Consider the following 84,134-nt stretch of genomic DNA (forward strand, 5'->3'; position numbering starts at 1 on the left):
GGCCCACTAGCGTGTCTCCGGCTCGGCCTCGCTGCGCAGGCGCTCCAGGGCCTCGGGCAATCCGCGGACGGGGACATGGAAGCCGGTGGTGCCGCGGCGCATGCGCCCATCCTCGGAATAGAAGACCCGGGTCAGTTCAACACGGAAGGATCCGCGTCGCGCAATCCTGGAGACCTGTGCATCGGTGAACTCGATCCAGCAAATCGGGCCCGCGCAATAGCCGTCTTCCGCGCGCACCGATCGGCGCAGGGTGGGGGTGTCCAGAGTGGTCTGGATCAACTGGAAATCCTCACCGGTCCAGGCCGCCGCAAACAGCCAGTCATCGCCTTCCGGGACGAACGCAAGCGGCGTTCCTTCGCGCTCCAGCCTGGCATGGCAGTGCTCCGTTTCCAGCACCAGCAGCGACGGCGCGCAACTGTACTCCCACTCTCCGGGAAGGAATCGGCCGCAGCCCGAGACCAGTGCAATGCCCGTCAACACGATGACCAGCCGGAGGCCGCGAAGCGGCCCGCGGGACCTGGTCAGGGGCATGACCCCGCGCAGAGATGGGCCTCTGCACAGGCGGACGGCTGACGGTGTTGCAGGCCTCGGGGTGGGGGTCAAGTGATGTCTGCCGACACCGGATGCCTTCGGCGGCGGTTGCCGGCGGTCGCCTCATCCGGGCCGCGCAGGCGCCGGATCTGGTGCGGGCGCGCATCGACGACGATGCCGTCACGGGTCAGCACCTTTACGCGATAGCTCGGGTTGGTACGGTACTGCATGCTGACGAGGTCCATCGAGGTCCGCGGCGCCAGCGGACTCACGATCACGCCCAGAGCACCGTTCCACTCCGTGTAGTAGCTGGCATTCTGCATGATGACCAGTTCACCGACCTTGAACGTCATAGCGGCTGTCCTCGCTCGAGGAAAATCGTTACCGGCGGGCCGCGATCCCGGCCCGGGGCGGTGCGCCGTCCAACCCCGTGCGGTCCTCGCACGAGTATAGCGAATATGGCCGATTCAGCGCCTCCCCCGGAGCCGGGAAAAGGACGGGTCGCAGCGTCAGGGCGGGCCGATACCGCGGACGTCTTCGACCTCCTCGGGCCACGAAACCGTGTAGCCGAAGCGTACCGCTACCGTTGCACCAGCGGCTGGTTCGAGTTCCCAGGCCAGCACACCGAGGCGATCGTCGACATCGCGCTGATCCGGTTCGGTGGTCCCGGGCATCAGTTCCACCTGGACCCGCTCGTCCCGGGACACGGGCATGCGGTCGAGCACCGTGACCGGCAGGGCTCGGTCGTGTCGGTTTTCCACGGTGATGCGGTAGCTCCGTTCCAGGCGCTGCTGGCGCCGCAGCAAGCCCTGCCGGCCCTTGCTGTCGCGGTCGAGCATCCGGTTGACCTCGATCCGATTGTCGACCCCGAAGGCGAGATTCAGCGGTGCCCCGGGGGCAATGGTCCCGACCCGGGTGCGGCCCACCAGCTGCCCGTCCTGGAACAGGTTCACGGACCCGGGCAGGAGGGGCGTGGCGCCATCCAGGGCGGTCTCCGCAAAGAGATAGGCGTAGGGTGACAGCAGCGGAACCGCGCGTACCGAGAGTTCAACCTCCTGCTCATCATGCGTCAGCAGGAATCGCTGCACCCGGTTGTCCGTGGGCAGGGAGACGCGGCCCGGAACCCGGTACTGGCTGGTGAATTCGGTGGTCTCCACGGTCGCGGCCTCGCTGGCGGGCGCGGGCGCCGCCAGCATGTCCTGTGCGCTTCCTTCGCGCTCCTGGGTGGGGCGCGGCGGTGCAACCTCGATGAACCACGGCTGCAGTTCGGGCAGGCGACCGCCCAGTGCCGGACGAGCAGTGGAAAGGTGCAGGGTGACGTTCTCCCAGCTCTCCCCGGTGTTCTGTCGGACCTCGGCCTGCTGCACCCACTCCATGCGTTTGGCCGCGGTATCCAGCCGTGCCTCGTACAATGGGGTCCAGGCGGCTCCGGGAACCTCATATTCCAGGATCAGGCGGGCGGTCCCGGCGGCGGGCGCGGAATAGTGGATCGCGGCCTCGAGCGTGTCGCGCCGCTCGGTGCGCACGGCCTCCAGTTCCCTTCGGATGCGTTCGATCTCCTGGTCGACGCTGCGCATATCCGCGTCGATCAGCGTGATGCGCTCCAGCTCTTCCCGGGCGCCGTCGCCGACCAGGCCCCAGGCCTGTTGCCACTCGTCCGGGGGCAGCGCCGGTTCGACCGCGCCGGCATTCTGGGTGAGGTTGCGGATGAAACCGAGTTTGATCTCATGGGCCTGACGGCGGTCAGCCAGGCCGCGGCGCTGGTCCTGTGCGGACTGAAGCGCCTCGGTGAGGCGCTGTTCCTCGGGGTGAGAGAGCTCCCGGCCCTGGATCATGCGGGTCTCGGCATGCCGCAGGCGCAGCCCTTCCAGCCCCTCGGCCCGTACCCGGAGACTGGCCGCATCGAGGCGCGGGGGGAGCGGATGGATGCGCACCACATCCTCGCCGGCGGAGACCTCGATCGTGTGCACCCGTGTCACGGTGGCCCGGTCCGGGTAGACGGTCACTTCCGACACGCCCTCCGCAAGTGCCGTCGCGACCGGAGGTAGCAGGCCACCGCAGAGAAGCAGGAACGCGACCGGGGCGGTGCGGAACGAAAGGGTCATTGGGACTCTCCGGCAGTTGCGGGTCGGGAATGGCGGCCCGCTGGCGCACAAGGGTAGCGCGGGCGTTTGCCGGCGTCGACGGCCCGGGGATCGGGCCCGTGGCTTAGTCCTGCAACTGAATGATGTATCCCCCCGAACGCTGATCGCGCTCGAGGCCCAGCAGGTCGGCCCGCTCGGCCTCTTCCAGCAGGGCGCTGAAGGTCCGGAACCCATAGTAGCTCTCGCTGAAACCCGGCTTGCGGCGCTTGATCGCCTGCTTGACCATCGAGCCCCAGATCGGCTCGCCTTCTCCGCGCTCCGCCTGCAGTGCCTCGGCGGTCTCGACCACAAGATCCATGGCCTGCTGCCGCCGTTCCCCATTGTCCTGTTCCCCCGCCTTCGATGCCGCCTCGTCCTTGCCCGCCGCCCTGGCTTCCTTGCGCGGTTTGCGGATCTTCCGGGCTTCCTCGCGGACCAGGTCATCGTAGTAGATGAACTCGTCACAGGCAGTGGTGAGGAGGTCGGAGGTGGACTTCTTCACCCCAACGCCGATCACCAGCCGGTTGTTCTCGCGCAGCTTGGCCACCAGCGGGGAAAAGTCGGAATCGCCGCTGATGACTACGAAGGCATCCACGTGTTCCTTTGTGTAACACAGATCCAGGGCGTCGACGACCATCCGGATGTCCGCCGAGTTCTTGCCGGACTGGCGCACGTGCGGGATCTCGATCAATTCGAAGGCGGCCTCGTGCATCGGCGCCTTGAATTCCTTGTACCGGTCCCAGTCGCAGTAGGCCTTGCGGACCACGATGTTGCCCTTCAGCAGAAGCCGCTCCAGCACGCGCCGGATGTCGAACTGCGGGTATCTGGCCTCCCGCACCCCGAGGGCGATGTTCTCGAAATCGCAGAACAGGGCCATGTTGCGGATCTCGGGCAGGTCGGTCATGGAGACACCCTCGTGTACTGGAGAGGACTGACGTTCAGGGTACCCGAAACGCCCCGGGTCCGGGTGAGAGGTTTGACGGCCCGGATGAACCGGAGTAGGTTCCGCTGAAAAAAAGCTGCCAGCTCATGGCCGCCCATGGCGCGCAGGCTCCAGAGGCGGTGCAGTCCCACCCGAAGCGTTATGGAGGAAAGATGGAAGCATTAATCGCCGCCTCGTGGTTGCCGCAGGCTGTTATTCTTGCCGTGATCGGTTTCGTTGCCTTTTACACTTCCTGTGCAGTCGGTCTGCGCGCGAACTGGCTGGCCTACCATCCGTCAATCTGCGGCAGCGTCGGTGCTGCCGGTGGTGCAGCGATGGGAATCCTCGTCGCCACCGTCTAGGCACCACGGAACATCCGGTCGACGAAGCCCCCGTCACGGGGGCTTCGTTGCTTCCGGGAGGCCTTCCCGGATCGGCGCACCGACACCCTGAATTCGCCTATCATGGTGAGCGGGCGAACCTTCGCGCTGCGGGCGGGCCGGCCTCCCGCCCGGTCCGGGGTCTCGCACGATCCTCCCCGGCAACCTGAACGGACTTTCCGCTTGAACAACCTCGGCACCCGAATCGGCAAGGCCCTCACCGGAGGACAGCCCCTGGTCTACGTCCGCTGTCACGAGGAAGAGCGCCTGGAACGGCAGCTCGCCGCGTGGTCCAGCTCCCACTACGGGGATGCGCGTCCGGTTCATGTCTGGACCACGACGCGCGGGTTTGCCGCGCAGGAATCCGCCTCCGCCCGTGACCCTCTCGAGACCCTGAACTCGATCCTTGCGGCACCGCGCGAGGCCTTCTATCTGTTCAAGGACCTGCCGCTGCTGTTCGATGAGCGTCCGGAGCTGGTGCGGGCGCTGCGGGATCTCTATCGAGCCCTTGACGGCGGCGATACCTTCCTCTTTCTGTCCTGTCCGGTGTGGAGCATTCCCGAGTCGCTGTCACGGGAGGTGCTGACCGCGGAGCTCGGCGCCCCCGATCAGCAGGAGATCCTCGACGAGATCCAGGCCTTCGCGGCAGAGGGACCGGCAGCCGCGCCACCGGAGCCCTGGCTGGCGCAGGCGGCCGCGTCCATGAAGGGCATGATGCTGACCGAGATCCGGCACCTGATGCGCCGCCTCGGCGTGGAGGGGCGACTCGGGACGGAGGAAGGTCTGGCCGAGATCCGGGCCGAGAAGGCCACCGCCCTGATGCGCGAGGCCTGCCTGAAATACCTTCCGGAGACGGTGGCGATCGATCAGATCGGCGGGCTCGAGAATCTGAAGGAATGGGTGCTGACGCGGCGCAGTTTCTTCTCCGGGCAGCATGCCAATGCCCGGGTTGCGCCGCCGTCCGGCGTGCTGTTCATGGGAGTGAGTGGCTGCGGCAAGAGCATGGCGGCCAAGGTGATTGCCAGTGCGTGGTCGCTGCCCCTGGTGCGCCTGGACATGAACCTGGTGCTCTCCGGCGCCTACGGCGCGCCCGAGTTTGCCTTCGACCACGCACTGCAGACAGCGGAACAGATCGCGCCGATGGTGCTGTGGATCGACGAGATGGAGAACAGCTTCGGTTATGATTCCGAGAGTCATCGCGGCAACAACCCGAACATCTTTTCCAGCTTTCTGACCTGGATGCAGGAAAAACCGCCCGGCGTCTTCGTGGTGGCCACCGCGAACCGGATCCAGCTGCTCCCGGCCGAGGTGATCCGCAAGGGACGCTTCGACCAGCTCTTCTTCCTCGACCTGCCGAACGAGGAGGAACGGTCCGGGATCATCCAGATCCACCTGCAAGCGGCCGGGGCCGATCCGGCCGGATTCAGCATGAACACACTTACCGTGCTCACGCGCAGCTGGAGCGGTGCCGAGATCGAACAGGCGGTCAAGGCGGCGGCGGTGCATGCCTGGGAGGAGGGGCGGGAGATGAACGAGCGCGACCTGTTCTGGAGCGCGTCGCGCATCGTACCCCTGTCGAAGACCATGTCGGAGCAGATCAAGGCACTGCGTACCTGGTCGCAGGATCGGGCGACCCCCGCGTCGCACAAGGGTCCGTCTTGAGCGACCGACCGCTCTGCGCGCGCGCGAGGTACTGGGAAATGCGCAGGGATTTGAGCGAGAATGCTGCTGTGAAAGACGACGCCCTGCATCAGCCATCTCGCTTGCCTGCGCCCTCTGGCGATCACTGGTCGGCACTGCTGGCCGGCACCTGCCTGGCTTTGGTGCTGGGGGGCTGCGCGACCAGCGGAGTGCCTCTGCCCGACGAGCGCTCCGCCCGGGCGGCCGTTGCCGAGGCGGTGCAGCGGCAGGACTGCGTCGGTGCGGACGAGGCGATGGAGGCGCTGGATGAACATTTCTCCGGCGCTGAAACAGCGACACGGCAGCGCCTGGAGACGGCCCGTGTCTGTATCGGGGCGGACGAGCCGGCTCGCGCACGTCGCCACACCGAGGCTCTGGTTTCCGGGGATACGACGTTCGCGCAGCAGGACGACGCCCACTACCTGCATGCCCTCGCCGGTCACGGGATGTGGAAGCAGAGACATCGTGCGGCGTCGTCGAGATCGGAACTGCTGGCCGATGTCGAGGCGGCACGGGAAGCGGTCGAGGATTTTGCGGTCCTGGTGGCGCGCTTCCCCGAGTCCCGCTATCGGGACGAGGTGCTGCCCTACCTGGTCGAACTGCACGAGGGCCTGGCTCGCTCCGAACTGCGCATCGCGCGGCTGGACCTGGAGCAGGGCCAGTACCAGCGGGCTGCGGCGCGCGCCCAATATGTCGCCGAGTACTACCCCCGGACGGGCAGCGTGGCAGATGCTCGCTCTGTAGAGGAGGCGGCGCTGTCCCGCGCGGCCACAGAGGTCGATAATGAGATTGCGGTCGTGGACCGCGGCACGGGTTCGTCGATGTCGCCCGGCGTCGATGCCTCCGTGCCGCCTGTAGCGGAGCCGGCCCCGATCAGGCGAGCCCCCGTCGAGCCAGCCGCGACGGACACCCGGACTGCGCCTGCCGTGCGGACCGCACCGGCGCAGACCGAACCGGAACCAGCGGAGCGCCCTGCGATTGCCGGCACCGCCTCCGATGGACGGGACTGGATCCACGCCCAACCCCGGAACGCCTTCACCATCCAGATACTGGGGCTGGCACGGGAGCAGGGGGTGCGCGAATTTCTCGCCCGGCATCCGCTCGAGCGCGGCACGGCCTGGTTCCGTACCGAACGTAACGGCAGCGACTGGTTTGTCGCGATCGCCGGCAGCTACCCGAATGCCGAGGCGGCCCGGGGCGCGCTTGCTTCGCTCCCCGCAGAGGTGCGGCGCAACCAGCCATGGATCCGCAGCTTCGGGTCGGTGCAGGACGCAATGCGCGGCGAGTGATCTGCCGGCACGGGCAGGCGAGTCCGGTCGTGGGGTCGCGGCTGGAACAGGAAGCAGGCCGACCTTTTGGTCAGTCCGGGTACGGTGTGACGCGGAGGAAACGCAGGCGTGGATCCGGCCAAGCCGCAGTTCTCTGAGCTGAATCTGATCGAACGCGCGGCGGTGTGGTTCCTGCGCCGGCGAAACGCAGTGGACCAGCCGCGCCTGCACCGCTGGACCGGGAAGGAGCTCCGGACAATCCGGTGGCTGGAGACTTCAGCGGTGATCCTGGCGGCCGTCTCCGGCATAGCCTCCGGTGCGCTGATCGGTGGACTCGAGATCTGGCTGAACGAAACCATCACGGACACGGACGAGTCGTGGCTGCGCTGGTTCGAGTACTGGGCGCTCTTCCTCGGCATATCGGTCGTCATCAGCGCAGTGGAGATCGTCTTCCTCTACTGGGTCGTGTTGTGGCGGGTGGCGCGGATCACCTCCATTGCCGGTCTGCGCCTTTCGGAGCCCCAGATCGAGCAGGTGATCGCGGTCGGGCTGTCGCGCTCGGCGCTGGACCTTCCGGACCCGCAGGAGCCGATCTATGGCATCGACCCGTTCCTGCGGGTGCCCCGGTGGAAGCTCTGGGGCTACGCGGTGCTGTACCGGCTGAAGATCAGTGCAACGAGCTTCATCGTGCGTGTGATGCTGCGCAGGGTTCTGGCCCGCGCGGCCGTCCGGACCCTGATTCCGCTGGTGGCCATTGTCGTCTATGCGGTCTGGAACGCGATCATCATCAACTGGGTGATGACGGCGTCACGCATCCGTGCCGCCGGCCCGATCGCCGTCCAGGAACTCGGACAGCGCCTCTCAAACCGGGTGGCGGACCTTGACGGGGATGCACGCCGGCTCTTTCTCGAGGCGGTGGCCGAGGCGATCGTCCGCAGTGCGAACGATCATCCGAACTTCGTGATCCTGCTGGAACAGCTGTTCAGGGAACTCGGGATCCGACCGGGTACGCTCGACATGGACTGGGATGTGCAGAGGGAATCCGTGCGCGACCTGGATGCCGACACGCAGTCGCTGCTGCTCGACGTGCTTCAGGTGACAGTGATGCTCGACGGAAGGCCCAGGCGTCGCCAGATAAGGTTCCTGCGCGAGGTCTCCGACCTCTGCGGCCGGAGCTTCGATGCCGGGCGCCTGCAGGCGCACTACACGGATTTCTTCAGAGGCCAGGGCATCGGCGCGCTCGGCCGCGCCTGAGGGCCCGGGCGCGAAGACCACGCCCCGCGATCCACGCGACCCGCAGGCTGCAGGAGCGCGGCGCCGTCCGGACCCACGGCATCACGCGACCGAAGGCAACCCGGCCAGGGCCATGGCGATCTCGCCATCGTCGTACTCGAGATCCATCAGCTTCCCGTCGAAGTAATCGCGGTAGGCCTGCATGTCGAAGTTGCCGTGGCCGCACAGGTTGAACAGGATCGCACGGCTCACGCCTTCTTCCCGGCAGCGCAGGGCCTCGTCGATCGCGGCGCGGACGCCGTGATTGGCCTCCGGGGCCGGGATCACCCCCTCGGCCTTCGCGAATTGCACTCCCGCCTCGAAGCACTGGAGCTGGCTGTAGGAGCGCGGCCTGACCAGACCGAGATTGGTCACGTGCGACACCAGCGGCGCCATGCCATGGTAGCGCAGACCTCCGGCGTGGAATCCGGGCGGCACATAGGTGGAACCCAGGGTGTGCATCTTGACCAGCGGCGTCAGGTGCGCCGTGTCGCCGAAGTCGTAGGCGTATCGCCCGCGCGTGAGGGTTGGGCAGGCGGAGGGCTCCACCGCGACCAGGTCGATCTTCCGACCGCCGCGCAACTGCTCGCCGAGAAACGGGAAGCCGATGCCGGCGAAGTTGCTGCCGCCGCCGGTCGGGGCGATGACCATGTCGGGATAATCGTTCGCCATCTCGAACTGCTTCAGGGCCTCCAGACCGATCACCGTCTGGTGCAGCATCACATGGTTCAGCACGCTTCCGAGTGCGTATTTGGTGTCGTCGCGTTCGACCGAACGCTCCACGGCCTCGCTGATCGCGATGCCGAGGCTGCCGGTGCTGTCCGGGTGTTCCGCCAGCACCGCCCGACCGGCACTGGTGAGTTCGGAGGGGCTCGCGATGCACCGCGCGCCGAAGGTCTCCATGAACGAGCGGCGGTAGGGCTTCTGCTGAAAGCTCACCTTCACCATGAAGACCTCGATCTCCAGGCCGAAGAAGGAGCCGGCCAGCGCCAGTGCCGAACCCCACTGGCCGGCGCCGGTCTCGGTGGTGATGCGCTTGACGCCTTCCTGCTTGTTGTAGAAGGCCTGGGCGATCGCGGTGTTGGGCTTGTGCGAGCCTGCCGGGCTGACGCCCTCGTACTTGTAGTAGATGCGCGCGGGGGTATCCAGCATCTTCTCCAGCCGGCGCGCCCGATACAGCGGCGAGGGGCGCCACTGCCGGTAGATGTCGCGCACTGGTTCGGGAATCTCGATCTCCCGCTCCTGGCTGACCTCCTGCTCGATTACCCCCATCGGGAAGATCGGCGCCAGATCGTCGGGCCCGACCGGCTGGTGGGTCCCGGGATGCAGGATCGGCGGCAGGGGGGCGGGCAGGTCCGCCGCGATGTTGTACCAGCGCCGGGGAAGATCGCGTTCGTCGAGGACGTACTTCACGGAATCGGTCATGGGTCGGGCATCTCCTGGGAGGTCCTTGCGGTCGGGGGGCCGGGGGTCCTCGCTTCGGTTCGCCTCCGGTCCGGACCGATCCGCGGCTGTCTGCGACTGACCCTGGCGGGCCATGCGGAATCGCCAAACTGGCGCTCGCGCTCCGTAGGATACCGATTTTGCCTTGGAAATGGGGTTGTTCGGAATTGCCGGTACGGCTATGCGCCGGTCATTTGCAGGTCGTCCCGGGGCACGGTCCCCGTTGCACTGCGTGTGGGTCCCAAAACGCGCTTCAAGGCCGTCTGACGGTCCAAAAAAACCGGCATCAAGTGACCGTTTCTCATGGAGTTGGCTTGGTTCGACCCCGGAAGAGACCCGTAGGGGGATGGATAGAGGTGGACGGATTGGTCTAGTCTGGTGGGTGAGGGCAGACCGCGAGGCCGGGATGTGGAACGCAGGCATCGCTCCTCCAGGCCGGTCTGCAAGAGCCCACTGGCACAGGGAGATCTCACGTTCCGACGAGGGAGCGACCCCCATGGAACACGAACTGATTCGCCTCACCCGTCGCCTGATGTTGTCTCGGCGGGATCGGCTCCTGCCGCCACGCTGGCTTCCACCGGCGGATCTCTACAGGACTCCGGATGGCTGGTTGCTGAAGCTCGAGATGGCGGGTGTGGCGCCCGAGTCCATCCAGGTGCAGGTCTTCGGCCGTTCGATCGCCATACGGGGCGAGCGGCGCGACGGCCTGCGGATCGCGGGGCACGCCTGCTATTCCATGGAGATCGCCTACTGTGCGTTTGAGCGCACCTTTGAGTTGCCGATCGATCTCGACCGCGCCGCTGTTGCCAGCGAGTACGACCTCGGGATGCTCGTGGTGACGATAACGCCGGAGGCCAGATAGCCGTGAACAAGGAGACCGAACCCCAAGTCTACGTCCTTCCCGTTCTTCCGCTGCGCAGGACGGTCCTGTTTCCGATGCTGGCGGGCCCCTTCGCCGCAGGCCGCAAGGCCTCCATCGAAGCGCTCGAGGCCGCCTCGAACTCTGAGGACAAGACGCTGATCACGGCGACGCAGAAGGACGCCAGCATCGAAAATCCGGATATCGACGATCTGCATCGCTTTGCCACCCGGGGGGCGGTGAGGCGCCTGGCCCGCTCCGAGGAAACGCTCGAAGTGATCATCGAGGGGCTGGAGCGGGTCCGCATCCAGGATGTGGAGCGGGAGGACGGGCGCCTGATCGCGCATGCAATTCCCGCCCCGGTCGTGTTGGAGCCCGGTCCGGAGGGTGAGGCCCTGAAGCGGGAACTGGTCAGCCGGATCAGGGAATTCCAGACCCTGGTGCCGCAGCTGGGGCAGCTGAACATCGACGAGCTGCTGGATCGGATCCGTGATCCGATGCATCTGGTGTACCTGCTTGCCGCGCTGCTCGAACTGGACTTCGAAAAGTCCCAGCAACTCCTCGATGCCTCGGAACAGAACCAGGCGATGAAGCTCCTGCTCGAATACATGCGCAAGGAGTACGAGGTCGTGAAACTGCGTCGCGAGATCGCCGGCGAGGCCGAGTCCGAGGCTGGCCGCGAGCAGCGCAAGTACATGCTGCGCCAGCAGCTGAAGGCGATCCAGAAGGAGCTCGGCGAGGGCGAGGGCGGCGGCACGGTCACGCAGGAACTTCAGGAACGGCTGGAGCAGGCCGAATTGCCGGATCCGGTGCGCGAAGAGGCGGAACGGGAACTAGGCCGGCTCGAGGGGGTACCGTCGGCCTCCCCGGAGCACGGAGTGATCCGCAACCGGCTGGAGCTCATCATCGAACTGCCCTGGGCGCGGCGCACCGAGGACAACCTGGACCTGGCCCGCGCGCGACAGATCCTTGACGAGGACCACTACGACCTCGACGAGATCAAGGAGCGCATTCTCGAGCAACTCGCGGTGCTGCGTCTGAATCCCGAGGCAAAGGCGCCGATTCTGTGCTTCGTGGGTCCGCCTGGTGTGGGCAAGACCTCCCTCGGGCAATCCATCGCACGTTCCCTCGGCCGGGAGTTCGAGCGGTTCAGCCTCGGTGGCCTTCGGGACGAGGCCGAGCTGCGCGGCCATCGGCGGACCTACGTGGGTGCGATGCCCGGCCGGATCATCCAGGCCATGCGTCGAGCCGGCAGCGCGAATCCGCTGCTGATGCTGGATGAGATCGACAAGCTTGGCCACGATTTTCGGGGCGATCCCGCCTCGGCGCTGCTGGAGATCCTCGATCCGGCCCAGAACTACGAGTTCCGGGACAATTATCTGGACCTGCCCTTCGACCTCTCCCGGGTGCTGTTCATCACCACCGCCAACACGCTGGAGACCATCCCGGGGCCGCTCCTGGACCGCATGGAGGTCCTGCAGCTGTCCGGCTACAGTGACGAGGAAAAGCTGGAGATCGCGCGTCGATACATCCTCGAGCGCCAGCGCAAGCAGGCGGGCCTCGACCGGGAGCAGTTCACGGTGCCGGACGCGACCATCCTTCGGGTGATCCGTCATTACACGCGCGAGGCGGGCGTGCGCGAGCTGGAACGCCGGATCGGCCGCCTGGCCCGCAAGGTCGCGCTGCGCATCGCCGAGGAGCGCGAGGTCCCCGAGACCATCTCCCCCGAAGTCCTCGAGGAACTGCTGGGCCGCGAGCGCTTCAGGCCCGAACAGGCCCGCAAGGAGATGCCACCCGGCGTGGCCACCGGTCTGGCCTGGACCCCGACCGGGGGTGATGTGCTGTATGTGGAGGCGATCCTGTTGCCGGAAGAGGGCAAGCTCACCCTCACAGGGCAGCTCGGGGAGGTGATGAAGGAATCGGCCCAGGCCGCCCAGAACTGGGTCCTGTCACACGCGGGCCGCCTGAACATCACGCATCCGCGTGCCGGTCTGCACATCCACGTGCCGGCAGGCGCCATCCCGAAGGACGGTCCTTCCGCCGGTGTCACCATGGCCACGGCCGTCGCTTCCGTCTACAGCGGTCGCTCCGTGCGCAGCGACACTGCGATGACCGGGGAAATCACGCTTTCCGGTCTGGTGCTGCCGGTCGGCGGCGTGAAGGAGAAGATCCTCGCGGCGCGACGCGCTGGCTTGCGCGGGGTGATTCTGCCCCGCGGAAACGAGAAGGATCTGGATGACGTGCCGGACTCCGTGCGCGAGGAGATGGAATTCACGCTGGCGGACCGGATCGACGATGTGCTGCGCGCCGCGATTCCCGGACTGCTTCCTGAAGATGAATCCGCCGAGGCCACCGAATCCTCCGGGCAAGAATCGGGGGCGTAACCGGCCGCCCACGACCCTTCTGTCCCGGGACAATACGGAGATCGAGAGAATGCAGACTCCTCTGGAACTGAATTTCCACAACGTTGACCGTTCCGATTGGAGCGAGAACCTGATCCGCGAGCGCGTTGCCAGGCTCGAGCGTTACTCGGACGAGATCGTCTCCTGTCACGTGATCGTTTCCCGGCCACACACGCACCAGCACAAGGGAAACCCGATGAAGGTGACGATCGAGGTCCGGCTGCCACAAAACCGTCGGCTCGTGGTCAACGAGGAGCCGGTCGTGGTCGAGCAGCAGAGCAAGCTTTCGGTGGTGATCAACTCGGCCTTCGACGCGATGCAGCGGCGGCTGAGCAAGACGGGTGAGCATCATCGGCGCGACGCCCTGACGCCGTCCGAGGAGGAAAACCGGGCGCTGGTGGTGCGCCTGTTCGCGGAAGAAGGCTACGGATTCCTGCGCACGATGGACGGACGCGAGTTCTACTTCCACGAACACGCCGTTCTGAACCACGACTTTCCCCGGCTGGCAGTGGGGACCGAGGTCCGGTTCGAACCGTCGATGGGCGAGCAGGGCCCGCAGGCCAGCACGGTGCGCATCGTCAACAAGCCCGGCGAACGCGAATCCGACGCAACCGCGCACCGCCCAGACGTCCCACCGGACTGGCGCAGCCAGCCCTGAACCCGCGTGCGGGGTCGGACCAGGCCAACTCCCTGATTCCTGTGGCAACGGGCCGCGGATTGCCGGCTGCGGACGGCCCTGGACGGCCATTTTTGGGGTGGAAAACGGCCAGGCAGACCGGCATCCCCGGCACTTCGGCCGTAACCGGACAACGGTGGGCTGCGGTCGGGGCAGGCGTGAATCCTGAGGCGTGGAGGAAAGAGGATGCCATACGTGAATATCAGGGTGACCCGCGAGGGCGTCACGCCGGAGCAGAAGAGGCAGCTGATCGAGGGCGCGACACGTCTGCTGGTGGATGTACTGGGGAAGAACCCGGCGACCACGGTCGTGGTGATCGACGAGGTCGAGATGGAGAACTGGGGGGTCGGCGGCATCCCGGTGGACGAGCGGCGCCGCAACAGGCCGTAGTGGGCCAGGCGGAAGGTTGGGTAACCATCTGGCGCAGCGATCCGATACCGAACCTTCCGCCTGGCCCACTACTCCACCGGCGTGACGCGTAGCACCCGTCCGTCGGGTCTGTCGGTCAGCAGATAGAGCGAACCGTCCGGCGCGGTCTGCACGTCGCGCAGTCGCTCGCCAACCTCCTCGAAGAGCCGCTCCTCGCCGCTCACGCCCGTGCCGTCGAGTGGCAGGCGGAGGACCTCCCGCTGCACCAGCGAGCTGACCAGCAGGCTGTTGCGCCATTCCGGAAAGAGATCACCGCGGTACAGGGTCATGCCCGAGGGCGCAATGGCGGGTGTCCAGTGACGCACGGGGTCGCGCATGCCGGGCAGCGAGGTGTGAGGAGTGACGCGGGCCCCCGAGTAGTCGATGCCATGACTGACGACGGGCCACCCGTAGTTTGCGCCGGGCTCGATGATGTTGAGTTCGTCCCCGCCACGCGGTCCATGTTCGTGCGACCACAGCGTACCCGTCTGGTCATCGTGGACGAGGCCCTGCACGTTGCGGTGCCCGTAGCTGAAGATCTCCGGCCGTGCGTCAGGATGATCCACGAACGGGTTGTCAGCGGGCACCTGTCCGTTGCGGTGCAGGCGCACGATGCTCCCCGTGTGGCTTCCGAGGCGTTGTGCTTCCTCACGGTCGTCGAAGGCGTCCCCGAGTCCGAGCACCAGCGTTCCGTCCGGCAGCAGGGCCATGCGCCCACCGAAGTGCACCGGGTTGTCGCGACGGGGGCTCGCCTCGAACAGGACCTCGACATCGCGGAGATCCAGACCGTCCAGCCGGCCCCGCACCAGGCGCGTCGTATTCGAGTCGGAGGTACCGTGTGCCTGGGAGAGATAGATCAGTCCGTTCTCCACGAACTCCGGGTCCGGAAGCACCGCGAACAGACCGCCCTGGCTGCGCACGAAGGAATCCGGCACTCCTGCCACCGGGTTCTCCAGGAGGCGCCCGTCCTCTATCACGCGCAACCTGCCGGCGCGTTCGGTAACCAGCATGCGACCGTCCGGCAGAAAGGCGATCGACCAGGGATGCTCGAGACCGGAGGCGACTGTCTCGATCCGGTACTCGACCGCCTGGCTGGTACCGGTACAAGCGCATAGCGCGAGCAGCAGGGCGCGGAACAGGGCACGTGGAAGCATCGCGGGATGATTTCGATGGGCGCGGCTGCAAGAATAGCAAAGCATCCGGTCATGGCGCCGGAGCGGCCTACCGGAGTTCGATTGCGATGCGAAAACTGAGAACGGCGGTTGCCTGGTTCGCAGCGGTGCTGGTGACGGCCGCCGCGGGAAGCGTGATCCAGACCCAGTTCAACCTGGCGATGATCCGGCGGCTCGGTGCGCCTGTCTCCCTCACGGACCGGCTGGAGACCACCCTGCATGACCTCGCCGGCTTCGCCCCGACCTACGCGCTGCTGGTCGCTGCGGGATTCCTGATCGCCCTGCCGGTCAGCGGCCTGCTGGCCCGGTCCTGGCCTGCTGGACGCATGGTGCTGCACGCGCTCGCCGGCGGAACCGCAATCGTCGGGGCGCTGCTGGTGATGAATGCGCTGCTGCCCGTGACGACGATTGGCGCCGCCCGCTTTCCGTCGGGCATCGCGAGCCTCGCTCTGTCCGGGATGCTGGGGGGGCTGCTGTTCGCTTTCTGGACACGGCCGCGGACCGACTGACCCGCCACTGGCGACTGCATTTCGGAGACGACGGCACGCTATGAACGGATCGCGGCCAGTGCGCATCAGCTTCTTCGTGTCGTCCCATGGCTTTGGACATGCCTCACGGGCCTGTGCGGTGATGCAGTCTCTCCGGCGGCAGCAGCCGGACCTGTCGCTGCGCGTGTATACCCGAACGCCGGAGTGGTTCTTCCGCGATTCGGTGGGAAGACTTGACTACCGGGCCTGGCAGACGGACATCGGGCTGGTGCAGCGCTCCCCGCTGCGCGAGGACGTGCCGGCGACACTGGCTGAACTTGCTGCCTTCATGCCCTTCCGTCCCGGCGTGGTGGATCGGCTCGCGGCAGAGATCGCGGACCAGGACCTTGTGGTGTGCGACGTGTCACCCCTTGGCCTGCGTGCCGCGGCGGCCGCCGGCGTGGAGTCGGTGCTGATCGAGAACTTTACCTGGGACTGGATCTACCGCGCGTACATGGACGCACATCCCGGGCTCGCTCCCTTCATCGACTACGTTGAGGCGGTCAACCGCACCGCCGGGCTGAGGATCCAGGCCGAGCCGGTCTGTCAGCCGGTGCCGGACGCGGTCATCGCAGGGCCGATCGCGCGTGGATTGCATGAGGGTCGCGTGGCCGTGCGTGAACGGCTGGAGATCGACCCCGAGACCCCGCTGGTGCTCGTGAGCATGGGCGGAGTGCCCGCTGAGTATCCGTTCCTGGGCCGGCTTCCGGACCGGGACGACTGCGTGCTGCTGCTTCCCGGTGCGGCCACGGAGAGGCGCCGGGACGGGGCATTGCTGATGCTGCCAGAGCGCTCCGGCTTCCATCATCCGGACCTCGTGAACGCCTGCGACGCGCTGGTGTGCAAGGCCGGATACAGCACCCTGGCGGAGGCCTACCAGGCGGGCGTGCCATTGGCCTGGTTCCCGCGCGAGCGGTTTCCGGAGTCCCCGGTGCTGGATGCCTTCATTGTGCGCGAGATGTCCGGTATCCGGCTGCGTCCCTCCGACTGGGATGACGGCACGTGGATCGAGCGGCTCCCGGAGCTGCTGTCCCTGGGGCGACGTCCACCCGCGGTGGCCCCCGGTGGCGATCAGGTGGCGAACCTGCTGCTGCAGAGGCTGCATCGCTGAAGCCGGCCGGGCGCCACCCGGTTTGCGGTTTCCGGATTCCGTCCCCATGCGCCGCAGGGCCGGATGGCCGACCGAAAGCAGTCTATACTGCCGGTTCGCCAACGTTGTGACGCGGCTATGCCTATCGTTGAACTGGTCCTCTTCCTGGTCTGGGTCAACTTTGTTCCGTTCCTGATCCACGTGCTCCTGGGGGACCGCGCCGCTGCGCCGCTGGACGGGGGCCTTCGCTGGCGTGACGGCCGGGACCTTCTGGGGCCGAACAAGACCTGGCGCGGTGTCGTGGCCGGGGTTCTCGCGGGCGCCGCCGCCGGCCCCCTGGTCGGTGTGGGCTGGCAGATCGGGGCCCTTGCCGCCCTGCTGGCGATGGTGGGTGACCTTCTCACGAGCTTCGTGAAGCGCCGCCTGGACCGTGAAAGCGGCGCGGCGATGTTCGGGCTGGATCAGGGTCTCGAGACTCTCCTTCCCGCGCTGCTGCTGGCCCCCGCGATGGGTCTGGGCTTGCTGGAGGTCGCGATCGCGCTGCTGGCCGCCATACCCCTGATGCACCTGGGCTCCCGTTACTGGCATCAACTGCTGGCGCGGCCACCGAGCGACAACTATCCCCGGGTGGTGCGTTCCACCACGCGCCTGCGGGAATGGCGGGCCTGCCATGTGCCCCTGGCGTACTGGCAGCGATGGCTGAATTTCGAGAACTACTTCTACTATCGCGTGCTGATGACCGGTGTCTTCAAGGCCGCGGGATGGTACGACCGTGGAACGGAGAACGTGCTGGCCGTATGCGTTCGAACGCATGCGGTGGAATTCGAGGACCTTCCTCCGGCCTTCGACGGGTACCGCGTCCTGCTGTTGACGGATCTGCACCTGGACGGGCTCCCGGGCCTCACCGATGCGCTCGTGGCCCATGTCGCCGAGCATCCGGTGGACCTCTGCCTCGTGGGCGGGGACATCCGCATGGAGATGTACGGACCGATGGCTCCGGCCCTGCGCGAGCTGCGCCATCTGCTGGGGCACGTGCAGGCCACCGACGGGATCTACGGCGTGCTCGGCAACCACGATTGCATCGAGATGCTGCCGGAATTCGAGGCGGCCGGGATCAGCATGCTGATCAACGATGCACAGGCCATCCGGCGCGGAGGCGAGGACCTGTGGCTGGTCGGCGTCGACGACCCGCACTACTACAAGTGCCACGATCTCGAGCTCGCCTTTCGCTCGGTGCCGCCAGAGGCCTTCAAGCTGTTCCTCGCGCACTCTCCCGAGGTGTTCCGCGAGGCGGCCGACAAGGGCGCCCATCTCTATCTCTGCGGCCACACCCACGGGGGACAGATCTGTCTCCCGGTGATCGGGCCGGTATTCACCCACAGCCGCGCACCGCGATACACCGCCGCAGGCCCCTGGAAGTATGGGAACATGCTCGGCTACACCAGCTCCGGTGCCGGTGCCTCGGGGATTCCCCTGCGCTTCAACTGTCAGGGGGAAATCTCGCTGATCGAACTGCGCCGCACGCCCGCCGCCCGCGCTGAGGCAGAGATGAAGCCTCGCGTGCAGGTCGGTGAGCGGGCATGATCTGCGGACCGGCGGTCTCCGCATTCCGGGCACCGACCGGAACCCGGCCAGCGCGGGGCGCGACCCGGCTCGCAGGAGGAATGCCGCGACGCTGGTGCGCGTCAAGAGGACGCATGGCCACTCATTTCCGGAGGATAATTCGATGAACCGCAAACTTTCCGTCCGCAGATTCCTGCCCGCCATCACCGGCCTGGCTCTCGCCGCGATGGTTGCCACTCCGGTAATCGCCGATTTCGTCACGCAGCGCACGATGACGGTGGAAATGGCCCGCGACCTCGCACAGGAGACGGTGGATGCCTGCCGGGCGATGGGATACCAGACCAGCGCGGTGGTGGTCGATCGCGGCGGGCATCCGCAGGCGATACTGCGCGATACGCTGGCGGCGCCGTTCACCATCCAGATCGCGCACGACAAGGCGCGGGCCGTGATCCTGTCGGGTGTGGCCTCTTCGGCCTTTCGGGAAGGCCGGGATGACATCCGGATGGAGATGAACCACGTCGATGGCGTCCTCGTCCTGGATGGCGCGCTCCCCGTGGTCGTCGCCGGCAGCATGGTCGGCGCGGTCGGCGTATCCGGCGCCCCGGGCGGAGACCTGGACGAGCAGTGCGCTCAGGAGGCCCTGGACGCCCTTGCGGACCGCATCGAGTTCGTGATGTAGATCGGCTTCTCCGGAGGCCTCGACGCACGGACATCGGTCGCGCGTGCTCGACGTCTGGATGCTGATTGGCTGTAGTCGCGAGTGCCGGCTCCATCCCCTGCGCAAACGCCGGCACCGCGGCCCACCCGGGGCGGGTCAAAGGGCGAGACCCGAACCCATGCATGCGCATGAACGGTGATCCATGAACGAGACCGGCAAGTGGCTCATCATCATCGGCGGACTGATCGTGGCGATCGGGCTGCTTTGGCCCTGGCTGGGCAAGATCCCGTGGGGCCGTCTGCCGGGCGACATCGTGATCGAGCGCGAGAATGCGCGGTTCTATTTCCCGATCACCACGATGATCATCATCAGCGTGGTGATCTCGATCGTGCTCGCGTTCTTCCGCCGGTGATGCGTGGCCCGACCTGCCGATCCGCTCGGAAAGCGAGGGCAGCGAGCGGGCGTCGCGAGGCTACCAGTGCAGCGTGCCGGATTCACCCTTGAAGGGCCCGGTCAGGTCGTCGGTAATCCAGCCACCGTAAAACCGGCCTGGCTGCGGGCGCGCCTTTTCGTCGCCGACGTAACAGGCCTCCATCAGGCCGGGCATGAATGCGATCCACCCGGCCAGCGCCTCGTAGGGACCGCGTGCACCCGGGTAGCTCCAGGCGGCGTTGGGCGCACGGGCACCACCCGCGACCACGTCGAAGTAGCGCGCCTGCCCCTTCCATTCACACAGACTGCGATGGCGGCTGGGCTGCAGCACCTCCGCCGCGATGGCCTGTGGCGGGAAGTAATAGGTCGGCGGGCTGGCGGTCTCGCCGAGCCTGAGGCCCTCCTGTGTGTCGGCGATCACGCGGCCGCCGAATACCACGCGCAACCTGCGCGGTTCGGGCACGAGCTCCGGGGGCCGCGGGTAGTCCCAGACCGACGCCTGGCCCGGACCGGGGGAGGGGACGTCCTCGGGCCGCAGGCCGGCAGCGAGCAACCGCCGAAGGCGCGCGCGTGGGTGCGGGTTCACGTGTGTCCCCGGCCCTTCTGGCTGTGCGCCATAGTCACCGAACTCTCCGCATGGTCCACTAGGGTCTGCCGGGAGCGAGTCTGTGCAGTTCACCGTCAGCCGTGAGGTAGCAGTTGTAGTGGACGACCCGTTCCTCGCCGTCCTGCCCCAGCATCGTAAGGCGAATACCGGTCACGCTTGACCCGTCCCGGGTCTGATGCAGCGACCCGCTGTCCTGCAGGCGCGGGTAACTGCCGGCTGGCATCTCTGCCAGCACGGCATCACGGCATGTGACCTTGGTCTGCCATTGGGCGGGCTGGAAGACGCTTTCGAACCAGTCGGACACGGCAGGGATTTCCCGGCTTGCGACGAAGGCCGCAAAGGCTGCGAAGATCAGAAACGGGATCAGGGGCTTGAGCCTGCGGGAGCGGCGGGTATCTGACGAATGCGCGCCAAGCCTTCGTGCCTCGCCTCTGCGGTCCGCAGGCGGGTCCCGATCGTCTCGCGCATCTCTCTTTTCCGGGTATTTGTCCATGACACTGCCAGCTCGGAACCCGCCTACTGATAACACTTCGCGCCGGCGGTGGGAAGCGCTCGCGCGGGTTTTGCCCGGGGGTGCGGGGCCTGTGCAGTCCACATGCCCCGCGGATGCGGGTTGTTCCCCATTGAACCGGGCCGAACAGGACGTTCATTATTGCTGAGTGTCCACAGGAGCTAGATGGCATGGGAGATTCAAGCACTTCACTTCACGAGGATCCGGGGCGGCTCGACGAGGAGTTGATCGACCGGCATCGGGCCATTGTATCGCTGATGGAAGAACTGGAGGCCGTCGACTGGTATGACCAGCGCGTGAAGGCCTCATCGAATGCGGATCTGCGCGCCATCCTCGCCCACAACCGCGACGAGGAGAAGGAGCACGCCTGCATGGTGCTCGAATGGTTGCGGCGCAACGATTCCAAGTGGCACGAGGAACTGAGCACCTATCTGTTCAGCCGCGGCGATGTCACGCAACTCGAGGAGAGCGAGGAGAACGGCGCCACCGGCCAGGGCGAACACGGCCATGGCGAGTTGGCGCGGGACGATTCGCTCGGCATTGGAAGCCTGCGAGGGGAGTACGCACGATGAACGACTTGCGAAAACAACTTGCACCACTGTCTGAGACTTCCTGGGCGGAAATCGAAGAGGAAGCCAAGCAAACCCTCGTGCGCCTCCTGGCCGCGCGCAAGCTGGTGGATTTCGAGGGGCCGCTGGGGTGGGACGTTTCCGCCATCGGACTCGGTCGCATCAAGAAGCTGAAGGCGCCTGCCGATGGCGTGCAGGCGCATTCGCGCCGGGTTCAGCCGATGGTCGAGTTTCGGGTGCCGTTCCAGCTCGATCTTCTTGAGATGGAGTCGATCGGACGGGGCGCGAAGGATGCCGATCTCGATCCGGTGAGGGAGGCCGCGCGCCGCATCGCGATGACCGAGGACCAGGTCGTCTTCCACGGGTATGCCGACGGTCAGATTCAGGGCATCTGTGAGGTGTCGGCGGAAGAAGCCGTCTCGCTTTCAACCGATTATCTGCAATACCCGAATGCCGTGGTGAATGCGCTGAACAAGCTGCGCGAGGCCGGAGTTGCCGGTCCGTACGCGATCGCGCTGGGACGCCAGTGCCATGCGGGACTCACCACGACCACCACGGCCGGCGGTTATCCGGTGCTGGAACACGTGCAGCGCCTGCTTGACGGTCCCATCATCTGGGCGCCGGCGGTCGACGGCGCGGTCGTGTTGAGCCTGCGCGGGGGCGATTTCGAACTCAGCATCGGGCAGGACCTTTCCATCGGTTATCTGTCCCATAACGACAAGGCCGTCCGGCTCTATCTGCAGGAGAGCCTGACATTCCGGGTGCTTGCACCGGAGGCCGCGGTACCCCTCGTGTACGCCTGACCCACTGCGCGAAGGCGGGGAGGGACCAGTTCCCGGGTCTTTTCCGACCGAACTGGGGGGAGATGGGGGCGGTGCTGTACCGCGGATCCTTGGTGAAGGGTTCGATATCGAGAACGGGCGGCACATCCCGGTGGCCGCGCTGGGCAGATGCCGGGGTCGCGGCCGCAAGCATCTGGAGGGCGAGGGTCAGGACCGGCTTGCACATGCGGGCATCCGGGGTCTTGCGCGTCCGCAGGGATGACCGCCTGGCCATGCAGGGACCTCAGTGGCCGGCGGAGCTGCAGGTCCGGCCGGTCAACGGGTGCAGCGTTGGGGTCGGGCCCTGCGTTCCGCCTCAGCAGCGCATCTCGGGAGCCATGGGCAAGACTCCACCCCGGCTTCAGCTTCAGCTTCAGGGCGAAGGGGACTCGATGCGGGCCACGCGCGTTCCATCGACCCATGCAGACTCGATCACGCCCAGCCGGTGGATGCCGGAGGTCCGGACGTCGAGGCTGAAGCGGTCGACGAACAGGCCGATGGCCTCGGGTGCGCGATTGGGCAACCGCGCCACGGGGATTGGCTGACCGCTCTCCTCGAAGCCGCGGCCCGCCGTCACATCGCCGAGTACGAGGTCCTCCGCATCCACGCCGACGGATCCGCCTGCGATGCCGATGGCGTGGGCGGAACCGAAGTCACTGGCAAGCGCCGAGGCCGCGACGTGCCGCATCACCACGTGCGAGCACGCCCCCACGTGCACCGCGCGGGCGTCGGCACCACCGTAGCCTACTTGCCGCCCCTGGGCCGTGTGGCCGCCGTCGCTGGGCCCGGTGTAGGGACCCGGAAGGTCGGCGCCCGGGTATCCGCTGTTGCGGACGCCCGCGACAACCACCCGGTCGAGCGTCAGCCCGTCCACCGCCTGCAGGAACAGGCCCACCGCCCCCTTGTTCACGTGGAACATGGAGTCCCCGTTGGCCTGAAGGCTGAACCGCGTCTTGTTCTGGCCGACGATGCGATACAGGTTCGGGCGCCTGGGCACCGGCCCGAGCCGCATTTGCCCGCTGGAGGCCCACGCGACGATCGACGCGGGGATCCTCGCGGCCTGAAGGGCGCCCGCGAGCGCTCCCGCCTCCACCATCTTGTGTTCGAGGTCGGCCAGCGCAATCTGGGCTGCGCCCAGCAGGGTCAGCTGCGCCCTGCCGGCATCGTCCATCTCCGCTGGCTGGCCATCGCTGACTTCGATTGCCGAGCGCAGGCCGAAGAACCGGAACAGCGATCCGGCGGCATCAGCGATCGGGGCACCGTGACGTGGATCGTCATCACCCTCTGGCTGTTCCGCGAGTGCCAGGACCTCACGGACGGCGCCGCGAATGTTGGCGATGTTGGTGCGGCGGATGGTTACGTCGGTGCATTCGTAGGCCCGGGCTGCGTCCCCCACCTGACCGAATGCGGGACCGTTGCAGAGAAAGGCGTTCACCAGCACGCCGCGCGCATGGATGGCAATGCCGTAGGGATTGGCGTCCGCAAGGCCCGAGACGTTGTGGAAGATGGCGGGCGGTGTCGTGCCGGGCTTGCCCGCGGCGTAGTCGAACATGTCGTCCATTGCGGTATCGAGTTCCTGCAACGTCGACTCCAGCACCGCGCGCGCCGCCTGCACTCCGGAACGGCCCGGGCTTCCGCCCGAGCCCGCGTCGTCGAGCCAGTCATCGGCGCGAGCCAGTCGCTGGCGCCCGATCAGTCGTACGAAGCGTGCGGTGCTGTAGGTGCCGAGTACCGGAATCCCGGTCGCAGTGCCCTCGATCTGGCAGTCCTGGATCACGATCCGCCGACCGCCATTCAGCGATATGGCGGCCACTTCGAAGTCCCGGAAGGTCACATCCGAGATCAGGACATCGTGCATGCCGTTGCCGTGAACGCCGTGATGCGAAGAGCGGCCGAGCTGCCCGTTGCGAATCCACACATGACCCGCCGGCCGGAGTTCCGGGCCAAAATTCGCCGGGCCCTGGTCCGGGATGAAGGGCTGATTGGCGAGTTCGATGAGCGCGTGGAACCGCTGCTGCAGTGCGAAATGGGGGTGGCATGAAAGTCTGAAGCCGTTGAGGTCGATGATGGTGCCCTCACCGTGCTCGACCGTGATCGCGGCAAAGAAACCAAGCCGGTAGGCGAGCGTGGGGGTCGCCCCGACCAGCCCCGCCGTGCCCGGGTGCGGCGCCACGCCACTCGCGAAGTAGGCCTCCTGATCCGGGTTGGGAAACCAGTCGTCGGTACGCGCGCGATCGATGCCGCCATCCGCGCAGGGAGCGGGGGCGTTGGGATTGAACCGGATGGACTCGCACAGCACCAGCTTGCACGGTACCAGCACACGGATCGTGCCCCTGGCGAAGTCCTCCTGCGTGAGGCCGACCACCTGGTCCCGCGCGAATTCTCCGACGATACCCCAGGGCGTCTCGCTGTCTGCCCAGGTCTCGTGGAGCGTCAGCATCTCCGGGGGCTCGTCAAGCGTCCCCGCGACCCCGTGCGCCGCTATCCGCTGCTCGATCTGGTCGAGACGCGTTTTCAGCCGGGGCTCGTACTCGTTCTCGGTTCTCTCGGTCATTTTCGGCTCCTTGCGCCAGGCGTGGATCAAGTCGGGTCGGGGTTCGCACACCAATCGGGATTCGTACAGCAGATGACGCCGGTCGGACAGGCACGCGACGGGTCGAACGTCGTGGATTGCTCCGGTGTGAGGTGTCCGGGGAACACCGGCCGGTGCCAGCCGTTGTCTACCGATGGGTCAAGGAGACACCGAACGGTCTATACATGTCAATGCGTGGATATATTTCTAGCCGTTTGATCCTCGCGAATACGATGGGGTGCGGCGTGTTGCCCTACGAGTGCCTCAACGACGCCAGAGGCAAGACCCGACCCCGGCACCCGCGCACTGCCGCGGCGCCGTTTTCTCCCGGTGGCGAAGATGGCTATGCTGGGGGTGCAATTTCAGGAGGGGGGAGAAAACCGCATGCGGTGGGTGCGCGGCTTTTCCATTGTTGGGCTGCTGGTGGCGACGCTGTTCTTCGCGCTCTCGCTGACGCCCAGCCTGGTGCCACGGTCCCCGCCGGTCCAGGGACTGATCGCCGGGCTGTCCTTCAGCGCGGGGTATGCGGTTGGGGTCTTCGGGCGCTGGTTGTGGAGCTATCTGGAGTTCCCGGTTCCCGGGTACCGGCTCGGCTGGCTCGTCAAGGTCCTGGCAACCATGGCCTGTGCCGTGGTGGCGGCTACCTTTCTCTGGCAGGCGACCGAGTGGCAGAATTCGGTGCGCACCCTGATGGGGATGGAGGAGGTTGGCGGGGTGCAGCCGGTGACGGTGGCGCTGATGACGCTGATCGTCTTTATGGTCGTCCTGTTCCTCGCTCGGCTCTTCAGGCGTACCTTCCAGTTTCTCTCGAGGAGATTCCAGCCTTATGTGGCGCCCCACGTGTCCAACGTCGTGGGAATCGCGATCGCGGCCGCGCTGTTCTCGTCGGTGATCGACGGGGTGATCTTCACGATCGGGCTGCGCGCGGCAGACAACTCCTACCAGCGTCTCGACGCCCTGATCCAGGATGACCTTGCGCGCCCAACGGACCCCTTGCAGGTCGGCAGTGCGGCTTCCTACATCGACTGGCAGGACCTGGGACGGCAGGGCCGCAGCTTCATTTCCTCGGGACCGACGGCGGCCGAGTTGAGCGACTTTTCGGGCGAACCCGCACTGGCCCCGCTTCGCGTCTACGTCGGGTTGAACGCGGCCGAGAGTCCCGAAGAACGGGCTCGGCTGGCCCTGGAAGAGCTCAAGCGGGTGGGGGCGTTCGAACGCTCGGTGCTGCTGCTGGTGACCCCGACGGGGACCGGCTGGGTGGCTCCCGCCGCTTTGGACACCGTGGAATACCTCCAGCGCGGCGATATCGCCTCGGTGGCGGCGCAGTACTCGTATCTGCCCAGCGCGCTCTCGTTGATGGCGGAGTCGGAATACGGTGTCGAGACCGCACGGGAGATCTTCGGGCAGGTATACGGCTACTGGTCCTCGCTCCCGCACGACAGTCGGCCGCAACTCTACCTGTACGGGCTGAGTCTCGGTGCGCTTAATTCGGACCGTTCCTTCGACAGCTACGATATCATCAACGACCCCTTCCAGGGCGCGTTATGGAGCGGTCCGCCCTTTCGCAGCGACACCTGGCGCAGGGTGACGCGCGAGCGGGACCCGGATTCGCCGGCGTGGCTTCCGCGCTTTCGCGACGGGGCCGTGGTCCGCTTCATGAACCAGGAACAGGGATTCGAGGCGGCCGGCCCGGACTGGGGATCCTTCCGGATCGGTTACCTCCAGCATGCGAGCGACCCGGTGACCTTCTTCGATCCGCAGGCGTTCTACAGCCAGCCGGCGTGGATGCGGGAGCCTCGTGGCCCGGACGTGTCCGAGGATCTGCGCTGGTACCCGATCGTGACCATGCTGCAGCTGGCGGCGGACATGGTGGCCGGTGACGCACCGCCGGGGTTCGGGCACACCTACGCGGCCCGGGACTACATCGACGCCTGGCACGCGTTGATGGAGCCGGAGGGCTGGACCGAGATCGATCTCGAGCGGCTGCATGCCCGATTCGCTCCGTGAGCCGCGATGGATGACGGTTGTGCGCTGCCGGCGCGCGGGGCGCGCGGCGTGGTTCGGAGGCAGCCAGAGTCCCGGTTTCCCCGGGGGTTGATCGCCAATGGCACGGCGAGTGCGCAATGATCCCCCGAGGAGTTCAAGCCGGTGCAGCACATTGCACCGAACCAGCGGGAGGATGTATGGAAATCGAACGGATCGACGAGAACCATCTGCGACTAGGCATTGACCTGAAGCAGGGACAGAAACTGGCGAAGGCCATCAACGGCAAGGCGCGGGAAATGCGCAACGCGGCGCTGGCGCTCTCCTCGGCGCTTGGCGAGGCTTACGCCGAGGCCAACAACGAGTTCCGTCAGCCGCCGCACGCCTTCGACGAGAACGCGCCGAAGCAGCCGAGCATCGAAAACTGAGTCCGCGGAGGGATCAGCGATGAATCTGGAAGAGATTGCCGACAAGAAGGCCCACGTGCGGATGGACAACTTCGAGGCCTCCGACCTTTTGACCAGCCTTAAGCGGCACGCCGATGACCTCGGCGACCTGGGGCAGGAACTGATCGCGGCGCTCGAGGCTCAGGGCGTCGAGGTCATCGAGGAAGAGGACAATCCGCGGGATGAGTACGTCCCGCCACGCGACCTGCATCGGGTCTGACGCCGGACTATCGCGCTGCGTTCGTAACCCACCCGGCCTGGGTGGCGCCGGAATTCCCAGGCAGCGGCACGTCAGTCCCGGACCACGGGACCGCGCGCCGTTGGCAGGGGAGGGCACGTAGCCTGCTGGCAGGCCCCAGGGACAATCCGAACACGGCATGCCTGCACCGAAGTCCCGGCCCCGAAAGGGCTGGTCAGGGCGAACAACGTCGCAGGAGCGGTGTCTGGCCTTACCCACCCAGGCGGTGTCCGCGCATCAGCGAAGGATCATCGCGAGGCATCACTCCAGGCTTCGTACTGCGTCTGGCGCGCGTTTTCGGCATTATCTGATACGGTTGTTGCCGGGGCCGCCGGTGCGGGACCGCGAGGGCGTTTGATCCAACGGGCGCGGACGGCTGATCAATCGGATTGGATGGTATGAGGACGTTGATGTCGAGGCATGCCCTGGGGACAGCGTGTTGTGTCTTGATGCTGGCGCTTTGCACGTTCGCCTCCGGCGCGACCGCGACGGACCTTCCCGACGATGCCTGGCCGCGCGGGCACCACCCCCTGCCTGAAAACAGCGATCTGATCGGCGAGAACTACGTCGCGCGTGTGCGGGAGCGCGAGACGCTGGTGGATATCGCCCGCGAGCACAACGTGGGTTTCGAAGAGATTCGGATCGCGAACCCGAATGTGAGCATCTGGGCGCCAGCACCGGGAACGGAGGTCCTGATCCCGGCCCGCCATATCCTTCCGGACGCCCCGCGCGAAGGCATTGTGATCAACCTGTCCGAGATGCGGCTCTATTACTACTCGAGCCCCGAGGTGGTGGAGACCTACCCCATCAGCGTCGGGCGCGAAGAATTCGCCACCCCGGTAGGAGTGACACGGACCACGGTGAAGGTGCGCGACCCGTCATGGAGCCCGCCGCAATCGATGCGCGAGGAGGCCGCGGTCCGCGGCGAGCCGACGCCCGAAGTCGTCCCCCCCGGGCCGGAGAACCCGCTGGGCCGGCACGCGATCCTGTTGGACCTGCCCAGCTACCTGATCCACGGCACCAACCAGCCTGATGGCGTCGGTATGCGGGTCAGCCGCGGCTGCATCCGCATGTTCCCCGAGGACATCGAGTCGCTGTTCGACCGCGTGCCGGCCGGCACCCGGGTCAACATCATTGACCAGCCGTTCAAGGCGGGCTGGTCCGAGGACAACGTGCTGTACGTTCAGTCCTTCCCGCAACTGGAGGAGAACGTGGGAAGCCTCGAGCCAGTCCGCAACGCCCTCGACGTGGTGGCCCTTGTCGCCTTCGAGGACAACCTGAATCCCGTGGCCTACAGGCGTCTGCGCCAGTTGGTCGAGAACCCCAACGGGCTTGCGGTTCCGCTGCGGGGCCCGAGCCGCCAGAGTCCCGGCGTCCCGGAGTAACGGGCTGCAGGGGGGCGGCTGTCGCCCCCTGCGGCTGCCTCCCCTGGGCTACTTCTGCATCGTGCGGCGGAACATGCGGTTCATCTCTTCGCGGTTCTGCTCCGAAACCCGGTTGGCCTCGGCCGCGTCCTGGTCCGCCTCGTTCGCCGTACGCAGGGCCTCGTTCGCGGTTGCCTGGGCCTCGTTCGCTGTGCCCTGGGCCTGGCTGGCCAGGGCCGTGGCCTCTGCCGCCTCTGCCTTCGCGGCCTCGGCCGCGAGGCGGACTTCGTCCAGCGCCTTGGTGGAGGCGCAGCCGCTCAGGACAGCGAGCGAGGCGGCAACTGCAGCGAGCTTCAGGACGTTGCTCTTCGCGTTCATGGTCTTTTTTCCTTTGGTTGTTTCCCGAACAGAGGTTAGAGCGATCTCATGGATCCCGGCCGCACAGGCCATCACGGCACCGTTGTCTGGGCCGGCCCGTGGCGATCTTCACGGTCTGGTGTAGCGTAGCCGGAGCCTGCCATCCACGCCAGTGGCGGGCCGCATCGCAGGAGTGCCTAACGGATCACGATCCGGGTGCCAATGCCAACCAGTTCCGCGAGGCGCTCGATCTGCTCATTGGTGACCGCAACGCAACCCTCGGTCCAGTGGAAGCGGCTATGGACGTCGGGGCTGCCGCGCCCGATGCCGTGGATCCCGATCGCGCCGCCCAGAGCGGTGTTCTGGGGCGGGTGGCCATGGCGCCGGTAATAGACGTGATAGGCCTCGTAATCCTGCTCTGTGAAGACCCCGGATTCCAGTGCCGTCCGGGCATGTGTGGGCGTCGGGTAGTCGATCCCGATGAAGATGTGCCACCGGCTCTCGTGGTTGAACCGGTTCACGCGGAATTCCCCGAGCGGCGTCGTGTTATCTCCGCGCAGGCGTGCCGGCTTCGCACCGCCGCGTCCGAGCGAGACCGGAGAGAAGCGCTCGATCGCGTGATCGCCGCGATAGACGGTCAGCGTTGCAGCCTGGTCGTCCACCAGGACCCAGACCTCGCCGGCATACCGGGGCGTCTGGGCGTTGGCAATCAGATCCGTGATGGGATTGGCACGGCCGCCCGTCCCGGTCAGCAGTGCGAGGGGAGTGGCCAGCGCCATCAGCGCAAAACGGCGTCGGGACGGCAATGTCATCGGATGCTCGAGCGGTGAACGGTAACAGATGGCGGTCGGTACCGTTATAGCGCAGTCCGGCTTTCGGATCATCCGCTTCGCGTGCAGCGACCTGCCGCGGCCGATGGCGTTACCTCAAGCCCAGCGAAAGGGTTGTCCTGCTGTCTGCGGCAACCGGGCGCGGTGACGAATCGGGAACATGGCAGGCCATACCGCAGGGAATTCCAGGCATGGGATTTCCGGCGATACGGCGACGGTCATACCGCGTTGCTTGGCAGCGGCGAACAGGCGCCGGATATTCTCGACGGTTCCGTGCTCCCGCACGCTCTCGCCCACTACTTCCCAGGTAACGCCGTCGGGACTCAGGAAATCGATCTGCGGGTCGGTTACCACCAGAGCGGCTCGCTGGAGGTCGAGCTCGAATCCGCCATCCGGCAGGGCGGGCTGCTCGGACCGGGCGTAGGGATCGCCGGCATTCTCATCGGCGGCGGCGCCGCGGGGCAGGCCACCCAGGGTGGCTGCGGTAATGCCCGCCAGTCCACCGGCGAGCAGGCGACGGCGGTCCTTGTCGACGGCATTGAAAGTCGGTTCGGCGGCTGTGGAGTGAACCTTGTGGTCGCACATGGCGCTTCCCTCCCTGATGTGGACGGTACAATCTGACTCTGGGCGTAGCCTGACTCGTGCGGCGATCGGTGACAGTCCGTGGAAACACGTAGGCCGGACCCTCCGGTTCACCGGAATTCCACCTGAACATCGCCTGCGCACGCCGGGCCGCATGCGTGCCGGCACCCGCGCCTAGCGGTGCTCAGAGCAGGATCAGGGTTGCCAGGCCGAGAAACGCAAAGAACCCGACCACGTCGGTGACCGTGGTCAGCACGACACTGCCCGCGAGCGCCGGATCGATCCCGAGCTTGCGCGTGACCATCGGGATCGCCACACCGGCCACGGCGGCGCACAACAGATTCAGCAGGATCGCGGCGGCAATGATCGCGCCGATCATCCAGTTGCCGAACCAGAGCACCGCCAGCGCGGCGACCACCAAGGACCAGAGCATCCCGTTGAGCAGACCGATCCCGACCTCCTTGAACAGCAGGATGCGGATATTGCCTGAGCCGAGCTGACCGGTGGCCAGTCCGCGGATGGCCAGCGTCAGGGTCTGACTGCCGGCGATCCCGCCCATGCTGGCGACGATCGGCATCAGCACCGCGAGTGCGACCACCTGCTCCAGTGTCGCCTCGAACAGGCCGATGATCCAGGCGGCAAGGAAGGCGGTGAGCAGATTGATCCCGAGCCAGACCGCCCGCCGGCGGCTGCTCGCGAGCACCGGAGCGAACATGTCCGTCTCCTCGTCGAGACCGGCCATCCCCATCATCGAGCGCTCGGCCTGTTCGCGGATGACGTCGACCACGTCGTCGACGGTGATGCGACCGAGCAGCCGGCCGTCACCGTCGACGACCGGCACCGAGATCAGGTCCTGATCCTCGAAACGCCGCGCGATTCCCTCGCTGGACTGCAAGGCCTGAACCGGCTCGAAATCGGACTCCATCAGGTCGGCGACCGCCGTCTCCGGCCGCGCGGTCAGGACGCGCCGGGCGCGGACGATACCCTGGTAGCGATTGTCCCGGTCGACGATGAAGAACTTATCCGTGTTCGGCGGCAGGTCCTCGAGCAGACGGAGATAGCGCAGCAGCGTGCCCACCTTGATGTCGGCGCGCACCGCGATCTGGTCGGGGTTCATCAGCCCGCCCGCGCTGTCCTCGTCGTAGGACAGCATCGACTCGACGCGCTCGCGCTTGCGCCGGTTCAGCGTCAGCAGGATCTCGCGACCCAGCTTGGGAGGGAGATCCTGGATCAGGTCCACCAGGTCATCGGGCTCGAGATCACGGGCCGCGTCGACCAGGTCGTCGAACTCCATCTCCGTGGCCAGACGTCGGCGAACTTCCTCGTGCAGATGGCGCAGGACCTTGCCGGTGCGCTCGTTGTCGACCATGTCCCAGGCCGCCGCGCGTTCGTTGGCCGGCAGCGATTCCAGCAGCCCGGCGATGCGCGCCGGATGGAGCTTGCGGAAAAGGCGCGCGATGCGCTTGAGCTTGCCGTTTTCGAGTGCCTCGAGGACCAGCTTGAGCTGCGTCTCCGCAGCGACCTCCGAATCACCGGCGCCCGCGGTCTGCTCGACGCTCGAGGCACCCGGCGCTTCACCCTGCTCGCCGGCTCCCGCCTCCTGTGTGATTTGGGCCTGCATCGCCGGAGAGAGGTGCGAGAGCACCTTTTGCTCGACTCGTTCATCGATCTGCTGCCAGACCGCGATGCGTTGGTCCGCGGTCAGCGTCTCCAGGACACTGGCGACCTTGGCCGGGTGCATCGTGCGGAGAATACGCCGAACCCGCTTGCGCTTGCGGCGATCGAGCGCGTCGCGCAAGGCGTCGATCTGGGTGCTGACGTTATCGTTCTTGTCGCTGTTCATGATGCACCATCATCCCGGGCGAAGCGGCTCCCGGGCAAGCGGTAATCGATCGGCCCGGCCGCGCGCACCGGACCGGCCCCAGCCCCGTTCGCAAGTGGCTGGGCCCGGTTCATTCGAGGTCGTCACCTCGCGGATGCCTCTCGATGAAATCCGTCGGGCCAGCTGCTATCCCAGGCTCCAGGCCATCCTACAGCCCGCCAAAGTGTGGGTCATGATCAAAAACCTGCAACGGGCGGAGGTACTGGAGCGCCTGACAGCTGACGCCCCGGCAGATGTTGCAGTGGGGTGCTCTGCTGATGTTCGGCACCATGCTTATTGGTCTGGTGCTGCTGCTCCGTGGTGGGCTCCCGCTGCTCTGGTTGGGCATTCTGGGGCTGGTCCTCCTTGGAGACATCCGCCTGAATGGCGATGGCCTTTCCGCCCTTCGATGCAATGGTCGCCACGACCTCCTCGGCCGGTTCCGCGGAGCCAACGTAATTAACGACCACGTCGGCGCCTTCCTGCGCCAGATGGATCGCAACGCTCTTGCCGGTCCCGGGGCTGGCCCCGGTTACCAGGGCCTTCTGACCACGCAGCAGATTTCGATGAGGGCAATGCGGCATCGCGACTTCGGGGATGGGTTCATTCGGGCTCATCGGTGTCATGCCTTGTGCAGTGCGCGGACATCAGTCGTGCCGGTGTGACTGCAGCAACTCGGCGATCAGTCCCGTCCAGCCAGTCTGATGCGAGGCGCCGACGCCGCGTCCGGTGTCACCGTGAAAATATTCATAGAACAGCAAGTGATCGCGAAAATGCGGATCGCTCTGAAACTTTTCCTGCTCACCGAAGCTGGGTCTGCGGCCCTTGTCGTCGCGGCGGAACAGCCGAGTCAGGCGCTCGGCCAGGGCGTCGGCCAGTTCCTCCATGGAGGAGAAGCTGCCCGAGCCGCTCGGGTACTCGATGCGGAACTCCGGGCCGTAGTACTTGGCGAAGCGGCGCAGCGAGGACACCAGCAGGTAGTTGACCGGAAACCAGATCGGGCCGCGCCAGTTGGAATTGCCACCGAAGGCCTCCGTCTCGGATTCGCCCGGCTCGTAGCGCACGGAAACCGGTTCGCTGGTGCAGTGAAAGACATAGGGCTGCTCCAGGTGAGCTCGCGAGAGCGAACGCACTCCGAAGTCCGACAGGAACTCGTCCTCATCGAGCATGCGCGTGAGCAGTCGTTTCATGCGGTGACCGCGCAGCAGGGAGAGCAGGCGCCGGTTGCCGCGACCGGGTTCCTCCCAGTGCGAGACCAGGGCGGCCAGGTCCGGGCGATACTCCAGGAACCACTCCAGGCGCCGCTTGAAGTCCGGGAGTTTATCCAGCAGCTCCGGCTCCAGAATCTCGACCGCGTAAAGTGGGATCAGGCCCACCATCGAGCGGAGCTTGAGCGGCAGCATGCCGCCATCGGGGAAACGCAACACGTCATAGAAGAACTGATCTTCCTCGTCCCAAAGGCCGATGCCATCATCACCGATGTTGTTCATCGCCTTCGCGATATGCAGGAAATGCTCGAAGAACTTGGTGGCGATGTCCTCATAGGTATGGTTGTGCTGGGCGAGCTCCAGCGCGATGCGCATGAGATTGAGGCAGTACATCGCCATCCAGCTGGTGCCATCGGCCTGGTTGATGTGGCCACCGGTGGGCAGGGGTGCGCTCCGGTCGAAGACACCGATATTGTCCAGACCGAGAAAGCCACCCTGGAAGACGTTGTTGCCGTCAGCATCCTTGCGGTTGACCCACCAGGTGAAGTTCACGATGAGCTTGTGCAGCTCGCGCTCCAGGAAGTCCCGGTCTCCCTCGCCGCCATTGGCGTCGCGCGCGCGTTTGTAGACCTCCCAGACGGCCCAGGCGTGCACCGGCGGGTTGACGTCGCCGAAGGCCCATTCATAGGCCGGGATCTGGCCGTTGGGGTGCATGTACCAGACGCGCGTCATCAGCAGCAGTTGATTCTTCGCGAAGGCCGGATCGATCGGGGCGAGGGCGACACAGTGGAAGGCGAGATCCCAGGCCGCGTACCAGGGATACTCCCACTTGTCCGGCATGGAGATCACATCGGCATTGTTGAGGTGAGACCATTCGTGGTTCCGGCCGCGACGACGGGCGGGCGGAGGGGGAGGCATGGCGGGGTCGCCGTTGAGCCACTGCGGCACATCGTAGTAATAGAACTGCTTGCTCCAGATCATGCCCGCGCTGGCCTGGCGGTGGATCAGCCGGGCCTCGGCGTCGGGCAACTCAGCCTGGACGCCGGTGTAGAAGGCGTCGGCCTCCGCGTGGCGCTGCTGCATGAGCGCGTCAAAGTCGGCGAAGGGTGCGGGATTCAGCCCTTTGGCCAGGCGTACACGCACCACTACCTGGTCGTGCGCGGGCACGGCATGCACATAGTGTGCAGCGGCCCTGGTCCCGTTCTGCTGCGGGTCTACGGCGTGTCCGTCACCCTGGATGACATGGTCATGGAAGGCATCCTTGAAATGCCCGGGTTCCTGGATGCCGTAGAGGCGCCGCACATTGGTATCGTTGTCGCAGAACAGCAGGTCGGGGTCGCCGTCCAGGTGGCAATGGAATCCCTTCAGCTTGTCGTGTTCGACCACGATACAGCCACGTTCGTCGGCGGAGAGCCTGGGACGGGTCGAGTCGTAGCCCCATGTCCAGGTGTTGCGGAACCACAGCTGCGGCAGAATATGCAACGGGGCGTCCTCGGCGCCCCGGTTGTGCGCGGTAACCTGCATCAGGATGTCGTCGACATCGGCCTTGGCGTATTCGACGAACACGTCGAAATAGCGGTCGTCGTCGAATACGCCTGTATCCATCAACTCATACTCGGGCGCATCCCTGCCGCGGCGACGGTTTTCCTCGACCAGCTCGGTGTAGGGGAACGCCGCCTGCGGGTACTTGTAGAGCATCTTGAGATAGGAGTGGCTGGGCGTGGCGTCCAGGTAGTGGTAGATCTCCTTGACGTCCTCGCCATGGTTGCCCTCGCCGTTGGTCAGTCCGAACAGTCGCTCCTTGAGGATGGGATCACGGCCGTTCCAGAGTGCCAAGGCCAGGCACAGGCACTGCTGCTTGTCGCTGATCCCGGCAATCCCATCCTCACCCCAGCGATAGGCGCGGCTGCGTGCCTGGTCGTGGCTGAAGGAATCCCAGGCCTCGCCCGTGGCGCTGTAGTCCTCGCGCACCGTGCCCCACTGGCGCTCGGCGAGATAGGGGCCCCAACGGTCCCAGGCGACGGCCTCGTTGTCCCTCGCTGCCATGCGCCCCTGCTCGGCATCCGTGCTCGCGTATTGATCATGGGAGGACGGCTCATGCGTTCCGGCTGTCATGCGTTTCTCCTTGGTGGTGAGCCGGCTGTGCCGCCCCGGCATCATGTAGCTTCAGCCAGGCGCGCAGCACCTCCGCGACACTCCAAGCCTGGGCGAAGCAACCGCGGGCGGAGAACGGCGGGTCCGCATCGAAGATCTCGCTGATGCTTCCCAGGCAGTCGCTGTCCAGATGCAGGATCAGCGGTTCGAGGAACGACCGGGCCAGTGCGGCATCGCCATACACCCGGTAATGCGCATCGACGAAGGGACCGATCAGCCACGCCCAGACGGTGCCCTGGTGATAAGCGCCGTCGCGTTCGTGCGGGCCGCCGGTGTATTGCGCCACGTAACCCGGTTCGCCCGGTGCGAGACTGCGCAAGCCGTGGGACGTCAAGAGTTCACGCGCGCAGGCGTCGACGACGGCCTGTTGATCGGCCGGTTCGAGCGGGCTGTGGGGCAGGGAGACGGCAAAGATCTGGTTGGGACGCAAGCGGCCATCGTAGCGGCGGCCGTCGAGACCAGGATCACCCTCCGGCCCGTCGATCACGTCATACAAGGCCGACCGTGCCGGATTCCGGAAGCGTTGAAAACCGAGCTTGGCCTGTTCAGCCCCTTGCCTGTAGAAGTCGGCCTCCGATTGCTGCTCCAGTGTCGAGGCCAATCCCTCCATCACGCGCAGGGCGTTGTACCAAAGTGCGTTGACCTCCACGCACTTGCCGGTGCGCGGTGTGACTACCCAGTCTCCAAACTTGGCGTCCATCCAGGTCAGTTGCACCCCGTCCTGGCCAGAGGCCAGCAGTCCGTCGGCGGGATCCATCTGGATGCCGTAGCGCGTCCCGCGCCGGTGCCAGCCGATGATGTCGCTGAGCGCCGGATAGAGTTCGGCGGCAAGCGATGGGTCGCCGCTGGAACGGGTGTACTGCGCGACCGCGTGGAAGAACCACAGGGTGGCATCGACGGTGTTGTATTCCGGCGTCTCCCCGCCGTCGGGAAAGCGGTTGGGTAGCATGCCTTCGCTGAGGTGGGCGGCGAAGGTGCGCAGGATCTCCGCGGCGATCTCGTCTCGCCCCGTGGCGAGGGTGAGCCCGGGCAGGGCGATCATGGTGTCGCGGCCCCAGTCGCTGAACCACGGGTAGCCTGCGATCAGGCTCTTGCCCGGCGCGCCACCCGCCCGATGACGTTCGACGAGGAACTGATCCGCCGCCAGCGCCAACTGCCGCACGGCGCCGGGACATCCGGCGGGTAATGGACCCAGAAGGGCGGCGCCGCGGCGTTCCACGTCGTGGCGCAGATGAGCGAACGCCTGAGCGTCATCCACCTCCACCTCGGTGGACAGCACCACAGTCGCCTGCGCGCCCGCTTCTAGTGAGAGCGTGAACCGGCCTGGCCGATACAGGTCCTCGGTCTCATCCAGACCGCGCGCGCCCTCGGCGCGATGCCGGAAATGCCAGTACCATTCCGGCTCCGGCGTGAAGCGCGCGCCGGCACAACTGACTCGGTAGGGCACGGCGCCGGCGAAGGCCTCGATCTCGCAGCCGCTGGGGATCTCACGCAGGCGCGGCTGCCAGCCGCCACGGCCATGAGCGTGATGGTCACGGTAGGCGCACAGGGGCGTCAGTTCCAGATGGAGCGGTGCGGTGGCGCGCAGCACCCGTAGACCGACCTGGGTCGTATTGTGCCCGGGCTGCATCAACAGGCGTTTCTCGAGTACCGCATCGGCGATGGCATAACGCCAGACCGGCATGCCGTGATCGAGCTGAAAGGATTCGAGATGCAAGTAGCCCTGCGGCGCGACCGTGCCGTCGGCGAATTCGTGTGTGGCCAGGCGATACTCGGCTGAACCGTAGGTCACAGTCACGTCGACCGCCGAGACCATCAGCGTCCGCGCCACAGGTGGGGCGAGGGCGGCGATCAACAGACCGTGATAACGGCGGGTATTGGTTTCGCTGACGGTCCCTGCGGCGAAACCGCCAATGCCGTTGGTGACCAGCCATTCATGGTTCAGCGCCTGTTCGAGTTCACCGCACGTACCGCGTCCAAGTTGCCGCAAGGGCATGGCCTTGTTCCTCCCGGACCGCGTTTCTGGTGCGGGAGGAACCGGATGCAACGAGGAACTGCGCCGCGATGCGTGCATTGATGTCTCCGTTTCCGCCCTGCGGGCCTTCGCCGGTGCGGTGTCATGGGTCGCCTGCGCAGTACCATGGACTCGGGCGAAGCGCAATCACACGCTATCGGCAGGTCCCCGCGCGGCGGTATACGCCGGTCCGTGTGGCCGTAACGCTCCAGAGCCGACGGTCCTGCGAGCACGATGATGAACGGGCCCTCGAGCAGCGGTAGCGTCCCTTCCGCGCTATCGGTGTGCAGGGGTTTTCTGAATGAAGATTTTCATCAAGTATGCTCGTTGGAATCCGGGTGTAACTTGGCAAAACTACGTAATCCAGCGGACGGCAAGGCCATGCGCAGGAGCGATAGTGCGATATCCGAAAAGGAGCCGGCGTTGCTGCCCATGCCGGACACCGCAAGGCGTGTGCCCGCGCGGTCCACTGGAAATCGGTGAGGGAAGCGTACCGAAAAGGGATTCGCCGCCAAGGCCCGCTGGTCACGCTTGCGCAACTTACCTGAGCTGGCTACACAGCGGCGACACCAAAGGAGAAATGAAAAAGGCCACCCCGCAAGGTGGCCTTTTTCATTGTTTTTTGGCTCCCCGGGACGGGCTCGAACCGCCGACCTAGTGATTAACAGTCACCCGCTCTACCGACTGAGCTACCGGGGAATAGAGAGGCGCGAATCGTAAAGACCGTTGCCGGGGTAGTCAAGCGCCGCGTGCGAAGCGGTCGATTCGCTCGATCGCCTTGTCCAGCATCTCCATGCTGGTGGCAAAGGAGATCCGGGCATGGCCGTCGGTGCCGAAGGCGCTGCCGGGCACCAGCGCGACGCCGACATCGTCGAGCAGCCGCCGCGAGAACTCGAGGTCGGTGTCGATGCCCAGCGTCTCCATCGCACCGGTGATCTTCGGGAAGCAGTAGAAGGTCCCGTCCGGCATCAGGCACTCGATGCCGGGAATGGCGTTCAGGCCTTCGACGACCCGATGGGCGCGCTTCTCGAATTGCACGCACATGTCGCGCACGCACTGCTGGTCGCCATTCAGGGCCACGACCGCGGCGGCCTGCGCGATGGACGTCGCATTCGAGGTGCTCTGCGACTGGATCTTCTTCATCGCGCCGATAAGCGGCGCCGGGCCGCCGGCATACCCGATGCGCCAGCCGGTCATCGCGTAGGCCTTGGAGACCCCGTTCAGCACCACCGTGCGCGGTGCCAGATCCGGTGCGACGTTCAGGATGTTCACGAAGCTTCCACCCGCGAACAGGATGTGTTCGTACATGTCGTCGGTCGCAACCACGATCCGCGGGTGTTCGCGCAGCACCTCGGCGAGCGCGGTCAGTTCCTCGGCGGTGTAGGCCGCACCAGTCGGGTTCGACGGGCTGTTCAGGAACATCAGCCGCGATTTCGGGGTGATCGCGGCGCGCAGCTGGTCGGCGGTGATCTTGAATCCGGTCTCCTGCGTTGCCGAGATCACCACCGGAGTGGCATCGGCCAGCAGGGCGATGTCCGGGTACGATACCCAGTACGGGGCCGGGATCAGTACCTCGTCGCCCTCGTTCAGCAGGGCCAGGCAGAGGTTGAAGATGCTCTGCTTGCCACCGGAGGAGACCAGGATCTGGTTGGGCTCGTAGGCGAACCCGTTGTCGCGCTCGAACTTCGCGATGACCGCCTGCTTCAGTGCGGCGGTGCCGTCCACGGCGGTGTACTTGGTTTCTCCGCGGGCAAGGGCATCGATCGCGCCCTGCTTGATATGCTCCGGGGTGTCGAAGTCGGGTTCTCCGGCACCGAGGCCGACGATGTCCCGGCCCTCGGCCTTCAGTTGGCCCGCCAGGGCGGTGACGGCGAGGGTGGGGGAGGGCTTGATGCGCTGAACGCGTTCGGAAAGCTGGGTGTCCAAGATGGGCCTCGGGCGATCGCTGGGGTGGGCAATGCGGCTATGCCGCTGCGAGGCTGAAATGATACTGAATTCCCCTGACCAAGATAAGCCGGTAACGGACGGGAGGTTCGAGGTCGTCTCCGGCTACGAGCCAGCCGGCGATCAGCCCGAGGCCATCCGCGGGCTCGTGGAGGGTATCGGGGACGGGCTTGCTCATCAGGTCCTGCTTGGCGTCACCGGGTCCGGCAAGACCTTCACCATCGCCAAGGTGGTCGAAGCGACCCAGCGTCCGACGATCATCCTGGCGCCGAACAAGACCCTCGCCGCCCAGCTCTATGGCGAAATGAAGGAGTTCTTCCCGCACAACGCGGTCGAGTACTTCGTCTCCTACTACGACTACTACCAGCCCGAGGCCTACGTGCCGTCCTCGGACACCTACATCGAGAAAGACGCCTCGATCAACGACCACATCGAGCAGATGCGCCTGTCCGCGACCCGGGCGCTGCTGGAACGCCGCGACGCGATCATCGTCGCCAGCGTCTCCGCGATCTACGGCCTCGGCGATCCGCGCAAGTACCTGTCCATGGTGCTGCACATTCAGCGCGGCGAGCGCGTGGACCAGCGCGAGATCCTGCGCCGTCTGGCCGAGTTGCAGTACACCCGGAACGACATGGAGCTGCGCCGGGCCACCTACCGGGTGCGCGGAGAGGTGATCGACGTCCACCCGGCGGAATCCGAGAAGGAGGCGGTGCGCATCGAACTCTTCGACGACGAGGTGGAGCGGCTCTCCTATTTCGATCCGCTCACCGGCGAGGTCCTGCGCACCGTGTCCCGGCTTACCATCTACCCGAAGACCCACTACGTGACACCGCGCGAAACGCTGGTGGAGGCGGTCGATCACATCCGCGAGGAACTGAAGGAACGGCTCGCGTTCCTGCGGGCGGAAGACCGCCTGGTGGAGGCGCAGCGGCTGGAGCAGCGCACCGTCTTCGACATGGAGATGATCCTGGAGATCGGCTACTGCGCCGGCATCGAGAACTACTCGCGGTACCTCTCGGGGCGTGCGGCGGGCGAGCCGCCACCGACCTTCTTCGACTATCTGCCCCGGGACGCGCTGCTGGTGATCGACGAATCGCACGTCTCCGTGCCGCAGGTGGGCGGGATGTTCCGGGGCGACCGCTCGCGCAAGGAGACGCTGGTGGAGTACGGATTCCGGCTGCCTTCGGCGCTGGACAACCGGCCGCTGCGCTTCGAGGAGTTCCAGAGCCTGCAGCCGCAGACGATCTACGTCTCGGCGACCCCGGGGCCCTTCGAACGGGAGCACGCGGGGGCGGTGGTGGAACAGGTGGTGCGTCCGACCGGCCTGCTGGATCCGCGGCTGGAGGTGCGCCCGGCGGGCACGCAGGTGGACGACTGCCTTTCCGAGATCAACCTGCGCATCGAGCGCAAGGAGCGGGTGCTGATCACCACGCTGACGAAGCGCATGGCCGAAGACCTGACCGAGTACCTGTCCGAACATGGCATCCGCGTGCGCTACCTGCATTCGGACATTGACACGGTGGAGCGGATGGAGATCATCCGCGACCTGCGCCTCGGTGAATTCGACGTGCTGGTGGGCATCAACCTGCTGCGCGAGGGCCTGGACATGCCCGAGGTCTCGCTGGTCGCGATCTTCGATGCCGACAAGGAGGGCTTCCTGCGCTCGGACCGTTCGCTGATCCAGACGATCGGTCGGGCGGCGCGGAATGTGAACGGCATGGCGATTCTCTACGCCGACAGAGTCACCGGTTCGATGCAGCGGGCGATCGACGAGACCGAGCGTCGGCGCGAGAAGCAGATGGCCCACAACGAGGCGCATGGCATCACCCCGCTCGGCATCCGCAAGGCGGTGGCCGACATCCTCGAGGCCCGCCCGGACGCGCGGCACCGCAAGGGCCGGCGGGACCGGCGCGCGGCCGAGCCCGAAGCGCCCGTTTACATCGATTCGCCGGAAGTGGCCACCCGGCAGATCGAACGCCTCGAGAAGGAGATGTACGCGAAGGCCCGCGACCTGCAGTTCGAGGAAGCCGCACAGCTGCGGGACCGCATCGAGGAACTCAAGGAACGCGCCTTCCGCCCGGAGGCCGTCGTCGGTTCGCGTTGAACAACGGCAGTGGAAATGCAGGCGGCCACCCTGAGGGCGACAGGTGTGCCGGACATTGGATCGCCGAGGGCGCGCGCCCCGCACATGGCTCGCCTCGCGCGTGGGCCGGACGGATTTTCGGTACACTCGGCTGGACGCTCAGCAGTGTGGAAGACGCGATATGACCGATTTCCTGGGGCCCGTGATGCTCGGCGTGACCGGCCTGGAACTGACCTCCGAGGACCTCGAGCGGCTGCGGCATCCAGCGGCGGGAGGGGTGATCCTCTTCACCCGGAACTACCAGGATCCCGAGCAGCTGCAGGCGCTGGTCGCGGCCATCCGGGCCGTGCGCAACCCTGGTCTGCTGGTCGCGGTGGATCAGGAAGGCGGCCGCGTGCAGCGCTTTCGCGAGGGCCTCACCGAAATTCCGTCGATGCAGAAGATCGGGGAGATCTTCAACTACGATCCGACGCGCGGTCAGGAGCTTGCCCGGGATGCCGGGTGGGTGCTGGCACATGAACTGCGGAATGCGGGGGTGGACTTCAGCTTCACGCCGGTGCTCGACCGGGACATCGGCATCAGCGAGGTCATTCGGGAGCGCGCCTTTCACGAACGCGCGGATGTAATCGTGATGTTGGCGGGACAGTTGCTGGACGGGCTGGAGGAGGCCGGGATGTCCGGCGTGGGCAAGCATTTTCCCGGCCACGGTGCGGTCGCCGCGGACTCCCACACGGATTCCCCGGTGGACCCGCGGCCGTTTTCCGACATCGAGACGGAGGATCTCGGCGCCTTCCTCCCGTTGCTGCCGCACCTGGGCGGGGTCATGCCGGCACACGTGATCTACCCGGAGGTCGACTCCCGCCCGGCCGGCTTCTCGGGCATCTGGCTGCATGATCTGCTGCGGGTACGCTATGGGTTCGACGGCGCCATCTTCAGCGACGATCTGGGCATGAGCGGTGCCTCCGGGGCGGGATCACCGGCGGAGCGCGCCCACGCCGCACTCTACGCCGGGTGCGACATGGTGCTGATCTGCAACGACTTCCCGGCAATGGACGAGATCCTTGGGACCCTTGGAGACCGCGAACCGAACGCAGACAGCCAGCGGCGCCTGGAGGCGATGCGCGGTCGCCCGACGGACGCCGACCCCGAACGTCTGGATGCCGCGCGGGGCCGGCTGCAGGCCCTGATCGATCATCATCCCACCTACATCGTGTAGCACAGAAGCTTCCTGCACACGGCACCCGAGCCATCATGGAGTGCGGAAGCTTGCTTCCGCCGCAAGCGAGGCTCCCCGTTGGCCGCACGCCGCCGCAGCCCATGCGGATGCGTCTAGACTCTGACGATGGACATCTCCCTCCCGAGGCCAAACGAACGGAGCCGCAGGACCCGGACCCTGGACCTGCCGGTGGTCGGAATGAGTTGTGCCTCCTGTGTCGCCCGGGTGGAGGACGCGATCCGGTCGGTGCCCGGCGTGGTCGCCGCCAACGTCAACCTGGCGACCGGGAAGGCGAGCGTGGAACTGGACGGCGCGGACCCGGCTGCGGTGGTGGCGGCGGTCGAGAAGGCCGGCTACGAGCCCGGCAGCGACGAGGTCACCCTGAGCGTGCGTGGCATGAGCTGTGCGTCATGCGTGGGTCGGGCGGAAGAGGCGCTGCAGCGGCACCCGGCGGTGCTGCAGGCGGACGTGAACCTGGCCACGGAGGCCGCACGGGTACGTTACCTGCCGGCGCTGGCGGATCCCGCTGAACTCGTCGCAGCGGTGGAGGCGGCGGGCTACGAGGCGGAGATCCAGGGCGCCGCCGCGGACCGCCCGGACCGCGAGCGGGCCGCACGGGAGTCGGAATACCGCGGGCTGAAGCGGTCCCTGCTGTTCGCGGCCACGCTGACGCTGCCGATCTTTCTGCTGGACATGGGGGGTCACCTGGTGCCGGCCCTGCGTGCCTGGGTGCAGGGCACGATCGGCACACAGAACCTTCATCTGCTGTTCTTCGTCCTGGCCTCCGGGGTGCAGTTCGGGCCGGGCCTGCTGTTCTACCGCAAGGGCTGGCCCGCACTGCTTCAGGGTGCCCCGGACATGAACTCGCTGGTGATGCTGGGCACGTCGGCCGCCTACGGGTATTCGCTGGTCGCCACCTTCACTCCGGGGCTGCTGCCGGCGGGGACGGTGCACGTCTACTACGAGGCGGCGGCGGTGATCATCACCCTGATCCTGTTCGGCCGGGTGCTCGAGGCCCGCGCCCGCGGCGCGACCTCGGAGGCCATCCGCAAGCTGATGGGCCTGCGTCCGCGCACGGCCCGGGTGATGCGTGACGGCAGGACGGTCGAGATCGGCGCGGACGAGGTGAGTCCCGGGGACCATGTACTGGTGCGCCCCGGCGAACGTCTCCCGGTCGATGGCAGGGTGGTCGAAGGTTCCTCCTGGGTGGACGAATCGATGATCACCGGCGAGCCCGTCCCGGTGCTGAAGGAGCCCGAGGCGCAGGTCGTCGGGGGGACGGTGAACGGGGAGGGCAGCCTGACCTTTGTCGCGACCCGGGTCGGCACCGACACGGTTCTGGCCCAGATCATCCGCATGGTGGAGGCGGCGCAGGGCTCCAAGCTGCCGATCCAGGCACTGGTGGATCAGGTTACCCGATACTTCGTGCCGGCGGTGATCGGGATCGCCGTGCTGACCTTCGTCGTCTGGCTGATCTTCGGCCCGGCGCCGGCGCTGACGCTGGCACTGGTGAATGCGGTCGCGGTACTGATCGTCGCATGCCCCTGCGCAATGGGGCTGGCCACGCCCACCTCCATCATGGTCGGCACGGGGAAGGGGGCCGAGATGGGGGTGCTGTTCCGGGGTGGCGACGCATTGCAGGCCCTGCGCGACATCGAGGTCGTGGCGATGGACAAGACCGGAACCCTGACCGAGGGGCGCCCCGAGCTGACCGGCGTCCGGATTGCCGAGGGCTTCGAAGAGCAAGCGGTGCTCGCGCTGGCGGCCAGCGTGGAGACGCACTCGGAACACCCGATCGCCCAGGCGATCGTGCGCGGCGCCGACGCGCGCGGGCTTGTCGCGGAGGTGGCCCGGAACTTCGCGGCCGAGCCGGGGCAGGGGGCGCGTGCGACGGTCGAGGGGCGCGAGGTCCGTGTCGGTTCCCGGCGTTTTCTGGCCGAATCCGGCGCGGATACCGTCCAGTTCGACGCCGATGCCGACCGCATGGCGGATCAGGGCGCGACCACGCTATACGTGGGGGTTGACGGACGCCTCGCCGCGCTGCTGGCGGTCTCGGACCCGCCGAAGCCGAGCGCCGCGCCCACAGTGGAGTGGCTGCAGGGAGAGGGGCTGCGGGTCGTGATGGTCAGCGGGGACAATCGCCGTACCGCGGAGGCGATCGCACGCCAGCTGGGCATCGACGAGGTCATTGCGGAGGTCCTGCCCGACGGCAAGGTCGAGGCGGTCCGCGCTCTGCAGCAGCACGGTCGCCGGGTGGCCTTCGTAGGCGACGGCATCAACGATGCCCCCGCGCTCGCGCAGGCTGAGATCGGGATCGCGATCGGGTCGGGCACCGACGTGGCGATGGAGTCGGCCGAGGTCGTGTTGATGTCCGACAATCTCTCGGGCATCCGGCAGGCAATCGCCCTGTCCAGGGCCACGCTGCGCAACATCAAGCAGAATCTTTTCTGGGCCTTCGCCTACAACGCGAGCCTGCTGCCGGTTGCGGCCGGTGTGCTCTATCCGTCCATCGGCCTGCTCCTCTCGCCGGTGTTCGCGGCCCTGGCGATGGCCTTCTCGAGCGTCAGCGTGGTCGCCAACGCGCTGCGCCTGAAGCGCTTCCGCGCACCCGCCTGAGCACGGCATCCGGCTGTCGCCCGGCGCGAACGACGACCGCCATCGATCCCGTCCGCTGCGAACCCTTGCAGGGTCCGGGCCGGTCGCGGTGCGTGAGCGGAATCTGACGCCGGACGTGCGTTACTGCATTATTATGGTCTAAAATAACGCGATCCGGATCGTCGCCGGTGGAATGCCATCCACCGGGACCCTCCGGAATTTTTTCATTCAACTGCTGGAGAAACTGCATGGCCGACAAACTCCTCATCGTAATGGTGAATACCGATCCCCGTAACGGTTCCGAACTGGGTGCGCCCTTCTTCCAGGCCACCGTGGCGGCGGCCATGGAATACGACGTCGAGCTGGTCCTGACGGGCCGCGCCGGCGAGCTGGCCAAGAAGGGCGTGGCCGAGAACCTCTTCGTGCAGGAGGGAAGCTCGAAGTCCGTGTACGAATTCATCAAGGACGCGGTGGAGGCGGGTGTCTCGCTGAAGGTGTGCACCCCGACCCTGGATCTCTGGGGCGACGACCTGATCCCCGAGGTCGAGGAGACCGTGGGCGGCGCCTACGTGATCTCCGAGGCGATGGACGACGACACCGTCACCTTCACCTACTGATACCCGGGCGCCCCGGCCGCGACGCGGCCGGGGGCAGCCTGCGGCCCCTCCAATGACCCCTGAAGAGGTGCGCGTCGTTCTCAGCGAGGCCGACTGCCTGTACAGCCGCGATGCGGTGGAGCGGGCCATCGACCGCCTTGCGGAAACCACCGCGGCCCACCTGTCCCATTCAAACCCGCTGGTTCTGGGGGTGATGAATGGCTGCGTGGTCCTGCTCGGCGGCCTGCTGTCGCGCTGGTCCTTCCCGATGCAGCTCGACTACCTGCATGCGACGCGCTACCGCGGCGCGACCTCCGGGGGCGAATATCTGCATTGGCTGGTGCGTCCGCAGACCCCGATGCAGGACCGCACCGTGGTGGTGGTGGACGATATCCTGGATGGCGGGGTGACGCTCGACGGGATCTGCGGGTTCTGCATGGAGCAGGGCGCGAGTCGCGTCGTCAGCATTGTCCTGGTGAACAAGGAAAACCCGGCCCGGGATCCCGGCATCACCGTGGACCACGCGGCGCTCGACGCGCCGAATCGATACCTCTTCGGGTACGGCATGGACTACCATGACTATCTGCGCAACGCCCCCGGCATCTTCGCGGTCCGGGGCCTGTAAGGGAACGCCGGAGGCCATGAGCGGGGGACGTCTTGCGATCATCGGGGGCACCGGCCTCACGCGGCTGAAGGATCTCGAGATCAGCCGGCGGGAGGTGATGCACACTCCCTACGGGGAACCCTCGGGTCCACTGACCATCGGCCAGTATCACGGACACGAGGTCCTGTTCCTGCCCCGACACGGGGCCCATCACACGATCCCCCCGCATCAGGTCAACTATCGGGCGAATCTCTGGGCGCTGAAGAATGCCGGCGTGGAGACCGTGCTGGCAGTGGCCGCAGTGGGTGGCATCACGCAGCACATGACCCCCGGACGCATCGCGATCCCGGACCAGATCATCGACTACACCTGGTCGCGCCACCACACCTTCTTCGAAGGCGATGGCGACGACGGCGTGACCCACGTCGACATGACCTATCCGTACAACGAAGGTCTGCGCCAGACCCTGATCGCCGCTTCCCGCGAGCTCGGCCTCGGTGCGATGGAGCGGGGCACCTATGCGGCAACACAGGGTCCCCGGCTGGAGACCGCAGCCGAGATCGATCGCCTGGAGCGCGACGGCTGCGACCTGGTGGGCATGACCGGAATGCCGGAGACGGCGCTCGCGCGCGAACTTGAACTTCGTTACGCCTGCTGCGCCGTGGTCGCGAACCGGGCGGCCGGGCGTTCGGAAGGCCTGATCACGATGGAGGACATCGCCCGCCACCTCGACAGCGCGATGGGTCGGGTGAAACAACTGCTCCCGCTGGTGATCAAGCGCTGCCGGGAGCTGCCGGCTCCGTAGTGGGCGGGGGCGCTGCCCGGGCGGCCGAGCGCGGTGGGAGAACGCGACACCTTCCACGCCACGCAACGATTCAGCCCTTCGCACGCAACACGGCTGATCGTTATGTTATTTAACATAATATACATTATGCGTAATTACGGGATGGCGCACTCTCCAGTGGCGCGCGCCAACTGCCGCCGCTTTCTTCCGATACCGGCCTACGCCTCCTTGTGCGCCGTGGCCCCGGCTGCGGGTTCCTTCAGTGCATCCGCGGACGACCGCGCGTGTTCACGGCTGCCCCACGCAAGCAGCACCGGCGTGAGCAACAGCGTCAGTGGCGTGGCGACGACAAGGCCTCCGGAGATTGCAGTGGCCAGCTGCACCCAGTACTGGGTGGACGGCGCCCCCACGCTGGCGTCCCGGCCGATGAAGTCCACCGTGAGCGCGAACACCATCGGCATCAGGCCGAGGATGGTGGTCACTGTGGTCAGCAGTACCGGGCGCAGCCGCTGGGCGCCCGTGCGCAGCGCTGCGTCCACGGCCCCCAGTCCCTGCTGGCGCATACGGTTGAAGGTATCGATCAGCACGATGTTGTTGTTCACCACGATACCCGCGAGTGCGATGACCCCGACGCCGCTCATCACGATCCCGAAGGGTTCCTGCCGCAGCAGCAGTCCCAGCAGCACGCCCGAGGTGGAAAACACGATCGCCGAGAGCACCAGTGCGGCCTGGAACAGGCTGTTGAACTGGGTGACCAGGATCACCAGCATCAGGAAGACCGAGAGCAGGAAGGCCCAGCCAAGGAAGCCGGCGGCCTCCGCCTGCTCCTCCGCCTGGCCCCGAAGGCGCAACCGCACGTCTTCTGGGAGTGGATCTTCTTCGAGGGCGGCCTCGAGGCGACGGACCTGGTCGTCGACCAGCCGCCCCTTCGCGGCATCGGCGGAGACCGTCAGGGTCCGCTGCCCGTTCACCCGCTTGATGATCCCGGTCTTGGGGGCCGGCCTGAATTCCACGAAGTTTTCGATCGGCACCAGACCGTAGGCAGTCGGCACGCGCAGGTTCACCAGTTGTGTGAGATTGCGTTCGTCGAAGGGAAAGCGCACCCGGATGTCCACTTCTTCGTCGGCGTCATCGGGCCGGTATCCGCCGAGACGGATCCCCTGCGTAACCATCTGCACGGCGTTGCCCAGCAGACTGATGTCCGCGCCGTAGCGCGCCGCCTCCCGGTGGTCCACGTCCAGGCGCAGTTCGACGCCGGACAGTGAACGGTCGTCTCCAACGTCCACGAAACCGCCGATGCGTTCCATCAGTTCGCGCAGATGCACGACCGCGTCGTTCAGTACCTCCTGGTCACGATGCGAGACCTCCACCTCGATCGGCTTGCCCATCTGCGGTCCGCCCTCCTGTTCCCGGAACTGGAGCCGGATTCCCGGCAGGTCCGAGGTGTCCCGGCGCAGGCGTTCCAGGATCTCGGAGGCAGGAGGCCGAACACGCCAGTCGCGCAGTTCCAGCTGTATCACGCCGATCACGTCCTCCGCATAGTCCGCCATCAGACGTGTCCTGGGCGCACCGATGGTCCGGGCGTATACGGTCTTGATCTCCGGCACGTCCATCAGCCGTGCCTCGACCATCCGTACGAGCCGGTCCGCTTCCCAGACCGAGAGATCACCGCGTGCCTGCACCTGGACCTGCGCGAAGCGCGGCTCCACCTGCGGGAAAAACTCCACGCCGCGTCCGAATTCCGTGTAGGCTGCATACACCGCCAGCACCAGCATCAGCGCGATCGCAAGGGTCTGGCCGGGCCGTTGCAGCAATCGCCGCAACAACCCGATATAGCTCGCGGTCAAGCCATCCACCTTCGAGAAATCGCCCTGTTCGGCGGCGAGGATGTGCCTCACCTGCTCGGGCCGGCTGGCATCGCGTCCCCCGATCAGACCGCCCAGCACCGGGATGAACAGCAGCGCCATCAGCAGTGATGCGGCGAGCGTGACCAGCACGGTGGCCGGAAGGTAGAACATGAACTCCCCGATCATCCCGGGCCAGAACAGCATCGGAAAGAAGACGGCCAGAGTGGTGGCGGTGGAGGCGATTACCGGCCAGGCCATGCGGATCGACGCGCGCCGGAAGGCCTCGCGCCGTTCGAGTCCCTCGGCGAGGTAGCGGTCGGCCTGCTCGACCACGATGATTGCGCCGTCCACCAGCATGCCGATCACGAGGATCAGCGAGAACAGCACCACGATGTTCAGCGTGAATCCGAGCAGCTGTATGGCCAGAATCCCACCCAGAAACGCGCCCGGGATGGCGAGTCCGACCAGCCAGGATGAACGACCGCCCAGCGCCGCGACGATGGTCAGCATTACCAGCAGGATCGCCGTAATCACGTTGTTTTCGAGGTCGCCGAGCAGGTCGCGGACATCCTGTCCCATGTCCTGCAGGTAGTCGACGGTGACGGTCTGCGGCCAGTCCTCGGCGGCGGCCTCGATCACCGCGCGGGCGTCGGACACGGTATCGAGGATGTTGGCGCCCGCACGCTTGCGGATCTCCAGTGCCACCGCCGGGCGGCCGTTCACCCGCGCGAATTCCTCGGGGTCCTTGAACCCTCGGCGCGCGGTGGCCACGTCACCGAAGGTGACCACGGTCCCCTGCTCCACCTTGACCGGTAGCTCGAGGACATCCTCGAGCGACTCGATCACCCCGGGGACCTTCAGGGTGACCCGCCCCGCACCGGTATCCATTGCACCGGCTGCCACCAGCCGGTTGTTGCGCTCGATCGCCTCGATCAGCTCCCGGTAGGGAAGCCGGTAGGTCTCCATCACCAGCGGATCCACCATCACCTCGAGGACATCCTCGCGATCGCCGCCGATGTGAACCTCGAGCACGCCCGGCAACGCCTCCAGCCGGTCCCGGAGATCCCGTGCGATGCGGACCAGGCTACGTTCCGGGACCGATCCGGACAGGGTCGCCACCAGTACGGGAAAGAGGGACAGATCGACCTCGGTCACCTCCGGCTCTTCGGTACCCGGCGGGAGCTGCCCCTGGATCAGATCGACCTTCTCGCGCACGTCGGCCATCGCCTGCCGATTGTCGTAGCCCGCTTCGAAATCCAGCTGTATCAGCGCGAAGCCCTCGCCGGCCTGCGCCTGGAGTTCGTCGAGGCCGGCCACTGGTTGCAGTTCGCGCTCCAGCGGCCGGACCAGCAGACGCTCGCTGTCCTCCGGGGAGATGCCGGCGTGCGGGACGGACACGAAGAAGATGGGGATTTCGACATCCGGTGCCGCCTCCTTGGGAATGACCAGGTAGGCGATGCTGCCTGCGGTCAGCATCAGCAGCAGCAGGAGCAGCATCGTGCGGCTCCGGTCGATCGCGGCCCGGATCAGCAGGTTCATTGGACGGGTCCCGCATCCTCCGGCCGAATCTGCACCCTGTCCCCCTCGTTCACGAACCCCTGGCCTGCCGTGATGATCCGCACGGTTTCCGGAAGTCCGTCCACCCACAGCCCCTCACTGTCCGCGCGCACGGGGTCGATCGGATGGAAGGCGACCCGGTCTTCGTTCTCGAGGATCTTGATGCCCAGGCGCCCGTCCGGGTCCAGCGTGACCAGCGCCGGGGAGATCCGGTGGGCCATCACCTCCTGCACCGGAATTCTCACCTGCACGCTGATGCCGGAGGGCAGGATCCGGTCGGCATTGGGCACCTCGATCTCGACGCGAAAGGTTCGCGTCTGGGTATCGGCTCGTGCCGAGACGTGCCGGATCGTTCCTTCCCGGCCCCGGTCGTTACCGAATTCCAGGCTGGCCGTCTGTCCCTGCCGGATCCGGTGGATGTTGTGCTGCGGCACCTGGACGACCGCCTTGAGCGGATTGTTCTCCACGATCTCCGCAACCGCCGCGCCGACCGACAGGTAGTCGCCCACCTCGGCCGTTCGGTGGTTCAGCACGCCTGCGATCGGGGCCTTCACGCGCGTGTGCTCGATGTCCAGCCGCACCGACTCCAGTTCCGCCCGCGCCGCCTCGAGCTCCGCGCGTGCGGAATCCACCTGCAGCTGCGCCTGATACCCCTCCTCCGCCAGCTCCTCTGCGGCCCGGAAATCGGCCTGCCGCCCCCGCACCGCGGCCTCGGCGCGGCGCAGCTGGGCCTCCCGATCGTCCATCCCGATGCGGGCGATCACGGTGCCGGCGCCCACGGCCTCCCCCAGCGGAACCGGCGTCCCCACGAGGCGGCCTTCCGTCTCGGCGCGTACCGTGACCTGCTGGTCCGGCAGCACTTCACCCTGCAGCGTCACCAGCCGCTGTATCCGCTCTGCGTCGCTCACCCGCACGGCCACCGTCGGCAATGCGTGTTCCTGGCGCGTCTCCATCACCGGCGGATCGCGCCCGACCACTCCGCTCGCAATCCACAGCACCAGCAGCAGCGCGACCGCCGCGATCAGCAGGGTCGAACGGTGACGCCGCAACAGTAACCTCGGGCTCATGCCGTGAGGATAAACCATCCAGGTGGTTGCGGAGCACGGGTGGACGCGATGCGGAGGGTACCGCTTCGGGCCGGTCCGCACAGGTGTTCCGTTCGCAACCGCTGGGGCAAAATCGCGTATATTGAGACGGTTATAACCCGACTGCGCCAGCCTTCCGCGGCTGGCAGATTCCGAGGCGTCCATGCGTTTCCCGTTTTTCCCCATAGCCTTACTGCTCGGTGTTGCGCTGGCCGGCAGCATCACGGCAGAAGAGGACCATGTCCGCACGATCCACGGCTGGGTGGAGCGGATCGAGATCCTGCCCGAAGGCATCTCGCTGAAGGCCAAGCTGGATACCGGTGCCACCACCTCGTCGCTGAATGCCCTGAACAGGGAACGGTTCGAGCGCAACGGGGAGCGGTGGATCGCCTTCGACATCATTGACCCCGAGGACGCGGACAACAGCGTGCGTCTGGAACGACCGATCACCCGTAACGTGCGCATCCTGCAACACGATGGCGGATTCCAGCGCCGACCCGTGGTGTCGATCGGTCTGTGCATCGGACCGCATTACCGGGAAGAGGAAGTGAGCCTGGTCGATCGGACGCACCTGAACTACCAGGCCCTTGTCGGCCGGAATCACCTGGGCGGCATCATCCTGGTGGATTCCGCGGAGACCTTTCTTCACAGCCCCGGTTGCCCGCCAGACGCCGACAGTGCCGCCGACCCCGATACGGAGGCGCACGGCGGGCCTGCCGACCCCGGCTCCGACCCGGAAGCATGAAGCGATTTCATCTGCCGCTGCTGATCCTGGCCCTGGCGGCGATCAGCCTGGGCATATTCCAGCACAAGGTCCGGCACCTCGGCTTCCCGATGGTGCCGGCCCAGACCACCGACAACTGGATCGTGGAGGCCAGGGTAGCCTTCGAGCCCACCGGCGGCGCCGTTACTGCCCGCGTCCTCATCCCGCATCAGCCCCCGGGGCTGGCGCTACTGGACGAGCACTTCGTGTCCCGTGACTACGGCCTCACCACCGGCATGAGCGGCGAGAATCGCGAGGCCATATGGACCGCGCGCAATCCGAGCGGCCGCCAGGCCATCTACTACCGGGCCACCTTCTACGAGCTCGACCGGCATCTGCGACCCCCGCCCGAATACCCCGGGCCCGCGGCCGCTCCGGAGTTCGAGGAGCCCTACGCATCGGCGGCCACCGCGATCATCGAGCGGGTACGTGAGCGCTCCGCCGACATCACCACCTTCGCCAACGTGCTGGTGAACGACATGATCAGCGCGCAGGACGAGAACATTGCGCTGTTCGTTCCGCGGGAAGGCGACGAACGCGACCGTGCCCGTGCCGCGATACGGCTCCTGGCCGGTGCCCGCATTCCGGCCCGCATGGCGCACGGGATCCAGCTGACGGACCAGGCGCGCGACCTGCCGATACGGACCTGGCTGGAGGTGCACAACACCCGGGAGTGGGTGCCCATCAATCCGGCCGACGGACGCGTAGGGTATCCGCCCAATTTCCTGGTCTGGTGGTACGGCGACCAGGAACCGGTGGAACTGAGGCGTGCCCGGAACGCGCAGGTCAGTTTCGCCGTCACACGCAATTTCCAGAACGCGGTGGACGCGGCCCAGCAACGCGCGCAACTGCTGGAATCGCACATCGCGGATTTCTCCCTGCTTGGCCTGCCGGTGCAGACCCAGAACATGTATCGCGTCCTGCTGATGGTCCCGGTCGGCGCGATGATCATCGTCCTGCTGCGCAACGTGGTCGGCGTGCAGACCTTCGGGACCTTCATGCCGGTGCTGATCGCGCTCTCGTTCCGCGAGACCGAGCTTCTCCGCGGCGTCATCCTGTTCACGCTGATCGTGTCACTGGGACTCGCCATCCGCTTCTATCTCGAACACCTGAAGCTGCTGCTGGTGCCGCGGCTGGCCGCGGTGGTGATCGTGGTGGTGATGCTGATGCTGATGCTCAGCATCCTCAGCTACCACCTTGGCATCGAGCACGGCCTCGCCGTCGCGTTGTTTCCGATGGTGATCCTGGCGATGACCATCGAGCGCATGTCCATCATCTGGGAGGAGCACGGGCCGGGCGATGCGATCCGTCAGGGCATCGGAAGCATGGGCGCCGCGATCGTCGGATATCTGCTGATGATCAATCCCTACATGGAACACCTGATCTTCGTGTTTCCGGAACTCCTGCTGATCGTACTCGCTGTCACGCTGCTGCTCGGGCGCTACAAGGGATACCGCCTGTCCGAGCTGATCCGTTTCCGCGCCCTCGCAGGCCGCCCGGGCCCATGAGCTGGTTCATCACGCCCCGCGAACTGCATCGCCGCGGCATCGTCGGCATGAACGAGCGCAACGTGGAGTTCATCGCGCGCCTCAACCCCCGCCGGCGTTACCCGCTGGTCGACGACAAGCTGCTGACAAAGAAGCTCGCGCTCGAGGCCGGCATCGCGGTCCCCGAACTCTACGGGGTCCTCGAGACCAACCACGAGGCCCGGCGTCTACGTGAGCTGATCGCCGGCCGCGAGGACTTCGTGATCAAGCCGGCGCACGGGAGTGGCGGCAACGGCATCCTGGTGATCACCGGGCGCATGGGGGAACGCTTCCGCAAGGCCAGTGGCGTGCTGGAGGACATGGAGGGCCTCGAGCACCACGTCTCCAACATCCTCAGCGGCATGTACAGCCTGGGCGGGCAGCCGGACAAGGCCATGATCGAATACCGGGTCCGCTTCGACTCCCTGTTCGCCAAGGTGAGCTTCCAGGGCGTCCCCGACATCCGGACGGTGGTCTACCACGGCTATCCCGTGATGGCCATGGCGCGCCTTCCAACGCGCGGGTCGGATGGCAAGGCCAATCTCCACCAGGGCGCGGTGGGTGTCGGGATCGATATCACAACGGGAGTGACCGGGCACGGCGTCTGGCACAACGAGATCGTTGAACGGCACCCCGACACCGGGGCGCCGATCGGTGGCATCGCGATACCGGCCTGGGATCGGTTGCTGGCACTGGCCGCCGGCTGCCATGAACTGACCGGCCTCGGCTATCTCGGTGTCGACGTGGTGCTGGATCGGGACCTCGGCCCCCTCATCCTGGAGCTGAATGCCCGCCCCGGGCTCGCCGTACAGGTGGCGAACGCCGCCGGACTGCGTGCACGCATCGATCGGATCGAGGCCGTTCAGCCCAACCCGCCACCGAGCCCCGTGGAGCGTGCCGCCTTCGTGCAGGCAGTGATGAGCCCGGCACGACGCACGGGCAGTTGAAACGGATGTTCCGGCTTCTTCGTCTGCCGATTACTCAGCTCCCAGCTGCCCTAGCAACCGTTCGAGCTGCACATCCCATGGTCTGAGCTGGAGCAGTTGCTGCTTCTGCCGGTGCTGGCAGTGCTGTCGGCCTGCTCCTGCCCTGCCTCTCTCCGGCGTCCATCGATCAGCGGCATGCGGTGGTCGCGATGTCCGGCGAAGCCGCAATGCTCACGTTCACATTCACGCTGCTGGCTCTCCTCGCCGGATGGCTCCGCGGAAGCCTGCTCCATCGGAACCGAAACGACCGTGCCGTGCCTGGCTCTCGCTGCGGGCAAGGGGTCGCGGCGGGCATGGAAGAGACGCCAACCATCAACATCCCGTGGCCCGTTCGATCCCCTCCCCCATCACCTCCGCGAGAAAACCGATCTGGTCCTCAGTGATCACGTACGGTGGCATCAGGTAGCTTACGTTTCCCAGTGGCCGCAACAGTGCGCCGCGCTCGAGGCCGTGCCGGTAGATCTCCAGTCCCCGTCGCTCCTGCCAGGGGAATGGCGTGCGCGAGGCCTTGTCCTGCACCAGTTCCACCGCCGCGATCATTCCGGTCTGACGCACCTCGGCCACGTTCGGATGATCCCGCAGCGGCGCAAGCGCCTTTGCGATGTGCTCCGCAAGTATGCGGTTGCGCTCGAGCACCGGCTCGTTCTCGAAGATGTCCAGCGTCGCCAGCGCCGCGCGGCAGGCCAGCGGGTTTCCGGTGTAGGAATGCGAATGCAGGAAGGCGTTGAGTTTCTCGTAGTCGTCGTAGAAGGCGTCATAGACCTCGTCGGTGGTCAGCGCCACGGCCAGCGGGAGATAGCCCCCGGTCAGGCCCTTCGAAAGCAACAGGAAGTCCGGTGCGATCGGGCCCTGCTCGCAGGCGAACATCGTGCCGGTGCGGCCGAAGCCGACCGCGATCTCGTCGGCGATCAGGTGGACGCCATGGCGGTCGCAGGCGTCACGCAGCAGCCGAAGATACTCGGGGTCGTGCATGCGCATCCCGCCGGCGCACTGCACCAGCGGCTCGATGATCACTGCGGCGGCCTCGTGGGCGTGGGTCGCCAGGGTCGCCTCCATCAGCTCGAACTGGCGCCGCGCGACGTCGGTACAGGTCTCGCCCTCCTCGCGTTCGAAGCAGTCCGGCCCGGGCACGGTGATCACCGGCAGCATCAGGGGCGCGTAGGTCGACCGGTACAGGTCCACCGCTCCCACTGACAGGGCCCCGAGGGTTTCGCCGTGATAGCTGTTGGTCAGGCAGATGAAGCGCTGCTTCTCCGGATGCCCGCGGTTCCTCCAGTAGTGGAAACTCATCTTCAGCGCCACCTCGACCGCCGCGCTGCCGTTGTCGGCGAAGAAGCATCGGGTCAGGGGTTCCGGCGTCAGCGCGATCAGACGCTCGGAGAGTCGGACGACGGGTTCGTGGGTGCACCCGGCCAGGATCACGTGCTCCAGCTGCTCCAGCTGGTCCCGGATCGCGGCGTTGATCACGGGGTTCGCGTGCCCGAACAGGTTGACCCACCAGGAACTGACCGCGTCCAGATAGCGCTTGCCCTCGAAGTCCTCCAGCCAGACGCCCTCGCCGCGGCGGATCGCCAGCATCGGGAGGACCCCCTCCTCTTCGTAGTCCTTCATCTGGGTGCAGGGATGCCAGAGGGCCGCGTGATCGCGCTGTTTCAGGGTATTCGAGTCCATCGCGGCATTGTAACGCCGCGATCGCGCGGGGACAGAATTGGAAACCGGTCGTTGTTCGCTCTCACCCCCTCCGCCAGCACCCTGCTCCGGGGGTCACCCTGCCCCGGGAAAGATTAATGAATCTGTCCCCGTTTTGTCGTCTTGCCCGCCCGGCTCGGCATCTCGCTAGCCCTTGATCAGGACGCCGTCAGCGGGTACTCCTCCTCGAAGAAGAAACGCTCCCCTCCGAAGGCGGGACGCAACTGGTCGAGCCAGGTGGCCTCGGGATCGAAGCGTGCGAAGAACGGCCGCTGTACCCAGTCCGGATTCCGACCCTGCACGAAGCGCAGTACGAAGACCCTCTCGCCGTGGATCTCCGTCACGCCCTGCACCTCCACCTTCCCCGGGCCCGCGCTCATCGACGGCCCCCGCGCGGTACGAGCGAGTCCCGACACCGACTGCAGCGCCTCCCGGTAGATCTGCCAGGCGCGGGCCAGCGGGACCTCGAAGTAGCGCCGCGCGCCGGTGTCACGCTCGACAAACATGTAGTACGGGTAAATCCCCGCTCCGACCTGGTCGCGCCACAGGCGCGCCCAGTCCTCGGCCCGGTCGTTGATGTGGGCCAGCAGTGGCCCCTGGGACCGGATGGTCGCGCCGGTTTCGCGCAGGCGGCGGATGGCGGCCCGGGCGATCGGGGTGTCGAGTTCCCGCCAGTGGTTGTAGTGGGCCATGATCGCAACATTCTTGCCCGCCTCCACCAGGCGTTCCAGCAGGCGCAGGAGGTCGTCGGCATCCGGGTCCGTGACGAAGCGGTAGGGCCAGAAGGTCAGGGCCTTGGTGCCGATGCGCAGGTTCTGCACATGATCGTAGGCCGACCCCAGCAGCGGCTCCAGGTATTCGGCCAGGCTGCGGGTCTTCATCACCATCGGATCGCCGCCGGTGACCAGCAGATCCGAAACGGCGGGATTCGCACGGAGGTAGTCGTGCATCTGCCCGGCCTCATTCGAGGCCATGCGCAGGGCCTTGTCCCCCACGAACTGCGCCCAGCGGAAGCAGAAGGTGCAGTAGCTGTGACAGGTCTGTCCCTGGGCCGGGAAGAAGAGCACCGTGTCTCGATACTTGTGCTGCAAGCCCGCGATGGTCCTTCCCTCGGAGTCAAGCGCCCGGTTCTGTTCCCGCTGCCCGGCCGGGTGCGGGTTCAGGGACTCGCGCAGCTCCCACGCCAGGGCGGTGATCTGGTCGCGCCCGGCCCCGGACCGGTGCAGTTCCGCCATTCGCTCGAAGGACTCGGGGTCCAGCATCCCGCGCTGCGGAAAGGTCAGCTGGAAGATGGGGTCCTCCGGAACGCGGGACCAGTCGATGAGGTCTTCGATCACGTACTGGTTTACGCGAAACGGCAGCACGCTGGCGACCACGCGCATCTCCTCGCGCATTTCCTCGGGGACATTCGACAGTGCGTCGATGCGGTCGAGGCCACGCTCGGTAAAGACCGTAAAGCGGCGTGCCTCGATGCTCCCGAGATCGGGGTCGCGAAAGAACTTGAGAACTGAATTCATCCAGTTTCTCCTGAAACGACAAGAAAGGGATTGGCCGCGAGGGCACCGGGCCCTGCGCCCGGATGCGTGTGACCGGTGAGAGTCGCGACGGCCGTGATGGGGGCGCAAAAGGGCTTCGCAAGAACAGCCTGCAAGGTTAACAATCCGGGAAACGGCCCGACAACCCCGGTCGGGATCGGACCGGCGGTCACCCAGTGCGGCCGCTGTGCCTTGACGTGCGTCCCGATTCTGACACGCTTGGCGGATCACGCACGGAGTCCATCATGCACCCGGAATTTCCGCAATCCCAGATCATCCATCTGAACCACGCGGCGGTCGGACCCTGGCCCCTGCGGACCGCGGAGGCGGTCACCGCCTTTGCCCGCGAGAACGCCGTCACCGGTTCCCTGCACTACGGTGCGTGGCTGAAGGTCGAGGCGGCGACCCGCGCGCTTGCCCGCGAGCTGCTCGGGGCCGCGACCGCCAGTGACGTGGCGTTCGTGAAGAATACCTCGGAGGCGCTGTCCATCGTGGCCTTCGGACTGCCATGGTCATCCGGGCAGAACATCGTGATACCGCAAGGCGAGTTTCCGTCGAACCGGGTGGTGTGGATCAAGGCGGCGGAGCGTTTCGGACTCGAGGTCCGCGAGGTCGGGTTGCCCTTCGACGACCCGGAAACGGCCCTGCTGGCGGCCTGCGATGGTGACACCGCGCTGCTTTCGACCAGTTCGGTGCAGTTCGCCACCGGCCTGCGACTGGACCTCGAGCGACTGGGCGCCGCGCTGCGCCGCCGGGGCGTGCTGTTCTGCGTTGACGCGATCCAGCACCTCGGCGCCCTGCCCTTCGACCTGGCGGCCGTTCAGGCGGACTTCGTGATGGCGGACGCGCACAAGTGGCTGCTCGCGCCCGAGGGTATCGCGCTCCTTCACGTGCGCCCGGAACTGCGCGAGCGGCTGTTGCTGCAGGAATACGGCTGGCACATGCTCGCCGATGCGGGCGATTACAGCCACTACGAACTCGCCGAGGCCCCGGATGCGCGCCGCTTCGAACCCGGCAGCCCCAACCTGCTGGGCGTTCACGCGCTGCACGCCAGCCTGTCCCTGCTGCTCGAGACCGGGATGGATACGGTTGCGGCGGAAATCGAGGCCCGGTGGATGCATCTTCATGAGGGTCTGCAACGACTGGGATGCAGGACCGTCACACCGGTAGAGCGGGGACGCCATGCGGGCATCCTGACCTTCGCCCCGGCGCGGGGCGATACCGAATCGCTCTACCGGGCGCTGCAGGAACGTGGCGTGCTGTGCGCGCAAAGGGGGGGCGGCATACGCTTCTCGCCGCATTTCTATCTTTCGACCGAGGTGCTGGACTGCGCGCTCGCGGCGGTCGCCGAGGGTATGCGGGCCTGACGGCCACAGGTACGGCCGGCAGTGGCCCGCGGGGTCAGAGCGTGTGCGTGCGTCCCGTGGACTGCAGCATGCCCCCGAGGTGGTTCTCGATCAGCCGCCGGGTGGACCCCTTGTCGTTGGGGCTGAACTGGACGCCGATGCCCCGGGTGCGGTTACCCTGGGCCCGGGCCGGGGTCACCCAGACTACCTGACAGGGAACCGGAATCCGTTCGGACTCGTCGAGCAGCGAGAGCAGCACGAAGACCTCGTCGCCGAGGCGGAACGGCTTGTCGGTGGGAATGAACAGTCCGCCGTTGGTCAGAAAAGGCATATAGGCCGCGAACAGGGCGGACTTCTCCCGGATCGCCAGCGTCAGAATGCGCCCCCTCGCAGGTGCCGTCATCGTCTCATCACAACCTCGCCGTGCGGGACCATTCGAAAAGCTCACATGCGTTGCCGGCCGCGGAGGCGATCACACGCTAGCGGCATGTCCTCGCCGCAACCAGCCTGGCCTTCGATTATCGCCCGTTTTTTCGCTTCAATGCCAGTGCCGCGGAATCAGGATGACATGGGGTGGCGCCAGAAACGCAGCACGATGTCCTCGCAGCGCAGGTTCGGATTCAGCGGGGCCTGCAGTTCACGCTGCCACTGCAGCGAGTCCTGATACAGCAGCGCGGTCCCGCGCATGCCCAGCCTGGCCGCGAACGGTCGCAGCAGATCGGTTCCGAACAGCCGTCCGAAGGCATCCGCCTCACCCTGCACCAGGTAGTGGTGGGCGGATACCAGCAGCCGCTGCAGGCGCGGGATCAGGGACGCCAGTCCGCATTCGAGGAAGCGCTGGACCACCGGGAACGGTGACTGGCTGCGCAGCAGCGTGTCCAGTGCGGCCCGATCCGAGCGCCACGCTGCCTGCGCGGCCTCGTCGTCGAGCAGCGCCCGCGCTTCAAGCGGCCGGTCCAGGCACGCGGCCAGGGCCTCGTCCGCGCTCAGCGCGTCGTGCTCCAGTGGCCTCAGCCAGCTCTCCACCACCGCGCGTTCCGGCACCGGGACGCTCAGGAGCCGGCAGCGACTGCGAATCGTGGCGGGAAGCCGTGCAGGCTGCGCCGCGGCAAGCAGGAGCATCGCGCCCCCGGGCGGTTCCTCAAGCGTCTTGAGCAGGGCGTTGGCGGCGTTCAGGTTCATCACCTCCGCCGGCTCGATGAAGACCATCCGCGCCGGTCCCCCGTGACTGAGTGACAGGAATTCGATCACGGCCCGGATGCTGTCGATCAGGATCTCCTTCCCCGGCACCTCCGGCGTGACCTGCAGGATCTCGGGATGCGTCCCGCCAAGGAAGCTGCGGCAGCCGTTGCATCGGCCGCAGCCGAAGAGCCCCTCTGCGCCCTCGGTACAGGCCATGCGCTGCAGGAAGGCCCGGATGAGCACCCCCTTGCCCACACCCTTCGGGCCCGTCACCAGCAGGCCGGGCGGTGTCTGTCCCGAGCCGACCAGCCGGACCAGCTCGCCGAGGCGGCCCTGGAGCCAGGGCGGGAACGCCGCCTGGTCCCCGCCGTTCACCTGTCGTCTCCCGGAACCGGGCCATGATTGGCCGCGGCGAGCCAGTCGGACCAGGCGGCATCGACCGCCGCTGCAACGCTGTCAACGTCCAGGGCGCCGTCGATCACGCGGTAGCGCCGCGGCCGGAGGCGTGCCCGTTCCAGGTAGGCCGCCCGCGCGCGCTCGAAGAAGGCGAGGTCCTCGTTCTCCATGCGGTCGCGTTTGCCCCGGCTGAGGGCCCGCTCGAGCCCCAGTCGGGGCGGGACATCGAACAGCAGCACGAGGTCCGGCCGCAGATCGCCCTGAAGCCAGTCCTCGAGCGCCGCGACCCTGTCCATACCGAGTCCGCGCCCGGCGCCCTGGTAGGCGAAGCTGGCGTCGGTGAACCGGTCGCAGAAGACCCACGCGCCGCGCGCGAGCGCGGGCTCGATGCAACGGCGCAGGTGTTCCGCACGCGCGGCGAAGATCAGCAGCAGTTCGGTCTCGGCGGCCATGGTTCCGATCGAGGGATCGAGCAGCAGATCGCGCAGCCTCTCGCCCAGCGCGGTTCCGCCCGGCTCCCGCGTGACCACCACCTCCGGGCCGTTGCCCGCGAAACGGCGCAGCAGGCGCTCGAGCTGGGTCGACTTGCCGGCACCCTCGATCCCCTCGAAGGTAATGAACCGTCCCCGGACACCGGCCACCGTCAGCGCCTTCCGTAGCGGCTGGCGTCGCCGTCCAGCTGGTACTTGATCACCGCGGCCCGATGTTCGCTGTAGCTTCGGGAAAACGCGTGGGTGCCGTCCTTGCGCGACACGAAGAACAGCGCGTCGGTCTCGGCCGGATTGGCCGCCGCATTGATCGCGGCCTGTCCCGGCAGCGCGATCGGCGTGGGCGGAAGGCCATCGCGCGTGTAGGTGTTGTAGGGATGGTCCCGCTGCAGTTCCGCTCGCGTCAGCCGCGTGACGTCCGGGCCAACCGGGTACAGCAGCGTCGGGTCGGTCTGCAGCCGCATCCCGCGCCGCAGACGATTCACGAACACGCCGGCCACCATGGCGCGCTCCTCGGACTGGCCGGTCTCCTTCTCCACGATCGAGGCCAGGATGAGGAGTTCGTAGGGGGAATCCAGCGGATGTTCCTCGGCCCTGTTGTTCCAGGCGCGCTCCAGTGTTCGTTCCATTGCCTCGTGTGCCATGCGGATGATCCGCTCGGCCGGCGTGTCCCGCCCGAAGACATAGGTGTCCGGCAGAAACCAGCCCTCCGGGTGCATGTCCGGACGCCCCAGCATCGTCATCACCGCCTCCGGCTCGAACGGCTCCGGCATCGCCCGCAGGGCATCGTGCGCCTGCACCGCGTCGAGAAACTGTTGCGCGGTCCAGCCCTCCGGAATGGTCAGCTGATGACTGATCACCGCGCCCCGGGCCATTCGGTCCAGGAGTTCCGCCGGTGCAATGTCCGCGGGTACACGGTATTCGCCCGCCTGCAGCCGCCCGGAGATGCCGTGGTACCTGGCGTGCGCCTCTGCCAGCCATGCGTGGTGGATCCAGCCGCGGTCCTCCATCTCACTGATGATCTGGCGGAACCCCTGCCCGGACCGGACCACGAAGACCTGGTCCTCTTCCAGCGCCAGCGGTTGCAGCAGCTCCTTCTGGTACAGGCTGGCCAGATGGGTCCCGACCAGGACGCCCGCGATCACCAGGAGCAGGATGGAAAGACTAATCCAGCGCATGCATTCGTTCTCCGATCTCATGGATGCGATCGAGCAGGCCCTTGCCGTGCCGGCTCGCGCCCTTCGGCGATTCCTGTCCCAGGAGCACCGCGCGGCGCACCCCGAGCCGCGCGCTGGTGAGGAAGATCGCGTCTGCGCGGCGCACCCGCGCCAGGGTGAGACTGGTCTCGCGCACGGTGAGCCCGAAGGCCGCGCCGTGGTCGAGCAGCCAGTCGCGGCGCGTCCCGGCGACCCCGTGCGTGCTCAGTGGCGGGGTCAGCAACACGCCCTGCTCGACGATGAACACGTTGCTCTGCGTCGCACAGCGTACCCTCCCTCCGGCATCCAGCATCAGCCCCTCGTCCCAGTCCTCGCCCCACTCCTGGCGTGCCAGCACGTTCTCGAGCCGGTTCAGGTGCTTGCAGCCCGGGGCCGGACTGCGTGTGGCGCGGGTCGCGCACACGCCCAGGCGCAATATGTCCGAGGCGTCTGCAATATCCAGCGACGCCCCGCCCATCACGATGCGCGTGGGCCGCGGGCGCGACGGCGCCGCGTACCCGCGTGGACCCGGTCCGCGAGTGACGATCAGCTTGGCCATCGACGGGACGTCGATGGACACCTGGAGCAGTTCGTCGAGGCAGGCCTGTTCCGGCGGCCGCGGGATGCCGAGCCGCTCCAGCCCACGGCACAACCGGCCCCAGTGCCGCCCCCACAACACCGGACGGTGGGCCTGCATTCGCACGGTCTCGAACACGCCGTCTCCGAACTGCAGGCCGCGGTCGCTCGCCGCGACCGCCGCCCCCGGCTCGCCGTTGACCAGGATGGTCATGAGCGCAGCGCATCCAGCAGCCCGTGGGCCTTGTGACGGGTCTCGCGCAGCTCGGCCCCCGGGTCGGAATCCGCGACAATCCCCGCGCCGGTGCGAAAGCGGATCTCCGCGCCGCGGATGACCAGCGTGCGAATCAGGATGTTCGTGTCCATCATCCCGTGTCGACTGATATAGCCGCAGGAACCGGTGTAGGCGCCCCGCGGCGCGCCCCGTTCCAGCTCCTGGATGATCTGCATGCTGCGGATCTTCGGGCAACCGGTAATCGTCCCCCCGGGAAAGGTGGCGCGGATCAGGTCTCCGGGCGTTGTTCCCGGGCGCAGCCGGGCCTGAACGGAGGAAACGATGTGGTGCACGCGCCGATAGCTCTCGATGGTCATGAAATCCGCGACGCGCACCGTTCCGGTCCGGGCGACGCGACCGAGATCGTTCCGTTCGAGGTCGACCAGCATCACGTGTTCGGCCTTCTCCTTGGCGTTGATCTTCAGTTCGTTCCAGAGGGCCTGATCCCTCACGCTGTCCGGATCCCTTCGACGGGTGCCTGCGATTGGCCGTGTCTCCGCGAGGCCGTTACGCACGCTGACCAGCCGCTCGGGGGACGAACTGACCACTTCCCCACCGGGCAGCCGAAGCCAGGCGGCAAAAGGCGCCGGGTTGGCCTGCCGCAGGCGCCGGTACAGGTCCGCGGAATCCACCGGCCCCGGGGCCCGCACCCGCCATTCGCGCGAGAGGTTGGCCTGGAAGCAGTCGCCGTCCCGGATGTAGCCCAGTGCGCGACGGACCGCCCGCAGGTAGTCGTCCGCCGGTTCCTCCTCGACACGGAGTGCGGGCCAGGTCTCCGGATGCCAGGGGCCGGTATCCTGGAGATCGCGACAGACCTGTTCCCAACGTCCCGGGTCGCCCGACTCATCGACGAAATAGGTCCGCGCCTGTCGGTGATCGATCACCAGCGCGGCAGGGAATTCCGTGGCCAGGGCCCGTGGCAGCCAGGGGTCCGATTGACATGTGCCGAGTGCGGGCTCGAGGTTCCACGCGAGTTCGTACCCCAGGTAGATGAACCATCCCCCCAGAAACGGCAGGTCCGTATGTTCCGGGGCGGCCGGTGGCGCGCCGAAGGCGCCGACACTCTGCAACTGCGCGATCACCGCACCGCCGTTGCCCATGATGGTGCGCCCGGGAAAGGCGAAAAGGATCGAGAAGCGAGCCGGACCCTGCCCGATCAGGGCCGACTCGAGCAGGTGCGGGTAGCGCTCCGGAAAGGTCCGGGCCAGCGCAAAGAGATCCGCGCCGGTCGCGATCGGCCGGACGGACACGGCGCCTGCTACAGCGTGCGGAACAGCAGCGTGCCGTTGGTGCCACCGAAGCCGAACGAATTGGACAGTGCCACCCGGGTGTTCATGTCGCGGGCCTCGTTCGCCACGTAGTCCAGATCGCAGCCCTCCCCCGGGTTGTCCAGGTTGATGGTCGGCGGCGACACGCCGTAGTACAGGGCCAGCACCGAGAAGACCCCTTCGATCCCGCCGGCCGCCCCGAGCAGATGGCCGGTCATCGACTTGGTGGAGTTCACCAGCACCCGCGAGGCATGGTCCCCCAGAGCGCGCTTCAGGGCCATCGTCTCGGCCAGGTCACCCGCCGGAGTCGATGTCCCGTGGGCATTGATGTATCCCACCTCGGTCACGTCGACCCCGGCGTCCTTCAGCGCGCGGAGCATGCAGTTCGCGGCCCCCTCCCCGCCCTGGGATGGCTGGGTCATATGGAAGGCATCGGAGTTCCAGGCGAAGCCCCCGAGCTCGCAATAGATCCGGGCGCCGCGCTTCTTCGCGTGCTCGTATTCCTCCAGCATCAGCACGCCCGCGCCGTCGCTGAGCACAAAGCCGTCGCGATCGCGGTCCCAGGGCCGCGATGCCCGCGCGGGATCGTCGTTGCGGGTCGACAGGGCTCGGGCTGCGGCGAAGCCGCCGATGCCGAGCGGCGTCGTCGCCATCTCCGCGCCACCGGCCAGCATGGCGTCGACGTCGCCGTAGGCGATCATCCTTGCCGCGTCGCCGATGTTGTGGGTGCCGGTGGCGCAGGCCGAGACGATGGAAATATTCGGACCCTTCAGGCCCTTCATGATCGAAAGATTGCCCGCGACCATGTTGATGATCGCGCTGGGCACGAAGAATGGGGAGATCCTGCGCGGCCCGCCCTTCAGATAGGCTGCATAGGAACGCTCGATGTAGGGCAGACCGCCGATCCCCGAGCCGATGGCGACGCCGATCCGGTCGGCGTTTTCCTCGCTGACCTCGAAGCCGGAGTCCTCCAGCGCCTGCAGACCCGCGGCGAGCCCATAGACGACGAAGGTGTCCATCTTCTTCTGCTCCTTCACCGGGACGTAGGCGTCCGCGTCGAAGTCGCGCACCGCACCGGAGATGCGCACCGGCATCGCCGAGGCGTCGAAGACGTCGATGGGCGTAATGCCGCTCCTGCCCGCGACAATGTTCTCCCAGGCCGACTCCACCGTCGAACCGACCGGGGAAACGATGCCGAGACCCGTAATCACCACACGACGCTTAGACACTGACTCTCTCCCTACAGGGCGGAACAACAACGCGAGGGGCCGCACTCGACGTGGCGCGAGCGGCCCCTGGCTTCAGTGCACTGGGACGGCCGAAGCCGATACGGCCTAGTCCTTCAGGTTGGCCTGGATGTAGTCGATCGCCTGCTGCACCGTGGTGATCTTCTCGGCCTGTTCGTCCGGAATTTCCGTCTCGAATTCTTCTTCGAGGGCCATGACCAACTCCACGGTATCCAGTGAGTCCGCGCCGAGATCCTCGACGAATGACGCGGTATTGGTGACGTCCTCTTCCTTTGCGCCCAGCTGCTCGACAACGATCTTCTTGACGCGTTCTTCAATGCTGCTCATGTACGGCATCCCCTCTGGATGTGTGGCGATCAATTTTCGAGCGCCATTCTAGTGAAAAGCCCCGGTTCGATCCAGCATAGGAGCCGCACCGTTCCGGGTTGGCCGGGGCTTCGTGCCTCCCCTTGAAGGTTCATCAATGCATGAACATTCCGCCATTGACGTGCAGTGTCTCCCCGGTGATGTAGCCACCGTCGACTGACGCGAGAAAGGAGACCGTGGCGGCAACCTCTTCCGGCTGCCCGAGGCGGCCGAGCGGAATTCCCTCCAGGAGCTTCGCGCGCGTCTCGTCCGGGAGCTCGCGCGTCATGTCGGTATCGATGAAGCCCGGCGCAACGGTGTTCACGGTGATGTTGCGGCTACCCACCTCGCGGGCGAGCGACCGGGCAAATCCGGCCAGGCCCGCCTTCGCGGCGGCGTAATTCGTCTGACCCGGATTGCCGGTGGAGCCAACCACCGAGCCGATCAGGATGATGCGCCCGCGCCGCGCCTTCATCATGCCCTTGAGCATCTTCTGGGTCAGCCGGGCCGCGGCGGTGAGGTTGGTCTCGATGATGCTGTCCCACTCCTCGTTCTTCATGCGCAGCAGGAGGTTGTCCCGGGTGATGCCCGCGTTGTTCACCAGCACCTCGACCGCACCCTCGCGCTCCTGGATCTCGCTGAGCGCGGCCTCGATCGAAACGGCGTCGGTGATGTTCATCACGGCACCGCGGCCGGCGCCGACCTCCGACAACGCCGACGAGATGGCCTCCGCTCCGCGCGGGGTGGTGGCGGTGCCCACCACCCGCCAGCCATCCGAGGCCAGGCGTCGTGCGATGGCGGCTCCGATCCCGCGGCTGGCACCGGTCACCAATGCTGCGCCTCTCGTGTCGGACATCGATCTTTCCCCTGTCGGTTCCCGGGTTGGACGGAGGCGTTCAGGCCCCGAGCGCTTCCAGTGTACGGGCCAGGCCCGACTCGTCGCTCAGCTCCAACGCCTGCAGATTCCGGTCGATGCGCCTGGACAGGCCGGTCAGAACCTTGCCCGGTCCCGCCTCCACCAGGATCTGCACGCCGCCCGCGCGCATCGTCTGCACGGTTTCGACCCACCGCACCGGGCGGTAGAGCTGCTCGGCGAGGGTGGCACGGAGTTCCTCCACGGTCTGCACCGGGGCGGCGGTTACATTGTGCAGCACGGGGATCTCCGGAATCCTCACGTCGGTAGTGGCCAGCCGGGCCGCGAGCCGTTCGGCGGCGGGCCGCATCAGGGCACAGTGCGAGGGCACGGAAACCGGCAGACGGACCGCCCGCTTGGCGCCCGCCGCAGGCGCGGCGGCTACTGCCCGCTCCACCGCCTGGGCCGATCCGGCAATCACCACCTGGCCGGGCGAATTGAAGTTCACTGCCTCGAGCACCTCATCACCGGCGTGCGTGACGCACAGCGCCCGTACCGCCTCGTCCTCCAGCCCGAGGATCGCGGCCATCGCACCGGCACCCGCGGGTACCGCGTCCTGCATTGCCGCAGCGCGTTCGGCAACCACCGCGACCGCGTCGGAGAACTCCAGCGCTCCCGCCGCGACCAGCGCACTGTACTCACCGAGGCTGTGCCCGGCCATGTGCGAAGGGCGCAGGTCCGTGGCCTCGGCAAGCACTCTCCATGTCGCGACACCGGCAGCCAGCATCGCCGGCTGCGTGTTCTCGGTCCGGTTGAGGATCTCTGCCGGCCCGTTGCAGGCGAGCTCCCAGAGGTCCGTACCGAGCACGGCAGTGGCCTCGGCAAAGGTCTCGCGGACGACCGGGCGACGTTCGCCCAACGTGCCCAGCATCCCCACTGACTGTGACCCCTGACCGGGGAAGACCACTGCCCACTGCGATTCCATGGCAAACCTGATCCGTTCGAGGATGGCGTAGTGTATGCGTAACAATTCCCGAGCGGCAAACCCCGAATCGGCGCCTGCCGGAAACGCGCGATGCCGCGTACGCTTGAGTTCCGGCCGCGCATCCGCATAATGACGCCTCCCGTGCCACAACACCGAGGGCCTGTATGGCGAAAGAAGACGAGATCGAGCTCGAGGGGACCATCCTGGAGACGCTGCCGAACACGATGTTCCGCGTCGAACTGGAAAACGGTCACGTGATCACCGCGCACATCTCGGGGAAGATGCGCAAGCATTACATCCGCATCCTCCGGGGCGACAAGGTGATCGTGCAGATGACCCCCTACGATCTCACGAAGGGTCGAATCGTCTATCGCAACAAGTGAAGGGACCCGGTTTGAACCGGGCCCCGGACGGGCTCAGGAGACGGCGGGCTCGCGTATCTCCAGTTCCAGTCCGCCGTCGCCGACACTGACGACCACCTCTCCGCCGCCCTTGACCAGCCGGCCGAACAGCAGTTCTTCGGCCAGTGGCTTCTTGATGTGCTCCTGCAGCGTGCGCGCCATCGGCCGTGCGCCCATTTTGACGTCGTAACCGTGCTCCGCGAGCCACGCGCGCGCCTCCGGGGTCACCGTCAGCACCACCTTCTTCTCGTCCAGCTGTGCCTGCAGCTGCACCAGGAACTTGTCCACCACTCCAAGGATGGTCGCTTCATCGAGTGCACCGAACTGGATCACGCCATCGAGGCGGTTTCGGAACTCGGGAGTGAAGGTACGCTTGAGCATCTCCATCGCGTCGGTTGAATGATCCTGCTGCGTGAAGCCCATCGAGGGCCGGCTCGCCATCTCGGCGCCTACGTTGGTGGTCATCACCACGATCACGTTGCGGAAGTCCACCTTGCGGCCGTTGGTGTCGGTCAGGGTTCCGTGGTCCATCACCTGCAGCAGCAGGTTGAAGACGTCCGGATGGGCCTTTTCGATCTCGTCCAGCAGCAGCACCGCGTGCGGGTGCTTGAGGATCGAGTCGGTGAGCAGACCGCCCTCGTCGTAACCCACGTATCCGGGCGGCGCACCGATCAGGCGGGACACCGTGTGCCGCTCCATGTACTCGGACATGTCGAAGCGCACCAGCTCGATGCCGAGGATCCGCGCGACCTGCCTCGTGACCTCGGTCTTGCCGACGCCGGTCGGGCCGGTGAACAGGAACGAGCCGATTGGCTTCTCCTCTTCGCCGAGTCCCGAACGCGCCATCTTGATCGCGGTGCTCAGACTCTCGATTGCCTGATCCTGCCCGAACACCACCATCTTCAGGTTGCGTTCGAGATTGCGCAGCACCTCGACGTCGCTGCTCGACACCGACTTGGGCGGAATCCGCGCGATCTTTGCGACGATCGCCTCGATGTCCTGGACGCCGATCGTCTTGCGCCGGTTCTTCGATGGCTGCAGCTGACGGTTCGCGCCCGCCTCGTCGATCAGGTCGATCGCCTTGTCCGGCAGGAAGCGGTCGGTGATGTAACGGTCGGAGAGTTCCGCTGCCGCCCGCAGCGCGGGCCGTGTGAAGCGCACGTTGTGGTGGTCCTCGAACCGGGACTTCAGACCGGACAGGATCTGGTAGGTCTCATCCACGGACGGCTCCGGCACGTCGATCTTCTGGAAGCGCCGTGCGAGCGCCCGGTCCTTCTCGAAGATGCCCCGGTATTCCTGGTAGGTGGTGGACCCGATGCACTTCAGTTCGCCGCTCGCCAGCATCGGCTTGATCAGGTTCGACGCATCCATCACTCCGCCCGAGGCCGCGCCGGCTCCGATGATGGTGTGGATCTCGTCGATGAACAGGACCGCGCCGGGCTGTCGCTTCAGCTGCGCGAGCACACCCTTCAGACGCTTCTCGAAGTCCCCGCGGTACTTGGTTCCCGCCACCAGGGCCCCAAGGTCGAGCGCGTACACGGTCCCGTTCGCAATGGCCTCGGGCACCTCGTGATCCACGATCCGCTTCGCGAGGCCCTCGGCAATCGCGGTCTTGCCCACGCCCGCCTCGCCGACCAGCAGCGGATTGTTCTTGCGCCGCCTGCAGAGGATCTGGATGGTGCGCTCGATCTCGTGCTCGCGGCCGATCAGCGGGTCGATCTCGTCCCTCGCCGCCCGGGCGTTCAGGTTGGTGGCGTAGAGCGTCAGTGCGTTCTGCTTCGGCTCCCCGTCCTCGCCGGACTGGGAACCCGGTGCCGTCCCGGGCTCGCCGCCCCCCGGCTGCGACTGCGCGGGGTCCTCGTCCGGGACCTTGGAGATCCCGTGCGAGATGTAGTTGACGACGTCCAGTCGCTGGATGTCCTGCTGCGCCAGCAGGTGCAGCGCGTGGCTGTCCTGTTCCCCGAACAGCGCCACCAGGACGTTGGCGCCGCTGACCTCCTTGCGCCCGCTCGACTGCACGTGGAAGACGGCGCGCTGCAGCACGCGCTGGAAGCCCAGTGTCGGCTGGGTCTCCCGCCCGTCCCGAGGCGGAATGCGGGGGGTGTTCGCATCCAGCCAGGTATCCAGCTCCGCGCGCAGGCGGTCCAGATCCGCACCGCAGGCCCGCAGCACGGTCGCCGCGCTGGGGTTCGAGATCAGCGCCAGCAGGAGGTGTTCCACGGTCACGAATTCGTGACGCTTCTCCCGGGCATCCTTGAACACCAGGTTCAGGCTGAATTCAAGTTCACGGTCGAGCATGGGATCAGGCCTCCTCCATCGAGCAGAGCAGCGGATGCTGGTGGTGCCGGGCGTATTCGTTGACCTGTGCCACCTTCGTCTCGGCGACGTCGCGGCTGAACAGGCCGCACACGCCCTTGCCCCGTGTGTGCACATGCAACATGATCCGCGTGGCCTTCTCCCGGTCCATACCGAAGAAGGTCTCGAGAACCTCCACCACGAACTCCATCGGCGTGTAGTCGTCGTTCATCAGTACCACCTTGAACCTTCGCGGTGGCTTGAGTTCCGGGCGGGACTCCTCGACCGCAATCGATTCGTCCCGCTGTGTCTTCTGCTTCGAGTCACTCATGGCTCGCTGGCGTCACCTTCAGCCGTTGCAACATCTTACGCCGCATCTTCTTCAAGTCCCGCGGGCGGGGCAAAAATACCGTAGTCCGCGTCCCCTTGACGGCTCCGTCCCATTCTGCATCCTCATGGTGTCGATCGCCCGTCCGTGCCGGAAGTCCGGCCGTCACCGAAGGCGGGGCCGAGTACTCAGCTGCCCATGTGTTCGACAACGGCCGCTCCGAAGCCGGAGCAGGACACGGGTTCGACGCCCTCGAGCAGGCGCGCGAAATCATAGGTCACCCTCTTCGCGCTGATCGCGCCCGACATGCCCCTGACGATCAGGTCCGCTGCTTCGACCCAGCCCAGGTGACGCAGCATCATTTCTGCAGACAGGATCAGCGAGCCAGGGTTCACCTTGTCCTGTCCGGCGTAGCGCGGAGCGGTCCCGTGGGTGGCCTCGAACATCGCAACGGTGTCGGAGAGGTTCGCACCCGGCGCGATCCCGATACCGCCGACCTGCGCGGCCAGCGCATCGGAGATATAGTCGCCGTTCAGGTTCAGCGTCGCGATCACGTCGTAGTCGGCCGGACGCAGCAGGATCTGCTGCAGAAACGCGTCGGCGATCACGTCCTTGATCACGACCTCCTGGCCGGTGCGCGGGTTCCGGAAGCTGCACCAGGGTCCGCCGTCGATTTCCTCGGCTCCAAACTCCTCCCGCGCCAGCTCGTAACCCCAGCTCTTGAAGGCCCCCTCGGTGAATTTCATGATGTTGCCCTTGTGCACCAGGGTGACCGAGGGGCGATCGTTGTCGATCGCATACTGGATGGCCTTGCGCACCAGGCGCTTGGTCCCCTCGCTGGAGACCGGCTTGACGCCGATCCCTGCCGTGTCCGGGAAGCGGATCTTGGTGACGCCCATCTCGTCCTGCAGGAAGTCGATCACCTTGCGGGCCTCGGCGGTGCCCGCCTCGTATTCGATCCCCGCGTAGATGTCCTCGGAGTTCTCCCGGAAGATCACCATGTCGGTCTTCTCCGGGCTCCGCAGCGGGCTCGGGGTGCCGGGGTAGTAACGCACCGGCCGCAGGCACACGTAGAGGTCCAGTTGCTGGCGCAGCGCGACATTCAGGGAGCGTATGCCGCCGCCGACCGGCGTGGTCAGCGGGCCCTTGATCGAGACCACGAACTCGCGCACTGCATCCAGGGTCTCCGCGGGCAGCCAGGTATTGGCGCCGTACACGCTGTTCGCCTTCTCGCCCGCGTAGACCTCCATCCAGGCAATGCCGCGCTGGCCGCCGTAGGCCCTGTCCACCGCGGCGTCGACCACGCTGCGCATCACTGGCGTGATGTCGACGCCGATGCCGTCCCCCTCCACGTACGGGATGATCGGACGGTCCGGCACCCGCAGCGTGCCATCGGAATCAGCGCCGATCCGTTCGGCGTCGGGGGGGATCTTGATGTGCTCGTAGGCCATGGTGGCTCCAGGGGTGGCGAGTTGACGGTCGGGCGGATTATACAAACGATCAGGGTCCGGTGGCTCGCCACGTTGCCGGGCCGCTCCCGCCGCCCCGCTCGGCTGGCTGGACACGGAGGATCTTCCTCGTCAGGACTGGCGCAGGGCCATGGCCGCGAGGACCACCGGCGCCGGGCGGTCGCGTTATCATGGCGGGATGAGCGAAATCATCCTGCCAGTCCGGGCAAGCGGCCGATGACCGATCGCCTGCGCTGCCACGTCACCGTTGCCGCGGTGGTCGCCGACGCCGGGCGCTATCTCTTCGTCGAGGAGCGGATCCGCGGGCGGCGCGTGCTGAACCAGCCGGCGGGACATCTCGAGGCCGGCGAGGATCTGTTGCAGGCCGTGGTGCGCGAGATGCGCGAGGAGACCAGCCTCGACTTCCTGCCCGCCTCCTGGCTCGGCTGCGACCTGCTCCGGCTTCCGGATGGCGCGGTGACGCTCCGCGTCGCCTTCACCGGCGAGACCCGACCGCTGCCGGGGCCGGTCGACCGGGATCCGGTGATCATCGCGACCCACTGGCTGAGCCTGGCAGAGGCGGCAGAGCGTTTCACCCTGCGCAGCCCGCTGGTCCGGCGGACCCTGCAGCGCTTCGAGGAAGGCGTCCGGCTCCCTCTGGAGAGCCTCGGCGGACTGGTGCCCGATCGGACATGAGCCGGCGCCCGAAGGTCATCCTCGGCCTGTCCGGAGGCGTCGACTCGGCGCTGGCAGGGGCACGGCTGCTCGAGGCCGGCTATCGGGTCGAAGGCCTGTTCATGAAGAACTGGGAGGACGACGACGCGCCGGGCTACTGTGCCGCCGAGGCCGATCTGGCGGCCGCGCGGGAGGTTGCGGACACGCTCGGCATCCCCCTGCACAAGGCCAATTACACGGCCCGGTACCGGGAACGGGTCTTCGCACTGTTCCTCGCCGAGTACGAGGCGGGCCGAACCCCGAACCCGGACATTCTGTGCAACCGGGAGATCAAGTTCCCGGCACTGGTCGAACATGCGCGCAGGCTTGGCGCCGATCACGTGGCCACCGGGCATTACGCGGACGTCCGCCACGATGCCGATGCGTCCAGCCTGCTCCTGGCCGCCGACGCCGGCAAGGACCAGACCTATTTTCTCTGCCGCCTGACCCAGGAGCAGCTGCGTCCCGCGCTCTTCCCGCTGGGATCGCTGCTGAAGACCGACGTCCGCCAGCAGGCCCGCGCACTGGGGCTGCCCAACTACGCGCGCCCGGACAGCACTGGAATCTGCTTCATCGGAGAGCGCCGCTTCCGGGATTTCCTGTCGCGGTACCTCCGCGCGCCGGAAGGGGAGATCCGCACTCCGGACGGTCTGCACCTGGGCACCCACCGGGGCCTGATGTTCTACACTCCGGGGCAGCGTCAGGGGCTCGGGATCGGCGGGGTCGCCGGAGGCACGGAGTCGCCGTGGTACGTGGTGGACAAGGACACGGCGAACAATCGTCTGATCGTCGCGCAGGGGGCCGACCATCCGCTGCTGTACAGCCGCGGCCTGACCACCGCGGCACCACACTGGATCCGCGGGCCGGCGGCATGCAGCGAGCCGCTCATGGCCCGGATCCGGCACCGCCAGCCACTGCAGGCCGCGCGCATCCTCGGAGCCGGCTCGTCCGGGCTTGAGGTCACGTTCGAGACGCCCCAGCGCGCTGTCGCGCCGGGCCAGTCCATCGCCTTCTATCGCGGCAGGGAGTGCCTCGGCGGAGCCGTGATCGCGGCGCGGTCACGCGAGCCGGCCGACCCAGTTCCGGTATAGTGGCGGCCCTGTGCAACCTCCACCCAGCGGGATACGCGATTCTTGGAGCGCAGCGACTACAACCGAGCCCTGGCCCTCGCGGCCATCTTCCAGACCGCCTCGCTGGTGAAGGACCTCGCCTGGCGCGGCCAGTGCGACGATCACGAGTTCGAGATCATGATCGGCAGCCTGTTCGCCTTCGACGCCGACACACCCTCCGAGATCTTCCGCGGGGAGGCCAACCTGCGCAATGGGCTGGAGCGGATCGACGTGCAGCTGAAATCCGGCGGAAAACCGCCGGACATGGAAATCACGCGCTACGCAATCGGCCTGATCTTCCTCGAACGCAAGCTGCAGGCACGACCGGACAGGCTCTCCGCCCTCGGTGACGGACTGAAGGCTGCCGAGCGACAGGTCGAGTACTTCAATCTCGCCCACGACAGCGTGATCGCCCGGCTCGCCGAGGTGTACCAGGAGACCATCTCGCCGCTGGGCCCACGGATCATCGTGCAGGGAGAGCAGACGCACCTCTCCAACCCGAACGTCGCGGCACGCATCCGCGCCGCACTGCTCGCCGGCATCCGCGCCGCCGTGCTCTGGCGCCAGGCCGGCGGTTCACGCTGGAAACTGCTGTTCGGGCGCAACCGGCTGATACAGGAAGCGCGCGACCTTCTGCACCGACTCAATACCTGACCCCCGGGAGCCGACACCATGACCGCACCCACCGACAAGTTCACCCGGAGCCTGAGCGCCGGCGGCCGCGAGTGCGGCATCGTCCCGATCACCGAGGACCGCCGGGCCGCGAGCCTGCCCTACTCGCTGAAGATCCTGCTGGAGAACCTGCTCCGCTTCGAGGACGGCCGCACGGTGCGCGCCAGCGACATCGAGGCGGTGCTGGACTGGGACCCCGCGGCGGAGCCCGCGCAGGAGATCGCCTTTCGCCCCGCGCGGGTGCTGCTGCAGGATTTCACCGGCGTGCCCGCGGTGGTGGATCTGGCCGCGATGCGGGACGCGATGGTTGCCCTCGGCGGCGACCCGGCGAAGATCAACCCGATGCAGCCGGCCGAACTGGTGATCGACCACTCGGTGCAGGTCGACACCTACGGTAGCGTGAACGCGCTGCAGCTCAATGCCGAGCTCGAGTACTCCCGCAACCGCGAGCGCTACAGCTTCCTGAAGTGGGGCCAGCAGGCCTTCTCCACCTTCAAGGTGGTGCCGCCGGACACCGGCATCGTGCACCAGGTGAACCTGGAGTACCTCGCCCGCAGCGTGTTCGTCGAGGACCAGCCTGACGGCCGCTGCGTCGCCTATCCGGACACCCTGGTCGGGACGGACTCGCACACCACGATGATCAACGGGCTCGGCGTGCTGGGCTGGGGGGTCGGCGGCATCGAGGCCGAGGCGGCGATGCTCGGGCAGCCGATATCCATGCTGATCCCGCAGGTCGTCGGGTTCAGACTCTCCGGACGCCTGTCCGAGGGGGCGACCGCCACCGACCTGGTGCTGGTGATCGTGGAGATGCTGCGCAAGCACGGTGTGGTGGGCAAATTCGTCGAGTTCTTCGGCGACGGCCTCGCGCACCTGCCGCTGGCGGATCGTGCGACCATCGCGAACATGGCTCCCGAATACGGCGCCACCTGCGGCATCTTCCCGATCGACGGCGAAACGCTCGAGTACCTGCGCCTGACCGGACGCGATCCGGAGCACATTGAACTGATCGAGGCCTACGCCCGGGCGCAGGGCCTCTGGCGCGAGGACGGAGCGCCGCAGGCCCGCTACACCGATGTGCTGGAGCTGGACCTCGGCACCGTGGAACCGAGCCTGGCCGGCCCACGGCGGCCTCAGGACCGCCTGCGGCTGAGCGAGGTGGGGACCCGCGTGTCAGGCATGATCGACACCATTCTGAAGGAACGGGCCTCTGCCGCGACCGAGCCGGCGGAGGCGGAGCGCTTCGAGGCCGAGGGCGGCCATACCGCGGTCGGCGTGGAGCAGCAGGCGGTCGCCACCACGCCGCGGACCACCATCACCATGAACGGCGAGGACTTCACCCTCGATCACGGGGACATCGTGATCGCGGCCATCACTTCCTGCACCAACACATCGAACCCTTCGGTGATGCTGGCCGCCGGCCTCCTCGCGCGCAAGGCCCGCGAACGCGGCCTGAAGGTGAAGCCATGGGTCAAGACCTCGCTGGCGCCAGGGTCCAAGGTGGTCACCGAGTACCTGCAGCATTCCGGCCTGCTGACCGACCTGGAGGCGCTGGGCTTCCACCTGGTCGGTTACGGCTGCACCACCTGCATCGGCAACTCGGGCCCGCTGCCCGAGCCGATCAGCGAGGCGGTACTGAAGGACGACCTGATCGTCAGTTCGGTCCTGTCGGGGAACCGGAATTTCGAGGGGCGCATCCACTCGGAGGTGCGCATGAACTTCCTCGCATCCCCTCCACTGGTCGTCGCCTATGCGCTGGCCGGGACGACCACCATCGACCTGCAGAACGATCCCTTGGGCGAGGATGCCCTCGGGAAGGCGGTGCACCTGCGGGACATCTGGCCGAGCAACGCGGAGATCCAGGCCAGCGTGACCGGCAACGTGAACGCGCAGAGCTTCCGGACCACCTACGAGGATATCTACCGCGGCGAGGACCGCTGGATGCGCCTGACCGCGCCCGAGGGAGACCGCTTCGACTGGCAGGAGGAATCGACTTACGTGCGGAATCCGCCGTACTTCGAGGGCATCACGATGGAGCCCGTTCCACTGACCAAGATCGAGGGCGCGCGCGTACTGGCGCTGCTTGGCGATTCGGTCACCACCGACCACATCTCGCCGGCCGGATCGATCCACCCGGAAAGCCCGGCCGGCCAGTACCTGGCCAGCAAGGGCGTGAAGCCAGCCGACTTCAACTCCTACGGCTCCCGACGCGGCAACCACGAGGTGATGATGCGCGGGACCTTCGCGAACGTGCGCCTGCGCAACCTGCTCGCCCCCGGCACGGAGGGCGGCGTGACCCTGCACCTGCCGGATGGCCGCGAGATGCCGATCTATGATGCCGCAATGCAGTACCAGGACGAAGGCGTGCCCCTGGTGGTCATCGCCGGCAAGGAGTATGGGACCGGCTCTTCGCGGGACTGGGCCGCGAAGGGGACGCTGCTGCTCGGCGTGAAGGCGGTGATCGTCGAGAGCTTCGAGCGCATCCACCGCTCGAATCTTGTCGGTATGGGCGTGCTCCCGCTGACCTTCCTGCCCGGGGAGAATGCCGCTTCGCTGGGTCTGACCGGGCGCGAGGTGTTCAGCATCGAGGGTCTCGATGAGGGCCGTGCCTCCCGGGTCAGCGTTCGCGCGATGCGCGATGACGGATCGGTGACCGAGTTCCAGGCCCGGGTTCGCCTCGACACGCCCCAGGAGATCGACTACTTCCGTCACGGCGGGATCCTTCCCTACGTGTTGCGGCAACTCGCAGTCTAGGTTTAAAGTCAGAAGCGCCCGTTTGCGCCCGGGCGCTGATTGCAACCGGAAACGGCGCAGGGGGAGTTGCAGCCGATGCGGGGCAAGAGGGGTGGGCGTCTGCAGGCGGGGCGTACCGGGGTCATGCTCCGCGGGGTCGTCCTGGGTGGTGCCGCGATCCTTCTCAGCGCCTGCGGCGCGGAGGATCCGTCCGAGACGCAGGGGGCTCCACCGCCAGCCGTCACGGTCGTGCAACTCAAGACCGAGCCGGTCACGGAAACCCGTGAGTTCGTCGGGCGCGTCACCGCGGCCGAGCGGGTCGAGATCCTTGCCCGCGTCCGCGGATTCCTCGAGGAACGTTTGTTCGTCGAGGGCGAGACCGTGACCGCCGGCGAGCCGCTGTTCCGGATCGAGTCCGACGCCTACGAGGCCGCCTTCGCGCAGCGCGAGGCCGATCTCGAACGGGCGCGCGCCGAATACGAGAATGCGCAGGCGCAGTTGCGCCGCGGCGAGGAGCTCCTGGTCAACAATGACATCGCCCGCGCACGCGTCGACGAGCTGCGGGCGGCGGAGTCCGTCGCGCGCGCCGGCATCGCGCAGGCCGAGGCCGTGCTGCAGGAAGCCCGTCTCAATCTCGAATACACCGAAATAAGCGCGCCCATCGACGGCCGCATCGGGCTTTCGCGGTACACGGTCGGCAATCTGGTCGGCCCCGAGGCCGGCGCGCTGGCGACCGTGGTGCAGCGGGATCCGATCGACGTGCAACTTCCCCTGCCCCAGCAGGAACTGCTGGAGTACCGCAGGGCGGTGCTCGATCGCGGGGGCGATCCGGCCGCGGTCACGGTCCACCTGCGGCTCGCTGACGGAAGCCGCTACGGTGAAGACGGACAAGTGGATTTCGTCGACGTCACCGTGGACCCCGGCACCGACTCCGTGCTGGTGCGATCCCGCCTGCCGAATCCGGACGGGCTTCTGGTGCCGGGCCAGTTCGCCACCGTCATCCTGGAAATCGGAGAACCGCAGACGGCATTGCTGGTCCCCCAGTCTTCGCTGCAGATGGACCAGATGGGCCTGTTCGTGCTGGTCGTGGACGACCAGCAGCAGGTAGCGGTGCGGCGGGTCACCACCGGCCAGCAGGTCGACGGTCGCGTGGTCGTGCAGTCGGGGCTGTCGGAAGGCGACCGGGTGGTGGTGGAGGGTGTGCAGAAGGTGCGACCCGGGCAGAGCGTCACCGCGACGCCCTGGCAGCCACCGACATCGGACTGAGACGCGATGTTCTCGCACCTCTTCATCGACCGGCCGCGGCTGGCGATCGTGATCTCGGTACTGATCACGCTCGCGGGTCTGATTGCCCTCACCCGTCTCCCGGTCGCGCAGTTTCCCGACATCGTGCCACCGCAGGTACAGGTCTCCGGCTTCTATCCGGGCGCCAGCGCCGAGGTCGTGGAGTCCACCATCGCCCAGCCCGTCGAGGGCAAGGTGAACGGCGTGGACAACATGCTCTACATGAAGTCCACGGCGACCAACGCCGGCTTCTATTCGCTGACCGTGACCTTCGAGCTGGGTACCGATCCGGACATCAACACCGTGAACGTACAGAACCGCGTGGCGCTGGCCGAGGCACAACTCCCGGAGGAGGTGAAGCGTCAGGGCCTGACGGTACGCAAGAAGTCCTCGGCGCTGCTGCAGCTGGTGGCCCTGCACTCGCCGGAGCAGACCTACGACGGCCTGTTCCTGAGCAACTACGCGACCATCAATCTGCTCGACACGCTCGCGCGCGTGCCCGGCGTTGGCGAGGTCTCGCTGTTCGGGGTACAGGACTACAGCATGCGCATCTGGCTCAGCACCGAGCGCCTGACCGCGCTCGGCCTGACGCCCACGGACGTGGTGCAGGCGATCCGTGCCCAGAATGTGCAGGCGGCGGTCGGCCGCATCGGCGCGCAGCCGATGAGCGAGGACGCCCAGTTCCAGATCACCCTGCAGACCCGTGGACGCCTGTCGGAGGTGGAGGAATTCGAGGAGATCGTGGTCCGCGCGAACCCCGACGGCTCCACCGTGCGGGTGCGGGACCTTGGCCGGGTGGAGTTGGGTGCGAAGAGCTCCGACGCGGTGGCACGTCTGAACGGCAGCGACACCGCCGGGATCGGGATCTACCAGGCGCCCGGGGCAAACGCCCTGGCAGTCGCCGAGGGCGTGCGCGCCGCGATGGAGGATCTCGCCGAGCGTTTCCCCGAGGACATTGACTACCGCGTGGTCTACGATACCTCGGAATTCGTCAGCGCGAGCCTGGAAAAGGTCGTCCACACCCTGTTCGAGGCCTTCGTGCTGGTGGTGCTGGTGGTCTTTCTGTTCCTCGGAAGTCTGCGGGCCACGCTGATCCCGATGATCGCGGTGCCGGTGGCACTGATCGGCACCTTCGCCTTTCTGCTGATGCTGGGCTTCTCGATCAACACGATCTCGCTGCTCGCGGTCGTGCTCGCGATTGGTATCGTCGTGGACGATGCGATTGTGGTCGTGGAGAACATCGAGCGGATCATGGAGGAGGAGGGTCTGGCGCCGCGGGAGGCCGCGAGGAAGGCGATGACCCAGATCACGGGCCCGATTCTCGCAATCACGCTGGTGCTGCTCTCGGTGTTCGTGCCGGTGGCCTTCATTCCCGGGATCACCGGGCAGATGTTCCAGCAGTTCGCCGCGGTGATCGCGTTCGCGATGGTGATCTCCGCGGTGAACGCACTGACCCTCTCCCCCGCCCTGAGCGCACTGCTGCTGAAACCCGCGCAGCACCGGCGCGGCCCGATGCGCTACGTGCTCGGCGGGATCGACCGCGTGCGCGACGGCTACGCGTCGGTGGTGGCCCGTCTCGTGCGTATCTCCGCCATTGCCGGCGTAATCGTGCTGGTGCTGGGTTTCGGCAGCTTCGGCCTGTTCAAGGCCACCCCGACCGGCTTTCTGCCAGAGGAGGACCAGGGGGCCTACATGGCCGAGATCCAGCTACCGCAGGGTGCCTCGGTGAGTCGCACCCTCGAGGTGGTCAAGCAGGTGGAGGCGATCGCCGCGGAGGACCCGGCGGTGGAGGATGTGCTGTCGGTCGTCGGCTTCAGCATCCTCGACAGTGCGGTGCAGCCGAACAGCGCCTTCCTGATCGGTCGGCTGAAGCCCTACTCCGAGCGCACCACGGACGATCTGAAGGTGGACGCGGCAATCCGCCGGCTAGCGGTACAGGGCAATGCCCTTCCCGGTGCCCGGGTGATGCCGTTCAACCTGCCCCCCGTGGTCGGCCTCGGGACCGGCGGCGGATTCGAACTCCAGCTGCAGGACCTTCAGGGGCGGCCGCCGGAAGAGCTCGCCGCCACGATGCGCGCGCTGGTCTTCGCCGCCAACCAGCACCCCGATCTCGGCGCCGTCTACTCCACGTGGGCGACGGACAATCCGCAGATCTACCTGCACATCGACCGCGACAAGGCACAGGCCCTCGGTGTGCAGATCGGAGACATCTTCTCCGCGCTGCAGGCCACGCTCGGCGGCGCCTATGTGAACGACATCAACCGGTTCGGCCGCGTCTGGCAGGTGAACGTTCAGGGTGAAGCGGAGGATCGCGAGCGCATCGACGATATCTCCCGCATTCACGTCCGCAATCGCGACGGCGAGATGGTCGCATTGCGCGCACTGGTGGAGCCGGAACTGATTCTCGGACCCCAGTCGCTGCAGCGCTACAACAACTATCGCAGCGTCACCATCAGTGGCGGACCCGCTCCGGGACGCAGTTCAGGCGACGGGCTGGCGGCGATGGAAGAGGTGTCCGCCGAGACCCTCCCCGCCGGCTTCGGCTTCGAGTGGACCGGCACCGCGCTGCAGGAGAAACAGGCCGGCGGCCAGACGGTGGTCGTGCTCGCGCTGGCGGTGCTCTTCGCCTATCTCTTCCTGGTCGCGCTGTACGAGAGCTGGTCCATGCCGGCTGCCGTGCTCCTGTCCGTGGTGGTCGCGGTCGTCGGTGCGATGCTGGCGCTGTGGGTCACGGGGCTCTCGAACGATCTCTACGCGCAGATCGGGATCGTGGTGCTGATCGGCCTGGCGGCGAAGAACGCGATCCTGATCGTGGAGTTCTCGATGGAGGAGCGACGCCAGGGTGTGCCCATCCTCGACGCGGCAACCAACGGGGCCCGACTCCGGATCCGCGCGGTATTGATGACCAGCTTCGCCTTCATCATGGGGCTGGTGCCGCTGATCACCGCCACCGGCGCCGGCGAGGCCAGCCAGCGGGGCGTGGGTACGGCGGTCTTCGGTGGCATGCTTGCAGCGGCTCTCGTTGGCGTATTCCTGATCCCGATGCTCTACGTACTCTTCCAGCGGCTGCGCGAGCGCATCCACGGAGCGGAGCGAACCGCCGGGACGCCGGATCCCGCAGGCACCCCCTGATGGTCCGTACCTGACCCGCCTCCACCCCCTTCTCGGGAAGACCGGCGACGGGGCGCCCGGCCCTCACCGCGGCCCGGTAAGCCCCATCGGATCCAGCAGCGCCGCCAGCCGCTCGCGCTCGATCCCGGTCTGCTCCGCGGCGACGTCGAGGATCGGACGCCCGGTCCGGTAGGCCAGCTTGGCGATCTCGGCACCGGCCTCGTAGCCGATCTCGGCATTCAGGGAGGTCACCAGGATCGGGTTACGTGCCAGCGCCTCTTCCAGGCGCGCGCGGTTCACGGTGAAATCCGCGATCGCACGGTCGGCCAGGTGGTTCATCGACGCGGCCAGCAGCGCGATCTGGGTCAACAGGTCGTCGGCAATCAGCGGCAGCATCACGTTCAGCTGAAAACTGCCCGACTGCGCGGCGCTGCCGATCGCGGCATCCAGGCCCGTCACCTGCACGCAGGCCATCGCCACGGCCTCCGGTATCACCGGGTTCACCTTGCCGGGCATGATCGAGCTGCCCGGCTGCAGTGCCGGAAGACTGATCTCGGCCAGTCCCGTCAGCGGGCCCGAGTTCATCCAGCGCAGATCGTTGGCGATCTTCAGCAGCGTGGTTGCAAGGGTCCGCAGCTGGCCGGAAAGCTCAGCCGCCGTGTCCTGGCTCGCCAGCGCGGCAAAGCCGTTCGCCTGGCGTACGAAGGGAAGTTCCAGCCGTTCGGAGAGGCGCCGGGCCACGCGCTCGCCGAAGCCCTCCGGTGCGTTGACGCCGGTACCGACCGCCGTCCCGCCGATCGCGAGCTTGCACAGGCGCCGCCGCAGTTCGTCCAGCCGGGCCTCGCCGAGTTCGAGCTGCGTGCGCCATCCGGAGAGTTCCTGGTCGAGCCGGATCGGCATCGCATCCATCAGGTGTGTGCGCCCGGTCTTCACCACGTCCCCGAGCTCGCGTTCCCGGCGGGCGATCACCGCGATCAGGTGGCGCAGTGCCGGTCGCAGCTGCTGTTCCAGTTCCATCGTCGCGGCCACGTGGATCGCGGTCGGGATCACATCGTTGGAACTCTGGCCGCGGTTCACGTGGTCGTTCGGGTGAACGGGGCTGCCGGCCGCGGCGGCGAGATGGGCGATCACCTCGTTCACGTTCATGTTGGTGCTGGTGCCGGAGCCGGTCTGATAGACATCGACCGGAAAGGCCTCGCGGTGTTGCCCGAGGGCGATCGCGTCGGCCGCCGCGACGATCGCCGCCGCCTGTTCGGCCGTCAGTCCCCCAAGTTCGCGGTTCACCTCGGCACAGGCCGCCTTGATCTGGGCCAGTGCGCGGATGAAGGCCTCCGGCAGCGGCCGCTGAGCGATCCGGAAGTTGTCCACGGCCCGCTGGGTCTGGGGGCCCCAGGGGGCATCGGCCGGGATCCGGACCGGCCCCATGCTGTCGTGTTCGTTACGGTAGTCGTTGGTGGCCATCATTGCGCTCCGAAGCGAATGAGGCCCCATTCTATCCCGCGGCTACGTGGGAGCGGCCTCTGGCCGCGATAGGGCCCTTTGGGGACGCAACC

Annotated in this window: 71 protein-coding genes, 1 tRNA gene and 1 pseudogene; 37 read left to right on the forward strand and 36 right to left on the reverse strand. The window is 66.8% G+C overall.

Annotated features, from left to right (window positions below; translation table 11 throughout):
* Positions 1–6 precede the first annotated feature (6 nt).
* The 4 genes from ACESMN_RS00370 to ACESMN_RS00385 form a co-directional block, all read right to left on the reverse strand.
* Entirely contained in the window at positions 7–531 is a 525-nt protein-coding gene (locus ACESMN_RS00370) for a hypothetical protein (protein WP_373051596.1), read from the reverse strand.
* Between the two features lie 68 nt (positions 532–599).
* Positions 600–884 (reverse strand): hypothetical protein, encoded by a 285-nt coding sequence (locus ACESMN_RS00375; protein WP_373051597.1) that lies wholly within the window; start codon positions 882–884, stop codon positions 600–602.
* A 156-nt stretch (positions 885–1,040) separates the two neighbouring features.
* Entirely contained in the window at positions 1,041–2,636 is a 1,596-nt protein-coding gene (locus tag ACESMN_RS00380; RefSeq protein ID WP_373051598.1) for a mucoidy inhibitor MuiA family protein, read from the reverse strand.
* 103 nt (positions 2,637–2,739) lie between these two features.
* Positions 2,740–3,558 (reverse strand): NYN domain-containing protein, encoded by an 819-nt coding sequence (locus tag ACESMN_RS00385; RefSeq protein WP_373051599.1) that lies wholly within the window; start codon positions 3,556–3,558, stop codon positions 2,740–2,742.
* 191 nt (positions 3,559–3,749) lie between these two features.
* Between ACESMN_RS00385 and ACESMN_RS00390 the strand changes: the two genes are divergently transcribed.
* From ACESMN_RS00390 to ACESMN_RS00405, 4 genes are all read left to right on the forward strand, one after another.
* The gene (locus ACESMN_RS00390) at positions 3,750–3,938 is read left to right on the forward strand and encodes a hypothetical protein (RefSeq protein ID WP_373051600.1); all 189 of its coding nucleotides are present in this window, start codon (positions 3,750–3,752) and stop codon (positions 3,936–3,938) included.
* 201 nt (positions 3,939–4,139) lie between these two features.
* The gene (locus tag ACESMN_RS00395; protein ID WP_373051601.1) at positions 4,140–5,618 is read left to right on the forward strand and encodes an AAA family ATPase; all 1,479 of its coding nucleotides are present in this window, start codon (positions 4,140–4,142) and stop codon (positions 5,616–5,618) included.
* Between the two features lie 68 nt (positions 5,619–5,686).
* Positions 5,687–6,925, forward strand: coding sequence for an SPOR domain-containing protein (locus tag ACESMN_RS00400; RefSeq protein ID WP_373051602.1), 1,239 nt, complete (start codon positions 5,687–5,689; stop codon positions 6,923–6,925).
* 108 nt (positions 6,926–7,033) lie between these two features.
* The gene (locus ACESMN_RS00405) at positions 7,034–8,158 is read left to right on the forward strand and encodes an LBF_2804 family protein (RefSeq protein ID WP_373051603.1); all 1,125 of its coding nucleotides are present in this window, start codon (positions 7,034–7,036) and stop codon (positions 8,156–8,158) included.
* An 81-nt stretch (positions 8,159–8,239) separates the two neighbouring features.
* Here the strand turns inward: ACESMN_RS00405 and ACESMN_RS00410 are convergent, their stop codons facing one another.
* Positions 8,240–9,601, reverse strand: coding sequence for a TrpB-like pyridoxal phosphate-dependent enzyme (locus tag ACESMN_RS00410; RefSeq protein WP_373051604.1), 1,362 nt, complete (start codon positions 9,599–9,601; stop codon positions 8,240–8,242).
* A 514-nt stretch (positions 9,602–10,115) separates the two neighbouring features.
* Between ACESMN_RS00410 and ACESMN_RS00415 the strand changes: the two genes are divergently transcribed.
* The 4 genes from ACESMN_RS00415 (at position 10,116) to ACESMN_RS00430 (ending at position 13,946) form a co-directional block, all read left to right on the forward strand.
* A complete protein-coding gene (locus ACESMN_RS00415; protein WP_373051605.1) occupies positions 10,116–10,481 on the forward strand; it encodes an Hsp20/alpha crystallin family protein in 366 nt (121 codons plus the stop codon).
* 2 nt (positions 10,482–10,483) lie between these two features.
* On the forward strand, positions 10,484–12,862 hold the full coding sequence (gene lon, locus ACESMN_RS00420; RefSeq protein ID WP_373051606.1) for an endopeptidase La: 2,379 nt from the start codon (positions 10,484–10,486) through the stop codon (positions 12,860–12,862).
* 49 nt (positions 12,863–12,911) lie between these two features.
* Complete coding sequence (locus ACESMN_RS00425; RefSeq protein ID WP_373051607.1) at positions 12,912–13,538, forward strand: HPF/RaiA family ribosome-associated protein; 627 nt, start codon at positions 12,912–12,914, stop codon at positions 13,536–13,538.
* A 204-nt stretch (positions 13,539–13,742) separates the two neighbouring features.
* On the forward strand, positions 13,743–13,946 hold the full coding sequence (locus ACESMN_RS00430) for a tautomerase family protein (RefSeq protein WP_373051608.1): 204 nt from the start codon (positions 13,743–13,745) through the stop codon (positions 13,944–13,946).
* Positions 13,947–14,014: 68 nt separating this feature from the next.
* On the opposite strand, the gene ACESMN_RS00435 is transcribed toward ACESMN_RS00430, so the two are convergent.
* Positions 14,015–15,118, reverse strand: coding sequence for a PQQ-dependent sugar dehydrogenase (locus ACESMN_RS00435; RefSeq protein WP_373051609.1), 1,104 nt, complete (start codon positions 15,116–15,118; stop codon positions 14,015–14,017).
* A gap of 86 nt (positions 15,119–15,204) precedes the next feature.
* Between ACESMN_RS00435 and ACESMN_RS00440 the strand changes: the two genes are divergently transcribed.
* From ACESMN_RS00440 to ACESMN_RS00460, 5 genes are all read left to right on the forward strand, one after another.
* On the forward strand, positions 15,205–15,645 hold the full coding sequence (locus ACESMN_RS00440) for a hypothetical protein (protein ID WP_373051610.1): 441 nt from the start codon (positions 15,205–15,207) through the stop codon (positions 15,643–15,645).
* 58 nt (positions 15,646–15,703) lie between these two features.
* Positions 15,704–16,774 carry a hypothetical protein gene (locus ACESMN_RS00445; protein ID WP_373051611.1) on the forward strand — a complete coding sequence of 357 codons (1,071 nt, stop codon included), beginning with the start codon at positions 15,704–15,706 and terminating at the stop codon, positions 16,772–16,774.
* Between the two features lie 117 nt (positions 16,775–16,891).
* Positions 16,892–18,337 carry a CDP-archaeol synthase gene (locus tag ACESMN_RS00450; RefSeq protein WP_373051612.1) on the forward strand — a complete coding sequence of 482 codons (1,446 nt, stop codon included), beginning with the start codon at positions 16,892–16,894 and terminating at the stop codon, positions 18,335–18,337.
* 142 nt (positions 18,338–18,479) lie between these two features.
* The gene (locus ACESMN_RS00455; protein ID WP_373051614.1) at positions 18,480–18,995 is read left to right on the forward strand and encodes a GlcG/HbpS family heme-binding protein; all 516 of its coding nucleotides are present in this window, start codon (positions 18,480–18,482) and stop codon (positions 18,993–18,995) included.
* Positions 18,996–19,176: 181 nt separating this feature from the next.
* Positions 19,177–19,386 carry a DUF2905 domain-containing protein gene (locus tag ACESMN_RS00460; RefSeq protein WP_373051615.1) on the forward strand — a complete coding sequence of 70 codons (210 nt, stop codon included), beginning with the start codon at positions 19,177–19,179 and terminating at the stop codon, positions 19,384–19,386.
* A gap of 60 nt (positions 19,387–19,446) precedes the next feature.
* Here the strand turns inward: ACESMN_RS00460 and ACESMN_RS00465 are convergent, their stop codons facing one another.
* Together ACESMN_RS00465 and ACESMN_RS00470 are read right to left on the reverse strand one after the other, a co-directional pair.
* The gene (locus tag ACESMN_RS00465) at positions 19,447–19,992 is read right to left on the reverse strand and encodes a DUF427 domain-containing protein (RefSeq protein ID WP_373051616.1); all 546 of its coding nucleotides are present in this window, start codon (positions 19,990–19,992) and stop codon (positions 19,447–19,449) included.
* Positions 19,993–20,050: 58 nt separating this feature from the next.
* Entirely contained in the window at positions 20,051–20,317 is a 267-nt protein-coding gene (locus tag ACESMN_RS00470) for a hypothetical protein (protein WP_373051617.1), read from the reverse strand.
* A 377-nt stretch (positions 20,318–20,694) separates the two neighbouring features.
* Between ACESMN_RS00470 and ACESMN_RS00475 the strand changes: the two genes are divergently transcribed.
* Together ACESMN_RS00475 and ACESMN_RS00480 are read left to right on the forward strand one after the other, a co-directional pair.
* Positions 20,695–21,096, forward strand: coding sequence for an encapsulin-associated ferritin-like protein (locus ACESMN_RS00475; RefSeq protein WP_373051618.1), 402 nt, complete (start codon positions 20,695–20,697; stop codon positions 21,094–21,096).
* Positions 21,093–21,896 carry a family 1 encapsulin nanocompartment shell protein gene (locus tag ACESMN_RS00480; protein ID WP_373051619.1) on the forward strand — a complete coding sequence of 268 codons (804 nt, stop codon included), beginning with the start codon at positions 21,093–21,095 and terminating at the stop codon, positions 21,894–21,896. The genes ACESMN_RS00475 and ACESMN_RS00480 overlap by 4 nt, the downstream gene beginning before the upstream one ends.
* 391 nt (positions 21,897–22,287) lie before the next feature.
* Here the strand turns inward: ACESMN_RS00480 and ACESMN_RS00485 are convergent, their stop codons facing one another.
* Positions 22,288–24,468, reverse strand: coding sequence for a hypothetical protein (locus ACESMN_RS00485; protein WP_373051620.1), 2,181 nt, complete (start codon positions 24,466–24,468; stop codon positions 22,288–22,290).
* A gap of 402 nt (positions 24,469–24,870) precedes the next feature.
* On the opposite strand from ACESMN_RS00485, the gene ACESMN_RS00490 reads away from it, so the two are divergent.
* From ACESMN_RS00490 to ACESMN_RS00505, 4 genes are all read left to right on the forward strand, one after another.
* A complete protein-coding gene (locus ACESMN_RS00490; protein ID WP_373051621.1) occupies positions 24,871–26,493 on the forward strand; it encodes an alpha/beta hydrolase in 1,623 nt (540 codons plus the stop codon).
* A gap of 176 nt (positions 26,494–26,669) precedes the next feature.
* Positions 26,670–26,897 (forward strand): hypothetical protein, encoded by a 228-nt coding sequence (locus ACESMN_RS00495; RefSeq protein WP_373051622.1) that lies wholly within the window; start codon positions 26,670–26,672, stop codon positions 26,895–26,897.
* A gap of 19 nt (positions 26,898–26,916) precedes the next feature.
* Positions 26,917–27,135 carry a hypothetical protein gene (locus tag ACESMN_RS00500; RefSeq protein WP_373051623.1) on the forward strand — a complete coding sequence of 73 codons (219 nt, stop codon included), beginning with the start codon at positions 26,917–26,919 and terminating at the stop codon, positions 27,133–27,135.
* A gap of 467 nt (positions 27,136–27,602) precedes the next feature.
* Positions 27,603–28,538, forward strand: coding sequence for a L,D-transpeptidase family protein (locus tag ACESMN_RS00505; RefSeq protein ID WP_373051624.1), 936 nt, complete (start codon positions 27,603–27,605; stop codon positions 28,536–28,538).
* Between the two features lie 48 nt (positions 28,539–28,586).
* Here the strand turns inward: ACESMN_RS00505 and ACESMN_RS00510 are convergent, their stop codons facing one another.
* The 4 genes from ACESMN_RS00510 to mgtE form a co-directional block, all read right to left on the reverse strand.
* Complete coding sequence (locus ACESMN_RS00510) at positions 28,587–28,895, reverse strand: Lpp/OprI family alanine-zipper lipoprotein (RefSeq protein WP_373051625.1); 309 nt, start codon at positions 28,893–28,895, stop codon at positions 28,587–28,589.
* Between the two features lie 176 nt (positions 28,896–29,071).
* Positions 29,072–29,686 carry a murein L,D-transpeptidase family protein gene (locus ACESMN_RS00515; protein WP_373051626.1) on the reverse strand — a complete coding sequence of 205 codons (615 nt, stop codon included), beginning with the start codon at positions 29,684–29,686 and terminating at the stop codon, positions 29,072–29,074.
* 114 nt (positions 29,687–29,800) lie between these two features.
* A complete protein-coding gene (locus ACESMN_RS00520; protein ID WP_373051627.1) occupies positions 29,801–30,289 on the reverse strand; it encodes a hypothetical protein in 489 nt (162 codons plus the stop codon).
* Positions 30,290–30,470: 181 nt separating this feature from the next.
* Complete coding sequence (gene mgtE, locus ACESMN_RS00525) at positions 30,471–32,129, reverse strand: magnesium transporter (RefSeq protein ID WP_373051628.1); 1,659 nt, start codon at positions 32,127–32,129, stop codon at positions 30,471–30,473.
* A 112-nt stretch (positions 32,130–32,241) separates the two neighbouring features.
* On the opposite strand from mgtE, the pseudogene ACESMN_RS00530 reads away from it, so the two are divergent.
* A pseudogene (locus tag ACESMN_RS00530) lies at positions 32,242–32,403 on the forward strand (PIN domain nuclease); the annotation flags it as partial.
* On the opposite strand, the gene ACESMN_RS00535 reads toward ACESMN_RS00530, so the two are convergent.
* The 5 genes from ACESMN_RS00535 to ACESMN_RS00555 all read right to left on the reverse strand — a co-directional run bounded on the left by ACESMN_RS00535 (position 32,345) and on the right by ACESMN_RS00555 (position 39,449).
* On the reverse strand, positions 32,345–32,773 hold the full coding sequence (locus ACESMN_RS00535) for an SDR family NAD(P)-dependent oxidoreductase (protein WP_373051629.1): 429 nt from the start codon (positions 32,771–32,773) through the stop codon (positions 32,345–32,347). The pseudogene ACESMN_RS00530 and the gene ACESMN_RS00535 sit on opposite strands and share 59 nt — an antisense overlap.
* Before the next feature lie 21 nt (positions 32,774–32,794).
* Positions 32,795–35,470 carry an MGH1-like glycoside hydrolase domain-containing protein gene (locus ACESMN_RS00540; RefSeq protein WP_373051630.1) on the reverse strand — a complete coding sequence of 892 codons (2,676 nt, stop codon included), beginning with the start codon at positions 35,468–35,470 and terminating at the stop codon, positions 32,795–32,797.
* Positions 35,451–37,505: an amylo-alpha-1,6-glucosidase gene (locus ACESMN_RS00545; RefSeq protein WP_373051631.1), complete on the reverse strand. Its 2,055-nt coding sequence runs from the start codon at positions 37,503–37,505 to the stop codon at positions 35,451–35,453. Before ACESMN_RS00545 ends, ACESMN_RS00540 begins: the two co-directional genes overlap by 20 nt.
* 641 nt (positions 37,506–38,146) lie before the next feature.
* Positions 38,147–38,222, reverse strand: a tRNA-Asn gene (locus tag ACESMN_RS00550).
* A gap of 39 nt (positions 38,223–38,261) precedes the next feature.
* A complete protein-coding gene (locus tag ACESMN_RS00555; RefSeq protein WP_373051632.1) occupies positions 38,262–39,449 on the reverse strand; it encodes a pyridoxal phosphate-dependent aminotransferase in 1,188 nt (395 codons plus the stop codon).
* Between the two features lie 58 nt (positions 39,450–39,507).
* Between ACESMN_RS00555 and uvrB the strand changes: the two genes are divergently transcribed.
* The 6 genes from uvrB to ACESMN_RS00585 all read left to right on the forward strand — a co-directional run bounded on the left by uvrB (position 39,508) and on the right by ACESMN_RS00585 (position 47,366).
* Positions 39,508–41,571, forward strand: coding sequence for an excinuclease ABC subunit UvrB (gene uvrB / locus ACESMN_RS00560; RefSeq protein ID WP_373051633.1), 2,064 nt, complete (start codon positions 39,508–39,510; stop codon positions 41,569–41,571).
* 160 nt (positions 41,572–41,731) lie between these two features.
* On the forward strand, positions 41,732–42,766 hold the full coding sequence (nagZ, locus tag ACESMN_RS00565) for a beta-N-acetylhexosaminidase (protein ID WP_373051634.1): 1,035 nt from the start codon (positions 41,732–41,734) through the stop codon (positions 42,764–42,766).
* A gap of 126 nt (positions 42,767–42,892) precedes the next feature.
* On the forward strand, positions 42,893–45,382 hold the full coding sequence (locus ACESMN_RS00570; protein WP_373051635.1) for a heavy metal translocating P-type ATPase: 2,490 nt from the start codon (positions 42,893–42,895) through the stop codon (positions 45,380–45,382).
* Positions 45,383–45,609: 227 nt separating this feature from the next.
* On the forward strand, positions 45,610–45,978 hold the full coding sequence (locus ACESMN_RS00575; RefSeq protein WP_373051636.1) for a DsrE family protein: 369 nt from the start codon (positions 45,610–45,612) through the stop codon (positions 45,976–45,978).
* Positions 45,979–46,030: 52 nt separating this feature from the next.
* Positions 46,031–46,582: a hypoxanthine-guanine phosphoribosyltransferase gene (locus ACESMN_RS00580; protein ID WP_373051637.1), complete on the forward strand. Its 552-nt coding sequence runs from the start codon at positions 46,031–46,033 to the stop codon at positions 46,580–46,582.
* A gap of 16 nt (positions 46,583–46,598) precedes the next feature.
* Positions 46,599–47,366, forward strand: a complete 768-nt coding sequence (locus ACESMN_RS00585; protein WP_373051638.1) for an S-methyl-5'-thioinosine phosphorylase — start codon at positions 46,599–46,601, stop codon at positions 47,364–47,366.
* A gap of 197 nt (positions 47,367–47,563) precedes the next feature.
* On the opposite strand, the gene ACESMN_RS00590 is transcribed toward ACESMN_RS00585, so the two are convergent.
* On the reverse strand, positions 47,564–50,731 hold the full coding sequence (locus tag ACESMN_RS00590) for an efflux RND transporter permease subunit (protein ID WP_373051639.1): 3,168 nt from the start codon (positions 50,729–50,731) through the stop codon (positions 47,564–47,566).
* The gene (locus tag ACESMN_RS00595; RefSeq protein ID WP_373051640.1) at positions 50,728–51,816 is read right to left on the reverse strand and encodes an efflux RND transporter periplasmic adaptor subunit; all 1,089 of its coding nucleotides are present in this window, start codon (positions 51,814–51,816) and stop codon (positions 50,728–50,730) included. The genes ACESMN_RS00590 and ACESMN_RS00595 overlap by 4 nt, the downstream gene beginning before the upstream one ends.
* A gap of 181 nt (positions 51,817–51,997) precedes the next feature.
* Between ACESMN_RS00595 and ACESMN_RS00600 the strand changes: the two genes are divergently transcribed.
* Genes ACESMN_RS00600 through ACESMN_RS00610 form a run of 3 tightly spaced genes read left to right on the forward strand, consistent with a single transcriptional unit; the run spans position 51,998 to position 55,070 of the window.
* Complete coding sequence (locus ACESMN_RS00600) at positions 51,998–52,579, forward strand: ATP-dependent zinc protease (protein WP_373051641.1); 582 nt, start codon at positions 51,998–52,000, stop codon at positions 52,577–52,579.
* Positions 52,576–54,105, forward strand: coding sequence for an inactive transglutaminase family protein (locus ACESMN_RS00605; protein WP_373051642.1), 1,530 nt, complete (start codon positions 52,576–52,578; stop codon positions 54,103–54,105). The genes ACESMN_RS00600 and ACESMN_RS00605 overlap by 4 nt, the downstream gene beginning before the upstream one ends.
* Positions 54,102–55,070, forward strand: coding sequence for an alpha-L-glutamate ligase-like protein (locus ACESMN_RS00610; protein WP_373051643.1), 969 nt, complete (start codon positions 54,102–54,104; stop codon positions 55,068–55,070). Before ACESMN_RS00605 ends, ACESMN_RS00610 begins: the two co-directional genes overlap by 4 nt.
* 351 nt (positions 55,071–55,421) lie before the next feature.
* Here the strand turns inward: ACESMN_RS00610 and ACESMN_RS00615 are convergent, their stop codons facing one another.
* Both ACESMN_RS00615 and ACESMN_RS00620 read right to left on the reverse strand, forming a co-directional pair.
* Complete coding sequence (locus ACESMN_RS00615) at positions 55,422–56,780, reverse strand: adenosylmethionine--8-amino-7-oxononanoate transaminase (protein WP_373051644.1); 1,359 nt, start codon at positions 56,778–56,780, stop codon at positions 55,422–55,424.
* Positions 56,781–56,956: 176 nt separating this feature from the next.
* Positions 56,957–58,315, reverse strand: coding sequence for a KamA family radical SAM protein (locus ACESMN_RS00620; RefSeq protein ID WP_373051645.1), 1,359 nt, complete (start codon positions 58,313–58,315; stop codon positions 56,957–56,959).
* A gap of 263 nt (positions 58,316–58,578) precedes the next feature.
* Between ACESMN_RS00620 and ACESMN_RS00625 the strand changes: the two genes are divergently transcribed.
* Positions 58,579–59,700, forward strand: a complete 1,122-nt coding sequence (locus ACESMN_RS00625) for an aminotransferase class V-fold PLP-dependent enzyme (protein WP_373051646.1) — start codon at positions 58,579–58,581, stop codon at positions 59,698–59,700.
* Between the two features lie 34 nt (positions 59,701–59,734).
* On the opposite strand, the gene ACESMN_RS00630 is transcribed toward ACESMN_RS00625, so the two are convergent.
* From ACESMN_RS00630 to fabD, 10 genes are all read right to left on the reverse strand, one after another.
* Positions 59,735–60,082, reverse strand: coding sequence for a PilZ domain-containing protein (locus tag ACESMN_RS00630; protein WP_373051647.1), 348 nt, complete (start codon positions 60,080–60,082; stop codon positions 59,735–59,737).
* 155 nt (positions 60,083–60,237) lie between these two features.
* The gene (locus ACESMN_RS00635) at positions 60,238–61,236 is read right to left on the reverse strand and encodes a DNA-directed DNA polymerase (protein ID WP_373051648.1); all 999 of its coding nucleotides are present in this window, start codon (positions 61,234–61,236) and stop codon (positions 60,238–60,240) included.
* Entirely contained in the window at positions 61,233–61,904 is a 672-nt protein-coding gene (gene tmk, locus ACESMN_RS00640; RefSeq protein ID WP_373051666.1) for a dTMP kinase, read from the reverse strand. Before tmk ends, ACESMN_RS00635 begins: the two co-directional genes overlap by 4 nt.
* Positions 61,901–62,923 (reverse strand): endolytic transglycosylase MltG, encoded by a 1,023-nt coding sequence (gene mltG / locus ACESMN_RS00645; protein ID WP_373051649.1) that lies wholly within the window; start codon positions 62,921–62,923, stop codon positions 61,901–61,903. Before mltG ends, tmk begins: the two co-directional genes overlap by 4 nt.
* Entirely contained in the window at positions 62,910–63,731 is an 822-nt protein-coding gene (locus tag ACESMN_RS00650; protein WP_373051650.1) for an aminotransferase class IV, read from the reverse strand. The genes mltG and ACESMN_RS00650 overlap by 14 nt, the downstream gene beginning before the upstream one ends.
* Complete coding sequence (locus ACESMN_RS00655; RefSeq protein ID WP_373051651.1) at positions 63,728–65,041, reverse strand: aminodeoxychorismate synthase component I; 1,314 nt, start codon at positions 65,039–65,041, stop codon at positions 63,728–63,730. The genes ACESMN_RS00650 and ACESMN_RS00655 overlap by 4 nt, the downstream gene beginning before the upstream one ends.
* Before the next feature lie 8 nt (positions 65,042–65,049).
* A complete protein-coding gene (fabF, locus tag ACESMN_RS00660; protein ID WP_373051652.1) occupies positions 65,050–66,288 on the reverse strand; it encodes a beta-ketoacyl-ACP synthase II in 1,239 nt (412 codons plus the stop codon).
* Between the two features lie 105 nt (positions 66,289–66,393).
* Positions 66,394–66,633, reverse strand: a complete 240-nt coding sequence (gene acpP / locus ACESMN_RS00665) for an acyl carrier protein (RefSeq protein WP_373051653.1) — start codon at positions 66,631–66,633, stop codon at positions 66,394–66,396.
* Between the two features lie 133 nt (positions 66,634–66,766).
* Entirely contained in the window at positions 66,767–67,507 is a 741-nt protein-coding gene (fabG, locus tag ACESMN_RS00670; protein ID WP_373051654.1) for a 3-oxoacyl-ACP reductase FabG, read from the reverse strand.
* A gap of 40 nt (positions 67,508–67,547) precedes the next feature.
* The gene (fabD, locus tag ACESMN_RS00675) at positions 67,548–68,489 is read right to left on the reverse strand and encodes an ACP S-malonyltransferase (protein ID WP_373051655.1); all 942 of its coding nucleotides are present in this window, start codon (positions 68,487–68,489) and stop codon (positions 67,548–67,550) included.
* Positions 68,490–68,653: 164 nt separating this feature from the next.
* Between fabD and infA the strand changes: the two genes are divergently transcribed.
* Positions 68,654–68,872 (forward strand): translation initiation factor IF-1, encoded by a 219-nt coding sequence (gene infA, locus ACESMN_RS00680; protein WP_373051656.1) that lies wholly within the window; start codon positions 68,654–68,656, stop codon positions 68,870–68,872.
* Between the two features lie 33 nt (positions 68,873–68,905).
* Here the strand turns inward: infA and clpA are convergent, their stop codons facing one another.
* The 3 genes from clpA to icd form a co-directional block, all read right to left on the reverse strand.
* Positions 68,906–71,188: an ATP-dependent Clp protease ATP-binding subunit ClpA gene (gene clpA, locus ACESMN_RS00685; protein ID WP_373051657.1), complete on the reverse strand. Its 2,283-nt coding sequence runs from the start codon at positions 71,186–71,188 to the stop codon at positions 68,906–68,908.
* A gap of 4 nt (positions 71,189–71,192) precedes the next feature.
* The gene (gene clpS / locus ACESMN_RS00690) at positions 71,193–71,516 is read right to left on the reverse strand and encodes an ATP-dependent Clp protease adapter ClpS (RefSeq protein WP_373051658.1); all 324 of its coding nucleotides are present in this window, start codon (positions 71,514–71,516) and stop codon (positions 71,193–71,195) included.
* 185 nt (positions 71,517–71,701) lie between these two features.
* A complete protein-coding gene (icd, locus tag ACESMN_RS00695) occupies positions 71,702–72,964 on the reverse strand; it encodes an NADP-dependent isocitrate dehydrogenase (RefSeq protein WP_373051659.1) in 1,263 nt (420 codons plus the stop codon).
* A 234-nt stretch (positions 72,965–73,198) separates the two neighbouring features.
* On the opposite strand from icd, the gene ACESMN_RS00700 reads away from it, so the two are divergent.
* The 6 genes from ACESMN_RS00700 to ACESMN_RS00725 all read left to right on the forward strand — a co-directional run bounded on the left by ACESMN_RS00700 (position 73,199) and on the right by ACESMN_RS00725 (position 82,602).
* A complete protein-coding gene (locus ACESMN_RS00700; RefSeq protein ID WP_373051660.1) occupies positions 73,199–73,657 on the forward strand; it encodes an NUDIX domain-containing protein in 459 nt (152 codons plus the stop codon).
* A complete protein-coding gene (gene mnmA, locus ACESMN_RS00705) occupies positions 73,654–74,766 on the forward strand; it encodes a tRNA 2-thiouridine(34) synthase MnmA (RefSeq protein ID WP_373051661.1) in 1,113 nt (370 codons plus the stop codon). The genes ACESMN_RS00700 and mnmA overlap by 4 nt, the downstream gene beginning before the upstream one ends.
* Before the next feature lie 42 nt (positions 74,767–74,808).
* Complete coding sequence (hflD, locus tag ACESMN_RS00710; protein ID WP_373051662.1) at positions 74,809–75,438, forward strand: high frequency lysogenization protein HflD; 630 nt, start codon at positions 74,809–74,811, stop codon at positions 75,436–75,438.
* Positions 75,439–75,456: 18 nt separating this feature from the next.
* Positions 75,457–78,207 (forward strand): aconitate hydratase AcnA, encoded by a 2,751-nt coding sequence (acnA, locus tag ACESMN_RS00715; RefSeq protein WP_373051663.1) that lies wholly within the window; start codon positions 75,457–75,459, stop codon positions 78,205–78,207.
* 75 nt (positions 78,208–78,282) lie between these two features.
* Positions 78,283–79,452, forward strand: a complete 1,170-nt coding sequence (locus tag ACESMN_RS00720; protein ID WP_373051664.1) for an efflux RND transporter periplasmic adaptor subunit — start codon at positions 78,283–78,285, stop codon at positions 79,450–79,452.
* Between the two features lie 6 nt (positions 79,453–79,458).
* A complete protein-coding gene (locus ACESMN_RS00725) occupies positions 79,459–82,602 on the forward strand; it encodes an efflux RND transporter permease subunit (protein ID WP_373051665.1) in 3,144 nt (1,047 codons plus the stop codon).
* A gap of 63 nt (positions 82,603–82,665) precedes the next feature.
* Here ACESMN_RS00725 and ACESMN_RS00730 read toward each other — a convergent pair whose 3' ends face one another.
* Positions 82,666–84,042 (reverse strand): class II fumarate hydratase, encoded by a 1,377-nt coding sequence (locus tag ACESMN_RS00730; RefSeq protein WP_373051667.1) that lies wholly within the window; start codon positions 84,040–84,042, stop codon positions 82,666–82,668.
* Positions 84,043–84,134: the final 92 nt, after the last annotated feature.

Origin of the sequence: Thioalkalivibrio sp., assembly GCF_041690275.1 — a bacterium.
Classification (GTDB): domain Bacteria; phylum Pseudomonadota; class Gammaproteobacteria; order Ectothiorhodospirales; family Ectothiorhodospiraceae; genus Thioalkalivibrio.

Coding starts and splice junctions, on each gene's coding strand:
- ACESMN_RS00610 (WP_373051643.1), top strand. CDS start 54,102: ATGAGCTGGTTCATCACGCCCCGCGAACTGCATCGCCGCGGCATCGTC.
- acnA (WP_373051663.1), top strand. CDS start 75,457: ATGACCGCACCCACCGACAAGTTCACCCGGAGCCTGAGCGCCGGCGGC.
- icd (WP_373051659.1), bottom strand. CDS start 72,964: ATGGCCTACGAGCACATCAAGATCCCCCCCGACGCCGAACGGATCGGC.
- ACESMN_RS00540 (WP_373051630.1), bottom strand. CDS start 35,470: ATGACAGCCGGAACGCATGAGCCGTCCTCCCATGATCAATACGCGAGC.
- ACESMN_RS00485 (WP_373051620.1), bottom strand. CDS start 24,468: ATGACCGAGAGAACCGAGAACGAGTACGAGCCCCGGCTGAAAACGCGT.
- ACESMN_RS00435 (WP_373051609.1), bottom strand. CDS start 15,118: ATGCTTCCACGTGCCCTGTTCCGCGCCCTGCTGCTCGCGCTATGCGCT.
- infA (WP_373051656.1), top strand. CDS start 68,654: ATGGCGAAAGAAGACGAGATCGAGCTCGAGGGGACCATCCTGGAGACG.
- ACESMN_RS00440 (WP_373051610.1), top strand. CDS start 15,205: ATGCGAAAACTGAGAACGGCGGTTGCCTGGTTCGCAGCGGTGCTGGTG.
- ACESMN_RS00535 (WP_373051629.1), bottom strand. CDS start 32,773: ATGACACCGATGAGCCCGAATGAACCCATCCCCGAAGTCGCGATGCCG.
- ACESMN_RS00495 (WP_373051622.1), top strand. CDS start 26,670: ATGGAAATCGAACGGATCGACGAGAACCATCTGCGACTAGGCATTGAC.
- ACESMN_RS00520 (WP_373051627.1), bottom strand. CDS start 30,289: ATGTGCGACCACAAGGTTCACTCCACAGCCGCCGAACCGACTTTCAAT.
- ACESMN_RS00590 (WP_373051639.1), bottom strand. CDS start 50,731: ATGAACCTGCTGATCCGGGCCGCGATCGACCGGAGCCGCACGATGCTG.
- ACESMN_RS00375 (WP_373051597.1), bottom strand. CDS start 884: ATGACGTTCAAGGTCGGTGAACTGGTCATCATGCAGAATGCCAGCTAC.
- ACESMN_RS00600 (WP_373051641.1), top strand. CDS start 51,998: ATGCGTTTCCCGTTTTTCCCCATAGCCTTACTGCTCGGTGTTGCGCTG.
- ACESMN_RS00490 (WP_373051621.1), top strand. CDS start 24,871: ATGCGGTGGGTGCGCGGCTTTTCCATTGTTGGGCTGCTGGTGGCGACG.
- ACESMN_RS00450 (WP_373051612.1), top strand. CDS start 16,892: ATGCCTATCGTTGAACTGGTCCTCTTCCTGGTCTGGGTCAACTTTGTT.
- ACESMN_RS00460 (WP_373051615.1), top strand. CDS start 19,177: ATGAACGAGACCGGCAAGTGGCTCATCATCATCGGCGGACTGATCGTG.
- ACESMN_RS00430 (WP_373051608.1), top strand. CDS start 13,743: ATGCCATACGTGAATATCAGGGTGACCCGCGAGGGCGTCACGCCGGAG.
- ACESMN_RS00605 (WP_373051642.1), top strand. CDS start 52,576: ATGAAGCGATTTCATCTGCCGCTGCTGATCCTGGCCCTGGCGGCGATC.
- ACESMN_RS00595 (WP_373051640.1), bottom strand. CDS start 51,816: ATGAGCCCGAGGTTACTGTTGCGGCGTCACCGTTCGACCCTGCTGATC.
- clpA (WP_373051657.1), bottom strand. CDS start 71,188: ATGCTCGACCGTGAACTTGAATTCAGCCTGAACCTGGTGTTCAAGGAT.
- mnmA (WP_373051661.1), top strand. CDS start 73,654: ATGAGCCGGCGCCCGAAGGTCATCCTCGGCCTGTCCGGAGGCGTCGAC.
- ACESMN_RS00425 (WP_373051607.1), top strand. CDS start 12,912: ATGCAGACTCCTCTGGAACTGAATTTCCACAACGTTGACCGTTCCGAT.
- ACESMN_RS00510 (WP_373051625.1), bottom strand. CDS start 28,895: ATGAACGCGAAGAGCAACGTCCTGAAGCTCGCTGCAGTTGCCGCCTCG.
- nagZ (WP_373051634.1), top strand. CDS start 41,732: ATGACCGATTTCCTGGGGCCCGTGATGCTCGGCGTGACCGGCCTGGAA.
- ACESMN_RS00730 (WP_373051667.1), bottom strand. CDS start 84,042: ATGGCCACCAACGACTACCGTAACGAACACGACAGCATGGGGCCGGTC.
- uvrB (WP_373051633.1), top strand. CDS start 39,508: ATGATACTGAATTCCCCTGACCAAGATAAGCCGGTAACGGACGGGAGG.
- ACESMN_RS00650 (WP_373051650.1), bottom strand. CDS start 63,731: ATGACCATCCTGGTCAACGGCGAGCCGGGGGCGGCGGTCGCGGCGAGC.
- mltG (WP_373051649.1), bottom strand. CDS start 62,923: ATGCGCTGGATTAGTCTTTCCATCCTGCTCCTGGTGATCGCGGGCGTC.
- ACESMN_RS00570 (WP_373051635.1), top strand. CDS start 42,893: ATGGACATCTCCCTCCCGAGGCCAAACGAACGGAGCCGCAGGACCCGG.
- ACESMN_RS00370 (WP_373051596.1), bottom strand. CDS start 531: ATGCCCCTGACCAGGTCCCGCGGGCCGCTTCGCGGCCTCCGGCTGGTC.
- mgtE (WP_373051628.1), bottom strand. CDS start 32,129: ATGAACAGCGACAAGAACGATAACGTCAGCACCCAGATCGACGCCTTG.
- clpS (WP_373051658.1), bottom strand. CDS start 71,516: ATGAGTGACTCGAAGCAGAAGACACAGCGGGACGAATCGATTGCGGTC.
- ACESMN_RS00390 (WP_373051600.1), top strand. CDS start 3,750: ATGGAAGCATTAATCGCCGCCTCGTGGTTGCCGCAGGCTGTTATTCTT.
- ACESMN_RS00385 (WP_373051599.1), bottom strand. CDS start 3,558: ATGACCGACCTGCCCGAGATCCGCAACATGGCCCTGTTCTGCGATTTC.
- ACESMN_RS00700 (WP_373051660.1), top strand. CDS start 73,199: ATGACCGATCGCCTGCGCTGCCACGTCACCGTTGCCGCGGTGGTCGCC.
- ACESMN_RS00630 (WP_373051647.1), bottom strand. CDS start 60,082: ATGACGGCACCTGCGAGGGGGCGCATTCTGACGCTGGCGATCCGGGAG.
- ACESMN_RS00575 (WP_373051636.1), top strand. CDS start 45,610: ATGGCCGACAAACTCCTCATCGTAATGGTGAATACCGATCCCCGTAAC.
- ACESMN_RS00480 (WP_373051619.1), top strand. CDS start 21,093: ATGAACGACTTGCGAAAACAACTTGCACCACTGTCTGAGACTTCCTGG.
- ACESMN_RS00580 (WP_373051637.1), top strand. CDS start 46,031: ATGACCCCTGAAGAGGTGCGCGTCGTTCTCAGCGAGGCCGACTGCCTG.
- ACESMN_RS00515 (WP_373051626.1), bottom strand. CDS start 29,686: ATGACATTGCCGTCCCGACGCCGTTTTGCGCTGATGGCGCTGGCCACT.
- ACESMN_RS00545 (WP_373051631.1), bottom strand. CDS start 37,505: ATGCCCTTGCGGCAACTTGGACGCGGTACGTGCGGTGAACTCGAACAG.
- ACESMN_RS00415 (WP_373051605.1), top strand. CDS start 10,116: ATGGAACACGAACTGATTCGCCTCACCCGTCGCCTGATGTTGTCTCGG.
- ACESMN_RS00500 (WP_373051623.1), top strand. CDS start 26,917: ATGAATCTGGAAGAGATTGCCGACAAGAAGGCCCACGTGCGGATGGAC.
- ACESMN_RS00615 (WP_373051644.1), bottom strand. CDS start 56,780: ATGGACTCGAATACCCTGAAACAGCGCGATCACGCGGCCCTCTGGCAT.
- ACESMN_RS00475 (WP_373051618.1), top strand. CDS start 20,695: ATGGGAGATTCAAGCACTTCACTTCACGAGGATCCGGGGCGGCTCGAC.
- ACESMN_RS00380 (WP_373051598.1), bottom strand. CDS start 2,636: ATGACCCTTTCGTTCCGCACCGCCCCGGTCGCGTTCCTGCTTCTCTGC.
- ACESMN_RS00455 (WP_373051614.1), top strand. CDS start 18,480: ATGAACCGCAAACTTTCCGTCCGCAGATTCCTGCCCGCCATCACCGGC.
- acpP (WP_373051653.1), bottom strand. CDS start 66,633: ATGAGCAGCATTGAAGAACGCGTCAAGAAGATCGTTGTCGAGCAGCTG.
- ACESMN_RS00720 (WP_373051664.1), top strand. CDS start 78,283: ATGCGGGGCAAGAGGGGTGGGCGTCTGCAGGCGGGGCGTACCGGGGTC.
- fabD (WP_373051655.1), bottom strand. CDS start 68,489: ATGGAATCGCAGTGGGCAGTGGTCTTCCCCGGTCAGGGGTCACAGTCA.
- fabG (WP_373051654.1), bottom strand. CDS start 67,507: ATGTCCGACACGAGAGGCGCAGCATTGGTGACCGGTGCCAGCCGCGGG.
- ACESMN_RS00505 (WP_373051624.1), top strand. CDS start 27,603: ATGCTGGCGCTTTGCACGTTCGCCTCCGGCGCGACCGCGACGGACCTT.
- ACESMN_RS00620 (WP_373051645.1), bottom strand. CDS start 58,315: ATGAATTCAGTTCTCAAGTTCTTTCGCGACCCCGATCTCGGGAGCATC.
- ACESMN_RS00625 (WP_373051646.1), top strand. CDS start 58,579: ATGCACCCGGAATTTCCGCAATCCCAGATCATCCATCTGAACCACGCG.
- ACESMN_RS00585 (WP_373051638.1), top strand. CDS start 46,599: ATGAGCGGGGGACGTCTTGCGATCATCGGGGGCACCGGCCTCACGCGG.
- ACESMN_RS00410 (WP_373051604.1), bottom strand. CDS start 9,601: ATGACCGATTCCGTGAAGTACGTCCTCGACGAACGCGATCTTCCCCGG.
- ACESMN_RS00725 (WP_373051665.1), top strand. CDS start 79,459: ATGTTCTCGCACCTCTTCATCGACCGGCCGCGGCTGGCGATCGTGATC.